Here is a 100,851-nt window from a genome sequence, read left to right on the forward strand (position 1 = left end):
CTCCGCCGGCATCGTGGATACCACCGACGCCAAGGGCATTCCTGACGAAGAATGGTTCGGCCCACTGGCCCAGATCATCCGCGTCGACGACTTCGACGCAGCGATCCGCGCCGCCAACAACACCGGCTACGGCCTGGCAGCGGCCTTGCTGTCGACCGACGAGTCGCTGTGGCAGAAATTCCAGCTGCGCGCCCGCGCAGGCATCGTCAACTGGAACCGCCCGACCACCGGCGCGGCCAGTTCCGCACCGTTCGGCGGCGTCGGCAAGTCCGGCAACCATCGTCCAAGCGCATACTATGCGGCGGACTACTGCGCCTACCCGGTCGCTTCGATCGAAAACGGCGCCCTTGAAATGCCTGCCAAGCTGTCGCCTGGCATGAACTTCTGAGGATGACCATGCGCCCTGCACGCGAATACAACTTTGATGGACTGGTTGGGCCGTCGCACAACTATGCCGGCCTGTCGTTCGGTAACGTCGCCTCCTTCAACAACGTCAAGAGCGCTTCCAATCCGAAGCAGGCCGCCCTGCAGGGCCTGGCCAAGATGCGCGAACTCGCCAGGCGCGGCTTCGCGCAGGCGCTGCTGCCGCCGCAGGACCGCCCGAACTTCCGCCTGCTGCGCAGCCTGGGCTACACCGGCTCCGACGCGGACGTGATTACCAAGGTTTACAACGATTCGCCGGTGATCCTGGCTTGCGCGTATTCGGCTTCTCCGATGTGGACTGCCAATGCCGCCACCGTCAGCCCGTCGGCTGATACGTCGGATGGCCGCGTGCACTTCACCGCTGCAAACCTGAACAACAAACTGCACCGCGCTTTCGAACATGTGCAGTCGGCGCGCGCCCTGCGCGCCATCTTCAAGGACCCGCGCTTCTTCGCGGTGCACGATGCGCTGCCAGGCACGCCGGCATTTGGCGATGAAGGTGCGGCCAACCATACCCGCCTGTGCGACCAGCACGGCAATCCTGCCGTGGAACTGTTTGTATACGGCCGCGTCGAGTTCGATCCTTCCGCTCCGGCGCCGAAGAAATTCCCGGCCCGTCATACGCTGGAAGCTTCGCAAGCCGTGGCGCGCCTGCATGGCCTGGACCCTGCGCGCTGCGTCTTCGTGCAGCAGAATCCGGACGTGATCGACCAGGGCGTGTTCCACAACGACGTGATCGCGGTAGGCAACGGTAATGTGCTGTTCTATCACGAGCAGGCGTTTGCCGATGAACAGGCGGCGCTGGCTGCGATCCGCTCCGCCATGAAGGGCGTGGGCGCGGAGCTGGTGGCGATCCGTGTGCCGACCGCGCAAGTATCGGTGGCGGATGCTGTTTCGTCCTACTTGTTCAACACGCAGCTGCTGTCCAAGCCGGACGGCAAGATGGCGCTGGTGACGCCGCATGAGTGCCAGGAGATTCCGGCCGTTGCAGCTTTCCTCGAGAAGCTGGTGGCTTCCGGCGGCCCGGTGAATGAGCTGATTCATTTCGACCTGCGCCAGTCGATGCGTAACGGCGGCGGGCCGGCTTGCCTGCGCCTGCGCGTGGCGCTGACGGATGAAGAAGCGGCGGCCATGCACCAGGGTGTGGTGATGACCGAAACGCTGTACCATAGCCTGGTCGCGTGGGTGGAGAAACACTACCGCGACCATCTGGAACCGAAAGATTTGGCAGATCCGCAATTGGCTGTTGAAGTGCATACCGCATTGAAAGAGCTGGAACAGATCCTTGGCCTACCAGGCCTGTACGATCTGTAAAACCCGGTAAACCTGGGTACGGCCCAAGGGTCGGACCCAGGTTTACCGGGTTTAAAGAAACAAAGATACCCACAACGTATTTGGAGAAGCAGATGAAACAAATGCCACAAGAGTTGCGCAAGCAAACGCTCGAACTGGTCAAAACCAGCGGCCCGATCGCGCAACTGATCGAAGCCTGGCTCGGCTCCCTGGACGATGAAGACCTGGCCGACCTGTCCCCCGGCAGCCTGGCCCCGGTCCTTGTGGAAGGTTTCACCCAACTGGCCAAGCGCACCGGATCCGGCTGCCAGATCGCCAAGCTCCAATATGAAGAAGCGCGCGGCGGCCACGCCACCGCCTTGCTGATCGTCAACGACGACATGCCCTACCTGGTTGACTCCATCGTGATCGCCATGCGCAAGCTGCGCGTCGGCTCCAACGGCGTGCTGAACGCCGTGCTGCCGGTCCGCCGCAGCGCCGATGGTTCGGTGGAGGCAGTCGGCCAGAAAGGCGACAAACTCGAATCCATGGTCCTTTGCCTGTTGTCCGAAAAACTGGAAGACGGCGCGCTGAAGGAACTGACCGACCGCATTGAAATGGTGGCGCGCGACGCCGCTGTTGTGAAGCGCGACCAGGCCGCAATGAAGGACCGTTTCACCGCCGTCGCCACCGAATCCGCCGCCCACGGCGAAGAAGGCGAGGAGGTGGCAGCCTTCCTGCAGTGGGCCCGCGACGAAGGCTTTGAAGTGCACGGCTACGCCTACTATCAGGTGAAGCCGGGCGCACGCGAACTGGAACGCGACATCCCAAGCCGAGTCGGCGTATTGCAGGACACCGCGCACCCGATCTACGGCACCTGCCTGGCCAACATCCCTGGCGACTTCGACACCCTGTCCAAGCGTGCCCACACCCTGTCGATCGTCAAGGCCGACGTGGGCGGCACGCTGCACCGCGACCAGTCGCTGGACTTCATCGGCGTGCGCCACACCGACGGCAAGGGCGCCATCCTGGGCGAACACTGCTTCGTCGGCCTGTTCACCCGCGCCGCTAACCTGACCCCGCTGGCCCGCCTGCCGTTTGCGCGCGGCCGCATCGCGCAAGTGCTGAAGATTGCCGGCGTGCGCGAAACCGGCTTCCGCGCCGAGAAATTCATCGAGATCCTGGAATCGCTGCCGCGCACCGAAGCGCTGGAAGCGGAACCGGAATGGCTGGCCGAAGTGTGCGGCGCCGTGGTGTCGCTGTACAAGCAGCCGCGCGCCAAGGTGTTCGCCCGCCGCGACGTCTATGCGCGCCACCTGAACGTGCTGGTCTACCTGCCGCGCGAACGCTACTCGGCATCCGTGGCGCACGCGCTGGCGCGCGCCCTGCAGGACAGCTCCGGCGCCACCCACGTCAGCTCGCAGACCCTGGTGTCGGACGGCCCGCTGGCCCGCCTCTACCTGATCGCCCACGCTGCGCGCTATCCACTGGACCTGGAAAGCGATATCCAGCGTCCGTTGCTGACGGTGCTGGACGGCTGGCATGACCGCTTCTCCGAACTGGCCGACAAGGTAGGCGAAGAGCCGCTGCGCAACAGCCTGCGCAAGCTGTGCTCCACGCTGCCGGTCGACTACGTCGCTGCGACCCCTCCAAACGTCGCTTTCCACGACCTGGACAAGATCCTGCGCAATGGCATGGGCGAGCGCGTTGCCGTGCGCGTCGAACTGCCGTCCGAAGGCAATCCATCGACCACGATCCGCCTGTACTCGGTTGACCGCGTGCCTGCGCTGTCCTCGATCCTGCCTGCTTTGCATAATGCCGGCGTGGCCATCGAGCGCGAATCCGCACACACGATCCGTACCAACGACGGCAAGAAGCACTACGTGACCAGCCTGGCCGTCGATGCGCAAAGCGCGCTGGAATTGTCGCGCCCTGGCGTGGTGGAAGTGGCGGAAGAACTGTTCAACGCCCTGTTCAACAACGAAGCCGAAGACGGCCGCCTGAATGGCCTGGTCGTCGAAGGCGGCCTGCGCCTGCGTGAAGTGCAGCTGGTGCGCGCGTACATGAGCTACTGGCGCCAGGCTGGCACCCAGTTCTCCGTGCGTTATATCGCGGAAACCCTGCGCCGCCAGCCGGCCCTGGTGAAGGAACTGGTCGATGCCTGGAAAGAGCGTTTCGATCCAGCCCTGCCGGAAGCTACCCGCACCGCAGCGAAAGACAAGCTGCTGGCCATCAAAGGACGCCTGCCATCGATCAACCACGCCGACACCGAAGTGATCGTGGCTGCCATGATCGACCTGATGCTGGCCACCCTGCGCACCAACTACTTCCAGAACGGCGGCCAGGGCGACAAGATCATCTTCAAGTTCGACACCAGCAACCTGCACCTGGTGCCGGAACCGCGGCCATTCCGCGAAATCTATGTATTCTCGCGCCGCTTCGAAGGCGTGCACCTGCGCGGCGGCCCTGTGGCGCGCGGCGGCCTGCGCTGGTCCGACCGTATGGAAGACTACCGCACCGAGGTGCTGGGCCTGGTGAAGGCGCAGATGGTGAAGAACGCCGTGATCGTGCCAGCGGGTGCGAAGGGCGGTTTCGTCTGCAAGCAGATGCCGAAAGACGCGCCGCGCGACGTCGTGGCGGCGGAAGGCGAAGCAGTCTACCGCCTGTTCATCGCCAGCCTGCTGGAAATGACCGACAACCGCGTGCTGGGCAAGATCGTTCCGCCTGAAGACACCGTCCGCTACGACAACGACGACCCGTACCTGGTGGTGGCTGCGGACAAGGGCACCGCAACCTTCTCCGACATCGCCAACAGCATTGCCGTGAAGCGCGGCTTCTGGCTGGGTGACGCTTTCGCATCGGGCGGCTCCAACGGCTATGACCACAAAAAAATGGGCATTACCGCCAAGGGCGCGTTCGAAGCGGTCAAGCGCCACTTCTACGAGATGGGCCACGACATCAACAACCACCCGTTCACCGTGGTGGGCGTGGGCGATATGTCGGGCGACGTGTTCGGCAACGGCGTGCTGCTGTCGCACCAGATCAAGCTGCTGGCGGCCTTCGATCACCGCCATATCTTCCTGGATCCGAATCCCGATACCGCGAAATCCTTCGCCGAACGCCAGCGCATGTTCGCGCTGCCGCGCTCCTCGTGGGACGACTACAACAAGGACCTGATCTCGAAGGGCGGCGGCGTGTTCCCGCGTACCGCACGTTCCATCGAGCTGTCGCCGGAAATCCGCGCCGCACTGGATATCGAAGAAACCTTGCTGACGCCGGAAGAACTGATGCACCGCATCCTGCTGGCGCCTGTGGACCTGTTCTATAACGGCGGTATCGGTACCTACATCAAATCCTCGACCGAAACCCACGCGCAGGTGAAAGACCGCGCCAACGACAATATTCGCGTCAGCGGCAATGAGCTGCGCTGCAAGGTCGTGGCGGAAGGCGGCAACCTGGGGGCGACCCAGGCCGGCCGTATCGAATTCGCCCTGGCCGGCGGCCGCATCTTCACCGATGCGATCGACAACTCCGCCGGGGTGGATTGCTCCGACCACGAAGTGAACTGCAAGATGTGGCTGGACGTGGAAGTCAACGCCGGCCAGACCACCGAGGCAGCGCGTAACCAGCTGCTGAACGACATGACCATGGAAGTGGAACGCCTGGTCCTGCGCGACAACATCCAGCAAACCCGTTTGCTGGTGCGCGAATTCCAGGCCCAGTCCGAGGCGCATGTGCAGGACGGTTACGCCGACCTGATCGCCGACCTGGAAGAAGAGGGCGCGCTGTCGCGCGAACTGGAGCACCTGCCAAGCGTGGCCGAACTGGCGCGCCGCAAGGCCGATGGCCGCGGCCTGACGACGCCGGAACTGGCGGTGGTGATCGCCAACGTGAAGAACCGCTACAAGCGCCTGCTGTCGGCCATGCCGCTGACGGACGAAAGCTGGGCGGAGAAGGTGCTGCGTCCTTACTTCCCTGAGCAACTGGTGGCGACCCGCCCACCGCTGCATCATCCGCTGTCCAACGCGATCCTGGCGACCGTGCTGGCGAATGAGGTGGTGAACCGTTGCGGTCCGCTGATGATCCGCGACCTGGCTGATGCCAACAACGTCAGCGAGCAGGATGTCATCCTGGCTTGGGGCCAGGCCTGGTCCGCGCTCGACCTGGCGCCGATCTTCGACACCCTGGACGCCGATGCGCTGAACGTGCCGCGCAACGTCGCGATGCGCGTCGATGCGCGTACCCGGGCCATGCTGAAGTCGGTGATGGAAGGCGTGCTGGCTGTGCCGAAAGACCAGCTGCGCGGCGCCGGCATCGCCGAGCTGACCAGGCTTTTCGCCGATCCTGCTACCGTGCGCAAGATGGCTGCCGATGTGCAGTCGGAAGCGGCAACCCACAGCGGCCTGCGTGCGGAATTCGTGCAGGCCTGGAATGCGGTCGACGCGCTGGAAGGCGTGGCGGCATTCGTGTTCGCGGCGCTGGCGGTCAAGCGTCCTGCGGGCATGGATCTGCCGGGCTTCCTGGCGGTGGGCATGGCGCTGCGTTCGGCGGCTGGCATCGATACGCTGGAACGCGGGCTCAAGCTTCCTGCAACGTCGAAGTCGCAGGAGCACCTGCGCAGCTACGCACAGCAGGCTTTGCGCCGTACGCAGCAGAAATTGCTGTCGCAGGTGCTGGCACGCGCTACCAACGGCCACGATGCAGTTGAGGCGGTCGAGCTGGTGACCTGCACGCTGGGCTTGTCGGGCTATGCGGCGTCGGCGGACCTGGAGCAGGCGATGCTCGACGTGTGGGCGTTGTCGGAGGCGGTGAACGCCGTTGGCCTGGCGGCCTGACCCGGTAAACCAGGGTCTGACCCAAGGGTCAGACCCATCCACCGCCCCCTGTGCTGACTGGGTCAGACCCTAGGGCCTGACCCAGGTTTACCGGGTTTGGCGGAGCAAAAAGTAACAGCAACAAGCATGGCAGACAATCACACCCTTCCCCCCGCAGTCCGCGCCCTCGCTGAAGCCGATTTCAGCGCGGTAGCAAACCGCTTCGCGCAAGCCGGCTTCAGCGTAAGCCAGCCCGCCGACGGCATCCTCACAATCCGCAGCAAGCAAGCCGGCAAGCCTGCAGTCCTGGTCTCCGTCGGCGTCCACGGCGACGAAACCGGCCCAATCGAACTGGTCGCCTACCTGCTCGACGCCCTCGCGCAAGAGCCGCACAAACTGGCCGTCGACCTCATGCTCTGCGTCGGCAACATTGGCGCCATCCGCCAGGCCAAGCGCTTCATCGACGCAGACCTGAACCGCATGTTCCGCGCCGAACGGGGTACGCTGGCCGGCACCGCCGAAGCTGCGCGCGCCGACGTGATGATCGCCGCCACCAGCGAATTCTTTGCCCACGCCGGCAAGGAACGCTGGCACCTTGACCTGCACACAGCCATCCGCCCAAGCGTCTACCCAACCTTCGCCATCGTCCCCGACCTGATCGCAGACGAGGCAAAGCAGCAGCTGATCGGGTGGCTGGGCGAGGCAGCCATCGGCGCCATCATCATGAACCCTGCCTCGGCGGGCACCTACAGCTATTACAGCGCAGAGCACCACGCCGCCGCCGGCACCACGATTGAACTGGGCCGCATCGGCACGCTGGGCCAGAACGACTTGTCGCAGTTCGAGGAAGCCAAGGTCGCCCTGAACCGCCTGCTGCGCGGCCTGCCGCCGGCAAAAGCCGCGAAGGAGGCGCACGTCTTCAAGGTGGCCCGGAACATCATCAAGTTGAGCGACAACTTCAAGATGGCCTTCGGCAAAGAGACCCAGAATTTCACGGCGCTGAAAAAGGGCGAAGAAATCGCCCGCGACGGCGATACCGTCTACACCGTGCAGCACGACGAAGAGCTGGTGGTCTTCCCCAACCCCGACGTACGTATCGGCCTGCGGGCCGGCATGATGGTCACGCGCGTGAAATAGCGGATTGCGCTACACTGGCCGGTACACCCACCGGAAAGGAGTAGCGCATGTCACTGTCCATGTACAAAGTCTCCGCGCCTGTTTTCGTGCGCGGACTGAAAGTGATGGCTAACTTGCTGCGCAAGGCCGAAGCCTTTGCCGAAGAAAGCGGCAAAGTGCCTGAGACCTTGCTGTCGGCGCGCCTGGTCGACGACATGCTGCCGCTGACAGCGCAGGTGCAGCGCGCCAGCGATACCAGCAAGCTTTCCATCGAACGCCTGAGCGGCGTCGCCGCACCGAAATTCCCCGACAACGAAGCCAGTTTCGCGCAGCTGCAAGAGCGCATCGCGAACACGATCGCCTATATCGAGAGTGTGGGGGAGGAGCATTTCGCGAACAGCGAAACGCGCGAGGTGGCACTGAGTTTCGGCAGCTTCAAGCCAACCTTCACCGGCGAGAGCTATCTGCTGACTTTCGCGCTGCCGAATTTCTACTTCCACGTCGTGACACTGCACGACATCCTGCGGAACCAGGGAGTCAAGATCGGCAAGATCGACTTCCTGGGACCGTATGAAGCTTAAGCGCTGACGCGCATGGCGCAGGTCACCGCAATCGCCATCAGGAGGACGCCTACGGAAAATGCCTTCGTTGGATTGAAGCGGGATGAAACGGTAGGGACTTTCTTGTACATGGCTGGCTCCTTCTCAATGACGGTAGTGCATGATTCGCAGGTTAGCAATGCCTGCCGCGCCAAGCTAGCCGTAAGCCTGTATCAATAGTAAGTACTTGTAACGCTATGAGCCACTTATTCTCTCCTTACGCACTCGGTTCGCTGGAACTGGCGAATCGCATCGCCATCGCGCCCATGTGCCAGTACTCCGCCAACGACGGCCTGGCCACCGACTGGCACATGATTCATTACGGCCACCTGGCGCTATCAGGCGCAGGCATCCTGATCCTCGAAGCGACTGCAATTTCGCCCGAAGGACGCATTTCGGCTGCTGACCTGGGACTGTGGTCGGACAAGCACCAGCAGGCTTTGGCGCCTGTCGTGCAGGCGATCCGCCGCTACTCTCCGATCAAGCTTGCCGTACAGCTGGCGCATGCCGGCCGAAAGGCTTCCAGCGCGCCGCCTTTTGAAGGCGGACAAGCCGTACCCCCTGAAAAAGGCGGCTGGCAGACCGTCGCCCCGTCAGCGCTTCCGCATGGGCCAGCCGACCCGGTTCCGACCGCACTGGACGATGCGGGCCTGGCCAAGGTCAAGCAGGATTTCGTGGATGCGGCCTTGCGCGTGCACGCCCTGGGCATGGAGGCAATCGAGCTGCATGGCGCACACGGCTACCTGCTGCACCAATTCCTGTCGCCGTTGGCCAACCAGCGCAACGACCAATACGGCGGCACGCTGGAGAACCGCATGCGCTTCCCGCTCGAAGTATTCGACGCCGTGCGTGCCGCCGTTCCACCCGGGATGGCGGTGGGCATGCGCGTTTCCGCTTCCGACTGGGTAAAAGGCGGCTGGGACATCGAGCAAAGCGTGGCGCTGGCGCAGCAGCTCAAGCAGCGCGGCGCCCACTTTATCCACGTTTCCAGCGGCGGTGTTTCGCCCCTTCAGCAAATCCCTCTCGGTCCCGGATACCAGGTCCATTTTGCGCAGCGCATCAAGGCGGAAACGGGCATGCCAACCATTGGCGTGGGCCTGATCACGGAACCGTTGCACGCCGAGGCCATCATCGCCAACGGCCAGGCCGACATGGTCGGGCTGGCGCGTGCCATGCTGTACAACCCGCGCTGGCCATGGCACGCGGCCGCCGCCCTGGGGGCGCAGGTTGCTGCACCGCCGCAGTACTGGCGCTCGCAGCCGCGCGAGCTGAAAAACCTGTTCGGCGATACGCGCCTTGGCCAACGCTAACGTGGGGCGCCTGCCACGGTTGCCATTCCTGCATCAAAATCCTTTAGGTACAGGCTCTGCGAGGTCTTATAATCGTGGGGTTTTTTTGCCCTGAAGGATATGCCTGTGAATCAATCGCTGGTCCAGAAGCTGACCCGTATCAAGCCGGCCCCGGTGGAAACGGATGCCGGCACAAGCCTGCACGGGGAGGGCCTGAGCCGCTCCATCGGCCTGTTTTCCCTGACGATGATCGGTGTCGGCGCCACGATCGGCACGGGTATCTTCTTCACCATGGTGGAAGCGGTGCCGAAAGCCGGCCCCTCAGTGGTGCTGTCCTTCCTGCTGGCGGCCCTGACCGCCGGCCTGACCGCGTTGTGCTACGCCGAGCTGTCCTTCCGCGTTCCTGCCGCCGGTTCCGCTTATTCCTTCGCCTATCGCACGCTGGGCGAATTCATGGCCTTCATCGTCGCTTTCTGCCTGCTACTGGAATATGGGCTGGCGGCCAGTGCGACAGCGATCGGCTGGTCTGATTACCTGAACAACTTCCTGATCAATGCCTTCCACTGGCAGATTCCGGAATACATGCGCAGCCCGATGGTCGTCTCGACGCCGGAAGGCACGGTGTGGAACACCAGCCACTTCAACCTGCCGCCCATGATCCTGGTGGCGCTGTGCTGCTTCCTGCTGGTGCGCGGCGCCAAGGAATCGGCTACCGCCAACGCCATCATGGTGATGATCAAGCTGGCGATCCTGATCTTTTTCTCCGCCGTTGCGTTCACCGGCTTTAATACCGCGAACTTCACGCCATTCCTGAAAATCACCCCGGGCGAACTGCTGCCGGGCGCCAGCGGTATTGCCGCCGCTGCGGGTACCGTGTTTTTCTCCTTCATCGGCCTGGATACCATTGCCACCGCCGGCGAAGAGGTGCGCAATCCCAAGCGCAACGTCCCGGTCGGCATCATTGCCGCACTGGTGGTGGTGACCGTGTTCTACATGCTGGTGGCCATGGCCGCCATGGGCGCCCAGCCGGCGAGCAAGTTCGAAGGCCAGGCCGCCGGCCTGGCAGTCATCCTGCAGAACGTGACCGGCAAGGCATGGCCTGCGCTGATCCTCTCCGCCGGCGCCGTGATTTCCGTGTTCTCCGTCACCCTCGTCACCATCTACGGGCAGACCCGTATCCTGTACGCCATCGCCAAGGATGGCCTGGTGCCGAAGGCCTTCCAGAGCGTGAACGCGAAAACGCATTCTCCGGTCGCCAATACGGTGATCGTCAGCCTGGTAGTTGGCGTTGTGGCGGGACTGGTCGACTCCACCTTCCTGTGGGATATGGTTTCGATGGGTACCCTGACCGCCTTCATCGTGGTGTCGATTGCGGTGCCGGTGCTGCGTTCGCAGGAGCGCGCTGCGGGTACCTACGTCAAGGGCGGCTTCCGCGTGCCGTTCGGGCCTTACTTCGTGCCGGGCCTGAGTATCCTGGCCTGCGGCTACCTGATGATCAACCTGTCGCACGCGACCAAGGCAATTTTCACTATCTGGATGGTCGTAGCGGTGCTAACCTATTTCATCTACGGTATCCGAAACTCGCGACTTAACAAGGTATAAACGCAATGCAGGTCAAAGCAATCGCCCAAACAGTATTCCTGGCTACGGCCATAATCTCTGGGGCGGTTGCCCAGGCTGCATCCCCAGGAGTCGCGATCCGCGATTACCGCTCAGTAGCAATCTCTCCAGCCGGCGACCGCGTCGTGTCGCTGGAATCCATCGACACCGGCAATGGCAAGCGCCCGCACGCGACCGTCGTCGTGCGCGACGCGTCGACCGGCGCCGTCGCCTCCGAATTCGATCCCTGCTCCACATGCAGTTATGACAAGCCTTCGTGGTCGCCCGACGGCAAGTCGCTGGCCTTTGTCGCCAGCGACAGCCGCGCTGGATCGGCATGGCTGTATGTCGCAGCTGGCGGGAAGACCCGTTCGCTGACCGTCCTCCAGGGCGTGGGCAGCACGGCACGCTGGTCGCCCGATGGCCGCACGCTGGCCATGCTGGCTACCGTCGGAGCCAGGAAGGAAACCGGCGCCACGGCAGCGGGCGCCCGCCAGATCGGCGAAATCGGCGCCGTGGAAGACGCACAGCGCATCGCCACCATTCCGGCTGAAGGCGGCAACCTCAAGCTGGTCTCGCCGGAAGACACCTTCGTCTACGAATACGACTGGACGCCGGACGGCAAGGGCTTCATCGCCACCAGCGCCAAGGGCAACGGCGACAACAACTGGTGGGTGGCCAAGCTGTCCCATGTCGATGCTTCCAGCGGCATGCTGCGCATCGTGGCGACTCCCGGCACGCAGGCGAACATGCCTCGCGTGTCGCCTGACGGCCGCACGGTGGCCTTTATCGGCGGCTTGATGAGCGATTTCGGCTCGGTTGGCGGCGACGTCTACACCGTGCCGCTGGCTGGCGGCGAACCGGTCAACCTGACGCCGGGCTTCAAGGGCAGCTTCAATTCGCTGGTGTGGCGCGGCAAGGGCTTGCTGGCCAATGCGCTGATGGGCGACAAGTCCAATGTGCTGTCGCTGGACCTGCAGGGCCACCGCAATGTGTTGCGCTCCGCCGCCGCCTCCACCAGCGCGGCGGAAGGGCGCATGTCCTTCAGCGCCGATGGCAGCAAGGCTGCGGCAGCACAGGAAGACTTCGAACACGCTCCTGCCGTGATGGCCGGTCCGATTGCTGCCATGCGCGCAGTCACAGACGATAACAGCAGCCTGCAGCCGCAGGTCTCCGTGCAGAACATCAGCTGGAAGAACGAAGGCTTCAATGTGCAGGGCTGGCTGATTGGCCCGCGCGCGACCCAGGCTGGAAAGAAATACCCGCTGATCGTGCAGGTGCACGGCGGGCCCGCTGCTGCGGTCTCGCCACGCTATATCTCGGCGGGCGAGCAAGGCAACCCTCAGCTGCGATTGCTGACAGAGAAGGGATATTTCGTCTTCATGCCTAATCCGCGCGGCAGCTTTGGCCAGGGCCAGGAGTTCACGCTCGCCAACCGCCGCGACTTCGGCGGCGGCGACCTGCGCGACATCATGGCCGGTATCGATGCCGTTGCCGCGGCAGCACCGGTCGACACCAACCGCATGGGGCTGATGGGCCACTCCTACGGTGGCTTCATGACCATGTGGGGCGTGACGCATACGAACCGCTTCAAGGCTGCCGTTGCCGGCGCGGGTATTGCAAACTGGATTTCGTACTATGGCCAGAACGGCATTGACCAGTGGATGATTCCTTACTTCGGCGCGTCGGCCTATGACGATCCGGCGATTTACCGCCAGCTGTCGCCGATCGAGTCGATCAAGGCCGCGCGCACGCCAACGCTGGTGTACGTCGGCGAGCGTGACGTGGAATGCCCTCCCGCGCAGTCGATGGAGTTCTGGCACGGCCTGAAGGCGGTCGGCGTGCAGTCTTCGCTGGTGATCTACGACGAGGAAGGGCACAGCATCCGCAAGCCGGAGCACCAGCAAGACCTGCGCAAGCACATCGTTGACTGGTTTGACCGCTATCTGGGCGAGTAACCATGCGGTTGCGGTACAAGTTGATGGCGGCCCTGCTGGCGACGGGGCTTGGCTCGGTAGCATTGGTAGGCGGCGTCGCCTACGTCGGCGTCAACTACAAGGTTGATTCGCTGCGACGCCAGCAGGCGGCGGAGCACTTCTACACCTACATGACAGCCTACCTGGCCGAATATGGCGACTGGGATACCGCCGTCGCTACAGAATCGTTCGACCGCTTCGTGCGGCGGCAGGAGGGGGAGCGCGCCACCGGCAGCGAACTGCCAAGCGAAATGCTTGAACGCATGCCACCGCGCATCAACAACCAGGCCCGCTTCGCCGAGCCATTGCCAGGCGATGCACCCTCACCGCCTGGCCGCGCGCCGCAGGGCCCTGACGATGATTTTGCGCGTCCGCCACCACCACCGCCTGGCGTACGGCTGGCTGGCGGGCCCGATCGCGGCGGCCCGGGCGAACGGCCACCGCCACCGCGCCGTGCCGATGGACCGCCGCCATTCCGTTTCATCCTGACTGACGCGCGTTATCGGGTCCTGCTCGGCGGCGGCCAATTCCGCCATGGCGAGGCGCTGCCTGAAAACCTGCGCGAGTCTGCACGGGCAATCGTCGTGAAGAACCAGACAGTCGCCTACATGTCAGCCGATGGCAAGCTCGCGCCGACACCGCAGGAACAGAAATACCTGGACGCGTTATACAACTCCTTGTTGGGGGGGATCGCCGCCGCCGCGGGCCTGGCAATCCTGCTCGGCGTGCTGCTGAGCCGTGGCCTGTCGCGCAGCCTGAGCGGCCTCACGCGCGCAGTGAAACGCATGCATAAAGGCGAACTTCACCAGGAAGTTCCGGTGCAAGGCAAGGACGAAGTGGCCGCGCTGGCCACGGCCTTCAATGAAATGAGCGCGCAGCTGGCACAAAGCCACACCACCATCCTCGAGCAATCGGAGCAGCTGCGCGAACTCAGTATCCGCGACGCGCTCACGCAGCTGTACAACCGCCGCCACTTCGACGAGCAGGCCAACACCCTGTTCAACCAGGCCGTACGCCACAAACGCCCGCTGGCGCTGGTGATCTGCGATATCGACCACTTCAAGAAGATCAACGACAACTACTCGCACGCCACCGGTGACGCGGTACTGCGCCGCGTCGGCAGCATCCTGCGCAAGCATATGCGCCTTTCCGACCTGGTAGCCCGCTACGGCGGCGAAGAATTCGTGATCGCCTTCCCCGAGACCGCAGGTCCGCAGGCTGCCGCCCTGTGCGACAAGCTGCGTACACTGATCGAAGCTTTCCCCTGGCATGAAGTGCACCCCGAGCTGAAGGTCACCATGAGCATGGGTGTCTATGCCGACATCGCAGCCGGCAGCGCTGAAACCATGCTGCAAAAAGCAGATGCGCTGCTGTACCGTGCCAAGGAGTCCGGCCGCAACCGCGTTTGTTTCGTTTAAAAGGACATCAATCATTGCCAGCCCTGTTTTCAAGCGACATCTTTGCCTCGGCAATCGGTTCGGAGGCAGAGCGGAATCGGCTTCCGACAGGGACCATAGGGAAGCGGGCCGTCATCAGGTCGACGCTGCTGGCTATTTAAAGTCCGGGAAATATAGATCTTCGCGCTTTTGAACAAGCAAGCAATGAATTAGAGCGCGTTATCAATTGTTGTATATCTTCTGATATTCATAATTCATAATAAAATTTGCGCTGGCTTACGCCAGAGAGCCAATTTGAAGGTCTAGTATTATTTGGAGTTACTTAGCAAATGCGTTTGATTTCGGAATTAGAAGCAAATTTGGTTTCAGGCGGTGAAATGGAAATTTCGGACGATTCATGCTATTTCGACGGCGGAGAAGGCGGCGGTTGGGGTGATGCTGTCGACAGCGGCGATAGCAGCGGCAGCAGCGGGACCAGTGGCAGCAGCGGCAGTTCCGCTGGCGACAGTGGCAGCGCCCTGACCGACACGGCACGAATTGCCCAAGAAGCTCTTGCTTGCAAAATCGCAATTGACCGGGTAGAGAAGAGCGCGACCTACACGAATGCCGCGATTGCCGCGAGCACCTGCAGCACCGCGGTGCAGGATTTCGTACAAACGGTACCTTGGAAAACCCTGATGACCAATGCTGGTGCAGCTGGTATGGCCGACGCTGAAGCCCGTGGTTTTGGCATGGTAAAACAGAAGTGACCCGCTGAATCAGCCATAAGAATATGCTCGCCGCCTTATGCGGCGGGTATCCTTCCCAACTGGCGCCCACCGCCAGGCTTGCCAAGTTAGTTCGATGAATCAGTTATTCCCCGGGAAACAGCTTTTATATTATTGTCTTTTCACGACGTTCATCCTCCGAATCGTCCTGCTTTCCGGGGGGGCGAGCGGGATGGATTCCTGGATATATATTCTTTTGCTTGTATTGGGAATCGCTTCCCTGTTTCTCATTGAGCGCTGGAGGCGCGGTGCGGGCGCTTATCTGCGACAATTTTGCTTTCTCCTGAGTGCCATGTTGGTTTTAATGGCCGGTGCCTGCTTCTCTCCTGTTGCCACGGATTTCCTTAATCAGCAGATTGTTTGGCCGGCGAAAATCAATTTGTTGAAAGTCGCTGTACTCGCATTTTCTGCAGCAACGATGGAAGAGATTCTATTCAGAAAAATTATTATCGAATCGCTTTCACCGCGTATCGGCGCGGTGATGGCTGTCATCGTTTCATCCGCAGCCTTTTGGGTTTTGCATTTCAGCATTCTGCCCACCTTATTTATCGCTGCCTTGATTTACTGCCATATGGCAAGAAAGTTCAGTTCGCTCTTCCTGGTCGTTGTCCTGCACTTCCTTTATGACTTGACAGGAAACGTTGCGCAGGCAATTGTTGGTCAGCCGCCTTTGCCCAGCGGCCTGACCCCTGACCAGATGCTGCGTGCGGCCAATTTTTTCGCGGAGACCATTGTCTTTGCGCTGTTCTATCTGATGCTGCTCGGGCAGGCGGCCGTGCATGCTTGGGCCACCCGGCGCAGTGCACGGTAGAGCTCGCAGCCTCCTGCTTCAGGCTGCTGCTGCAAGATCTTCGCCGAGATCGAAGACTTTGCCGTCCTGAACGGCAACAACACGTTGTGCCGCATTAATGGTTTCAGGGCGATGTGCCACCATGATGCGCGTCAGCTTGAGTTCCGCCAGCGCAGCGTTGACTTTTGCTTCGTTGTTAACGTCGAGATGGCTGGTAGCTTCGTCCAATGCGAGAATTCGCGGGGTCTTGTACAGCGCGCGGGCCAGCAACAGGCGCTGTTTTTGTCCACCCGACAGGCTGCTGCCCATGTCGCCGACCAGGGTTTGGTACCCCATCGGCATGGCAGCAATTTCGTCATGGATGGCCGCCAGCCGGGCACATTCCTGGGCCTTTTCTGCGCGGGCTCCGCTGTCGAAGAAGCTGATGTTGTCCAGCACCGAACCCGCCAGCAGCACGTCATCTTGCATCACTGTCCCCACCAGGCTGCGGTAGGCGCGCAGTCCCAGTTGGCGAATTGGTACTCCGCCAACCAGAATTTCGCCTTCGGTCGGCTGAACCAAGCCGAGGATCAGTTTGCACAATGTGCTTTTTCCGCAGCCACTCGGGCCGACCAGCGCGATGCTTTGGCCAGCCGGGATATGTAAGTCGACGCCATCCAGCACCCAGGCTTCGCCTTCGGCGTAACGAAAGCGCACGCCGCGCAAAGTGATCGATGGCACGATGCGCTCCAAGTCTGTTTCGATCGGATCGTCTGGCTCGGCAGGCTCCATGACGATGTCGGACAGTCGCTCCGCATGCATGCTCAACATGCGTACATTGAAGAATAGGTCGACGAGACTGAAGACTCGCCCGGAAAATGTGCCGGAGTAGCTGGTGAATGCCGCCAGCATGCCGACGGTGAGGGTGTTTTCCATCACCAGATTGGCACCAACATAAAACAAAATCAGGCCCTGTACGCCGGATATGGCTGTATTGCCGATCTTGAACAGGACTCCCAATTTTTGCGTTTTGATGTCGCGGTTGATGACATCCTGTTTTAAATTGAGCCAGCGCGAGCGCCGCTCCGCCTCGCGGCCGAACAATTTTAATGGGACGATGGCCCGCACCGTTTCCAGGAAATGACTGTTCTCCTTGGCTGCAAGAATGAGGCGCTCGCGCGACGCTTCGCGCAAAGGTTGATAGGCGAGCAGGCGCAAGATGATATACGCTGCCAAGCCTGCTAACACTATGCAGGTCAGCTTGGGGCTGTAGGTTAGCATCATGCCAAACGCCAGCAAGGCCATGAAACCATCCAGCATGCTTTCGACAAACAGGTTGGTCAAGGTGGACTGGATTGCCCCCATGCTGCCAAAGCGCGATATGACGTCGCCCAGATGGCGCTTTTCGAAGTACGACGCGGGCAACCTGGTCAAGTGTGCGAAGACGCGCGTCGACCATTGCACGGCGATGTCGATCCCCCATCGCATGAGCGTCCAGCTGCGCGCCAGCCCGATGGCGTTCTGTGTGATGAGCATCAATGCGAAGCCGATTACCAGGACTTTCAACAACTCCCGGTCGCCGCTCACTACCACCTCGTCAATGACGAATTGGTTGAATAGCGGGGCCGCAACCGCGAACACTTCCAGTGCGATAGCGAGCATGATTACTTTCGCGATCGCCCAGCGCAGCCCGATCACCTTGCCCGTGAGCTCCCCAATGGAAACCTTGCGTGTCTCCTCTTTCGTGTGGAACTGCGGTGTCGGCGTCAGTTCCAGCGCGACACCCGTGAAGTAGCGCGAGACTTCCTGTACTGACACACGGCGTTTACCGACGGCGGGATCCAATATGGTGACTGTGGTTTTGCCCCACAGATCTCGCTCTACCTTGCTCAACACGACGAAATGGTTCAAGTTCCAATGCAGGATCGCTGGCAACTGAAGCTGTGATAGCTCGTCGAGTTCAAGGCGCAATGGTCGCGCAGTAAAATGCAGGTTGCTTGCGTGGCGCATCAACTGCGCCAGCGTCGCCCCTTTCAGGCTTATGGAAAACTTGTGGCGAAGTTCGGCCAAGTCAGTCTGGTAACCAAAGTGGCATGCGACCATAGCGAGGCAGGCCAGACCGCATTCGCTGGCTTCAGATTGCAGGATCGTCTTCATGGACTCAGGTATTTTTGCGGGATGAAAGGGCAAGCAAAGGTTCGGCAATCCATTCCCAGATCTTGCGCTGGTCTTGCAGGATATCTGCCTCCAGTGTCATCCCGGGCTTGATCTGCTGCGCTTCCCCATAAACTTGTACGAATTGGCTGTCGAGCTTCACCCGGATCCGGTACAGCGCTTCGTTCGGCCCAGCACCGTCATGCTGCACGTTGCCAAGAATTGTTCCTGCAATATTGGGCGGCAGTTCGGATGGGGAGAAAGGCGTTTTGCTGATATTGATGATCTCGCCGCCCTGCAAGCCGAATTTCTGGTAGGGATAGGCTTGGTACCGGATCAGGACTTTTTGGCCGGGCATCACGAAGCCTGCTGTCCGGCTTGGCGCATAAAGGTTGGCCTCCATCCCTAGCCCATCGGGACTTCCGGGAACAAGCGTGGCCAGGGATTGGCCTGCAGTTAAAGCTTGCCCGACGTGGAAATTGAGCGCCGTGACGGTGCCAGCTTGCGGCGCCACGATGAGGGCCCGCTTGCGGTCCTGGTTCTGGACCACTTCCTGCTCCAGGCTCGCTTCAGCCCGCCTGAATTGGGCGAGTTCGGTTTCCAGCTCTTCCGATAACTGTTTGCGCTGAGTACGCAAGTTAAGAAGATCGCTGTTGAGTTGAGTCTTGCTGCGTTCGAGCGAGCTCAGTCGTGACTCGGTATCAATCAATTCTTCCTGTTTCTGCTGAAGCTGGGCCTGGGAAACGAAGCCACTGGCATGCAATGTCTCAAACTTGTCCACGCTTTGCTGGGCCAGGCTTTTACGGCGTAGTCCCAGCCGGATTTCGCTGCCGAGCTGGTTTGCCTCCGTCTCGGTATTCGTAATCCGTCCGTCAATTGCCTGTTGCTTTTCCCGAGCCAGGCTAATCCTCGCCATACGTTCCGATTGCAGGGTTTCGCGACGGACGGCGAGCTGCTGTGCGATGAGCGTGCTGAGTTCGCCATTGTTCTGCTGGCGTTCAGTAGACAGCTCAAACAGCACTTGCCCAGCAGCGACTTGTTCGCCTTCCTTGGCAAATGCATGAAGCAAAGTGCCGGACTGCTGAGTGGAAATGGCCAAGGCGCCTTCGATGGGTATGACCAGGCCAGCAACCCTGGCTTTTTGGGTGACGGTACCGACAACGGCGAATACGATAAAGGTGCCCGCGATGAGCAAGGACCCCAGGGCTACCAGGGTGCCGGATATCGGGTGGGTCAAGCGAATCGAACCCATCCAATTGCCTGATTTAGCTTCTGCCACTTCCGGCCGGAACAGGGCTGTTTGCGTAGCCTGCGGATTGTTCGGGACGGATTTCTCGTGCGGTAACGTCATGCTGTCAGCGTGGCCAAGCTTTTACAAAGCCGACTAGTTTATCATTTTCATAATAATTATCAAAACGGCTTGGATTGCCTTTGTTGCACTAAGCTAACAAAGAATTGGAGGGGTTATTCCAGGCGAGACAGACTGTAAGACAGGCTAATTGGCTAGCGTGCTAATGGCGCAATCCCGTGCAGGGCGCGGGCCTTATTGCATTCGGGGCTGTATTCGGTGAATTCGCGGCAGGTGGAGGAGCGCTGGGCGTAAATGCTGCAGCCGACTTGCCTGCCGACTTCGCCCTCAAGCGCGATACAGCGCACCGGCCGCGCATCCGTGCCGCGCATGGCGGCACGGTGCGGCGTGATGGGGATCGTGAGGTGCGCCGGCACCTCCTCACCCCAATAGAACGAAACCCTGAAACTGGCGCAGCACGCGCCACAGTTCTGGCAGTGGGACATCCTTCACCTTAATCACCGTTGGCAACGTTGCGCACAATCGCTTCGCTGTGAACGATGATTTTATCCGCATCTGCCTGCAGCAGGCGTATGCGACGCTGCACCAGGGGCCAGCCGGACCAGGCGACGTCCGGCTCGGCCACAGCTTCTCGGCGCAGCGGGGCAGCGGGCGGCGTGGCGCCGGTGTGGCGCGACAGGGCGACCGACAATGTACGGCATACGGTGGCGTGGCTGGCCTCCAGCATCGCATTTACCGCCTCGCTCGGGATATCGCGCACATGGCGGCGAAGAATGGCGCGCAGCGCGGCCACATGCGCGACCAGCAGGTAGTTCTGCACAATGAACAGGTTGATGTCCTCGGCCGCGCGCTGCTTGCTCTCCGGCTCATCCAGCATGCGCACCAGCGCGGCGCTGAGCGCGGCCAGCGTTTCCATCAAGCGTTTGCGCTGGATGCGGTAGATGAAGTCATTGCGGTATTTGCCCTGCAGGAGGTCAAAACTGGCCTCCATATAACTCAGGTTCACCGTCAGGACCAGCTTGACCAGGTGCGGCAGCGATTGGTATTCCCAGTTCGCCAGTACGAAACTGAAGGCGGTAGCGATGGCGGCGCCGACGAAAGTATCCACCAGGCGCTCGGAAATCAGGTTGCTGCTCGGCGCCACCAGGTACATCCACAGCAGGATCATCACCGACACCGCAATCGCTGCGTAGCGGTAGCGCAGGTAGATGAAGGTCGGCGTGGCGATGGTCGCCAGCACCAGAACGGCGAGAATGGCGGCCGGGCTGGGGGTGAACTTCAATACCACGGCGGTGATGATGCAGCCGATGATGGTGCCGACAATGCGGTCCGAGCGGCGCTGCTTGGTCATGCTGAAGCTGGGCTTCAGGATGATCACGATGGTCAGCACAATCCAGTAGCTGTGCGCCTTGTACGGCAGGATGGCGCCGATCGCCAGGCCGGCTGCAATCGCCATCGACACGCGCAGTGCGAAGCGGAACACCGGTGAATCCATGCGGAAGTGCGACACCATCAGCTGCAGTTCGTACTTCTGCTGCGACAGGAAAGGCTGCATGTCCATATCGCGCCAGAAGGGCGTGTCCTCATACACCTTCTGGCTTGACACGTGCAGCTCGCCGATCATGCGGATGATGGCGGTGATCTTGTTGCGCTGGGCCCGCAGCACGGTCACCGCTTCGCGGCGCGGCTTGCCGGCGTCGAGGTCATCCTGCAGGCCGGCGATCTGCTGGTCCAGCGCCTTCAGCTCCGGCGTGTAATCGACTTCCGGATAGGAGGCGCGCTTGCGCGTCACCGCGTAGGCCACCGATTCGATATCGCGCGCAGCCTTGTACGCCAGGTCGTGCAGTGTGCGCAGGGCGGGCGAGTCGAGCAGGTGGGTGCGCAGCGCCGCGTAGTCGGTGTGGGTGGCGAGGACCTGCTCGTACAGGTCCAGCATGCAGACGTGGATCTGCACCACCACCGCGTCCTTGCGGTTGTTGTGCGCGCGCAGGATCAGGTCGCGCGAAGCCTGCTGGCGGTCGGCCAGCAATGCCTGGTGGCGTACCAGCTTGTTGAACTGCTCGGTGAGGTTGTAGCGCGTGTCGTAGAAGTCGGCCTTGATGTCGATGTAGGCCGCCAGCTCGAACAGTGCTTCCGCCAGCACCTGCTGCTTGATGCGGTGGCGCAGCACGTATGAAATACCCATGGCGTAGGCCAGGTAGGACAGGCCGCCGAACATGAACAGGCCGGCGTGCGCAAACGACTGCACCGGCGTGAGCGTGTGCTCGGTCGACATGGTCATGATGAACAGTGTCGCCAGTTGCAGCGGCATCGACTTCTTGCCATAGACGACCATCATGCTGGCGAAGAAGCTCACCGCCACCAGCATCGGCATCAGCAGCCAGTAATACGGCCCGCAAAGGCTGATCAGCAGCGTGACGGCGGTGCATAGCAGCACCGATGCCATCATCTCGTTGAACTTGTGGCGCAGCGGGCTTGGCATGTCCATCAGCGCCGTGCACAGGGCGCCGATGCCGATCGACATCGCGATATGGATGTCGGTCAGCCACATGGCCAGCGCAATAACGCCCACCAGGCCGACGCCGAAGCGCAGGCCCAGGTGGAAGTAGTGGCTGTAGAAGAAGGTGCGGGGGTCTAGTGCGTAGTGCATGGTCCCCGTCTTACACAATCGACAGGACAGGGTAGCGGCGCCATTCCGGCTCGCGTTGTCGCTGGCAGTTGTGGAAGATGAAGTGCAGCACTGCGTCCTTGTCCTTCACCAGCGCCGGGTTGGCGGCTTTCCAGTTCTCGAACAATGCCTTGGTTTCCGGCTCGGTGGCGAGGATGTCGGCAGCCAGGTCTTCGAACACGTAGTCCGAGATGTTCTCCTTGCGCTCCAGTACGGAGTTGAAGAAGCCCCAGCGGAAGAAGGAATCGTGACCTTGCGGTTCCAGGGTCTCGACGGCGTAGCGCGCGTTGTCCTGGTCCAGCGAAACGTACCAGTCGCCGGCGCTCAGCTCAAAGGTGCCTTCGCGCTTTTCGACTTCCACTTCGTCGTGGAACATATGGCCCTCGTAGGCGGTCGGGCGCGAGACCACGTTGCTGATATGGTAGTACTGGGCTTGTACGGTGGTCGGCGCTTCGATGCGGGTCATCTGCACGCCGTTCCATTGCAGGCGCTCGACGGCTTCGCGCCACTGCTGCGGCACCACGTAGGCCTTCGGCGCCTTGACCACGGTGTCCGCAGGGAAGCGGTTGAACCATTTGATGTCGCGCGACCATGGCTTGCTGCGGTCGTAGGACAGGCGGATGTAGTCGCCCAGCTTGGAAGGGCTGCGCTGCGCTTCATAGCCTTTGAAGTGGAAGGTGTCCGGATTCTCTTCATCCATGCGCCAGGTGACGGCCCATTCCTTCTGCTTGCGCTGCGCGGCCTTGGTGGCGGCGCGCATGGCCTTGATCTGTTCACCATGCTTGACGGTGAAGTTGCGCACGGTATCCACCAGGGCGCGCATGGATTCGTAGCGGTCGGCGTATGGCTTCAGCATATGCGTCTCCGGCATGAAGCCGATGATGTTATGCAGCGCGGTGAAGCCGGTCGAGAAGCGTGCGGTTTCCAGGAAGTCGGCGATGCCGTCGTCCGGGGTTTCGACCACAGGGTTCACGTAAGGGCAGGTTGGCCAGCCGGCGGCGGCCATGTCCTCGTAAATCTGCGGCAGCATGGTGTCGCGCAGGAATTCACCGAGTTCGCCACCGAGCTTGTCGCACTGGGTGTGGATCAGAGTCATGGTGTAGCTGTAGTCGGCGCCGTTGGAGGTGTGGGTGTCGACCATCACATCCGGATCCCAGGCGGTGACCAGCTGGTTGAAGAACTTCGCGTTCAGCGTATCGCATTTGACGAAGTCGCGGTTCAGGTCCAGATGGCGGCTGTTGCCGCGGAAGCCGAACATCTCCGGGCCGTCCTGGTTGGCGCGCGAAGTGTTCTGGCGATTCAGGCAGCCGTCCACGTTGTAGATCGGGACGAACAGCAGCACCGTCTTGCCCAGGCTCGCCAGCAGTTCCGGGTTGAAGCACATGTCGCGCACCGTCGCCATGCAGGAATCGATGCCTTCCGGCTCGCCCGGATGGATGCCGTTATTGTTGAAGAAGACCGTACGGCCTTCGCGCTTGATCGTTTCGCGGTCGAAAACGCCGTCGGCGCTGACCACGCCCACATGCAGGGGGATGCCGCCGTCCGATACGGCTGCCTGTTCAAATTTCAGGATCTTCGGGAAACGGCGTGCCAGTTCTTCGTAGAAGGCGATGCACTCGGTCCAGAGGGTAGTCTGGTTTTTATTGCCTTTTTCGTAAGGCGTGAGCATTTCTTGCATGGTCTGGATCTCAGGTTTCTGCATGTAGGGGGATCAGCGATTTTACCAAATTACGCCTTACGGCCGTTGGCCTCCACCCATTTCGCGTAGGAGGCGGCCCATGCAGTCAGTACCTCCTTGGTCTTGTCGTTATTGACCTTGCCGTCTTCGCCGATCAGCGCGGAGCCGTTGCCGATATAGACTTCAGGGCCTGGCATGACGGGCGCGTTGAGCGTCACCATGGTCTGGCGCACGTTGTGGTTGCCTGCGAAGCCGCCCACTGCGCCGATGGAGGCGGAGATCACGCCGACCGGCTTGGCGTTCCAGATGCTGTGGCCCCATGGGCGCGAACCGACGTCGATGGCATTCTTCAGCGCACCGGGCATGGAGCGGTTGTATTCCGGCGTAGCGAACACGATGCCGTCCACGTTGCGCAGCTTGTCGCGGAAGGCGGTCCAGGCAGCAGGCGGGGTATGTGCGTCGTCCAGGTCCTGGTTGTACAGCGGCAGGTCGCCGATTTCGACGAATTCGAATTGCAGTTCGGCTGGCGCCACTTCCACCAGCGCGTTGGCGAATTTGCGGTTCAGCGAATCCTTGCGCAGGCTGCCGACGATGAGGGCGATTTTCTTGGTCATGGAATGCTCCAGTGGTGAGGGAATGTCGGAATGATAATGTACATCAAGCGGGGAAAACGTGCGCGTCCTGCCGTAACGCGTCATACAGGAATTGGCTAAGGGCCTTGATGCGCGCCACGTTGCGCAAGTCGCGGTGGCTCAGCACCCAGAGCTGGGTGTGGAAGCGCGGGTCGGGCGGCGCCAGCTGCTCCAGCGTGCGCTCGCGGTCGGCCAGCAGGCAAAGCAGGGGCGCCACGCCCATGCCGTTGCGCGCCGCATCGACCATGGTGATCAGGCTGTCGGCGCGCACGGCCACTTGCGACGGCGGCACGCGTTCGGCCAGCCACTGTGCGGCGGCGAGATGGGCCAGGCTTTCGTCCGGCGCCACCCAGCGGTGCGCGGGCCAGTCGTCGCGTGCGATGCCTTCGCGTTCGGCACGGCGCAGGTAGCCGTGGGAAGCGTATAGCGCGGTCGCCACGGCGCCGACTTTGCGGCCCACCAGGTTGGCCGGCGGCGTGTTTGACGGGCGCACGGCGATATCGGCTTCGCGCTGGGTGAGGTTGAGGAAGCTGTTGTTGACCACCAGCTGCAGCTGCACGGCGGGGTGGGCGTCCTGGAAGCGCTGCAGGTAAGGCATCAGCAGGCCATGCGCCAGCGTGTCCGTGGTGGTGAGGCGGATGGTGCCGCGCAGCTCTTCATCCAGCCCGCCCACTTCGCGCTGGGCGCTGCCGATTTCCTCCTCGATCGGGCCGAGGCGGCCGCGCAGGGTTTCGCCGGCGCCGGTCATCACATAGCCCGATTGCAGGCGCTCGAACAGGCGCACCCCCAGCGACTGCTCGAGGCTATCCAGCCTGCGCAGCACGGTGGAGTGATTGACGCCCAGCTCGCGAGCCGCGGCCGAGATCGAGCCGCCGCGCGCGACGGCGGCAAAGTAGCGCAAGTCTTCCCAGTCAAGCTTCTGCATATTTGCGTAACCGTTCCGCTGTTTTCTGGAATTTTAATGCGTTTTTGCGGCGCATACACTGGCTTCGTCAAATCATTCAAGGAGCCGACCATGCTGACGCTATACACCGCCGATACGCCCAACGGGCAGAAGATCACCATCGCGCTGGAAGAACTGGGCCTGCCGCACCGCGTGCACCACGTGAACCTGTCGGCCGGCGAGCAGCATCAGCCGCCGTTCAGCGAAATGAGCCCGAACCACAAGATCCCGCTGCTGGTGGATGAAACCACGCCGATCTTCGAATCAGGCGCCATCCTGATCCACCTGGCCGACAAGGCCGGCCAGCTGCTGCCTGCATCGGGCGAAGCGCGCAGCGTGGTGCTGCAATGGCTGTTCCTGCAGGTAGGCAGCATAGGGCCGATGCTGGGCCAGCTGTGGTTCTTCCGGCATAGCGCCGGAGCGGGCAAGGGCAAACCGAACGAGCAGGCGCTGGAACGCTATGGGCGCGAGACATTGCGTTTGCTGGGCGTATTTGAAGAACGCCTGCGCGACAAGGCATACCTCGCGGGCGACCAATACACGATTGCCGATATCGCCAGCTTCCCCTGGATACGTTCGCACCCTGAGTTGGGTGTCACGCTATCCGACTACCCGGCGGTGGCCGATTGGGCCGCGCGCATCGAAGCGCGTCCGGCCGTGCAGCGCGGACTGGCGTCGGCCAAGCCATGATCGCCGCCTGGGGCTTATTGCTGTCAGCCGCCCTGGTCGACATTGCCATGGCGATAGCGCTCAAGCATGCCGAAGGCTGGACGCGCTTGTGGCCCAGCCTCGCCGGCCTGGCCTTCGCCAATGGCGCGATCGTGCTGCTGACAATGGCCCTGCGCCAGCTGCCGGTAGGCACAGCATTTGCGGTCTTCACGGGAATTGGTGCGGCGGGCGCCGCAGCGGTAGGCATCCTCTATTACGGCGAGAGTGCCTCACCCCTGCGCTTGATACTGATTGCAACGATCGTAGTCGCCATCGCCGGCCTCAAGCTCACAAACGGCTGAGCCCGTGTCCCACCTTGGGGTCACACCCGAAATGGGACACGGGCTCAGCCGCGCTACGCTTGTGCTCGTGTCCCGAAACGGGTGTGACCCCAGGGTGGGACACGGGCTGGGCCGTAGGGCCCGCGGAACTTATTCGGCCTTCATTTCCTTCAGCAGGTTGTCGGCCTTGTCGATGTACTTCATGTTCCACAGGATGTAGCGCAGGTCGACCTGGATGTCGCGGGTCTTGGCTTTGTTGAAGTCCCAGTCGGAGATGATCGAGTCCAGGGTGCCGTCGAACGCCAGGCCTACCAGCTCGGCTTTCGAGTTCAGCGCGGCGGAACCGGAGTTGCCGCCGGTGATGTCCAGCGTGGCGAGGAAGTTGACCGGCACGGTCTTCAGTTTAGGATCGACGTATTTTCCGAATTCCTTCTTGTTGATCGCGTCCAGCTGCGCTTGCGGGGCATTGAATTCGCCTTCGCCGGTAGCCTTGGCTTTGACGCCTGCCACGGTGGTGAAGGCGCTCCAGCCGGTAGTGCCGTCGGCGCCGGTGTCGCGGCCGGCGATCTTGCCGAACGTGACGCGCAGGGTGCTGTTGGCATCCGGGTACACGGCCTGGCCTTTGGAATTCATGTAGGCGATCTTGGCCTTCATGTAGTTGCCGTAGGCTTGCTGGATCTTGCCACCGAGTTCTTCCTCTTCCGCCTCACGCTTCATGGCGTCGTCGTACAGGGCGACGGCGACCTTGATGAAGGCATCGTCGCTGGCTTTGAAGTCGGCTACCGATTTGTTCAGCCACTGCGTGCGGAAGGCTGCATCTTCCAGCTTGGAGCCGGCATACAGCTTGTCCAGCGCTGCAGACAGTTCCGCTTCGCTCATGCCAGCCTTGATGCCCATGGCGGCGTCGAACACGGCATTGTGCTCGGATGCGGGCTGCGCGGCGTAGTGCTTCATGTTGTTCAGCACGATGGCCTTGTTCACCTTGGCGACGTAGGTCTTGTTCACGCCTTCGATGGAAGCCTTGATGCGCTTGGCGTCACGTTCCTGGAAGCCGGCCTTGCGCTCGGCATTCGGCTTGGTGTTCTCGTTGGCCAGGCGGTACATCATGCGCGCTGCGTTCAGCAGCGTTGGCGCAGAGCGGTCCAGGAAGTAATCGCGCTTCGCTTCGTCGGTGCGCTGGGCCATCAGCTTCTCGACGTTTTCCAGGTCGGCGCCGTAGGCGGCCTTGCGCTTGGCATCGGCGTTGACCCATGCCTTCAGGGCTTCGTGCTCCTTGGTCTTGCGTTCGAGGATATCGCTGCCCTCGTAGCTGTTCAGCATGCCCTTGCGGTTCTTGTAGTAGTTGTTGATGCCAGCTACCTGGCCGGCTACCTTCAGGGCCGCATCGCGGTCGCCCTTGGTCTCGCGGTCGATGATGGCCAGGGTCTCGTTGGAGTTCTGGATGAAGGCAGGGTATTCCCAGCCGAAGGTGGTCGCCACTTCGGATGGCAGGCGGTGGCGGTTGGTGCGGCCCGGGTAGCCCAGCACCATCACGAAGTCGCCTTCCTTCACGCCTTCTTTCGCCAGCTTCAGGTAGGACTTCGGCTCGTAAGGGACGTTGTCCTTCGAGTAGTCGGCGGCTTTGCCGTCCTTGCTCACGTAGGCGCGGTAGAAGCCGTAGTCGCCGGTGTGGCGCGGCCACATCCAGTTGTCGGTGTCGCCGCCGAATTTGCCGACGCCGGCTGCCGGTGCGTGCACCAGGCGCACGTCGCGGATTTCCAGCTGTTTGATCTGGTAATACTCCAGGCCGCCGTAGAAGGAGGACACGGTGCAGCGGTGGCCTTCATCCTTTTCGCATTCCGCGACCAGGCCTTTCTGGTTCTTCTCGATCGCGTCCACGCGCGCCTTGCCCTGCAGCTTGGCCACTTCCGGGGTGATGATCTTGTCGGTGACGTTCAGCACTTCCTTGGTGACGAAAATGCGGCTGCCTGGAGCAGCCGGCAGTTCTTCGCCGAAGTTGTGGGCGACGAAGCCGTTCGCCAGCAGGTCGCGTTCCTTGGTGGAGTTGACCGCCACGCTGTTGTACACGCAGTGGTGGTTGGTCACGACCAGGCCTTGCGGCGAGACGAAGGACGCGGAACAGCCGCCCAGGCTGACGATGGCGTTCATCGGGAACTCGGTCAACTTGGTCAGCGAGGCTGGGTCCAGCTTCAGGCCGGCGGCTTTCAGTTGCTTGGCTACTTGTGGCAGCTGCTGCGGCATCCACATGCCTTCGTCTGCGAAGGCTGCGGAGGTGGTGCTCAGGACGGCGAGCGCGAGAAGAGATTTTTTCATGGGTCTCGAGGTGATTGATGTGGTGGCCCGGCGGGATCGGCCGGCAGGCGACCTAGAGTATCGGCACGGCGGCGGCTGGCGTCAACTCCAAATATGTCGCCGCAGCGTTGCTGCAATGCAGCAGGTTAGTAGCTCGCTCAGCGGAAGGCCAAAGATTCGCGAAGGCTAAAAAAAAGCCAGCGCCGCAGCGCTGGCTTGTGAGGAATCTTTACGGGCTACCTGACGCGTCCACGGAACACCAGGTTCACAATCGCCAGCAGAATTATTGCGCCGAGGAAAGATACCCCCAGCGACAGTAGGCTGAAATCGTCGGTATTGATGGTGCCCGTCCCGAATAGCGGTGACAGCAGCCAGCCGCCCAGCAGCGCGCCAACTATACCCACCACCACGTTCAGGAACATGCCCTGCTGCGCGTCGGTTTTCATCACCAGGCTGGCCAGCCAGCCCAGCACGCCCCCAATCACAATCCAGATAATAAAGTTCATGTCCGCCCCCCTTATTGTTGATGATTCCAGTTTAGGACACGCGCAGGCCGGTATTCCGTGCGCCAACGTACAGATTTGGGGTGCGCCGCGGCCTATCGTGACCACGACTCATGCAAAAAAGGGGAATTCCCATGAACACTGCAGACAAGCAAACCCGCATGGTGACTGGCCTGTTCCGCAATCGCAGCAGCGCCGAGCGTGCCTGGCAGCACGCCACCTCACGCGGTTATGGCAAGGACGACATCAACGTCGTCATGAGCGACGATACGCGCAAGCGCTATTTCACCGGGTCGGCGGAAACGGAGCTGGGCTCGAAAGCCGGTGAAGGCGCCGGCATTGGCGCCAGCGTCGGTGGCGCCATCGGAGCGGCGCTGGCCGCGGTGGCGGCGATGGGCACTACCCTGGTGCTGCCGGGCCTGGGCATTGTGGTGGCTGGCCCATTGGCGGCCGCGCTGGCCGGTGCTGGCGCCGGCGGTGTCGCAGGTGGCCTGGTGGGCGCCCTGATCGGGGCCGGCATTCCGGAAGAGCGCATCAAGCACTATGAAGAAGGTATCCGCGACGGCGGCATCCTGATGGGCGTGAACGTGCGCGACTCGGTCGACGCAGCTGACATCGAGCAGGCCTGGAAGGAAGGCGAAGGCGAGCACGTGATCGGCGTCGGGCTGGGCACCACAGGCGGCGCAATTGCCGGCGCGACAGCCGGTTCACCGGGCGGGCCGGCGGGCATGGTGGCCGGCGCCATCATCGGCGGCGTCGCGGGCGCCTTTGTCGGCAAGGGCGCGGCGGAAATCGTCAATCCCAAGCTGGAAGACAACGAGGAAGACCACAACCTCGCTACCGGTGTCGGCGGCGCCGGCGGGGCAGCGGCGGGCATCGCGGCCGGAGCGCCGGCGGGCCCGCTCGGCATGGCGGCCGGCGGCGCGATCGGCGCTTTGGCGGGGGGGCTGGCAGGGCAGGGCATCGGCACACTGCTCAACCCGAGCGAAGAGCGCGTCTACTGGCAAGACCACTACCGCAACGAAGCTTACTTCAATCCCAACTTCGACTACGACGATTACGAGCCCGCCTACATGCTCGGCTACACCGCACGCCAGCGTTATCGCGGCACGTGGAACGAGCTGGAAAGCCAGCTGGCAAGCGATTGGGAATCAGTGAAGGGTAAGTCGCGCATGGAGTGGGAACACGCCAAGGATGCGGTGCGCGCCGCCTATGAGCGGGAACTGCCTTAACGGCTGAGCCCGTGTCACACCTTGGGGTCAGGCACCTCGGTGGGACACGGGCTGGAGTATTACTCGGCCTTGATGGCTTCTACCTGGATCGCCAGCTTTACTTCAGGTGCGAAGGCTGGGGTGGCGTAGTTCAGGCCGAAGTCGGTGCGCTTGAACTCAGCGGAAGCGTCGGCGCCGCATACTTCGCGCTTCAGGCGCGGGTGCATCATGCACTTGAACTTGTTGACCTTCAGGGTGACCGGCTTGGTCACGCCCAGCATGGTCAGTTCGCCTTCCACTTCCACCAGCTTCTCGCCTTCGAACTTGAAGTGCTTGCCCTTGTAAGTCACGGTCGGGAATTTCTCGACGTTGAACATGTCAGGCGACTTGGCGTGGCTGTTCATCTTGTCCATGCCGAAGTCGATCGAGCCTGCATCGATGGTGATGTCCATGCTGCCGGTCTTGGCTGCCAGGTCCATCTCGATAGTGCCGCTGGTCTTGTCGAACTTGCCGCGCCATACCGACATGCCCATGTGGTCGGCCTCAAAACTTGGGTAGGTGTGCGATGGGTCGATTTTGTAAGTCGCGGCGTTGGAAGCAACAGCAGATACGGCCAGCAGTGCGGCGGTCAGGAACTTCAGTTTCATGGTGTCTCCAGGGTTTATTGAGCTACTACGTGGAACTTGATGGTCACTTCATCAGCAACCATGCCGGTGTCTTTCCATTCGCCTTCACCAATGTTGAAGGCCAGGCGCTTGATCGGCAGGGCGCCGTCGAACACTTGCTTGCCGCCGTCGGCTTTTACCGTGACCGGGAAGGTAACGTCGGCAACCTTGCCCTTGATGGTCAGTTTGCCGCTGACAGTGAGCTTGCCCGCGCCGGCGCTCTTGATCGCGCTGGAGACGAAAGTCGCTTTCGGGAATTGCGCGGAATTGAACCAGTCTTTCTTGGCTACTTCCTTGTTCATGTCGGCTTCGCCCAGGTCCAGGCTGGCGGTCTCGATTTCGACCGTTGCCTTGGACGTGTCAGGGGCAGCGGCGTTGTAGTCGATGACAATATTGTGTTTTTTGAACGGCGATTCGACCGGCACGTTCATTTGCTTGAATACGGCCGACACGCTGCTCTTGGCAGGATCGGTTTTCAGCACGGCGGCGCTGGCTGCAGCCGCCACGGCCAGCAGGGCGGCCAGTAAAACGCTTTTCTTCATGGTGAGGCTCCAGGTTATGGCAGCATGCGCTTGAGCAGGCCGTCCTTGTCGATGAAATGGTGTTTCAGTGCGGCTGCGATGTGGCCGATCACGACGGCGGCCAGCAGCATGTTGAGCCAGTAATGCACGGGCTTCAGGATTTCCTTGAGTGCCGGGCTGGCGTCGAACAGCGATGGGATCTTGAGCAGGCCGAGGTATACCACGGGAACGCCGGCGGCGGTAGTGTACAGGTAGCCGGAAATCGGTACGGCGAACATCAGGAAGTAGAGGAACCAGTGGCCGGCTTCAGCGGCTTTCTTCTGGCTTTGGGTCATGGACGCCGGAAGTTCGGGTGGTTGTTCCTTCAGGCGCCACAGCAGGCGGCCGGCGGCCAGGGCGAGCACGGTGACGCCCATCCATTTGTGCCAGGAATAGTATTTGAGCTTGGTCGGGGTCAGGCCGGGAATGTCGGTCATCACCAGGCCGAGAATGAACGCGGCTACGATCAGCAGGGCGATCAGCCAGTGCAGGGCGATAGCGGTTTTGGTGTAGCGTTCCATTGCGACCTTTGGTAATTAGTACGTGTTAGGACTAATATACCAGAGGGTAATGGATCTTGCTTACGGCTTCCTTAAATGCTGAGCTAAAAGCGGTAAACCTGGGTCTGACCCAAGGGTCAGACCCAGGTTTAACCGGTTTAGATGGCTTTAGCCAGCGAAGCTGCAATACCAGTGTAGTTACCCGGAGTCATCGCCAGCAGGTGGTCTTTGGCTTCCTGCGGAATCGCCAGGCCGGTAATGAACTCACGCAGCGCCTCTTTGGTGATCCCCTTGCCGCGCGTGAGCTCCTTCAGCTGCTCATACGGATTCTCGATACCATAACGGCGCATCACAGTCTGCACCGGCTCCGCCAGCACTTCCCACGACGCATCCAGGTCAGCCGCCAGACGCGCAGGATTCACTTCAAGCTTGTTCAGGCCGCGCAGGCAGGAGTCATACGCCAGCAGGGTATAGCCGAAGCCCACGCCGATATTACGCAGCACGGTCGAATCGGTCAGGTCGCGCTGCATGCGCGACACCGGCAGCTTCTCGGACAGATGCTTCAACACGGCATTCGCCAGGCCCAGGTTGCCTTCCGAGTTTTCGAAGTCGATCGGGTTGACCTTGTGCGGCATGGTCGACGAACCAATCTCGCCAGCCTTCAGCTTCTGCTTGAAGTAGCCCAGCGATACGTAGGTCCAGATGTCACGGTTCAGGTCCAGCAGGATGGTGTTGGCGCGTGCGAAGGCGTCGAACAGCTCAGCCATGTAATCGTGCGGTTCAATCTGGATGGTGTAAGGGTTGAACACCAGGCCCAAGCGCTGCTCGATCACATTCCTGGAGAACGCAGGCCAGTCGAACGTTGGGTAAGCCGACAGGTGGGCGTTGTAGTTGCCCACGGCGCCGTTCATCTTGCCCAGGATTTCCACCTTGGCGATACGGTCGATGGCGCGCTGCAGGCGGGCGATCACGTTGGCGAATTCCTTGCCCAGGGTGGTCGGGCTGGCAGTCTGGCCGTGGGTGCGGGACAGCATCGGCAGTTCGGCGTTGGCGTGGGCGATTTCCTTCAGCTTGGCGACCAGGCCGTTCAGGGCCGGTACCATCACGCCGTCACGCGCGGCCTTCAGCATCATGCCGTGCGAGGTGTTGTTGATGTCTTCCGAGGTGCAGGCAAAGTGGATGAATTCGGACGCGGCCACCAGTTCCGGCACGTCTTTCACTTTTTCCTTCAGCCAGTACTCCACAGCCTTCACGTCATGGTTGGTGACGGCTTCGATTTCCTTGATGCGGGCGGCATCGGCTTCGGTGAACTCGGCGGCCAGTTTGTCCAGCAGGGCGGTGCCGGCGGCGGAGAAAGGCTTGATTTCGGCGAAACCAGCCAGGGACAGGGCTTGCAGCCATGCGATTTCGACCTTCACGCGGTGGTGCATGAAGCCGGATTCGGACAGGATGGGGCGCAGCTTGTCGGTTTTCGAAGCGTAGCGGCCGTCCAGCGGGGACAGGGCCGACAGGGTGGAGTAAGGAGTTGTCATGATAATGCTGGAGGAGAGGCGGGAAAAAACAGGATTTTACCATTTGCGGGGCTGCCACTCCCTCCGCCAGCGCTGCGCCTGCCTCCGGAGCGCGATGCTATACTGTTGTCTAATTCTCCACTACCAGCATCTATGAAACTAATCGGTTCACTCGCCAGCCCTTATGTCCGCAAGGTCCGCGTCGTCCTGGCGGAAAAAAAGCTCGACTATCACCTCGAACTGGAAAACGTCTGGGCACCGGAAACCACGATCCAGCAACTCAATCCGCTGGGCAAAGTGCCTTGCCTGATCATGGAGGACGGCTACGCCATGCAGGATTCGCGCGTGATCGTCGAGTACCTGGATGCGGTGTCGCCGGTTTCCAAGCTGCTGCCGCCGAATGGCCGCGAGCGCGCCAACATCAAGTGCTGGGAAGCGCTGGCCGATGGCGTGCTGGATGCGGGCGTGCTGATTCGCCTGGAGCGTACCCAGCGTCCAAAATCGCAACAGAGCGAGGAATGGATCGCGCGCCAGATGAAAAAGGTGGAACTGGGCCTGGCTTCGATGTCGGAGCGCCTGGGCGATGAGGCATATTGCGCGAGTAACCACTACTCGCTGGCTGACGTGGCTGTGGGCTGCTGCCTGGGCTGGCTGAGTTTCCGTTTCCCGGAAATCGACTGGCGCAGCAAGCACCCGAACCTGGGCCGTCTGTTCGACAAGCTGTCCGAGCGCCCATCCTTCAAAGACACCGTGCCGCAGGCCTGAGGGCCGCAACGCATGGCAGCCAAGCCTCCGTCACAGGAACGCCTGCAGATGGCGGACATTGCCCGCCTGGCGGGCGTGTCCACCTCGACCGTGTCGCGTGCACTGGCCGGCAGTAAGCTGGTCAATGAGGAAACGCGCAGCCGCATCATGGAGCTGGCGCGTTCGCTCAAATACACCATCAATGTCGGCGCGCAGAACCTGCGGCTGAAGCAGAACCGTTCGGTGGCGGTCGTGGTGCCGACCGATGCCAAAGTCCATCAAAGCCTGACCGACCCCTTCTTCCTGTCGATGATCGGCTCCCTGGCTGATGCGCTGACGGAGCAGGGCTTCGACATGCTGCTGTCGCGCGTCGATGCCGAGCAACTGGATGCCGCCGCCACGCCTTTCGATACGGGCCGCGTGATCGGCATTATCCTGATCGGCCAGTGGGGCCACCACGACCAGTTGAACGAAATGGCGGCGCGCCACGTGCCGCTGGTGGTATGGGGTGCGCAGATGCCGCAGCAGCTGTATTGCACCGTCGGCGGCGACAACCAGAGCGGCGGCAAACTGGCCACCGAACACTTGCTGGCTTCGGGCCGGCGCCGCATCGCCTTCCTAGGCGATACGCGCTTGCCGGAAGTCGAGCAGCGCTACCGCGGCTATTGTTCCGCCTTGCAGTCGGCCGGCGTGGACGTCGATCCGGCGCTGTGCGTGGCTGCTTCCTTCCTGCCGGAGGGGGGGCGGCTGGCGGTGGCTGAACTTGCGCAGCGCGGCGTGCAGTTCGACGCAGTGTTTGCCTGCTCCGATTTGCTGGGCATGATGACCATTAACGCCTTGCGCGAGCAGGGGCGCTCCGTGCCGGACGATGTGGCAGTCGTCGGCTATGACGATATCGAACTGTCCTCCTATTTCCATCCTCCATTGACCACGGTGCGCCAGCCCGTGCGTGAAGCCGGGCGCGCCATGGTGGCCGCCTTGCTGGCACAGACCGAGGGCCAGGCGGCCCGTTCGGTCGAACTTCCTACCTCCCTGATCCAGCGCGCCAGCTCGCGCTGATTGCAACCGTTTGCATTCCACGCAACACAAGCGTACTAAAGTTTTGCAAATATTCTTTGCAATCGATTGCAATTTGCAAAAAGCTGATGAATAATGAGGCATCTGCAGATAAACAGACGCGGCCGACCGGCCGATGAATAAGCCCGATCAACGGAGGAGACAATGGTTTTACGTACAGCCCAGCGCGGCTGCATGGCTGCTGCCATCGCTGCTGCATTCGCCCACCCTGCATTCGCCCAGGAAGCCATCCAGGCCACCGCGCCAGCCGACAGCCAGGCGCCGGAAGCCCAGGCGCCTGCCGCCGCCCCAGCCCCGGCCGACGGTTTGAAACTGGAGCGCGTGGTCGTCACCGGCACCGCCAGCCGCAGTTCGAAGATGCGTTCCAGCGTCTCGGTCAGCACCATGGAGTCGGAAGCCATTTCCCTGGCTGCGCCGACCAGCGCTGCCGAAGTGCTGCGCTCCATCCCCGGCGTGCGCGCCGAGTCCTCCGGTGGCGAGGGCAACGCCAATATCACCGTGCGCGGCGTGCCGATTTCCGCCGGCGGTGCGCGCTATGTGCAGATGCAGGAAGACGGCTTGCCGGTGCTGCAGTCCGGCGATTTCAACTTCATCACGCCGGACAGCTACGTCAAGATCGACGGCACGCTCGATCACCTGGAAGTGGTGCGCGGCGGTTCGGCGTCCACCCTGGCGACCAATTCGCCTGGCGGCATCATCAACTTCATCAGCAAGACCGGCGAGCAGCAGGGCGGCAATATCGGCATCCAGCGCGGCCTCGGCTACGATGAAACCCGCTACGACTTCGACTACGGCGGCCGCCTGGCCGAGAAGACGCGCTTCTTCATCGGCGGCCATTACCGCACCGGTGAAGGCCAGCGCAAGACCGGCATGAATACCGAGGAAGGCGGGCAGATCCGCGGCAACATCACACAGGAATTGTCGAACGGCTGGATCAGGCTCTCCTTCAAGCACCTGGACGACAAGGCGCCGACCGCGCTGCCGGTACCGGTGCGCGTGACCAACGGCCATATCAGCGAAATCCCGGGCATCGACCCGCGCGACACGACCTTCTACTCGCCTTACTGGACGCGCGATATTTCGCTGACCAAGGAAAACGGCAAGGCTTCCAGCAACGTCAACGACGGCCTGCGCGTGAAGAGCGACAGCTTCGGCATTGCCGCATCCTTCGATCTGGGCAACGGTATCACACTGAGCGACAACTTCCGCAAGGCCAACAACAGCGGCCGCTTCCTCGGCGTTTTCCCCGCCAATAACGGCGTAGCCGGGAATTACGTGATCGCCACCGGCCCGAACAAAGGCCAGGCCTACAATGGCGCGGCTTTCTCCGCCGTGGTGTTCAACACGTCGATCGACAATGCGGACAACACGCTGAATGACCTCAAGCTGGCCAAGAGCTTCGCCATCAACGGCGGCAAGCTGACCACAACCGGCGGCCTGTACACCTCGCTGCAGAAACTGGGCCTGACCTGGAACTTCAACGAATACCTGATGCAGCTGACCGGCGACAAGCCCGCCCTGCTGCAGACCGCATCCACGACGCCGGGCTATGTTGGCCCGGCCTGGGGCGGCTGCTGCATGCGTGCGGTGGACATGGAATACAAGCTGCTCTCGCCTTACCTGAACGTCGGCTGGGAAAAGGGTCCGCTGAACGTTGACGCCAGCGTGCGCCAGGACCGTCAGCGTGCCAACGGCACGGCCAATATCGCCACCAATGGCCTGGTTTACGAGCCTGCCAGCGAGCAGCTGGTCGACTACAAGATCCACCACACCTCGTACTCGGTGGGTGGCAACTACCAGTTCAGCCGCGACCTGGCGCTGTTTGCCCGCGCCAGCGATGGCGTGGCCTTCAATGCGGACCGTATCCTGTTCGGTACGCCGCTCGATGGCAGCGCACCGATCAGCATCAACACCGTGCGCCAGGTTGAAGGCGGCGTGAAATGGCGTTCCGGCAGCACCAGCGCCTTCCTGACGCTGTTCCGCGCCAAGACCAACGAATCGAACTTCGAGGCGACGACGCAGATCAGCACCGCCAACCGCTACGACGCCAAGGGCGCCGAGCTGGAAGCGGCATGGAGCCTGGGCGACTTCCGCATCAACGGCGGGCTGACCTGGACCGACGCCGAAATCGTCGGCACCGCGCCGGGCCAGGAATCGAACATCGGCCACACGCCGCGCCGCCAGGCACGCATCACCTACCAGATCGCGCCGAGCTACAACGCCGGTCCGCTGACCGTGGGCGGCAGCCTGGTGGGCACCGGCCGTTCCTGGGCCGACGATGCCAACACCATCGACATGCCGGCCTTCCGCACCGTGAACCTGTTCGCGCGCTACCAGTTCAATTCGCAACTGAGCCTGTCGTTAAGCGTCAATAACCTGTTCAACAAGATCGGCTACACCGAAGTCGAAGGCGACGGCCATGCCGCGCGTTCGATCGGCGGCCGCGCTGTGAAGATGGGCCTGAACTACTCCTTCTGATTTGGAAACTGCAATGCCGATGTCTTCTTCCATCCACCATTTGCTCAACGCCGTGCCGGAGGGGCGGCACGCGGAGGCGGGGCGCCGCTACGCGGTGCACGGACCTGCCCTGCGCAGCTGCCTGCATAGCCTGTACGGCGCAACGCCAGGGTTCGAGCAGTGGTACGGCAGCTTGCTTGCGGCAGTGGGCGAATTGCACGGCGCACGCAGCCCGGCGCTGGCGGCGCTCGATACGGCGCGCGCCGCGCAGCCGGACTGGTTCCTCGGGCAGCAGATGCTCGGCTATTGCAGCTATGTGGACCGGTTCGGCGGCGACTTGCGCGGCGTCGCGAGACGCATTCCTCACCTGCAGGAACTGGGTGTGCGCTACCTGCACCTGCTGCCTTTCCTGAAGATGCGGGAAGGGGAGAATGATGGCGGCTTTGCGGTCGCCAGCTTCGAGCAAGTCGAACCGCGCTTCGGCAGCAACGCCGACCTGGAGGCGCTGACTGCCAGCTTGCGTGAAGCGGGCATCAGCCTGTGCGCGGATTTCATCCTGAACCATGTGGCGGACGACCATGCGTGGGCGCGCGGCGCGTGCGAGGGCGACGAGCGCTTGCGCAGCTTCTTCCACCTGTTTCCTGACCGTGCGCAGCCCGACGCCTATGAGCGCACGCTGGGCCAAGTGTTCCCGCAGGCCGCGCCCGGCAACTTCACCTATGTTCCGGCGATGGATGCCTGGGCGTGGACCACGTTTTATCCCTACCAGTGGGACTTGAACTGGTCCAATCCCGAAGTTTTTTCAGCCATGGCGGGCACTTTGCTGCGGCTGGCGAACCGGGGGATTGAAGTATTCCGCCTCGATTCCACAGCCTTCTTGTGGAAGCGCGAAGGTACCAATTGCATGAACCAGCCGGAAGCGCACCTGATCCTGCAGGCGCTGCGGGCGCTGACATCCATCGCAGCGCCGGGCGTGTTGCTGAAGGCGGAGGCAATCGTACCGATGCGTGAGCTGCCGGCATACTTCGGCCAGCCCAAGCAGCCGGAATGCCATATCGCCTATCACAGCAGCCTGATGGCGGCAGCCTGGGGCTCGCTTGCGGAGCAGGACGCGGGACTTGTGCGCAGCGTGGTCGAAGGCACGCCGGCATTGCCGCCGAACGCCAGCTGGCTCAGTTATGTGCGCTGCCATGACGACATCGGCTGGAACGTCCTGCGCGCGGAGGCGGCGGAAGCGGCAGAAGGCGCAGCCGGCCGCGCACGCGACCCGCAGGCACGCCTGGCTGCGATCTCGCGTTTCTTCGCTGGCGCGGATGGCAGCTATGCACGCGGCGAAGCGTTCCAGAGCAGCGACCCGCACGCCGCGCACGGCAGCAACGGCATGGCCGCGAGCCTGGCCGGCCTGGAAGGTGCAAGCAGCGTGTCCTCCGGCTCCTCTGTACCGATCTCGGATGCGGAAGGGATGGCCTTGCGCCGCTTGTTGCTGCTGCACGGCCTCGCACTGAGTTTTGGCGCGCTGCCCGTGCTGTACATGGGCGATGAACTGGGACAGACGAACGATTACAGCTTCCGCGAGCGTGCAGACCGCGCAATGGACAGCCGCTGGCTGCAGCGCCCAATGCTGGACGAGCAGCGCTGCGCCGAGCGCCACGACAACGGGACACAGGCAGGACGCGTCTACGCTGCCTTGCGCACCCTGGTCGCGGCACGCCGGCACTTGCCGGCATTGGCGGCGGGAGAGCCACGCTCGCTGCTGCCCGCCCCGAACGCAGTGCTGGCGCTGCAGCGCGGCCCGGCCTTCCTGGCCCTCTACAACTTCTCCGGCGAGCCGCAGCAGTTCACGCTGGCAGGTCGCTGGCAGGACTGCCTCGAGCCAGAGCAAAGCCACGAAGGCGAAATGACAATAGCGCCGTGGGCCATGCTTTGGCTGCAGCGCGACAAATAACGATTGGAGACAGCCATGAGTGTGGCAATGTTCGGCGAAGCCCTCGTCGATGATTTCGGCAGCGAGCAGGTAGTTGGCGGCGCGCCCTTCAATGCAGCCCGCAACCTGGCCGCTCTCGGCACGCCGGCGCTGATGATCACGCGCATCGGCCAGGACGCCAATGGTGAGGCGGTGCGCGCAGAATTCCAGCGCTATGGCATGGCGCAATGGGGCTTGCAAACCGACGACGCATGGCCGACCGGCCGCGTAGTGGTCGAGCGCAGCCAGCACGGCCACGCATTCCACATCCTGCCAGGCCAGGCCTACGACCATATCGAGGCTGCACCCGCCCGCATGGTGCTGGAACAAGCCAGGCCGCAAGTGCTGTACTTTGGCACCCTGGCCCAGCGCCACCTGACTTCCCGCAGCGCCCTGGTCGAACTGCTGGAGGCCAGCCAGGCCACCCGCTACCTCGACCTCAACCTGCGCGAGGGCCAATACACGGAACGCAGCGTGTACGAATCGCTGCGCCACGCCGATATCCTGAAGGTCAACGAAGAAGAACTGGCCGCGCTGCTGGCATGGTACGCGCCGTCCGGGCCGCAATTGGTGCGCGCGCACGATCCCGGCCTGCCGGCTGCCTGCTCCCTGCTGATCGAGAAATTCGACCTGCAGGCCATGGTCGTTACCCTCGGTCCGCGCGGCGCGATGTATATTGGCGCTGATGGCCGCGTGATCCGCGAGCATGGCAATGAGGAACCGTACAAACTGGTCGATACGGTAGGCGCCGGCGATGCCTTCTCCGCCGTTTTCCTGCACGGCTATGTGCAAGGCTGGGACTTGGCCCTCACCATGGCGCGTGCCAACGCCTTTGCCGGCGCCGTGTGCAGCTTGTCGGGCGCCGTGCCGCAAGACATGGCCTTTTACGAACCATGGACCCAGCGCTGGCAGGCGGCAGCGGAAGGAGCCCCGCGATGATGCAGCACAAACCGCATCTGTCGTTCCGGCAGATCGTCAACATGAACATCGGCTTCTTCGGCATCCAGTTCAGTTTTGGGCTGCAGCAAAGCAGCATGAGCCCGATCTACAAATACCTGGGCGCCGATGAAGCGAGCTTGCCATATCTTTGGCTGGCCGGCCCTGTCACCGGCCTGCTGGTGCAGCCCATCATCGGCGCGCTGAGCGACCGCACCGTCTCGCGCTGGGGACGCCGCACGCCATACTTCCTGGTCGGCGCGCTGCTGTGCAGCCTTGGCCTGCTCGCCATGCCGTTCAGCCCCGTGCTGTGGATGGCTGCCGGCCTGCTGTGGCTTCTCGACGCGGCCAACAACGTGACGATGGAACCCTACCGCGCTTTCGTCAGCGACCGCCTCGCAGTGCGCCAGCACTCCCTGGGCTTCCTGACCCAGAGCGCCTTTACCGGGCTGGGACAGACGCTGGCCTACCTCACGCCTTCCATCCTGGTCTACCTTGGCACCAGCCGCGACGCGGTCAACAGCCACCATATTCCCTACACCGTGATCGGCGCCTTCCTGCTGGGAGCAGTGTTCTCGCTGGCTTCCGTGCTGTGGAGTTGCTGGACGACCCCTGAGCTGCCGCTCTCGCCGCAGGAAGAAGCGGAACTGCGGGCCAAACCCACCGGCTGGCGCGACACGCTGGGCGAAATCGCGCAAGCGCTGCGCGACATGCCGCCCACCATGAAGCAGCTTGCCGTGGTCAAGCTATTCCAGTGGTACGCCATGTTCTGCTACTGGCAGTACATCATGCTGGCGCTGGCCTCCTCCATCTACAAGACCTCCGATCCCGCCTCGGCCGGATTTCGCGAGGCGGGCTTGCTGAATGGCCAGGTGGGCGCCTTCTACAACTTCGTCGCTTTCATCGCCGCGTTTGCGCTGGTGCCGTTCACGCGCCGCTTTGGACCAAGGATCACGCACAGCATCTGCCTGGCGGCGGCCGGCATCGGCATGCTGAGCATCCCGCTGATCCGCGAACCCGTTCAACTGCTGTGGCCCATGCTCGGCATTGGCTTGGCCTGGGCCAGCATCATGGGCAATCCGTATGTGATGCTGGCGGGCAGCATACCGCCGGAGCGTACCGGCGTGTACATGGGCATCTTCAATATGTTCATCGTGATTCCGATGATCATCCAGATTTTCACCTTGCCACTGTTTTACCGCAGCTTGCTGCACGGCGATCCTGGCAATGTGGTGCGGCTGGCAGGCGGCTTGCTACTGTGTGCCGCAGTGGCGGTGCTGTTCGTCAAGTTGCGGGCGGCGCGCCCGTTGGCGGATACTTCCTCGCGCCAGGAGGCCGTTTTGCTAAAATAGCCCGAGCCGTTTAACGTGGGGAGGGCAGCGATGTCAGCAAGAGTTCTGGTCTTTGGCGAGGCGCTGCTGGATGATTTTGGCGACCGGCAAGTTGTTGGCGGCGCCCCCTTTAACGTGGCACGCAACCTGGCGGCCCTGGGCCATCCCACCCTGATGGTGACGCGTGTCGGCAATGATGCTCACGGTAACTTGCTGCGCGAGGAATTCTCCCGTTTCGGCATGAGCAGCGAGGGCTTGCAGCATGGGGCGGAACCGACCGGCCGCGTGGTGGTGGAACGCGATGGCGAAGGCGGGCACCGCTTCCACATCCTGTCCGGGCAGGCGTATGACCATATCGAAGCCGCGGCGGCCGTCGACGTGATGCGTGCTTTTTCTCCTAACACGGTGTATTTCGGCACGTTGGCCCAGCGCGAGCCCGATTCGCGCGAAGCGCTCAAGGCGGTGCTGGATGGCGCCGGCGACGCTGAACATTTCCTCGACCTGAATTTGCGCAACGGCGTGGACGAATCGGTGGTGTTCGATTCACTGCAGCGGGCCGATATCGTCAAAGTCAACGAGGACGAACTGCAGGCGCTGTTCTCCTGGTATTGCCATACCTGTCCCGATACCGTGGACATGGATTGCGCCGCCGTCGAGACGGAGGCGCGCGCCATGATGCACAATTTTTCCATCAAGGGCTTGCTGGTGACGCTGGGCGAGCGTGGCGCCATGTATTTCGGCGCCGATGGAGCGCGGGTGGTCGAGCACCAGGTGGCGAAGCCGGCGCAGTTTGTCGATTCGGTGGGGGCGGGGGATGCGTTTGCTGCCGTTTTCCTGGTGGGACGGGCGCGCGGCTGGGATATGCCGGTGATACTGTCGCGAGCGAATGCCTTCGCCGGCGCGATCTGCGGTATTCCAGGCGCAGTGCCGTCGGACCTGGCGTTCTACGACACCTGGCGCAAGGACTGGGGCCTCACCTAAACCCGCTGGCGGTGGATCAGGGCGGTGTCTGACCCTGTGGGTCAGACACCGGTTTGCCGGTTTTTGCCGACACCAGCATAGGGGCAGACCCGCCTGCGCCGCTGCTAACGACTAGGCCGCCGCGACCTTCCGGCGCGTCTGGATCATCTTCCAGCCGTTGCCCGACGGGTCGCGGAAACCCGCATCCACCGTCCCGTAACGCTCCACCGGCTCCTGCGTGAATTCCACGCCTTTCTGGTTCATCTTGTCGTAAGCGGCAAAACAATCGTCCACTTCCAGCACCATCGGCGGCATGGCGCCCTTGGCGACCAATGCATTCAGCGCCTGGGCGGTCGCGGCATCGTGCACTGGAGCGCCCGGCACGTACAGGCCAAGCTGGAACGATGGCTGCTCCGGATGCTGCACGGTCAGCCAGCGATAGTCGCCATTGCGGACATCGGTGTGTACCTTGAAGCCCAGTTTGTCGACATAGAAAGCCAGCGCTTCATCCTGGTCGCGAACGTACAGGCCTACGGTTTGAATACCTTGAGTCATGGGGTGGTCTCCTTTAAGTGAGACTCCATTGTAGGGAGGGCTTCCTGGCGCCGCTTCTCCGAAACTGCCATTGTGAGGTTGGGGCGCTGTGCCGCGCTCAGGACGCAGGCTGGCACCGGACCCGGCTCGGCCGCTGCGGCGCGCTCCTGCTCGCGGATATCGCCTGGATTCTTGCCCGTGATATCGCGGAAGGTGCGTCCGAACGTGCCCAGGCTTTTCCAGCCCGTGCTGAAGGCAATATCGGTGATGGGCAGGTCGGTTTCGCGCAGCAGCGTCACCGCCTTTTCAATGCGGCGCGTGAGCAGGTAGCGGTGGGGCGGCAGGCCGAAAGCCTCCTTGAAGGAGCGGGCGAAGTGAGTTGCAGAGACGCAGCTCACTTCCGCCAGGCGGCTTACCGGCCATTCCTCTTGCGAGGCGGCGTCCATCCGGTCTTTGGCGCGCAGCAGGCGGCGCAGCAGGACCGGGTCCAGGATCATTCGGCTTCCGACATCTGCGACTGCAGGTAGTTCTGGATGCCGATCTTGCCGATGATATCGATCTGGGTTTCGAGCCATTCGATATGCTCCTCGGTATCCTTCAGGATATCCAGCAGCAGGTCGCGCGACACGTAGTCGCCGACTTTCTCGGAATGCGCAATGCCTTCCTTGATGGTCACATGCGCGCCTTTTTCCAGTTTCAGGTCGGCCGCCAGCATTTCTTCGGTGTTTTCGCCGATCAACAGCTTGTGCAGGGCTTGCAGGTTAGGCAGGCCGTCCAGCATCAGGATACGGTCGATCAGGCGGTCGGCATGCTTCATTTCGCCGATCGACTCGTCGTACTCCTTCTTGCCCAGCTTGTCGAAGCCCCAGTGGCGATACATGCGCGCATGCAGGAAGTACTGGTTAATCGCCGTCAGTTCGTTGGTCAGCTGTGCATTCAGCAGACGGATAACGTCTTTGTCGCCCTTCATGGGGTTTCCTTCTTATCGGGTTGGGAATAATGGCATTTTGCCACGAAGCAGGGCGGCCACCTAGCTGTCGGGTGGACATAGGATTGCTAACGACATTGCTAATCTAAATGAAAACAATTATCATTTGCGTTTTATGCCCACATTTTCAGAGTTGTCCATGTCTTATATTAAGAGCCGCAAGCACTCGCCAGCCACCCTCGCCGCCATCGCCGCTACCCTGGCCATGCCAGTGGCGCACGCCGATAATAATGCCGACGCGCCAGAGCAAAAAATGCAGGAAGTGGTGGTCACCGGCCAGAATGGCAGCGATTTCCAGGTCAAGAAGTCCGCAAATGACAAATTCACCGCGCCTCTGCTGGACACTCCGAAAGCCGTCACCGTTATTCCAACCGAAGTGATTGCCCAGACCGGCGCCACCTCGCTGACCGACGCCCTGCGCACCGTACCGGGCATTACCGTGGGCGCGGCCGAAGGCGGCCAGCCAGTGGGCGACAACCTGCTGATCCGCGGCTACAACGCGCAGAGCGACACCTATATCGACGGCATCCGCGACACCGGCTCGCAAAGCCGTGAAATCTTCGACCTGGAGCAGATTGAAGTGGTCAAGGGCCCGAACTCGGCCTACGGCGGCCGTTCCTCCGCCGGCGGCGGCGTGAACCTGGTGTCCAAGACTGCCAAAGCAGAAAACTTCAGCAACGCCTCGGTCGGCGTCGGGAACGCACAATACCGCCGCGCAACTGTCGATATCAACCGCATGATCGGCGAGGACGCAGCGGTGCGCCTGAACGTGATGGGCCACGAGAACCACGTCGCTGGCCGCGACCAGATTCACGGCGACCGCTGGGGCATCGCGCCGACCGTGGCCTTCGGCCTGACCGGTCCCACCAAGGTCAACCTGTCCTACTACCACATGCAGTCGAGCGAATTGCCTGACAGCGGCATTCCGTTCAATAACCCGTTCGCCACCAACGCCAGCGCTGCCAACCTCGCCAAGAACGGCAACGGCACCCCGATGGACGTGCCGCGCGACACCTACTACGGCCTGGTCGACCGCGACTTCCGCGACACCAAGTCCGATATCGGCACCATCGACGTCAAGCATGATTTCCGCAACGGCCTGGCCTTCCGCAACGTGACCCGCTACGGCAAGACCGAGAACGATTACGTCTACACCCAGCCTGACGACTCCAAAGGCAACGTGGTGCTATACGGTACCCTGTGGCGCCGCGCCAATAGCCGCGTGGCCGAAACCGACGCGCTGGCCAACGCTTCCAGCCTGACCGGCGAATTCATTGCCGCCGGCATCAAGCACAGCTTCACCACCGGCCTGGAAATCAGCCGCGAGATCACCGACCGCAGCACCTATCTGTTCAGCCCGGGCACCAACAACCCGCTGACCAAGACCAGCACCTGCCCGACCGCCGGCGCAGCGACCCTGTACAACTGCACCACCCTGCTCAACCCGAACCCGAACGACCCTTGGAGCGCGGGGCAGGTGCGCAGCGTGTCGCCGGCTGCGACCAATGTCCACACCAACAGCCGCTCCGCGTACGCCTTCGACACCATCGAGTTCAATCCTCAGTGGCTGCTGAACGTGGGCCTGCGCTGGGACCAGTTCCGTTCCGCGCTGTCCACCGCTGCCAACCCGGCCGCAACGCCAGCGACGGCTGCCGTGAATGCGGAAGTGAAGTCCACCTTCACCAACTACCAGGCGGGCCTGGTGTACAAGCCGGCTGCCAACAGCAGCATCTACGTCTCCTACGGCACCTCGTCCACTCCACCGGGCAACGATGGAGGCGAAGGCGTCGATGGCCTGACCGTGGCCGTGAAGGACCTGAAACCGCAAGACAGCAAGAACTTCGAACTGGGCACCAAGTGGGAAGTCCTGGCGCGCCGCTTGTCCCTGAGCGGCGCCATCTTCGAAAGCAAGATGAACAACGCCCGCGTCAGCGCTGCGGACGGCAGTTCCTTCAATGCCGGCAAGAAAACTGTGCGCGGCGTTGAATTCGGCGTGAGCGGTTCGCTGGCCAATAACTGGCAAGTGTTTGGCGGCGCCACTTGGCTGGATGCGGAAGTGGGCGACAACGGCTACACCAACGTCGGCACCACGGCCGCACCGGTATGGGTGAAATCGCCATACGACGGGAACACCTTCCCAGGCGTGCCGAAGACCAGCGCTTCGCTGTGGACTTCCTACACAGTGCTGCCAGGCCTGACCATCGGCGGCGGCGTGAACTACTCGGCCAAGATCTGGGCTAATATCAACAACACCAAGTACGTTCCGGCTTACACCCGACTGGACGCAATGGCGAGCTACGAAGTGAACAAGAACATCAGCCTGCAGCTGAATGTGCAGAACCTGACCGACAAGTTCTACTTCGACAAATCGGTCTCGAACCATTACGCCCAGGTGGCTGCTGGCCGTACCGCAATCCTGACTGCGAACTTCCACTACTGATCGATCATGATGCTGCATATCCCCGGCGTGCTGACGCCGGAGCAAGTCAAATCCTTCCGCCAGCGCCTGGCGGCCGCCGAGTGGATCGACGGCCGCGCCAGCGTGGGGTCGCAGGGTGCGCAGGTCAAGCGCAACCGGCAGATCGCGGAAGGATCGCCGTTGGCGCTGGAGCTCGGGGATATCATCATCAAGTCACTGGCCAAGAATCCGCTGTTTTATTCGGCGGTTTTGCCGCTGAAGATTCTGCCGCCCTACTTCAATAGCTATGCGGGCGGGGAAACCTATGGCCTGCATATCGATGGGGCGATCCGGCATATGACGGGGTCGCCGGATGTGATGCGGTCGGATGTTTCCACCACGGTGTTCCTGTCCGATCCTGACGAATACGAAGGCGGTGAGCTGACCGTGATGGACAGCTATGGCGCGCACGAGGTCAAGCTGCCGGCGGGGGATGCGATTGTCTACCCGGCCAGCAGCGTGCATCGCGTGAATCCTGTGACTTCGGGCGAGCGCGTGGCGTCGTTCCTGTGGACGCAGTCGATGGTGCGTGACGACTGGAAGCGCTCGATGCTGTTTGAACTGGATCAGAATATCCAGAAGCTGCGGGCGGCGCATGGCGACGATGAGGCGACCGTCGGACTCGCCGGTCATTATCACAACCTCTTGCGCATGTGGGCTGACCTCTAAAACCCGGTAAACCTGGGTACGACCCAAGGGTCGGACCCTGTATGCGCAAACGCCGCTGGTTTCAATCGAAGCCAGCGGCGCTCGAACATTCGGGGTCTGACCCTTGGGTCTGACCCAGGTTTACCGGGTTTCAGGACATCTGAAAATTAATCGGCACAACTACATACACCGGCTGTGCCTTGCCATCCTCAACATAAGGCTTGAACAGCGCCCGCATCACCGCCGCGCGTCCCGCCTCATCCAGGTTGCTGGAGCCCGAAGACTTCTGAATGGAAGCCTGCTCCGCATAGCCCTTCTCATTCACCAGTACACGCAAGGTCACAACGCCCTGCTCGCCCATGCGGCGCGATGAAGACGGATACACCGGTTGCGGCGCCCGGATATATTCAACAGCCGAAATCACGCGCGGCCCAGCCGGCGCCGCAGGCGCCGCTGGCGCCGAAGCAACCGGAGCAACCGCAACCGGTGCCGGAGCAGGTTCGCTCACACGTACCGGTGCAGGAGGGGGAGTAATCGTATTCTCAACCACCACCGGCAGCACAGGCAGTCGCGGCGGCGCAATCGAAGGCGCTTTCTGCGCAACTTCAACAGTCTTGGGCTGGGAAACAGGCGTTGGAGGTGGCGGCGGCGCCACAAACGTGACGTTAACAACTTCGGGAATGCTTTCCACCAGACGGTGCATCGTCCCGTTGACGATGGCATAACCCAGGACTGCATGCAATGCGACGACAACCGCGATCTTGGTCAGCTTATCGCTGCCAGCGCCGGAACCAAAACCCCCGGCCGGGAAAGTCATCGTCTGCATAGCGCTCCTTACACTGTCAGTGACGGGCGCTTCAGTACAGTTTCCTGAATTCCGCTGCCCAGATGTTCATCCAGCACTTCCACCGCATAGCTGAGGCAGTTACCGCAGCAGGTGGCCACGCCGAGTGCTTCGCGCAACTCGTCCATGGAACTGATACCCATATCTATGGCTTGACGGATTTCTCGATCAGAGATGTTGTTGCAGACACAAACGATCATTTCGAAGATACCTTCTGGCTAAGATTGCGATTCTGTTACTGAGAATCATTATCATTACGGTTCCCATTCTACCCGAACCGGGCTACAATGCAAGCGCATTAAGAACAATTCTCATTTAAATTCTCATTTATAATGATGAGGTTGTATTTCGCTTCGGAAAGATCACCATGACCCTTGCTCCTACCCTGATCAAGCTTGATTCCCTGCCGGTGGGGCAGAGCGGAACGGTGATCCATATTGCCCCGGGCAATCCCGACGATACCGAGGACGGCGCCGACCTGGCGCGCCGCCTGATGGAGCTGGGCTTTGTGCCCGGTGAGCGCATCCGCATGCTGAAGCGTGGCCTGCCGGGCGGCGAACCACTCGCCATTAAAGTAGGCAACGCCACGTTTGCCCTGCGCCGCTTTGAAGCCGCGCTGATCTCGATCCAACCGGAATAAAGCATGGGTGCAGTAGAAAAGGCCGCGCAAGCCGTCGCGCAGCAGCCAATGGTTGCTTTGCTGGGCAACCCGAATTGCGGCAAGACCGCGCTGTTCAACCGCCTGACCGGCGCCCGCCAGAAAGTGGCCAACTACGCCGGCGTGACCATCGAACGCAAGGAAGGCCAGTTCACTTCCGCCGCCGGCAACAGCTTCCGCCTGCTCGACCTGCCGGGCGCCTACAGCTTGTCGGCCCACACTCCTGATGAAATGATCACGCGCGACGTGGTGGCCGGCCTGCGCGAAGGCGAACGCTCGCCCGACGTGGTGGTGTGCGTGGTCGATGCCACCAACCTGCGCCTGAACCTGCGCCTGGTCCTGGAAATCAAGCGCCTTGGCCTGCCGATGGTGATGTGCCTGAACATGGTGGACGTGGCGAAGAAGCGCGGCATCGTGGTCGATGCAGCCAGGCTGTCGCAGGAACTGGGCATGCCGGTGGTGGAAACCGTGGCAGTGAAGGCCGGCGGCGAAAAAGCCCTGGTCGAGACGCTGGATGCGATGTGGCCCTTCTACCATAGCCAGGCCAACCCGCTGTCCGCCATCGATGCGGTGAGCGTTGAAGATACCCAGCGCGAAGTGCGCCGCATCCTGTCCATCGCCGTGAAAGACAGCGACGACCGCGGCAACCGCACGGAAAAGATCGACCACTTCGTGCTGCACCCATTCATGGGTCCGATCATCCTGGCAGTGCTGATGTTCTGCGTATTCCAGGCCGTGTTCAGCTGGGCCAAGGCGCCGATGGACCTGATCGCCGCCGGCGTCGCCGACCTGGGTGTGCTGGTCGGGAACCATATGCCGGAAGGCGTGCTGCGCTCGCTGCTGGTGGACGGTGTGTTCAGCGGCGTGGGCGCGGTGCTGGTCTTCCTGCCGCAGATCCTGATCCTGTTCTTCTTTATCCTGGTGCTGGAAGATTGCGGCTACCTGCCGCGCGCTGCGTTCCTGCTGGACCGCCTGATGGGCGGGGTCGGTTTGTCGGGCCGAGCCTTCATTCCGCTGCTGTCGTCGTTTGCCTGCGCCATCCCGGGCATCATGGCGGCGCGTACCATCCAGAACCCGCGTGACCGCATCGTGACCATCATGATTGCGCCGCTGATGACATGCTCGGCGCGCCTGCCGGTGTACGCACTGGTGATTGCCGCATTCATCCCGAACAAGGAAGTGTGGGGCGCCTTCAACCTGCAAGGGCTGGTGCTGTTCTGCCTTTACTTCGCCGGCATCATTTCCGCCATGGCCGTGGCCTGGGTGATGAAGCGCTCCATGCGCGCCAAGCGCAACCAGCCGCTGATGCTGGAACTGCCGGCCTACCACTGGCCGCACATGCGCAACCTGGCCATTGGGCTGTACGAGCGCGCCAAGATCTTCCTGACTCGCGTCGGCACCACCATCCTCACCCTGATGGTGCTGCTGTGGGCACTGTCCAGCTTCCCGGGCGCACCGGAAGGCGCGACCCATCCGGCAATCTACTACAGCATCGCCGGCATGCTGGGCCGCGCGCTGGAATTCATTTTCTCGCCGATTGGCTTCAATTGGCAGATCTGCATTGCGCTGGTGCCGGGCATGGCTGCACGTGAAGTGGCGGTCGGCGCGCTGGGCACCGTCTATGCGTTATCGCAGACCGGCGAAGAGCTGGCCAACTCGCTGCAACCGGTGATCGCTTCCAGCTGGAGCATGGCGACCGCGCTGGCGCTGCTGGCCTGGTATGTGTTTGCGCCGCAGTGCCTGTCGACGCTGTCCGTCGTGCGCCGCGAAACGAATTCGATGAAGTATCCGCTGATGATGGCGGGCTACATGTTCGTGCTGGCGTACACCGCCACTTTTATCACTTACCGCGTCGCGCTGGCGCTGGGAGGCTGAACCATGTGGCAGGAAATTGTCGTCGGCATCATCGTGGCAGTGGCTGCGCTGCACGCGGGGCGCAAATACCTGCCTGCCGCGTGGCGCCAGCAGGTTGTTTACGCACTGTCGCGCCGTGGCTTGTCGCAGGATAAGCTGGCGCGCTTCTTCAACACCGAATCGAGCTGCGGCAGCGGCTGCGGTTCCTGCGGCGGCTGCGGCGACTCCCCAGCCCCGCCCGCACCACCCTCGGATGGCGGCCCGGCGCGCCGCGTCATCATGCTCAACGTCCAGCGCTGAATTTTTTTTCGGCTCTGCGATCCGTTTCGGGTCGCCGCTTCGTCTTAGCTGTGTCTACATCAAAGGAGGCACACCATGACTACCGGAACCGTAATTCTCCTCAATAGCCTGAAAGTCGATCCGAGCAACCAGGCGGCGCTGATTGCGCTCCTGAAGCAAAACGTCGACACTGTCGTCAGTAAGCTGGATGGCTGGCACGGCACCAGGCTGATAGCCGCCATGGATGGCAGCCGCGTCACCATCTATTCCGAATGGGATTCGCCGGCGGCGGTCGACGCCATGCGCGCCGATCCGCGCATGCAGGCCTACTTCCCGCGTATCAGCGAACTGGCGAGCCTGGACTCCACACTTGGCGAATTGGTATGAATGACGAGGAATTTGAAACACGCTTGCAGGAACTCCGCCCCAGGCTGCACCGCTATTGCGCCCGCATGACCGGTTCGGCCGTGGATGGAGAGGACGTGCTGCAGGATGCGCTGGTCAAGGCCCTGCATGCGCGCGCCGAAGGCATGGCCGTGGAAAACCTTGGCGGCTGGCTGCTGCGCATCGCCCACAACACCAGCCTGGACTTCCTGCGCCAGCGCGCCCGCCGCAACGTCATTCCGCTGACGGAGGATATGGAAGGCGCGGCCATGCCGCAGGATGACATCCTGGAAGTCGGCTTCCAGACCTTCATGCAGCTGCCGGAGCTGCAGCGCTGCGCCGTGATCCTGAAGGATGTCCTGGGCCATTCGGTCGAGGAAATTGCGGAAATCGCAGGCTGCACGGCGGCTGCGGCTAAATCGGCGCTGCAGCGCGGGCGTGTCGCCTTGCGCCAGCTGGCAGCGCAGGGCGCTGACGCGCGCATGCCGCTGCTGCCGGAAGCGGACCGGGACCGCGTCGCGAACTACGTCCGGCTGTTCCAGTCTGGCGAATTCGACGCGATCCGGGCCCTGCTTGCGGAGGAAGTGCAGCTGGAGCTCGTCAACAAGCTGCGCCTGAACGGGCGTCAATCCACCAGTGTCTATTTCACCCGCTATGCCGAGGTAAGCAAGTGGCGCTTTGCTTTCGGCGCCGTGGAGGGGCAACTGGCAATGCTGGTGTTCGACTGCGGCGGCGACATGCTGGCGCCGGCGCACTTCGTCCTGCTCTCATGGCATGGAGACAAGATTTCCGGCATCCGCGACTTCCTGTTCGCGCCCTATGTGATGGCGTCGCTGGACTGGATACGCATGCCGGCCCCGATCTCCTGAAAACTTGACGCAGGACATGTGAAGGCCTAAAAGCTGTACCTACAATGCTACTTATCGAGTTTGCATTGTGGGAGCCGTCGTGGGCTGGAGCAGGAGACAGATTGCCGGAATAGTCAGGATCGCGCTGTTTGCGATGCTGATGGCCGTCTCCGCGCCAACGCTGTCCACGCTGCTGGCCGCAGCCTGCGGCGAGAACAACCTGGCGCACTGCCATACGCAGCAGCCCAAGGCCCATCACGTCATCCAGAAATGCGGCTACTGCATGGTGCAGGCCGACCTGCCCTCCATACCGCCGCCACCTGCCGGCCTGTCGCTGGCCTTGATGCTGCCGCTGGGCGCAGCGCCGGAACTGCCCGCACTGGCCCTGCTGCCGCAGCAGGAACGCCTCGCCCCGCCATCGCGCGCACCGCCTTCCGCCTGATCTTCCGCGCAGTACCTCCTGGCTTTGCATTGCACGCGTCCTGTGACGGCGCGGTCGCAAGGCCCTCGCTCGCAAGAACAAGAAAGGAAGCACCATGAACACCCGTCTCATTCCCCTGGCCGCCGCCGTGCTGGCCGTCTTCTCGGCGCCGGCGTTTGCCGACCACGAAGGGGAATCGCCGCTCAAGCTGGTAGGCACCGTCGTCATCGCCGGCAACCATCCAACCTCCCTGCCGACCCAGATCCCGACCACCATCGAAGGCATTACCCGCGCGCAGATCGAAGAGCAGGTCAACGCCAGCGATGCGGAAGACGCACTCAAATACCTGCCAAGCCTGCTGGTCCGCAAGCGCTATATCGGCGACTACAACCACGCCGTACTGTCGACCCGCGCCTCCGGCACCGGCAACAGCGCGCGCTCGGCGGTGTTTGCGGACGGCGTGCTGCTGTCGAACTACCTTGGCAACGGCGCCACATTCGCGCCGCGCTGGGGCTTGGTGGCGCCGGAGGAAATCGAGCGCGTCGATGTGCTGTACGGCCCGTTCTCGGCGGCCTATGGCGGCAATTCGGTCGGCGCCGTAGTCGATTACGTCACCCGCATGCCGAAACAGTTCGAAGCGCACGCCCGCGTTGGCTATGTGTACCAGCCATTTGATCTGTACAACACGAACATGACTTCCACTGCGCGCCAGGCCAGCATGTCGCTGGGCGACCGCGTTGGCGCCTGGTCCTGGTTTGTCAGCGTGAATCGCACCGACAGCGACGGCCAGCCGCAGACTTACACCACTCGCGCTGTTTCCGCAGGCAAGGCCGGCGGCGCAGGCGTACCGGTCACCGGCGCCGTTATCGCGAAGGACCGTAGCAATAACGACCAGTACATCCTCGGCACCGCAACGCAGTACAGCACCGTGCAGGATCACGCCAAGATCAAGATCGCATACGACTTCTCGCCGACCGTGCGCGCCAGCTACTCGCTGGGCTGGTGGCAGAACGATTCGCATGGGTCGCCGAATACCTACTTGCGCGATAACGCCGGCAAGCCAGTGTATAGCGGTCCAGTGGTGATCGATGGCCGCAACTTTACATTGGCCGCCTCCGACTTCAACTCCACCAGGGAAGAGCTGCGCCACCTGATGCACGGCTTGACGGTAAAGAGCAATACCAAGGGCAGGTTCGACTGGGAGGTGGCAGCCAGCCTGTATGACTACAGCAAGGATATCCTGCGTGCACCGACCACCCCGCAGCCGGCAGCTGGGGCGGGCGGCGCCGGCCGTATCGTCGACCAGGGCGGCACCGGCTGGAACACCTTGTCGCTGAAGGCCGTGTACCGTCCGGGCGGCATGCGCGGTGCGCACATCTTCGACTTCGGCTACCAGCGCGCTGCCTACAAGCTGTCCACCATCGAACGCGCCACCACTGACTGGCTTAATGGCGAGCAAGGCGCGCGCAACCAGGCATTCTCCGGCCGCACCAGCATCGACAGCATGTACCTGCAGGACACGTGGAAGCTGTCGCAGGACTGGAAGACCGTGCTGGGTGCACGCTTCGAACATTGGGATGCCCGCGACGGCGAGACCGCCAACGCCACCACCGTAGTGCAGCACGCCAAACGCAGCGACAACTTCGTTTCACCCAAGGCAGCGCTGGCCTACCAGGCCAATGAAGACTGGACGCTGAAAGCCTCCACCGGCCGCGCCGTGCGCATGCCGACCGTCTCCGAGTTGTACCAGGGCGGCATCAACAACGCAGGCACCCTGATCAACAACGACCCGAACCTGAAGCCGGAACGTTCGTGGACCACGGAGCTGAGCGCCGAACGCCTGGTCGGCAATTCGGCCTTGCGCATCACCGCCTTCTTCGAGCGCAACAGCGACGCCTTATATTCCCAGACCAATGTTCTGGTCACGCCGAACGTGACCAATGTGCAGAACGTGGACTTGATCCGCACGCACGGCCTCGAGACGGCCTGGTCGAACGAGAACGTGCTGGTAGAAGGCCTGGACATGCAGGCCAGCCTGACCTGGACCGACTCCAAGATCAGGCGCAACGAGAAGAACCCGGCCAGCGTCGGTAAATGGCAGCCGCGCATACCTGAGTGGCGCGCCAGCGCCGTAGCGACTTACCGCGTGAACGACAAGCTGAGCGCCACTTTGGCGGCACGCTACAGCGGCAAGCAGTACTCGACGCTGGATAACTCCGACATCAACGGCTTCGCCTACACCGCCGCCAGCAAGTACTTCACGGTCGACGCGCGCGTGCGCTACCGCATCGACAGGCATTGGAGCGCCGCCTTCGGCATCGACAATGCCAACAACTACAAGTACTGGAACTACCACCCGTACCCACAGCGCTCTTACTCTGCGGAGGTGAAATTTGATTGGTAATGCGCTAGAACTGGGCCAGTTTGAACTCTGGTGCCAGCCGCACGTAGCGGCGCGCGATGGCAGCGTGGCCTGCGTCGAGGCTTCGGTGCGCTGGCGCCATCCGGAACGCGGCATGCTGCAGCTTCCCGCGTTTGCCGACGCGCTGGCCGCGCAAGGCCTGCAGGAAGTGTTCGTGCTGCACATGGTGTGCGATGCGCTCGCTGCCTTGCGCATGTGGGAAGCCGATGGCTATGCGCTGGCGATGGAACTGACCCTGCCGCTGCCTGTGCTGCCGGCCCTGGCCGCAGAGATTGACGGCCTGGTGGCGCAATCTGGCCTGGCGCCGCAACGCCTGGTGTTGTCCGAGTCGGAATGTGCGGGCTGCTGCGAAGTATCCGACCTGCTGGACTGGCAGCATGTGTGCAAAGCAGGTTGCGAGCACGCGGCGGGCGACTTCATCGTCGCACCACAGCCGATACAGGTGCTGCCGGCCGCACTGCGCCGCTGGCAAGCCAGCTATTCCGTGATGAGCGCCGCCGACGCCTTCAGCTGAAATGCACCTGGCCGAAGAAGCCGTATTGCAGGCTTTGCGCAATACGGCTGGCCACAATGCGGAACTCCTCCGCCACGGCCGGCTCGAACAAGCGGTCCACCGTCTGCTGGAACAGCGCAAGCCAGCGCTGGAAATGCTGCGGCTGCACGCCCGGCAGCGCCATATGCTTGCCGTAGACGTTGCCCTGGAAGCTCTTCGTGCCCAGCATGGTGGTGCTCCAGAATTCCACCATGCGCGCCAGGTGGGGCTCCCAGTCGCCGATGGCCGCATTGAACACCGGCCCCAGTTCCGGATCGGCGCGCACGCCTTCGTAGAACTCGTGGACGAGTGTTGCGATCGATTCCTGGGTCAATGGTAAAGTCATGGCTCCATTGTATCCTTCCGGAGCGCACACATGATCATCGTCCACCACCTCAATAACTCCCGTTCTCAGCGTGTGCTGTGGCTGCTGGAAGAGTTGGGGCTGGCCTACGAAATCAAGCACTACCAGCGCGACCCGAAAACCATGCTGGCGCCGCCGGAGCTGACCAGGGTTCACCCGCTGGGCAAGTCGCCGGTGATCGAACACGAAGGCAATATCGTGGCCGAATCGGGCGCTATCCTCGAGTACCTGGTCGAGAAGCACGGCAACGACCGGCTGGTACCGCCGGCCGGTACGCCGGACAAGCTGCGCTGGCGCTACTTCATGCATTACGCGGAAGGCTCGCTGATGCCGCCGCTGCTGATGAAGCTCGTGTTCGACAAGGTGGAATCTTCGCCGGCGCCGTTCTTCGTCAAACCGATCAAGCGCGCCATTGCGCAGAAGGTGATGTCGAGCTTCGTACAGCCCAATATCGACCGCCACCTGGCTTTCCTCGAAGGCGAGCTCGCCAATCGCGACTGGTTCGCCGGCAGCGAGTTCAGCGCCGCCGACATCCAGATGAGCTTCCCCCTCGAAGCAGCCGCTGCCCGCGCCGGCCTCGCCGCCAGCCACCCGCGCCTGCAAGCCTTCCTGCAACGCATCCACGCCCGCCCCGCCTACCAGCGCGCCCTCGAACGCGGCGGCCCTTACGAACTCCTGCGCTAACGCAAAACGCCCCATGCCTGGCCCGGATAAGCTTGCTTGACGAGCTTACCCGGAGTGGTAAAGTGAAAATAGAGTTCGATCCACGCAAAGATGCTTCTATTCGGCGCAAGCACAGTATATCGCTAGCGCTAAGCAAGGAATTTGATTGGCGGCATGAAATAGCTTGGGTTGATAAGCGTTTTGCTTATGATGAGTGCAGGATGATCTGCTTGATCGCACAGGGTGATACTTTGTACGTGGCGGTATATGTCGATCGAGGCGACGTCCGGCGAATGATCAGTTTAAGGAAGGCTAACCGCCGCGAGGTGACTGACTATGCGAGAGACAATCAAGACTACTGACGGTCGGATACTTGCGTTGCCAACTCCGGAAGAGGATCGCAAAATTACTGAGGCCGCGCTGACCGATCCAGATTGCCCACCGATTACCGAAGAAGAATGGGAAGAAATCCGGTTGCGCCTGGTCCGCGGTGGGAAAGTGAACGTGCCAACGAAGTAGCCTGGCGATGGCCGGGATCCAGTAGCTGTGCGGTAAAATGGCGGCATGACGGGAAGATTGCTGGCCATTGATGGTTTGAATATTGTGCGGCGCGTGTATGAGGCGAGTCCGGAGCCGGACTCCGACCTCAAAGCCGAGATAGCGATGCGCCATGCGTTCAACGCATTCCAGCGCCTGGTCAACGGGCACGAGCCGACCCACATCCTTCCTGCTTTCGATTATGGCGGCAGCACCTGGCGCCATACCCTGTACAAGGGCTACCGCGAAGGCCGGCAGCCGATGCCGGAAGTCCTGCGCGAGGCGCTCCCCCAGTTCTATATGCAGCTGACCAATATCGGCATGTGCCCGATCGCCATCCCCGAGGTGGAAGCGGACGATGTGATTGGCACCGTGGTCACCCGCTGGCTGACGGAAAACCGCGGCGAGGCCGTGGTCGCAACCACCGACAAGGACCTGCACTGCCTGATTGCCGAAGGCGCCCGCATCTGGGACCACTTCAAGTCCGAATGGCACGACCGCGACTGGGTCGAAAAGAAGTGGGGCGTTACGCCGGGCATGCTGCCGGACCTGCTGGCGCTGATGGGTGACGAGACCGACTCCATCCCCGGCGTCTCCAATGTCGGCGTCAAGACCGCCGCCAAACTGTTGCGCACATACGGCACTCTGGACGCAATCATGGCCGGCGCAGGCATCCTGAAGGACAAAGTGGGCGAAAGCCTACGAAAAGAGCGCGAGATGTTGTATCTTTCTCGTCAATTGGTACAACTGAAGACGGATGTCCGGATCGGCGTAAGCTGGAATATGCTGGCCTGGGACCACCGTTAAACCTCCTGATGTTAAAAGCGGTCCTTATCGACAGCAGCGCCATTGCACGCGGCCTGCTCAACACAGTGCTGATCGACGGCGGCTACGACGTGGCCGGCCAGGCGCACACCTGCGCCGCGGGCAATGTGCTGCTGATCAAACACCATCCCCAGATCATCTGCATTTCGCGCGACTGCATCGAGGCCGATGAACCGGCAATGCTGGCCATGCGCAAGGATTGGCCGAAAGCCATGATATTCATGGTGTCGTCGGAATTCGACCAGGCCACGATCCAGAAAGCCCATGCCATGGGCATCAACGGCTATATCGTGAAGCCGTTCAACGCCGGCACGGTATTGAAGACGATCCGCAACACCGTCATCGCGGCGGTGAAGCGTCAGCAGAAGGCGCAGGCCGGCGCACAGGGCGCCAACCCGGCCGAGGGATCAGACGAAGCTTGAGCCGTTGATGATGCCGCCGCCCAGGCAGACGTCGCCGTCGTACAGCACGGCCGATTGGCCCGGCGTCACGGCCCACTGGGCATCCATGAATTTCAGCGCGAACTCGCTGTCGCCGTTGGCGGCAAGGTCGCATGGCACGTCGGCCTGGCGGTAGCGGGTCTTGGCGCTGATGCGGCCTGCTTCCGGCGCCACGCCGGCCACCCAGCTGGCCTGGGCGGCATGCAGGCCTTCCGACAGCAGCCACGGATGGTCGTGGCCCTGCACCACCCACAGCGTATTGTTTTCAACGTCCTTGCGCGCCACGTACCAGGCGTCGGATGAACCGTCGGCGTTCTGGTAAGTCTTCACGCCGCCGATGCCGATGCCTTTGCGCTGGCCCAGGGTATAGAAAGACAGGCCCACGTGCTCGCCTACCACCTTGCCGTCCGGCGTCTTGATCGGGCCTGACTTATACGACAGGTAGCGGTTCAGGAATTCGCGGAACGGGCGCTCGCCGATGAAGCAGATGCCGGTGGAATCCTTCTTGGCCGCATTCGGCAGCTGCAGTTTTTCCGCGATCTTGCGCACTTCCGTTTTCGGGATTTCGCCCAGCGGGAACAGGGTCTTCGACAACTGCGCCTGGTTCAGGCGATGCAGGAAGTAGCTCTGGTCCTTGGTGTGGTCGACGGCCTTCAGCAGCTCATGGCGGCCGGTGGCCGTGTTGTGGCGCACGCGCGCATAGTGGCCGGTGGCGATCAGGTCCGCGCCCAGGTGCATGGCGTGGTCGAGGAAGGCCTTGAACTTGATTTCGGCATTGCACAAAACGTCAGGATTCGGCGTGCGGCCGGCCTGGTATTCGCGCAGGAATTCGGCGAACACGCGGTCCTTGTATTCGGCGGCGAAGTTGACCGCTTCGATGTCCACGCCCACCACGTCGGCCACGCTGGCCGCGTCGATCCAGTCCTGCCGGGTGGAGCAGTATTCGGAATCGTCGTCGTCTTCCCAGTTCTTCATGAACAGGCCGACAACTTCATAGCCTTGTTCTTTCAGTAACCAAGCGGAAACGGAGGAATCAACGCCACCGGACATGCCGATGACCACTTTTTTCTTGCTCATGTTGTAAATCGTCCAAACTTAGAGGGAGTCCTCAGACTTCCTCGAATACCGACACGTGGGTGTGCAGGATTTCCAGCGGGGCGCGTTTTCCGGCCAAATATTCGTCCACGCAAGTCAGCAGCAGGGGGCTGCGGTGGCGCTCGCGGCAGGCGGCAATTTCATCGCGTGTCATCCAATGGGTGCGCAGGATGCCCTCATCCAGCGGCCTGTCAGGATAGTAATCACCCACTTCGCCGCAAAAGGCGAAACGCAGGAAGGTCACCAGCTGCCCGGTACGTGCCGAGCGGTAACGCGACATATACATGCCCACCAGGGCGGTCGGGGTGAAATCGTAGGCGGTTTCTTCGAGGGTTTCGCGGATGACGGCCTGTTCCAGCGATTCCAGGGGATCAAGGTGGCCGGCCGGCTGGTTCAGGCGAATGCCGTCACTGGTCTCTTCCTCGATCAGAAGAAACTTCCCGTCGCGCTCGATAACGGCGGCGACTGTGACATTCGGTTTCCAGGTGCGCGGCATGTTAGTCCATCCTCAGAAGACCCGACATTGTAGCCTGATCTTGTCTCTTCGTTGTGACACCAGTGTTAAAAGCTTGTGCATTGCAACAATTCGGCATACCTGATGTTGCCCCTTGTTCATTTCATGTTAGATTTTAGTCAGTTTTTCCCACTATTTGGAGGCATTATGAAGATTGGCGTACCGGCCGAGTCAAGGCCGGGGGAGACCCGAGTGGCGGTAACGCCAGAAACGGTCAAGAAACTAGCAGTCAAACACCAGGTGGTCGTGCAGGCGGGAGCCGGCATTCCAGCCTCGGTGACGGACGAAGCATATGCCGCTGCCGGCGCCACCATTGGCACCGCGGCAGAGGCACTGGGCGCGGAAATGGTACTGAAGGTACGCGCCCCGAATGCCGAAGAGCGGGCCCAGATGAAGCCGGGCGCCGTGCTGGTTGGCATGCTCAATCCTTTTGATGGGGAAAACATTGCGGCCATGGCGGCTTCCGGCCTGTCCGCGTTTGCATTGGAAGCTGTGCCGCGTATCACGCGCGCCCAGTCGATGGACGTGCTGTCCTCCCAGGCCAATATCGCGGGCTACAAGGCCGTGATGGTTGGCGCGAATACTTACCAGCGTTTCATGCCCATGCTGATGACCGCAGCAGGGACCGTGAAAGCTGCCCGTGTGCTGATCATGGGCGTCGGCGTGGCAGGCCTGCAAGCGATTGCGACCGCCAAGCGCCTGGGCGCCGTGATCGAGGCGTCCGACGTGCGTCCGCCAGTGAAGGAACAGGTGGAATCGCTCGGCGCAAAATTCATCGACGTGCCCTACCTGACCGACGAAGAGCGAGAGATCGCCAAAGGCGTCGGCGGCTATGCGCGCCCGATGCCGCCTGAATGGATGAAGCGCCAGGCGGAGCTGGTGCATGAACGCGCCAAGCAGGCCGACATCATCATCACCACGGCACTGATCCCGGGCCGCCCGGCGCCGGTGCTGATCTCCGAAGACACCGTGAAGGCCATGAAGCCCGGTTCCGTCATCGTCGACCTGGCGGTGGAGCAGGGCGGCAATTGCCCCTTGTCCGAACTGGGCAAGACAGTGGTCAAGCATGGCGTGCATATCGTCGGCGAGCCAAACCTGGCCTGCCACGTCGCGGCGGACGCCTCCGCCCTGTATGCGCGCAATGTGCTCGACTTCCTCAAGCTGGTCTTCGACAAGGAGGACAAGCTGGTCATCGACCGCGAGGATGAAATCATCAAAGCAACGCTGGTCTGCCACGGCGGCGAGCAGTTGCGGAAATAGGAGAGACGAATGGAAGTCAGCCACACCATCATCAACCTGATCATCTTTGTGCTGGCCGTGTATGTGGGCTATCACGTGGTCTGGAACGTCACGCCGGCGCTGCATACGCCGCTGATGGCGGTAACGAATGCGGTATCGGCCATCATCATCGTGGGCGCCATGCTGGCCGCTGCGCTGACCGAAGGCCTGGTTGGGCAAATCATGGGCACGGTCGCCGTGGCGCTGGCCGCGGTCAATGTGTTCGGCGGGTTCCTTGTCACCCAGCGCATGCTGGAGATGTTCAAAAAGAAGGAGAAGAAGGCGCCTGCGGCTGGTGCTTCAGCTACCGACAAGGAGGCCAAGGCATGAGCTTCATCACCATGAATCTTGTCACGATGATGTACCTGATCGCGTCTGTCTGCTTCATCCAGGCGCTGAAAGGTTTGTCGTCGCCGGCAAACGCGCGTAAAGGCAATGCCTTCGGCATGGCCGGCATGGCGATTGCCGCCGTGACCACGATTGCACTGATCCTGCGTATCAAGGCGGATATGGCTGCCGCATCGGAAAGTGCGGAAGCCGTGGCTGCTGCCGCACGCGCCTTGGGCATGGACGTGCATGCGCGTTCCGGCTCCGGCGGACTGGGCCTCGGCCTGGTGGCGCTGGGCGTACTGGTCGGCGGCGGCATCGGCGCCGTGCTGGCCAAGCGCGTCGAAATGACCAAGATGCCGGAGCTGGTGGCGGCAATGCACTCGCTGATCGGTATGGCGGCAGTGTGCATCGCCATCGCCGCAGTGGCCGAACCGCACGCCTTCGGCATTGCCGCACGCGGCGAAGCACTGCCGATGGGTAACCGCATCGAACTGTTCATCGGCACCTTTGTCGGCGCGATTACGTTCAGCGGTTCCGTGATCGCCTTCGGCAAGCTGGCCGGCAAGTACAAGTTCCGCCTGTTCCAGGGCGCACCGGTGGTGTTCAGCGGCCAGCACATGCTGAACCTCGTGCTGGCGCTGGTCATGGTCGGCCTGGGCCTGGTATTCGTGTTCAGCGGCGGCACCGCGCCGGCCTGGACCCCGTTCCTGATCATGACGGCGATTGCCTTCGTGCTGGGCGTGCTGATCATCATACCGATCGGCGGCGCCGACATGCCGGTCGTGGTGTCGATGCTGAACTCCTACTCCGGCTGGGCGGCGGCGGGCATCGGCTTTTCGCTCAACAACTCGATGCTGATCATTGCCGGGTCGCTGGTGGGTTCCTCGGGCGCCATCCTGTCCTACATCATGTGCAAGGCGATGAACCGCTCGTTCTTCAACGTGATCCTGGGCGGCTTCGGCGGCGACACTTCCGCCGCGGCGGCAGGCGGCGCGCAAGCACAGCGCAACGTCAAGTCGGGCTCCTCCGACGACGCCGTCTTCCTGATGCAGAATGCCGAAACCGTGATCATCGTCCCAGGCTACGGCCTGGCGGTGGCGCGCGCCCAGCACGCGCTGAAGGAACTGGTCGAGAAACTCGGGCACCAGGGCGTCACGGTGAAATACGCGATCCACCCTGTCGCCGGCCGCATGCCGGGCCATATGAACGTACTGCTGGCGGAAGCCGAAGTGCCCTATGACCAGGTATTCGAGATGGAAGACATCAACAGCGAATTCGCGCAAGCCGACGTGGTCCTGGTGCTGGGCGCGAACGACGTGGTGAATCCAGCGGCGAAAGACCCCAAGTCCCCGATCGCCGGCATGCCGATCCTCGAAGCCTACAAAGCGAAAACCATCATCGTCAACAAACGCTCGATGGCATCCGGCTATGCCGGCCTGGACAACGAGCTGTTCTACATGGACAAGACCATGATGGTCTTCGGCGACGCCAAGAAAGTCCTGGAAGACATGGTGAAAGCCGCCGAGTAAGACAACAGCCCAGCCCGTGTCCCACCCTGGGGTCACACCCGAATCGGGACACGGGCCCAGCTGTTTAAGTAGATGAGCCTGTGTCCCATTTCGGGTGTGACCCCAGGGTGGGACACGGGCTCTGCTGTTTTAGTGGGGGGCTGGCTTGGCGCGCTGGCGCTGGAATTCGCTGATCTGCGCGGCGTAGCGTTGCAGCGAGGCGGGTGTGTGCCAGCTGTTCTGCGCTTTGATCATGGCGGCCGCGCCTTCCGGCGTGCCGACGATCTGCTCGATGCGCTTGACTGCGGCCATGCCCCAGGCGTTGCGCGGGCAGGCGATGCCGCCCAGCATGGGCTTGTTGTTCTGGGCGATCGGTACCGTGTGCAGCTTGCCGATGTCGGGCTCGGATTTGCTGGCGTATTGCAGCGCGTAGTCGTAGTCGAGGGTGTAGTCGGCGCGGCCGTGCATCACCAGCTTCAGCACATTGCGGCCGTATTCGCCGACCGAGGTGGTCTCCAGCCGTGAGCCGGCCGGCCGATTGGCCAGCAATTCATCCATCGCCGCGCCGTAGCTGCGGCGCTCCACCACGATGCCGCGCAAGGCGGGATCGCTCAGCACTTTCTGCAGGTCGGCTTCGCCATGCGCATTCAGCGGCAGGCGCGCTACCGTGCCTTCCTGGACGACCAGTTGCAGCGGCGGCACCAGGTTGGTGTTGACGAAGTAGGACAGCTTGTCCCGTTCTGCGTTGCGCAAGGCGGCGACGACGCAGGCTTGCTCGCCGCGTTCGATCATCAGCCAGGTGCGCTTGGGATTGGCGTAGATGAAGTGGTGCTCGGCTTCCGGCCACTGCGCTGTGATGTACAGCACGATCTGGTCGGCGATGCCGCTGGTGGGCTTGCCGTCCACCGGCATGGAGGCGGGCGGCACGTCGGGCATCAGCCAGGACATCTTGTCGCGCGCCTGCGCGCCCGGCAGCAGCAGGGCGGCGAGCAGGGCAGCGGCCAGGCGGTGCATCGCAGTCCTTCAGCGGCGGCCGTACATCATCAGTTCGGCCAGCACGGCGCGCGCCGGGGTGGCTACGTCGATCGCGGCCAGGCCCAGGCCGAGCAGCGGCTGCAGGGCCGATTCGTTGGCGAAGATGCGCGCCATGGTGTCGGTCAGGCGCACGGTGAGCTTGCGGTCGCGCTGGCGCTGCGCGGCGTATTCGGCCAGCGCCTGCGGGGTGGCGCCGCGTGCCAGGGCGCGCGCCAGTTCGGTCGCGTCGCGCAGGCCCAGGTTGAGACCCTGGCCGGCTACGGGGTGCAGCGTCTGCGCGGCGTTGCCGATGGCGACGCTGCGCGCGCTGCCGGTCGCGCCGGCGTTCAGGCCGAGCGGGAAGGCCAGGCGGCGCGTGGCGTGCGTGAACTTGCCGAGGCGCTCGCCGAACGTTTCACCGAGTTTGGCAAGAAAGGCGGCGTCGTCCAGCGCCAGGATGGCTTGCGCGCTTTCGGGGCGGGTGCACCATACCAGCGAGTAGCCGTCGTCCTGCGGCAGCAAGGCCAGCGGGCCTTCATTGGTGAAGCGTTCGTAGGCGCGGTGCGCGACCGGGGCGCCGCTATGCACCTGCGCGATGATGGCGCTCTGCCGGTAGTCGCGCGTTTCGGCTTTGTCGGCTTGTTCGCCGAACAGGCCGCCTTCGGCTTGCACCACGACGGCGGCGCGCAGCACGCGCGGGCCTTCGCCGTCGCTTGCGAGATGCAGGGTGACGCTGTCGGCCGCTTCATCGCTGCCGGTCACGCGCACCGGGCGCAGGGCGGCGATGCCGAGGCGGTTGCATACATTGCCCAGCGCTTCGACGATGGCGCCGTAGCGCGTGACATAGCCCAGGGCGGGAAGTTTGTGCTCGTCGCGCGTGATCATGCTGCGGCCGAACTGGCCGCGCCGCGAGACGTGGATTTCGTGGATGGCGGTGGCGTGGATCGGCCAGGCGCCGACCTGCTCGAGGATCTGGCGGCTGCCGTAGGACAGGGCCAGGGTGCGCGGATCCTGCATCGCTTGCTCGAGCGGCTTGGCGTCGACCAGCACGATGCGCGATGCGTCGACGCCGCGTTTCACCAGCAGGGCCGCCAGCGCCATGCCGGCCGGGCCGGCGCCGCAGATGGCGATATCGTAATCAATCATTTCATCAAAGCTTCAATCTCGGCCACGGTCTTGGGCGCGCCGCCCGTCAGCAGTTGATATCCGTTTTCGCGGACGATCACGTCGTCTTCGATGCGGATGCCGATGTTCCAGTATTTCTCGGGTACCCCTTCAGCCGGGCGCACGTAAATGCCCGGTTCCACCGTCATCGCCATGCCCGGCTGCAGCAGGCGCGACGGCTTGTCTTCGGGCGAGACATCGCGGTACAGGCCGACGTCGTGCACGTCCATGCCGATCCAGTGGCCGGTGCCGTGCATGTAAAACCGGGTATATTTTTTCTCTGCCAGCACCTCGTCCAGCGTGCCTTGCAGCAGGCCGAAGTCGAGCATGCCTTGCGCCAGCACGCGTACGGCGGCGTCGTGGGCGTCGTGGTATCTGCGGCCGGGGGCGATGGCGTCGAAGGCGGCTTGCTGCGCGGCCAGCACCAGCTCATACAGTTCGCGCTGGGCGGGGCTGAAGCGGCCGTTGACCGGGAAAGTGCGCGTGATGTCGGAGGCGTAGCTATCGAGCTCGCAGCCGGCGTCGATCAGCACCAGGTCGCCGTCGGCGATGCGGCGGCTGTTGGCGTTGTAGTGCAGCACGCAGGCATTCGGGCCGGAGGCGACGATGGGCGTGTAGGCCGGGAATTGCGCACCGTGGCGGCGGAACTCGTGCAGCAGTTCCGCTTCCAGTTCGTATTCATGGATGCCGGCGCTTGCGCTGCGGTTTGCGCCTGCGTAGCGCATGGCGCGGGCGTGGGCGCCGGCGGAAATCTCTCCGGCGCGCAGCATGATGGCGCTTTCGTGTTCGTCCTTGAACATGCGCATCTCGTCGATCAGGGGCGGCAGGTCGCGCAGCACGGGCGGGGCGGTGATGCCGCTGCGCGAGAGGCGGCGCACGCCTTCGATCCAGCGGCGCTGCTGCTCTTCGCCGCCGCGGGCCAGCGTTGCGTACAGGGCGCTGGCATTGGACAGATGGTGCACCATCTGCCCGTCCAATGCCCCGATGGGGAAGGCGGCGTCGAAGCCGAAGGCCGCGCGTGCGGCTTCAGGGCCGTAGCGGTAGCCGTCCCAGATTTCCGATTCCAGGTGCTTCTCGCGGCAGAACAGGATGCTCTGCGCGGCTGTCGCGCCGCGTGGCGCCACCAGCACCAGCACTGCCTCCGGCTCGCTGAAGCCGGTCAGGTAGTAGAAGGAGCTGTCGTGGCGGTAAGGGTATTCGGTGTCGGCGTTGCGCGTGGCTTCGGGCGCGGTGCCGAGGACTGCCACGCTGCCCGGCTCCATCTGGGCCAGCAGGCGCGCGCGGCGGTCGGTATAAGGCTTCATGCGTTGAGTTCTTCCAGCTGCTGCACGGTGCCGACGTTGACCCATTCATCCTGGTAGATCTCGCCGCCGATGCGGCCCTGGCCGGCGAACTCGAACAGCAGCTTGCCCAGGCCGGCCTTCTGGCCCGGCGCAATGGCGGCGAACATTTCGGGGCGGTACACGCCGATATTGGCGAAGTTCCACTTGGGCGAGCCCTGGCTGGCCACCGTGTAGAGGTTCAGCGCGAAATCGCCTTCCGGGTTATGCCATGGGTTCGGCGTGAGCCAGATCCAGCCGATGTCGCGCACGTGGGCCGGGTACGGCTCGCCGCGGTGGTCCTTGTCCTTCAGCACGTCCAGCGCTTCGGAGAAATCGAAGTGCGGGCAGTAGATATCGCCCGACAGCGCCAGGAAGGGCTCTTCGCCCAGCAGGTGCAGGGCGTTGGCGATGCCGCCTGCCGTTTCCAGCGCTTCCGCTTCCGGCGAGTACTGGATTCTGGCGCCGAACTGCGAACCGTCGCCCAGGGCTTCCTCGATCATCTGGCCCAGGTGGGCGTGGTTGATCACGATCTCGGTGATCCCGGCGCGCACCAGGTTCTGGATATGCCAGACGATCAGCGGCCGGCCGCGCACCTTCAGCAGCGGCTTGGGGCAGGTGTCGGTCAGGGGGCGCATACGTTCGCCGCGGCCGGCGGCGAGGATCATGGCTTTCATGCGTGTTCCCTCAGAAGGTATAGCCCACTTGCGGCGCAGTGCCTTCCAGCGTGTCGAGCAGCTTGACGAGCGGCTTGAGGTCGCGGTAGCGGTTGGCGGTCTTGCGCACGTATTCCATCACGGTCGGCAGGTCGCCCAGGTAGTTCGGCTTGCCGTCGCGGTAGTTCAGGCGGCAGAAGATGCCGAGGATCTTCAGGTGGCGCTGCAAGGCCATGTACTCGAAGTCCTTGTAGAACTCATCGAAGTCCTTCTTCACCGGCAGGCCGGCGCTGCGCGCGTGCTGCCAGTAGCGGATCAGCCAGTCCAGCACCAGTTCCTCGTCCCACGACACATAGGCGTCGCGCAGCAGCGAGGCGCAATCGTAGGTGATCGGGCCCCACACGGCGTCCTGGAAATCGAGGATGCCCGGGTTGCCCTCGTCCATCCACATCAGGTTGCGCGAGTGGTAGTCGCGGTGCATGAAGACCTGGGGCTGGGCCAGGCAGTTGGCCAGGATCGCGTCGAATACCTTGTCCAGTTCCTGCTGCTGTTTTTCCGTCAGGGCGGCGGCCAGGTGCTTGCCGATATACCACTCCGGGAAGATATTCAGTTCGCGCAGCATGAAGGCGCGGTCGAATTCGGGCAGCACGCCGGGCTGGCTGGCCTGCTGGATCTTGACCAGGGCCGACAGCGCTTCGGCGTACAGGGCGGCGGCCGAATCGTGGTTCAGGGCTTGCAGGTAGGTGGTTGTGCCCAGGTCCGACATCAGCACGAAGCCTTGCGCGGGGTCTTCGGCGGCGATTTTCGGCACCGAGACGCCGGCGCCGGCCAGCAGGCGGTCCACTTTCAGGAAGGCCGGCACGTTCTCGCGCTCGGGCGGGGCGTCCATGGCGACCAGGGTGGCGCCGTGGACGGCGCGGTGTTCGGGCAGCACGTCGACGCGGAAATAGCGGCGGAAGCTGGCGTCCTCCGAGGCGGGACGGGCCGAAGCGGCATGCACCAGGCCTGTCGCTTGCAGCCAGGCGGTGAGCGCGGCAAGGCGTGGATCGGCGGCGGGGGATGGTGAATTAGATAATAAAGACATTAAAGCAGCCTGCGAAAACCAGTTGTGGGTAAAGATTCCCATATAATAAGGGATTCACATTAAAAAATCGCCTTTATGGTGTCGTCCCACCACCCATGACCCGGTTCCTGGCTCCCCCCAACACCAAACGCTGGGCGTTCGCCTTGACCGCCATTGCCGCCGCGACCGCGGCGGTGTCCGCCCATGCCCAGACGTCGGCCAAGCGCCCGCCGCACGTGGAAGACAAGAACGCCGTCACGACCGTGCGCGCGGAAGATATTGCCGGCCGTCCGGAGCGCGAACTGACCTTGCTGCGCGACGTGGAAGTGGTGCACGACAAGACGCGCGTGACCGCCGACGCGGCCAACTTCCAGCAAGTGGAGCAGGAGCTCGAAGCCAAGGGCAGCGTGCGCATCTGGCGCTTCGGCGACTACTACACGGCCGATGAACTGAAGCTGAACATGGAAACGGGGCGCGGCTATGCGCTGCAGCCGACCTACCAGCTGGAGGCGAACAACGCGCAGGGCAAGGCGCAGCGCATCAACTTCCTGAACGAAGACGAGGCGCAGGTGGTCGATGGCACCTACAGCACCTGCCAGGGCCCCAATCCCGACTGGTACCTGAAGGCGCGCTCGCTGAACCTGGACCAGGGGCGCGACGTCGGCACCGCCGGCGCCACCCTGATCTACTTCAAGGACGTGCCGATCCTGGGCACGCCGGCGCTGTCGTTCTCGCTGTCGGGCGCGCGGCGTTCGGGCTGGCTGCCGCCGACGCCGGCCTACAACTCGCGCGGCGGCGCCGAACTGCTGGTGCCTTATTACTTCAATATCGCGCCGAACCGCGACCTGACGCTGTACCCGCGCTATATTTCCCGGCGCGGCTTCCAGCTCGGCGCTGTGGGCCGCTATATCGGCGAGACCGATGCCGGCAACTATTACGAGGGCCGCACCTTCCTCGAGTACCTGCCCAACGACAAGGAAGCCAACCGCGACCGCTGGCAGCTGCAGTCGGTGCATACCCAGGGCCTGGCCAAGGACTGGACCTACGGCTGGAACGTGCGCGCCGCCTCGGACAACAACTATCCGAACGATTTTTCCAAGACCATTTCCTCGTCGGCCGAGCGCCAGCTGCTCAAGGAGCTGCGCACCGACTACCACGGCGAATTCTGGAGCCTGACCGCGCGCGTGCAGAAGTACCACGTGCTGCAGGACCCGGATGCGGTGACCAACCCTTCGCTGTTCGTGACGCGCCCTTACGACCGCCTGCCGGCGATCAACCTGCACGCGGCGCAATACGACGTGGGCGGCTTCGACTTGCAGCTCGACTCCGAGCTGACCCGCTTCTGGCATCCGGACCTGATCAAGGGTAACCGCCTGGTGGCGGTGCCGCAACTGAGCTACCCGATCATCGGCCCGTCCTACTTCGTGACGCCGAAGCTGATGCTCAACGCCAGCGCCTACCAGCTCGACGCCTTCGGCACCGATCCGTCCAAGTCGCTCAGCCGCGCGGTGCCCACCTTGTCGCTCGATTCGGGCCTGGTGTTCGAACGCGACGCCAAGCTGGGCGGCAAGGCGGCCACCCAGACCCTGGAGCCGCGCCTGTTCTACGTCTACACGCCGTACCGCAAGCAGGACCAGTTCCCCAACTTCGACACGGCGCCGGCCACCTTCAACTTCTCGCAGATCTTCAGCGAGAACCGCTTCGTCGGCTCCGACCGCATCGGCGACGCCAACCAGGTGACGGCGGCCGTGGTGTCGCGCTTCCTGGAGAGCAGCGGCGCGGAGCGCCTGCGCCTGGCGTTCGGCCAGCGCTTCTACTTCGCCGACCAGCGGGTGCAGATCGACAATTCCACGCCGGTCAACAACAGCCGTTCAGACATGCTGCTCGCCGCCACCGGCCGCATCTCCGCTTCCTGGGGCATCGACAGCCTGGTGCAGTACAACCCGTCCACCAGCAAGGTCACGACCTCGAACATGACGGTGCAGTACATGCCGGGCACCTACAAGGTGATCAACGCCGGCTACCGCTACGTGCGCGACAGCTTCAAGAACGCCGACCTGTCGGCCCAGTGGCCGCTCACCTCCAAATGGTTCGGCGTGGGCCGTATGTCATACTCGCTGCGCGAGCACAAGGTGCTGGAGAACGTGATCGGCCTGGAATACAACTGCGATTGCTGGGTATTCCGCATGGGCGCGCAGCGCTTCGTCACCACCGCCAACAAGACCTCGACCCAGTTCTTCTTCCAGCTGGAGTTGAACGGCCTGTCCAAATTCGGTCTCGGCAACCCGCTGGAGGTGCTGAAAAACAGCATTCCCGGCTATCGCCGCGTAAATGAAGGCACGCGTTAAGCTTTCGACTTCCTCAACACTGATACATGAGCGTTTCAGATATGCACCCGATCAAATTAGCTGCTGCCCTGCTGTGTGCCTCCCTCGCCGTTCCGGCCCTGGCGCAAGACGCCAAGCCTGCCGCTGCCAAGCCGGCCGCGCCGGCCGCCAAGCCGGCGGCGCCAGCATCATCGAAGGGCTTCACGCCGCCGGGCCAGTCGGCCAACGCGCCGATCGACGCCATCGCCGTCATCGTCAACGATGAAGTGATCACCCAGCGCGAACTGAACGAGCGCGTGGCCACCATCGTGCAGCGCATGCAGCAGCAGAAAGTGGCGCTGCCCGATGCGGCCGAACTGCGCAAGCAGGTGCTCGAGCGCATGATCGTGGAACGCGCCCAGCTGCAGCTGGCCAAGGAAATGGGCGTGCGGGTGGACGACAATATGCTCGACCGCGCCATCGGCCGCATCGCCGAACAGCAGAAGATGACGGTGCAGCAGCTGCGCAACCAGATGGAAAAGGAAGGCACCACCTTCGCCGCCTTCCGCGAAGAGATCCGCGAAGAGATCACCATGCAGCGCCTGCGCGAGTATGAGGTCGACAACAAGATCAATATCTCGGAAGCGGAAGTGGACAACTTCATCGCTTCGGAAAAGGCCGCCGCCTCCGAGCAGTTCGAATTGAACATCTCGCAGATCATGGTGCGCATTCCGGAAAACGCCGCGCCGGACGTGATTTCGCAGCGCTTGAAGCGCGCCGAGGAAGTGGCGCGCCAGCTGCGCACCGGCGCCGACTTCGCCAAGATGGCCGCCACCTATTCCGACGCCTCGGACGCGCTGCAGGGCGGCGCCGTCGGCTGGCGTCCCAGCAGCGCGCTGCCGCCGCTGTTCGCCGATGCGCTGAACAAGCTCAAGCCGGGCCAGGTCACGCCGATCATCAAGAGCGCGGCCGGCTTCCACATCCTGAAGCTGGTCGACAAGCGCAGCATGGCCGATGCGGCCGCGGCGGAAACCGTGCAGCAGACCCACGTGCGCCACATCCTGCTCAAGATCACGCCGACCATGAGCGCCGCCGACGCCAAGCGCAAGCTGCTGGAACTGAAGGAGCGCCTGGACCACGGCTCGGCCAAGTTCGAAGACCTGGCGCGCCTGTTCTCCAACGACGGTTCGGCCAGCAAGGGCGGCGACCTGGGTTGGCTGTACCCGGGCGACACCGTGCCGGAAATGGAGCAGGCCATGAATGCGCTGAAGGTCGGCCAGGTATCGGAACCGGTGGAAACCTCCTTCGGCTACCACCTGATCGAAGTGCTCGAGCGCAAGACCGACGACGTCTCGAAAGAGAAGCAGCGCGCCGCCGCCCGCAACGCACTGCGCGAGCGCAAGCTGGTGGAAGCGGTGGAAGACTGGCAGCGTGAAGTGCGCGACCGCGCCTACGTCGAATTCCGCGACGAATCGCTGAAATAAGCAGGCGGGGGACACCATGAGCGCCAACCTGCAAGCACGGCGCCCAGGTGTGCGCCCCGTTATTGCCATCACCACCGGCGAGCCGGCCGGCATCGGCCCGGAAATCGCCATCCGCGCGGCGTGGGCCATGCGGCACCGGGTCAACGCGGTGCTGGTGGGCGACGCCGCCTTCCTGGCCATGACCGCGGCCGAAATCGACCCCGCGATCCGCATCAGCGCCGTCACCACCATGGCTGCGCGCAACGCCGGCCTGCCGCACTTCGGCGCCGACCGCCTGTGCGCCCTGGACATCCCGCTCGGCGCCCACGTGCAGCCGGGCGTGCTCGATAAGGAAAACGGCCGCTATGTGCTGGCCACGCTGGACGCCGCCATCGAAGGCATCAAGGCCGGCTGGTTCGAGGCGGTGGCCACCGCGCCGGTGCAGAAATCCACCATCAACGACGCCGGCGTGCCGTTCTCCGGCCACACCGAATATTTTGCCGAGCAGACCGGCACGGCGCGCGTGGTGATGATGCTGGCCGGCCAGCCGCACACCGAAGGCTCGGCCCATCTGCGCGTCGCCCTGGCCACCACCCACCTGCCGCTGAAGGACGTCGGCGCCGCCATCACCCGGGACGGCCTGGGCCAGACGCTCGACATCATTGACGCCGACCTGCGCGCCAAATTCGGCATCGCCGCCCCGCGCATCCTAGTGGCCGGCCTCAATCCCCACGCCGGCGAAAACGGCTACCTGGGGCGCGAGGAAATCGACACCATCATCCCGGCGCTGGAGGCGGCGCGCGCGCGCGGCATCGACGCCCGCGGCCCCTATCCGGCCGACACCCTGTTCCAGCCCAAATACCTGAAAGACGCCGACTGCGTGCTGGCCATGTACCACGACCAGGGCCTGCCCGTGCTGAAATACGCCACCTTCGGCCAGGGCGTCAACATCACCCTCGGCCTGCCGCTGATCCGCACCTCGGTCGACCACGGCACCGCCCTCGACCTGGCCGCGCAAGGCCTGGGCCGCGCCGACTGCTCCAGCATGCAGGCCGCCCTGGCCGCCGCGCTGCAGATGGCGCAAGCAAGTCAATAAGAAAGAACAAACATGAAACACGTAGCCCGCAAACGCTTCGGCCAGAACTTCCTGCAGGACGACCGCGTCCTGGGCGACATCATCGACAGCATCGCCCCGGCCGCCGGCGACACCATGGTGGAAATCGGCCCCGGCCTGGCCGCCATGACCGACCTGCTGCTCAAGTCCCTGCCGCACATGCACGTGGTGGAACTGGACCGCGACCTGGTGGCGCGCCTGGAAAGGCGCTACCCGCGCGAAAAGCTCACCATCCACGCCGGCGACGCCCTGAAATTCGACTTTGGCTACATCCCGGTACCGGAAGGAAAAAAGCTGCGCGTGGTGGGCAACCTGCCGTATAACATTTCCTCGCCGCTGCTGTTCCACCTGGCCGAATTCGCGCCCATCGTGCAGGACCAGCACTTCATGCTGCAAAAGGAAGTGGTCGAGCGCATGGTGGCCGAACCGGGCACCAAGGCCTACAGCCGCCTGTCGGTGATGCTGCAATGGCGCTACCGCATGGCCCTGCTGTTCATCGTGCCGCCGGACGCCTTCGATCCGCCGCCGAAGGTCGACTCGGCCATCGTGCGCATGATCCCGATCGAAAAGCCGCTGCCGTGCGACCCGGCGCGCCTGGAAGCGGTGGTGCAGAAAGCCTTCTCCCAGCGCCGCAAGGTGATCCGCAACTGCGTGGCCGGCATGTTCACCGAAGAGCAGCTGATCGCCGCCGGCATCAATCCGCAAGACCGGCCGGAAGCGGTACCGGTCGAATCCTACGTCGCCCTCGCCAACCTGCCCGTTTAACGCGCAAAAAAAAGCCCGCTCGGGAGCGGGCTAAATCCATTTCAATTAAGAAGTGGAGGAGACGGGATTGATTATGCTGCGTCGCGGCATATTGTTCCAATTTATTTTTGGAATTCCAGTCATTCCATTTGCTTATATCACGGCGTGCAGTCGACGACCGGGCTGGTGACGTTGGCGTCGCCCATCACGCCGCTGGCGTTGCTGATGGTGCAGCTCTGGCCGGTCGGCTGGGTAAACACCGTCAGGCCGTAGGCGGTGCCGACCGGCAGCGAGCCGGGCATGGTGAAGGTGGGCGAGCCCTTGGCGACGGTCAGGCTGCCGTTGGCGCCGTTGACGATCACCAGGCCGTCGGTGGTCAGGTTCTTGATCGTGCCGCCCAGGGTGTAGGAATTTTGCGAGCAGCTGATCGCCACGTTGATGACGGTGGTGTGGCCGGCCGATCCGGTCGGGTTGACCACGGTGCAGGTCATGTGCGCCGGCTGGCTCTTGATGGAGACGTTGTATTCGGTGCCGTAGCTGATGCTGTTGGGGAAGCTGAAGCTGGTGGCGCCGGCGGCGACCGGCAGGTCGTTGCCGCCATCCAGTTGCAAGACCAGGCCCTGGTTGCTCAAGCCGCTGAGCGTGCCGCCCACCACGAACTGGGCCTTGCCGCCGCAACCGGCTACGGTGGCGGCCAGCAGGGCCGCGCCGAGGAGTTGTACTTTCATCTTGTTTCCTAAATTATTTGACGCAGGTTACGACGATGTCGAGAGTCCTTGGGTCTGGCAGGTTGTATTGCGGCATTTTGCCGGTTCCGTTGGCCACGGTGCAGTCCTGGGTGATGGTGGCGCCGGTGTTCGGGTCGACCCGGGTCGGCGGCGCCAATACGGTGACGCCATAAACGCTGCCGTTGCCCACGGGGTCGGTGAATTGCCAGGTGGTGGCGCCTTGTGGCACGGATACGGTCACGGAGCCGTTGTTGAGCACCAGGCCGGTACCGTTCAGGCCGTTGATCTTGCCGCCCAGGATGTAGGGCACGGGCACGCAGGTGACCGTGGTTTGCAGGTAGGTGTAGATATTGATCTTGCCGGTGTTGTTGGCCGGGGTGCAGACCACGCCGTCGGGCTGGGTCTTGACCGTGACGTTGAAGCTGGCGTCCGGCGCCAGCAGGGTGGCGAAGAAGGCATTGCCGGTGCCGGCCACGGTCAGGTCGTCGCCGCCATTGTTTTGCAGCACCAGGCCGGTGCGGTCCAGGCCGAATACCTGGACGCCCAGGTTCATGCTGCCGTTGCCCTTGCCGCCGCAGGCGGCCAGGCCGGCGGCGCACAGCAGGGCGGCGGCGGCGCTCAGGTACTTACTCTTCATTGCATTCTCCACGTCGGTTTGACCAAATCGGCGCCTATTTTAGTGCATTTGCCACTTCTTTAGCCGGTTTGCCATGCTTTTCCCTTGTAACAGCTTGCAACCGGGCGGAGTACAATGCGCCCATGAAGCCGAAAGCCATCCTGTTTGACCTGGACGATACCCTGTGGCCGATCGCGCCCGTCATCGCCGAGGCGGAATTGACGCTGCACGCCTGGCTGGCGGCCCACGCACCGAAAGTGGCGGCGCAGTGGTCGGTGGCGGCCTTGCGCGCCCACCGCGCCGAGCTGGCGGCGGCCCGGCCGGAATTGCTGGTCGACCTGGCGGCGCTGCGCCGCGCCAGCCTGCAGGCGGCGTTTGCGCAGGCGGGCGAGGATGCGGCCCATGTCGAGGGCGCCATGGCGCACTTTTTCGCGGCGCGCAATGCGGTCACGCCCTATGATGATGTGCTGCCGGGCTTGCTCAAGCTGCGCCAGCATGTGCAGCTGGGCACGATTTCCAATGGCAATGCCGACCTGGAAGTGATCGGCCTGGCCCACCATTTCGAGGTGTCGCTGGCGGCGGCCCGTTTCGGCGCGCTCAAGCCCCACCCGGGCATCTTCCGCGCCGCCTGCGAGGCGCTGGGCGTGGCGCCGGCCGATGCGGTCTATGTCGGCGACGACCTGGCGCTGGACGTGGCGGGGGCGCAGGCGGCCGGCCTGCGGGCGGTGTGGATGAACCGGCATGGCGGCGCGCTGCCGGACGGGGCGGCCGTGCCGGATGCGGTGTGCGCGACGCTTGATGAATTGCTTGCGTGGCTGGAACAACAGTTGGCAGAATAAGCGTATGCATCTCGATCTTCGTGCCCAAACCCTGCTCAAAGCCCTGGTGGAACGGTATATCGCCGACGGCCAGCCGGTCGGCTCGCGCGCCCTGTCCAAGATTTCCGGCCTGGAGCTGTCGCCGGCCACCATCCGCAACATCATGGCCGACCTGGAGGAGCAGGGCTATGTGGCCAGCCCGCATACCTCGGCGGGCCGGGTGCCGACGCCGCGCGGCTACCGCATCTTCGTCGATACCCTGCTGACGGTGCAGCATATCGACGAGAGCGCGGTGCAGGCGCGCCTGCAGGCTGCCTCGCCGCAGCCGCAGAAGCTGATTGCCAATGCAGCGCAGATGCTGTCGTCGCTGACCCAGTTCGCCGGGGTGGTGCTGGCGCCGCGCCATGAGTCGGTGTTCCAGCAGATCGAGTTCCTGCGCCTGGGCGAGAAGCGGGTGCTCTTGGTGATCGTGGCGCCGTCGGGCGATGTGCAGAACCGCATCCTCTTGACCGATGTCGATTACACGCCGGCCCAGCTGCAGCAGTCGGCCAACTTCATCAACCAGCATTATTCCGGGCTGTCCTTCGAGGACGTGCGCGGGCGCCTGCAGCACGAGCTGCGCCAGCTGCGCGACGATATGGGGCGCTTGATGCAGGCGGCGGTGGAGGCGGGCTCGCAGGCCATGGCGGAATCGGCCGAGGACATGGTCATCGCGGGCGAGCGCAACCTGCTGTCGGTGGCGGATTTGTCGTCGAATATGAGCTCGCTGCGGGCGATGTTCGATCTGTTCGAGCAGAAGACGGGGCTGATGCAGCTGTTGGACGTGTCGTCCAAGGCTTCCGGGGTGCAGATTTTTATCGGCGGCGAGTCGCAGCTGGTGCCGATGGATGAAATGAGCGTGGTCACCGCGCCCTATGAGGCGAACGGCAAGATCGTGGGCACGCTGGGGGTGATCGGGCCGACCCGCATGGCCTATGAGCGGGTGATCCCGATTGTGGACATTACGTCGCGGCTGCTGTCGAATGCTTTAAGCAACCACTAGAGGCGAAAAAAAGGGGACGTAACACATTTCCGCGCGCGGAAATGTGTTACGTCCCCTTTTTTTCGTCTTTAGTGCTTGTGCGGGCACTGCACCTTGGTGCAGCTGCCGTAAATCGCCAGCGCGTGCTCGGCGATCTTGAAGCCGCGCTCGGCGGCAATGCTTTGTTGCCGCTTTTCAATTTCCTCGTCGACGAATTCTTCCACCCGGCCGCAGTCCAGGCACACCAGGTGGTCGTGGTGCGAGCCTTCGTTGAGCTCGAAGATCGCCTTGCCGCTTTCGAAGTGGTTGCGGTTGAGGAGGCCGGCTTGCTCGAACTGGGTCAGCACGCGGTACACCGTGGCCAGGCCGACGTCCATATTCTCGGCCAGCAGCAGCTTGTACACGTCTTCCGCCGTCAAATGGCGCACGGGGCTGCTCTGGAAAATGTCGAGGATCTTCAGGCGCGGCAAGGTAGCCTTCAGGCCGGACGCCTTCAGGTCGGTTGGGCTGTTACTCATGTTTGCTAACGTCAGTTGCGGGAAGTGCTTTATGATATAGCGTTTTAGGCACTTCTGCTCACGGAATTGAGGTTTCATAATATGCGCTTGACCCCGCTGTCTTTGTTGCAACGTAGCATCCCGCTGCTGGCTGCCTCCCTCTTGGCCGCCTGCGCCAGCGCCCCGGCGCCCGTGGCTCCGGTCGATGCTGCGCAGGGCGCCCAGACCACCCAGATCACCCAGGTCCAGAAGTTCCTGTGGTTCTTCTCGCCTTACCGTCCCGATATCCAGCAGGGCAATTTCGTCTCCAAGGAAATGCTGGCCCAGCTGAAGCCGGGCATGACCAAGGACCAGGTCAAGTTCCTGATGGGGACGCCGCTCATGGCGGACGTGTTCCACGGCCAGCGCTGGGATTACCCGTTCCGCCTGGCCAAGGGCAACGGCGAGCTGACCACCAGCGTGGTGGTGGTGTACTTCGACAAGGACGGCAAGGTGGAGCGCTTCGAAGGCGGCGACCTGCCAAGCGAACGCGACTACATTGCGCGCATCGCCGGCCCGCTCAAGGATTTCAAGGAAGCCGAGGACGTCAAGTCGAACCTGAAGGCCGGCAAGGCACCGCTGCCGGGCGGCCAGGAATCGGGCCAGAAGCAATAAAGGATAGAAGATGAAGCAATTGAATATCGCCATCGCCGGCGCCAGCGGCCGCATGGGCCATATGCTGATCGAGGCGGTGCAAAAGCTGCCCGGGGCGCGCCTGTCCGGCGCCCTGGACCGCGAAGGCGCGCCGGCGCTGGGCAGCGATGCCGCGGCTTTCACCGGCCAGCTCTCCGGCGTGGCCATCACCTCCGACTTCGCCACCGGCCTGGCCGGCGCCGACGTGCTGATCGACTTCACCCGCCCGGAAGGCACCCTGGCCCACCTGGCTTACTGCGCCGGGCACGGCGTGAAGATGGTGATCGGCACCACCGGCTTCGACGAGGCGGGCAAGGCCGCCATCGCGGCGGCGGCCGAGCAGACCGCCATCGTGTTCGCGCCGAACATGAGCGTGGGCGTGAACGTCACGCTCAAGCTGCTGGAATTCGCGGCCAAGCAGTTCGACATCGGCTACGACATCGAGATCATCGAGGCGCACCACCGCCACAAGGTCGATGCGCCGTCCGGCACTGCGCTGAAGATGGGCGAGGTGATCGCCGGCGCCCTGGGGCGCGACCTGAAGGAATGCGGCGTGTTCGCGCGCGAAGGCGTGACCGGCCCGCGCGATCCGTCCTCGATCGGCTTTGCCACCGTGCGCGGCGGCGACATCATCGGCGACCATACCGTGATGTTCGCCACCGAGGGCGAACGCATCGAGATCAGCCACAAGTCGTCGTCGCGCCAGCATTACGCCAACGGCTCGCTGCGCGCGGCGCAGTTCCTGGCCGATAAGAAGACCGGCTTGTACGATATGTACGACGTGCTGGGCCTGAACGGCTGATGGAGCACTTTACCTTCGCCAGCTACTGGCAGCGCGGCGACGCGCTGTCGCATGCCGTGGCCTACCTGCTGCTGGCGATGTCGCTGGCGTCCTGGTTCTTCATCCTGTGGAAGGGCTGGGCGTCCTGGCGCATCCGGCGCGCGGCGCCGGTGGTGCAGGCGTTCTGGGATGCGCCGACGGTGGCCGACGGCGTGGCCCTAATGGGGGCGCGCGACCGCGAAGGCGTTTTCGCCGCCGTGGCGCAGGCCGGCGCCGGCCAGCTGGCGCACGCCAAGGCCGGCAGCATCGCGGCCGAAATGGGGCGCGGCGAGCAGGCCACGCGCGTGCTGCGCGACGCCATCCACGTCTCGACCACGCGTCTGGAGTCGGGCTTGACGCTGCTGGCGTCGATCGCTTCCACCGCGCCTTTCGTTGGCTTGCTGGGCACCGTGTGGGGCATCTACCATGCGCTGGCGGCAGTGTCGGCGCAGGGCACGGTGCAGATCGACAAGGTGGCCGGTCCGGTGGGCGAGGCCCTGATCATGACCGGCGTCGGCCTGACGGTGGCGATTCCGGCGGTGCTGGCGTATAACGGCTTTAACCGCGTCAACCGCATCACGCTGTCCGAGCTGGACGCGTTTGCGCACGATTTGCACGCTTACCTGACCAGGGGCTGAGCGCATGGCTTTCGGCTCCTTCAACCATCACCGGCAGAAGGAATCCATGGCGGACATCAACGTCACGCCGATGGTGGACGTGATGCTGGTGCTGCTGGTGATCTTCATCCTCAGCGCGCCGATGTTTACCAATGCGGTGCAGCTGGAGCTGCCCAAGGCGCAGGCCAAGGCCGTGCAGCAGGAGGCCGAAACGGTGACGCTGGCCATCGATGCGGCCGGTACGGTGTACTGGAATAACGATGCCTTGCAGGCGGGCGAGCTGGAACAGCGCCTGGCTGAGGCGGCGGCCCTGCCGCAGCAGCCGGATCTGCAGCTGCGCGCGGATAAGGATACCCGCTATGAAGTGGTGGCGCAGGTGATGGCGGCGGCACAGTCGCATGGCCTGACCCGTCTTGGGTTTGTCACCGATCCGAAGGAAAAGAAATAATGGCGATTGCCACTTTGAACGGCGCCGCGATCGGCGATGAAGCTGCGTTCCATGCGGCGTGCCAGGCGGAACTGGGATTCCCGTCGGGGTATAGCGGCACGATCGACGCCTGGGTTGATTGCCTGTCCTACCTGCGCGACGACGATAATATGACGCGCTTCAAGCTCAAGCCCAATGAGGTGCTGGAGATCGTGATTACGGATGCGAAGAAGATGCCGGCTGATTTGCTGGAGGAGATTAGCTTCTGCGTGGGCGGGATCAACGAGCGCTACGAGGATTACGGCGAGAAGCCGGCGTTGAAGCTGACGCTCCGCTAAACCCGCTAAACCCGCTAAACCCGGTAAACCAGGGTCAGACCCGAGCCGGATGGCCGTCCCGTCTGACCCTGTCTGCTCTTCGGCCTGCGGCTTCGATCGGTCGGGTCGGACCCTTGGGTCTGACCTGGATTTACCGGGTTTGTTCGCCCGGCGCCAGCGTCAACACATCAAACCCGGTCGCGGTGACCGCCACCATATGCTCCCACTGCGCCGACAATGAGCGATCGGCCGTCACCACCGTCCACCCATCGGGCAGCGCGCGCGTGGCATGCTTGCCGGCGTTGATCATCGGCTCGATGGTGAACACCATGCCCGGCTCCAGCAGCAAGCCAGTGCCCGGGCGGCCGTAATGCAGCACCTGCGGATCTTCGTGGTACACCATGCCGATGCCGTGGCCGCAATAATCGCGCACCACACTGTAGCCGGCCGCCTCGGCCAGCTTCTGGATCGCATGGCCAACGTCGCCCAGCCGGTTGCCCGGCTTGACCGCGCGGATGCCGGCCCACATCGCGTCATACGTCACTTCGCACAGCTTCTGCGCCGCCTTTGACGGCGTGCCGACGTAGTACATGCGGCTGGTGTCGCCAAACCACTCGTCCTTGATGACGGCGACGTCAATGTTGATGATGTCGCCGTCTTTCAAAATCTTCTTCGGGGTCGGGATGCCGTGGCACACCACCTCGTTGACCGAGGTGCAGACGGTGCCGGTAAAGCCGCCATAGCCGACGTTGGCCGGGATGACTTTCTGGGTGTTGACGATGTAGTCGTTGCACAGCTGGTCCAGCTGGGCGGTGGAGACGCCCGGCTTGACGTGCGCTGCGATGAAGGTCAGGACGTCGGCCGCCAGCTGGCCGGCCACGCGGGCCAGTTCGACCTGGTCGGGCGTCTTGATCAGGATGGATTTGTTATTGCGTTTGCGCATAGGGGGTGCATGGTATCACGCGACCCTGGCCCTGTCGAAATGCGGGTTTTCAATCAGGCCCAGCAGGTTGCCGAAGGGATCGGCCAGTTCGACGACGAGGATGCCTTCGCCCACTTCCTGGATCTCCGAGTGAGTGCTTGCTCCGAGCTTGACGATGCGTTTGACTTCCTTGGCGATGTCGTCCACGCCCCAGTAGGCCTGGACGCCGTGCTTGACGGGTTTGCCATCGGGTACCAGGCCCAGCTCGAAGCCGCCGATTTCAAAGCCGACGTAGAAAGGCTGGTCGAAGTAGGGCTTGGTCTGGAAGACCTTGCTGTACCAGGCCTTGCCGGCTTCCAGGTCGGGGGTAGGGTAGATGGCGGTGCGCAAGCCTTTGATCATGGTGTTCTCCTCTTGGTTGGTATCGAATGGCTGCATCTTGCCATGGTGGGCAACGCGGCGATTGGAAAAATGGAAACTAGTCGAGCAGCAGGTCTTCTGACCGGCGGCAGGCAAGCCGACGCTCTGCGGCGTCCGGCCTCAGTTTGGGCGCATGCAGCGGGCCGTCCGGCAAGGAACGCGCCGGCACTTCCGCGCCGACAGTCGGCGACGGCAGTTCGACAGGGGCCGGCGGCCTTGCGCGGCCCTCGTCGCGGCGCGCCTCGGCTTCTTGTTCGCAACGCAGGCGGAACGCTTCCGTTCGGAAGCGGCATCTGCACATAGGCCACGTTCCAGGCATTGCGCGCAGAGCCCAGGGTTGATTGCACAAACCGGTTCGGCGAGGTCGTCATGCAATCATGGACGAGGTCGTCCCCAACAATGGCGCCGTAGCGCGTCATGCGGTGGTTTGATACGCGCAGCCGGGTGCCGTCGGGCAGGAACAGCTTCTTCCAGAAGTAGCCGCGCTGGCCTTGCGGCTTGGCGAGCTTACGCTGGCGTTCAAGCCATTCGCAAATGGCGAGCTCAGCCAGATCGGCTGGGTTGAACTCGCACTCCTGCTCTTCCTGGAAGTCGAGCATGGCGCGCAGCGTTTTGCTGGAGATGGCGATACAGACGTTCGTTGGCATGATTCCCTCCGTCGCGAGAAAGTGCGATTTTTGCCTTGAATTGGCCTGACCACACTTCTATTTCGTGCGATTTTTCGGCCTTTTTTGCGATTTTTTCTTTGGACCGCTAAAAATCGCAAAAGTTCCCCAGAAATCGCACGAAATAGAAGAGTGGTCAGGCCAATTCAGGCCAAAAATCGCACTTTCTCGCGACAGGGTGTGGCGGACTAACGGCTACCCAGATGAGCGTCAGGGGAGGCGCCGGTAAAATCCTGGAAGTCGCGGATGAGGTGGGATTGGTCGAAATAGCCGCTGTCGAGGGCCAGGGTGGCCCAGTCGTGGCCGTGCGAAGCAGGGGCGGCGGTGGCTGCTGCAAGCGCAGCGGCGCGGGCGCTGCGGAAGCGGCAGATGCGGGCGAACAGCTTGGGCGACAGGCCGACGTGGTTGCGGAACTGGGTGGCGAGGTATTGGCGCGAGACGCCTAGCGTGTCGGCCAGGGTTGCGACGCGCAAAGCGCCGCCGCTGGCCTCCAGCTCGGCGACTGCGCGCAAGGCGAGAAGCTGGCCGGCCGGCGCGGCGGCGGCAAGGCGGGCGGCGGCCGTTGCCACGTCGCGTCCTACGCGGGAGGCGAGGGCAGTGGCGGCGCGGGCGCCAGGTGCAGCAAGCGCAAGGCGGGCATAAAGCGCTTCGGTCAGTAGCGCCAGGCGCTCGGCATCGCTGCGAGCAACTGACCACAGCGCGTCGCCCAGGCGGTCAGCAGTGGCGCGGCCCCAGAGCAAATCGAGATCAGCGCGTTCATCGGTCAGCCCGGCCAGCGGCACTGGACCCAGGAACAGGCTGGCCGCGCCAGGGCGGAAACGCACCGCCACCGTGCGCACGGGGCGTGCCGCCGGCACGTCAAACCAGGTGCTCATCATGCCGACAAAGAAGGCCTCCCCACTGTCCTGCCACAGGATATCGGTGCAATTGTCCGGCAGCACGCGCTTCGACAGCGGCGCCGCCGGGGAAGGCGCGGCAGGCGCCTCGGACAGCCACAGGCAGTCCACCAGCCCGGCCAGCCCGGGAGGGGGCGGAAATTCCTGATATCTCATTCTGACGCGCCGCACCAATGCATTGTTATAATGAAGGGTTCATATCCACCAATTTTAGTGCGCTCCATCATGCAAGAAAAATATAGTCCAGCAGACGTTGAAAAAGCCGCCCAATCGCACTGGAAGGCGATCGACGCCTACAAAGCCGTCGAAAACGACCCGCGTTTCCCAAAAGGCAAGTATTACGCCTGCTCGATGCTGCCTTACCCATCGGGCAAGCTGCATATGGGCCACGTGCGCAACTATACAATCAATGACGTGATGTACCGCTACCTGCGGATGAACGGCTACAACGTGCTGATGCCGATGGGCTGGGACGCCTTCGGCATGCCGGCCGAAAACGCCGCAATGGCCAACAATGTGCCGCCGGCGCAGTGGACTTACTCCAACATCGCCCACATGAAGGAGCAGATGGAGTCGATGGGCCTGGCGATCGACTGGTCGCGCGAAATGGCCGCCTGCAAGCCTGAGTACTACAAGTGGAACCAGTGGATGTTCCTGAAGATGCTGGAGAAAGGCATCATCTACCAGAAGACCGGCACCGTGAACTGGGACCCGGTGGACCAGACCGTGCTGGCCAACGAGCAGGTGGTGGACGGCAAGGGCTGGCGTTCGGGCGCGCTGATCGAAAAGCGCGAAATCCCGATGTACTACATCCGCATCACCGACTACGCCGAAGAGCTGCTGGACTACGTCGACCACAAGCTGCCCGGCTGGCCTGAGCGCGTGCGCATCATGCAGTCGAACTGGATCGGCAAGTCGACCGGCGTGCGCTTCGCCTTCCCGCACCAGATCAAGGGCAACGACGGCCAGTTGATCAACGACGGCAAGCTGTACGTGTTCACCACCCGTCCCGACACCGTGATGGGCGTGACCTTCTGCGCCGTGGCCGCCGAGCACCCGCTGGCCGCCCACGCCGCGCAGGACAAGCCGGACCTGCAAGCCTTCATCGCCGAATGCAAGATGGGCTCCGTGATCGAAGCCGATATGGCGACGATGGAGAAGAAAGGCATGCCGACCGGCCTGTTCGTCACCCACCCGCTGACCGGTGAACAAGTCGAAGTCTGGATCGGCAACTACGTCCTCATGACTTACGGCGACGGCGCCGTGATGGGCGTGCCGGCACACGACGAGCGCGACTTCGCCTTCGCCAAAAAATACAAGCTGCCGATCAAGCAAGTGATCGCCGCCGAAGGCCAGTCGTATTCCGACGACGCCTGGCAGGAATGGTACGGCGACAAGGCGGTCTCGGTAGTCACCAACTCCGGCAAGTACGACGGCCTGCGCTACAACGAAGCGCTGGAAGCCATCGCCGCCGACCTGGCCGCCAAGGGCCTGGGCGAGAAGAAGACCACCTTCCGCCTGCGCGACTGGGGCATTTCGCGCCAGCGCTACTGGGGCACCCCGATCCCGATGATCCACTGCGACAGCTGCGGCAGCGTGCCGGTGCCTGAAAAAGACCTGCCGGTGGTGCTGCCGGAAGACTGCGTGCCGGACGGCAGCGGCAACCCGCTGAACAAGCACGAAGCCTTCCTCAAGTGCGACTGCCCGACATGCGGCAAGCCGGCGCGCCGCGAGACCGACACCATGGACACCTTCGTCGACTCGTGCTGGTACTACATGCGCTATACCTCGCCAGGTTCCGACCAGGCCATGATCGACCAGCGCAACGACTACTGGATGCCGATGGACCAGTACATCGGCGGCATCGAGCACGCCGTGCTGCACCTCCTGTACGCGCGCTTCTGGACCAAGGTGATGCGCGACTTCGGCCTGGTGAAGTTCGACGAGCCGTTCACCAACCTGCTGACCCAGGGCATGGTGCTGAACGAGACCTACTACCGCGAGGAAGCCTCCGGCAAGAAGCACTGGTTCAACCCGGACGACGTGACCCTGACCACCGACGACCGCGGCCGCCCGGTATCGGCCGTGCTCAAAGCCGACGGCCAGCCGGTCAGCCTGGGCGGCATCGAGAAGATGTCCAAGTCCAAGAACAACGGCATCGACCCGCAAGTGCAGATCGAGCAGTACGGCGCCGACACCGCGCGCCTGTTCACCATGTTCGCTTCGCCGCCGGAGCAGACCCTGGAATGGTCCGGCTCCGGCGTGGAAGGCGCCAACCGCTACCTGAAACGCGTGTGGAACTTCGGCTTCGCCCAGCGCGATGCGATCCGCGCCGCCGGCTCGCCGCTGGCCGCCGCCGCGTCCACCGACGACGGCAAGGCGCTGCGCCGCGAAGTGCACAAGGTGCTGCAGCAGGCCGACTACGACATCAAGCGCATCCAGTACAACACCGTGGTGTCGGCCTGCATGAAGATGCTCAACACCCTGGAATCGGCCAAAGGCGTCGAGCCGGCCGTGCTGTCCGAAGGCTACGCCATCTTCCTGCGCCTCTTGAATCCGGTGGCGCCGCACATCACCCACGTGCTGTGGCAGGAGATGGGCTATGCTGGCGACATCCTCGACGCAGCCTGGCCGCAGGTCGACCCGGCCGCGCTGGAGCAGTCCGAAATCGAGCTGATGATCCAGGTGAACGGCAAGCTGCGCGGCGCGGTGAAAGTGCCGAAGGCCGCCGACAAGGCCGCCATCGAAGCCGCCGCCCTGGCCGAGGAAAGCGTGCAGAAGTTCCTCGAAGGCACGCCGAAGAAGGTCATCGTGGTACCGGGCAAGCTGGTTAACATTGTGGTGTAAGGCAAAGATGACGACGACTCTCACCTCCCGCGGCGCAACGCGCCGCGCCATGCTGGCTGCAGCCGCCTTCGGCGTGGCCGTGCTGGCCACCGGCTGCGGCTTCCACCTGCGCGGCTCGGGCGGCAGCTACACGCTGCCTTTCGACGCGCTGTACGTGGGCTTGCCGGAGTCGTCGCCGCTGGCGATCGACTTGAAGCGCAATATCCGCGCCAACGGCCACACCGCGGTCGCCGCCAGCGCCAAGGAAGCGGACGGCATCATCGAAGTGCTGACCAATCCGGAAAAGACGCGCACCAAGACCATCCTGTCGCTCAACAGCAATGGCCGCGTGCGCGAATACCTCTTAAGCTACAACATCCTGTTCCGCGTCACCGACGGCAAGGGCAAGGAACTGCTGGCGCCGACCCAGATCACGCTGGGCCGCCCGATCAACTTCGATGAATCGCAGCTGCTGGCGAAAGAGCAGGAGGAAGCCCTGCTGTACAAGGACATGCAGACCGACCTGGTGCAGCAGATGATGCGCCGCATGGCCGCCATCAAGATCGGCGCCCCGGCCCCGGCGCCTACCCCGTCCGGCGTGCTGCCCGGCGTGCTGGTCGCGCCGGACGCCACGCGCTAAGAGGCCGCCATGCAGTTGCGCGCCGACGCCCTGGACGGCCACGTCGCCAAGACGCTGGCCCCGCTGTATGTGATCACCAGCGACGAGCACTTGCTGGCGCTGGAGGCGGCCGACAAGATCCGGCGCGCCGCGCGCGCCCAGGGCTACTCCGAGCGCGAAGTGCTCACCGTCGAGCGCAGCTTCAAGTGGGGCGAACTCTTGGCCGCCAACCAGGCCATGAGCCTGTTCGGCGACAAGAAGCTGATCGAGCTGCGCATCCCGTCCGGCAAGCCGGGCAAGGATGGCGGCGCGGCGCTGCAGGCTTACGCGAAAGACCTGTCGCCCGACAACCTCACGCTGATCACCCTGCCCAAGCTGGACTGGCAGACGCAGAAGGCGGCGTGGGTGGCGGCCTTGCAGCAGGCCGCCGTGTACATCGACATCCCGAACATCGAGCGCAATGCGCTGCCGGGATGGATCGCCAGCCGCCTCGCCGCACAAGGGCAGAGCGCGGAGCGCGCCAGCCTGGACTTCATCGCCGACCGCGTCGAAGGCAACCTGCTGGCGGCACACCAGGAAATCCAGAAACTCGGCCTGCTGCACGAGCCGGGCAAGCTGGCCCACGAGCAGGTGCAGGACGCCGTGCTCAATGTGGCGCGCTACGACGTGTTCAAGCTGTCCGAAGCCATGCTCTCCGGCGACACCGCGCGCCTGATCCGCATGCTGGAAGGCTTGAAGGGCGAAGGCGAAGCGCTGCCGCTGGTGCTGTGGGCCGTCTCCGAAGAAATCCGCACGCTGCTAAAATTAAAGGCAGGCATGGCCCAGGGCCGTCCGCTGCCGGCGCTCCTGAAGGAATACCGCATCTGGGGCCCGCGCGAACGGCTGATGGAGCCGGCGCTGCGCCGCATCGCGCTGCCCACCCTGGAGGCGGCGATGCAGCAGGCCGCCCAGGTCGACCGCATGGTCAAGGGCTTGCGCGCCAAGGCGTTCGCCGGCGACCAGTGGGACGCCATGCTGCAGCTGGCACTGAAAGTCGCAAAAGGTTAATGAGTATGGACATCAAGCAGTATATGGAAGACATCGGGCGCCGCGCCCGCGCCGCCTCGCGCGGCATGGCGCGCGCCGACAGCGCGACGCGCAACCGCGCGCTCGAATTGATCGCCGCCGCCATCGAGCGCGAAGCGCCTGCGCTGCGCGCCGCCAACGAGCAGGACCTGGCCGCCGCGCGCGCCGCCGGCCTGGCGCCCGCCATGCTGGACCGCCTGGCGCTGACCAACAAGGCGATTGCGACCATGGTGGAAGGCCTGCGCCAGATCGTCTCGCTGCCGGACCCGGTGGGCGAAATCTCCAACGTGAAGATCCGCCCGTCCGGCATCCAGGTCGGCCAGATGCGCGTGCCGCTGGGCGTGATCGGCATCATCTACGAAGCGCGTCCCAACGTGACGGTCGACGCGGCCGGCCTGTGCATCAAGAGCGGCAACGCCACCATCCTGCGCGGCGGCTCGGAAGCGATCCACTGCAACCGCGCCCTGGCCAAGCTGGTGGCCGAAGGGCTGCGCGGCGCCGGCCTGCCGGCCGACGCGGTGCAGGTAGTCGACACCACCGACCGCGCCGCCGTCGGCGCCCTGATCACCATGCCGCAATTCGTGGACGTGATCGTGCCGCGCGGCGGCAAGGGCCTGATCGCGCGCCTGATGGCAGAAGCCACGGTGCCGATGATCAAGCACCTGGACGGCATCTGCCACGTCTATATCGACGCCAAGGCCGACCTGGCCAAGGCGCTGGACATCGGCTTCAACGCCAAGTGCCACCGCTACGGCACCTGCAACACCATGGAAACGCTGCTGGTCGCGCGCCCGATCGCCGCCGCAGTGCTGCCGCAGCTGGCAGCGCGCTACCTGAGCGAAGCGGTCGAACTGCGCGCCGACGCGGAAAGCTACGCCATCCTGGCCGCCGCCGGCTACCCGCACCTGGCGCACGCCACCGAGGAAGACTGGGCCACGGAATACCTGGCGCCGGTGCTGGCCGTGCGCGTGGTGGACGGGCTGGACGCCGCCATCGAGCATTGCAACACCTGGTCGTCCAAGCACACCGAAGCCATCGTCACCGAAGACTACACGGCCGCCATGCGCTTCCTGCGCGAAGTCGATTCCTCGTCGGTGATGATCAACGCCTCGACCCGTTTTGCGGACGGCTTCGAATACGGGCTGGGCGCCGAGATCGGCATTTCCAACGACAAGCTGCACGCACGCGGACCGGTCGGGCTGGAAGGCCTGACTTCCCTCAAATACGTCGTGTTCGGGCACGGCGAGATCAGAAAGTGACCTGAATGCTCTGGATTAAAGCGCTGCATATCGTCTTCATCGTCTCCTGGATGTCGGGGCTGTTCTACTTGCCGCGCATCTTCGTCAACCTGGCGATGGACACGTCGGGCCCGAGCACCGAGCGGCTGCTGCTGATGGCGCGCAAGCTGTACCGCTTCACCACTTTCCTGGCGCTGCCGGCGGTGCTGCTCGGCATCTGGCTGGCGGTGCTGCAATATGGCGCGAAGATGCCGCTCTGGCTGCATGCCAAGCTGTTCGTGGTGTTGCTGGTGATCGGCTACCACCACGCCTGCGGCTCGCTCTTGAAGAAGTTCGAACGCGGCGCCAATCGCCGCGGACACGTGTTTTACCGGTGGTTCAATGAAGTGCCGGTGCTGCTGCTGCTGGCGATCGTGATTCTGGTGGTCGTCAAGCCTTTCTAAAACCCGGTAAACCTGGGTCAGACCCGAGGGTCAGACCCAGTCGGCGCAACGGCCACTGGCTTCGGCACACCGGGGGTCTGACCCTTGGGTCTGACCCCGAAGTACCGGGTTTGATTTTTACAACGGATAAAGGGTCCCCCAAATGCCATCCTATTTCTGCCCATGCCCGCGCGGCCTGGAAGCCGCCCTGGCGGAAGAACTGACCGAAATCGCGGCCATGAGCCCGACCATGAAGGTCCACAACCAGGTGCCAGGCGGCGTGCACGCCTCCGGCGACCTGTACGACGCCTACCGCATCAACCTGCACTCGCGCATCGCCTCGCGCGTGCTGATGCGCATGGGCGTATGCCACTACCAGAACGAAAACGACATCTACGACCTGGTGCTGGGCCAGCCGTGGGAAGAATGGTTCGGCGTGCACCACACCATCCGCGTCGACGTCACCGCCATCAAGTCGCCGCTGAAATCGCTGGAATTCACCACGCTGAAGATCAAGGACGCCGTCTGCGACCGCTTCCGCGACATGTACGGCAAGCGCCCCTCGGTCAACACGCGCGAACCGGACATGCGCATCTTCGGCTTCCTCGACCAGCGCCAGTTCATGGTCTACCTCGACACCTCGGGCGAAGCGCTGTTCAAGCGCGGCTGGCGCAGCGAGACCGGCGACGCCCCGCTGCGTGAAAACCTGGCCGCCGGCCTGCTGCGCGTGTCCGGCTGGAAGCCCGGCGTGCCCCTGTTCGACCCGATGTGCGGCTCCGGCACCATCCTGTGCGAAGCGGCGCAGATGGTGCAGGGCATCCCGCCCGGTGCGCGGCGCCGCTTCGCCTTCGAGAAATTCCACGACTTCGATCCCGAACCGTGGCAGAAGATGAAGGCCGACTTCAAACCCAACCCGCTGCCGACCGAACCGACGATTTTCGGCTCCGATATTTCCGGCGACATGGTGGCGATGGCGCGCCACAACCTGAAGAGCGCCGGCATCCTGTTCGAGGTGCCGCTCAAGCAGATCGAAGCGCAGCAGGTGCAGGCGCCGAGCGCCACGCCGGGCATCCTGCTGACCAACCCGCCGTACGGCGAGCGGATCGGCGTGCGCGGCGACGCCAGCCTGGAAGAGGACGAGCTGGCGAAGAGTTTCTACAGCGCGTTCTCGACCACGCTCAAGCAGCGCTTCAGCGGCTGGACCGCCTACCTGTTCACGGCCGACCTGGGCCTGCCGAAAATGCTGCGCCTGAAGGAATCGCGCAAGACCCCGTTCTTCAACGGCGCGCTCGAATGCCGCCTGTTCCGGTTTGACATGGTGGCGGGCTTCAACCGCAAGCCGCAAGCGGACACCCCAGCGAGCGAGTAAGGCTGGATCGGCGTAGAATGCTTCGATGCTTTCTACGCCGACGCCCCCGCCCCCTCCCGACGCTCCCGCCAAGATCCCCGAGCCGGAGGCGCCGCACCGCAGGCCGCTGGGCCCGGGCGCACTGGCGGCAGTCCTTGCCAGCCTGTCGATGCTGGGCCCGTTCTCGATCGACGCCTACCTCCCCGCCTTCCCGAATATCCAGGCGACGCTGCATGCGACGCCGATCGAAGTGCAGCAATCGCTGACCGCCTACATGCTGGCCTTTGCCGGCATGGTGCTGTGGCATGGCGCGCTGTCGGACGCCTTCGGCCGGCGCAATGTGATCCTGGTGTCGCTGGTGGCCTTCCTGCTTGGCACGGTGGGCTGCGCCGCCGCGCACTCGGTGCAGTACCTGTGGTTCTTCCGCGTGCTGCAGGGGGTCTCGGCCGGCGCCGGCGTGGTGGTCGGGCGCGCCATCATCCGCGACCTGTACGCCGATGCCGCCGCCGCGCGGCTGCTGTCGATGGTGACCATGATCTTCTCCATCGCGCCCGCCGTGGCGCCGGTGCTGGGCGGCTTCATCGTCAAGTACTCGGACTGGCGCACCATCTTCCTCTCGCTGGCCGGCTATACGGTGTGCCTGTTCATCGTCTGCTACCGCCGCCTGCCCGACACGCTGCCGCGCGAGAAGCGGCAGCCGTTCAACCCGCGCTACCTGTGGCGCAACTACAAGTCCATCCTCGCCTCGCCGCTGTTCCATTTGAAGACAGGCGTGGTGGCGTTCAACTTCGCCGGCCTGTTCCTGTACATCACGGCGGCGCCGGTCGCGCTGCCGACCCAGCTGCACCTGGGCCCCGAGCAATTCGCCTGGCTGTTCGTGCCGGCCGTGTCGGGCATCTTCCTCGGCGCGCTGGCCGCCAACCGCATCGCCGGCAAGACCAGTTTCGCGCGCCAGATCGGCTTCGGCTTCTGCTTCCTGATCACGGCCGCCACGGTCAACGTGGCCTACCACCTGCTGGCCGCGCCCGCGCTGCCGTGGAGCGTGCTGCCGCTGTTCTTCTACACCTTCGGCATGTCGCTGGCGGCGCCGGCCGCCACCTTGCTGGCGCTGGACCTGTTCCCCCACATCCGCGGCACGGTCGCCTCGGTGCAATCGTTCGCCACCACCCTGCTGGGGGCGCTGGTGGCCGGCGTGTTGGCGCCGCTGGCTTCACATTCGCTATCATGGCTGGCGTGCGGCCAGCTGGCACTGACCGTCACCGCACTGTGCTTGTGGTTGACGGCGCGCGCGCTACGGCGCAAGATAGTGCCTATTTGAAAATATTGTTGGTATAAAGTAAATAACTACTAATAGTGTAGCTCTTTCTACACAAATGCAACTTATTGCCGCCAGAAATTTGTATTGCTGCTAAGTTATAGTATATTTATGCCAATTTGCCAGTGGATTGCAAGCAGGAACAGAGCCTAATGCAACACCCCGACCAAGACATCCGCAATCGCTTGCTGATCGCGCGGCTGCCCGCCATGCCGCAGATCCTGATCAAGCTGATTGAGCTCCTGCAAGCCGATGATGCCGGCATGCCGGAGCTGGCCGCGCTGATCGCCAAGGATGCGGGGATGGCCAGCAAGATACTTTCGGTGGCCAACAGCTCGGCCTACCAGCGCCACAACCGCGCGCTGGGCCTGGAGCAGGCCCTGGTCTCGCTGGGCACCGACATGATCAAGACGCTGGTGATCTCCGAGTCGGTGTTCCAGACCTTCAACAACTTCCCGCACAGCGGCAGCACCGACCTGCGCGCCTTCTGGAAAGGCTCGCTCACCACCGCCGTCATCGCGCGCGACATCGCGCGCGTGCTCGACTACCCGCACGTGGAAGAAGCCTACCTGGCCGGCCTGCTGCACAATGTCGGCCGCCTGGCGCTGCTGGCCACCGCGCCGAAAGAATACGCCTACAACTTCACCGCCCGCGACGACGAAGAGCTGTGCGCGGTGGAGCAGCGCACGCTGGAAATCACCCACGCCGAAGCGGGCGCCTGGCTGATCGAGCGCTGGAACCTCGACTCCTTCCTGGCCGACTCCGTGCTGTACCACCACGAGCCGGTGCCGCGCCTGGAAGCGGCCCATCCGCTGATCCGCATCGTGCGCCTGGCGCACCAGCTGTGCTACCACGCCGACATGCCGGCCGCCGCGGCCGATGCCGCCGCGCTGTGCGGCATCGAAGAGGACAAGCTGGACGCCTTCGTCAAGTCCGCCGCACGCCAGGTGGCGCGCGCCGCCGAAGCGCTGGGCATCGACCTGGCCGGCGCCGACGACCTGCCGGCGCCGCCCGCCGCGCCGCCGGCCCCGGTCGACCCGGTGCAGGCGCGCCTGTCCGAAGAAGTGCGCAATATGGTGCTGGTGCAGGAAATGGGCCAGAGCTTCGCGCGCCAGCAGGGCGAAGCCGGCATGCTGGACGCCATGACCCGTTCCGCGCGCATCCTGTTCGACCTGGAAAGCACGGTGATCCTGCTGGAGAGCCCGACCGGCCACGCGCTGCAGGGCGCCGGCGGCGGCGAAGCCCAGCAGCGCCTGGCCGAATTCAGCGTGGCCCTGAGCAAACCGGGGCTGCTGGCCGATGCCGCCAACGGCCGCCAGCTGGCCTTCGCCACGCGCGCCGCCGCGGGCGTCGGCATCGCCGAAGAGCAGCTGTTCCGCATCGTCGGCAGCGAGGCCCTGGTATGCCTGCCGCTGGTGGCCGGCCAGCGCTGCCTGGGCATGCTCGTGGGCGGCTTGCCGGCCTGGCAGCTGCCGCTGCTGCAAAAGAAGGAGCGCTTCCTGCAGGCTTTCGGCAGCCAGGCCGCCAACGCGCTGGAAACCGCCCTGTCCGAGCGCGGCCACACGCGGCGCCAGGTGGCCCACGTCGCCGAAGAATACCGTGAAGCCTCGCGGCGCGTGGTGCACGAGGTGAACAACCCGCTGTCCATCATCAAGAACTACCTGTCGGTGCTGGACGCCAAGCTGGCGCGGCGCGAACCCGTGGTATCGGAAATGTCGATCCTGAACGAGGAAATCGACCGCGTCGGCCATTTGATCAACGGCCTGGCCGACCTGCAGCCCTCGGACGGCGGCAGCGCGGCCAATGTGGCGCGCGTGGTGGAAGACGTGCTGCGCCTGTTCCGCGCCACCGACTTCCTGCCCGCCTCGGTGCAGGTGGTGACGCGCATGCAGGACGGCCCGCAGGAAATCGACGGCGACGCCGACCTGCTCAAGCAGATCCTGGTCAACCTGGTCAAGAACGCGATCGAAGCCCAGCCGGGCGGCGGCCGCATCGAGATCGCCAACCGCGGCCTGGTCAACCGCGAACGCCGGCTCTACGTCGAGCTGGTGGTGAGCGACGCCGGCCCCGGCCTGTCGCAGGAAGTGCTGGCCAACCTGTTTACCGCCGTGAAGAGCAGCAAGGAAGGCAAGCATCACGGCCTGGGCCTGTCCATCGTGCACAGCCTGGTCAAGAAAATGAACGGCATGATCAGCTGCCGCAGCGGCGCCCATGGCACCTCGTTTGAACTCCTGCTGCCGGCCCGCGGCAGCACCAGCCAGCTCGCCCCGGTGCAGGCGCGCGGCGTGGTGGATTCCGTATAAGGCCAGCATGAACCCGATCCTCCCGACGCCCCAGCCTCCGGCACCGGAATTCCAGCCACGCTTGCTGCTGGTCGACGACGAACCGCGGCTGCTGTCCTCCCTGTACGAACTGCTGCGCGTGCAGGACAGCTACCAGCTGGTCACCGCCACCGACGGCGCCGAAGCCCTGGCCGCGCTGAACCGCCAGCGCTTCGACCTGCTGCTGCTGGACCTGCGCCTGCCCGACATGAGCGGCCACGAGATCATGGATTTCGTGAACGCGCGCGAGATCGACTGCGACGTGATCGTGATGAGCGGCGAAGCCGGCATCGAAGCGGCCATCGGCGCCCTAAAGCGCGGCGCCTACGACTACCTGCGCAAGCCGTACAACCCGCCCGAGCTGCTGAAGACGGTGGAGAACGCGCTGCAGAAGCGCCGCCTGGCGGTGGAGAACACGCGCATCGCCCAGCGCCTGGAAAACTCGGAAAAGATGTACCGCTACCTGGTGGACAGCTCGCCCGACATCATCTACACCCTGAACCACGAAGGCTGCTTCACCTTCGTCAACGACCGCGCCTACCAGCTGCTGGGCTACCCGCGCGAAGAGCTGATCGGCCGCCACTACTCGGTGCTGGTGCACGACGAAGACCAGGAGCGCGCACGCTATGTCTTCAACGAGCGCCGGGTCGACGAGCGCGCCTCGCGCAACGTGGAGCTGCGCCTGAAGTGCAACAACAGCGCCGCCGGCGACCGCACCTTCAACAACACCCTGATGACGATCTCGCTCAACGCGATCGGCATGCATGTGCCGGGCGAGCAAGTGGCCAAGCACGAATTCTTCGGCACCTACGGCGTGGCGCGCGACATCACCGACCGCAAACGCGCCGAGGAGATGATCTCCTACCAGGCCTACCACGACATCCTGACCGACCTGCCCAACCGCATCCTGTTCAAGGACCGCCTGGGCCTGGCCGTGATCCAGGCCAAGCGCAAGCTCACCGAGCTGGCGGTGATGTTCATCGACCTGGACCGCTTCAAGCTGGTCAACGACACGCTGGGCCACGTCAAAGGCGACGAGCTGCTGCAGCAGGCCGCGCGGCGCCTGAAGGAATGCCTGCGCAAGGGCGACACGCTGGCGCGCCACAGCGGCGACGAATTCACCATCGTGCTGCCCGAGCTGCGCGACCGCGCCGACGCCAAGGCCATCGCCGACAAGTTCCAGGAAGCGCTGCAGCTGCCCTTCGACCTCGACGGCCACGTGGTGCACATCTCGGCCTCGATCGGCATCGCGGTCTACCCGAGCGACGGCGACTCGATCGAAGAGCTGCTGCGCCACGCCGACATCGCCATGTACCAGGTCAAGGCGCAGGGCAAGAACGGGCACAGCTTCTACCACGCCTCGATGCAGGACATGTCGCACCAGAAGATCGTGCTGGAGCAGTCGCTGCGCAAGGCGCTCGAAAACAACGAGCTGGAAATGTACTACCAGCCGCAAGTCGACATGGCCAGCGGCCGCATCATCGGCGCCGAAGGCCTGATGCGCTGGAACCACCCGACCCGCGGCCTGCTGTCGGCCGGCGAATTCCTGCCGTTCGCGGAAGAGAACGGCCTGATGCTGCCGATCTCGGACTGGATGATCGGCGCGCTGTGCCGCGACCTCTTGCTGTGGAACGCCAATGGGGCCGACAATATCCGCCTGTCGCTGAACCTGTCGCCGCAATACCTGGACCGCGGCGACTTCTTCGAGAAGATGCGCAATGCGCTGGCGCGCTACCAGATTTCGCCGTCGCAGATCGAAGTCGAGATCACCGAGAACATCTGCATCCGCAACCCGCAGTACGCCATCGAGCAGCTGAACAAGCTGTGCCAGCTGGGCGTCTCGGTCGCCATCGACGACTTCGGCACCGGCTACTCCTCGCTGTCCTACCTGCACCGCTTCCCGATCCACACCATCAAGATCGACCAGAGCTTCGTCAAGGAGATCCACGACGAGCACGGCCACTATCCCGTGATCCTGGCCATCATCTCGATCGCGCGCGGCCTCGGCCTGCACCTGGTGGCCGAAGGCGTGGAGACCGAAGTGCAGGCGCGCTACCTGGCCGCCAACGGCTGCGCCACCATGCAAGGCTACCTGTACTACCGCCCGATCGCCCTGACCAGTTTCATGGAAGTGCTGGCAGTGCAGAACCAGGCCGAGGCGCCATCGGCAGCCCTTGCGCCGGGCCCGCGCCTGGCGCAGGCATAACGCGGTGGACCAAGGCAGCATGCAGCGCAGCACACCGAACCAGGCCGAAATCCGCGCAGCAGCGCCGCAGGAAGGCCATTTCGTGGCCGAATTCCTGCGCGTGCGCCAGCTGGCCGAACGCGGCGTCGCCAACGCCCAGCACAGCCTGGGCTTCATGTACTTCAACGGCCAGGGCGTCGCGCAAAGTTACGAGCTGGCCGTCGCCTGGTACCGCCAGGCCGCCAACGCCGGCCTGGAACACGCGCAGTACAACCTGGGCGTGATGTTCCAGAAAGGGCAGGGCGTGGACGTCGACTTCACGGAAGCGGCGCACTGGTACCAGCTGGCCGCCGAACAGGGCTACGCCGCCGCCCAATACAACCTGGGCTGGCTGTACGCCAAAGGCCAGGGCGTGCCGCAGGACACCGAGCAGGCGCGCTACTGGTTCGCCAAGGCCGCCGAACAGGGCGACCCCGGCGCGCAGAACAACCTGGGCATGATGTACGACACCGGCAAAGGCGTGCCGCAGGATTATGCGCAAGCGATCATGTGGTACCGCAAAGCCGCCGAACAAGGCTACGCGCGCGCCCAGTTCAACCTCGGCCTGCGCTACGACAACGGCCAAGGGGTGGCGCAGGACGGCAAGCAGGCGCTGGGCTGGTTCCGCAAGGCCGCCGAGCAAGGCTACGCCGCCGCCCAGTTCAACCTCGCCCTGCGCTACGACAAGGGGCAGGACGTCGCCCCCGACGCCGCCCGCGCCATCAAGTGGTACACGCTGGCCGCGGAGCAGAACCACGTCAGCTCGCAATTCAACCTGGCCCTGATCTACGACAACGGCAATGGCGTAGCGCGCGACGAAGTGCTGGCGCTGCAGTGGTACCGCCGCGCCGCTGAACTGGGGCACGCCGGCGCGCAGAACAACCTGGGCCAGCGCTACGACCAGGGTCTGGGCGTGGCGCAAGACCACCGCGAAGCCGCGCACTGGTACCGCAAAGCCTCCGAATCCGGCCACCCGGCCGCGCAATACCACCTCGCCCTGCTGTACGAACAAGGCCTAGGCGTGCCGCGCGACCAGCAGGAAGCCATTTTCTGGTACCGCAAGGCCGCCGACCAGGGCCATCTGCGCGCCCAGTTCGACCTCGGCCTGCGCTATGAAACGGGACAAGGCGTGCCGCAGGATGCACGCAAGGCGCTGGCCTGGTTCCGCCGCGCCGCCGAGCAGGACTACGTGGCCGCGCAATTCATGCTGGGGCAGATCCACGACCGCGACGACGGCCCCGCGCCCGACCAGGCGCAAGCGAACGCCTGGTACCGCAAGGCCGCCGAGCAAGGCCACACGCTGGCCTGCTTCACGCTCGGCCTGCGTTATGACAATGGCCAAGGCCTGCCGCGCGACTTCAAGCAAGCCCTGTCCTGGTACCTGGCCGCAGCGCGCCAGGGCCATGCCCGCGCCCAGCTCAATGCCGGCCTGATGTTCCTCTCCGGGCAAGGCGCGGAAGCCGACGCCGAGCAGGCTTGGCGCTGGCTGTCGCTGGCCGAACGCAGCGGCCAACAAAGCGCCGCGCGTCACCTCGCCGCCGCCGCCGCCCGCCTCGCCCCGCACCAGCTGGCCGCCCTGCGCGCCGCACCGGAACTGCTGCCAGCGTGAGCTCCAGCGACGACAGGCTGCACCTGCGCGGTTCGGCGGCTTTACGCGCGGCAAAGCGTTTGGCACAGTGTTCCTGCTGACCTAGGCCGACATCGGCAACCGCTGGGGCCAAACTTATTTCTTCAGCATCATTGCCGTGCTGATGCTGTCCACGGCCTACTTGGATGGCTGAATGGAACGCGACCTGGAGCGTGCCCAGGTTCGGCGTGTCGTGTGCTGGATCCAGCTGGCGCAGACCGAGCGCAGCGGCGGAAACCTCCGCCCGGCCATGCTGGACAAGGCGCGCCGCCTGTGCGCGCGCCTGCGCATCCCGCCACGGCAGTTGCAGCATTAAAGTCGGGGTCAGCTCTGGCAATCGGACATTTCGCTGCGCGAAATGTCCGATTGCCAGAGCTGACCCCGACTTTCAAGTTAAATCTTAGCGGCGGCGCTGTTGTGGCCTTGGACTGGATGAGCCGCGCTGTTCGATGTGGCGGAACACGATGCGGCCCTTGTTCAGGTCATACGGGGACAGTTCCAGCGTTACCTTGTCGCCGGCAATAATGCGGATGAAGTTTTTCTTCATGCGGCCGCCTGTGTAAGCGATCAGCTTGTGGCCGTTGTCCAGGTCTACCCGGAAGCGCTGCTCCGGCAGGATCTCGGTGACCACGCCATTCATTTCAATGAGTTCTTCTTTTGCCATGCTGCTTCCTTTGCGATTGGGGGGCGAGGGAGACGAAAAAAAAGCCCGCGTTGTTGCGGGCTTCGTTTCAATGTAATGCCAATATTTCAATCGCTGCTACAGCCCGTGCTATCTGCACGGTGCGAAGCGGTCAGCCAATGCTATCTGCAAGGTGCCGGCCTGTGACCTATGTTTGGTGCTACAAGGTGAAGCTCTCGAGTACTTCACCACAGAACGCAGTGTAACACACTTTTGTGCGGTGCACAAAATTATTTCAGCGCACGAAATGCGCTTCGATTTCCTCCAGGGTCTTGCCCTTGGTTTCGGGCAGCAGGAAGGCGGCGGCAAGGAAGTACACCACCGTGCAGCCGGCCCAGAAGAAGAACATCGCCGCATAGCCGTGCTGGCCGACCGTCGGCAGGAACACCGCTGCAATGGTGGTGGACACGAACTGGTTGATCAGCAGCGCAATGCTCATGCCGTTGGAGCGGATGCGGGTCGGCATCAGTTCGGACAGGGCGAGCCACACGCACACGCCCGGGCCCACCGCGAAGCTGGCGACGAACAGGCAGATCGCCAGCGTCACTTGCCAGCCATGCGCCGCTGAAGGCAGGGCGCCGACCTGGGCCTGCTCGATACGCAACGGGGCATCGCGGCCTTGCGCCGGGTCGGCGAAAGGATTCAGGTGCAGGGCGCGGAAGAAGGCGCCGATCACGCTGTCGGGCTGCACGGTGTCTTCGCGCGAGAGCACCATCGGCGCCAGCGTCGGGTCGTCGCTGCGGCGGGTTTGCACGTTGGTGAAGGGGCCGTAGGAATAGGACACGGTCAGCAGCTGGGGCGCTGCGTCTTTTCCGGCCGGGGCGCCAAGCGCTTGCAGCGTGCCGGCGTCGAGGCGCAGCGACAAGGTGTCGCCTTTGGCTTGCGCCGCTACTACGGCACGCACGTCGCGCTGTTGGCTTTCGGCGCTGCGGAACAGCAGGCCGGCCATCAGGAGGGCCAGGACGATGCCGCCGCTGCCCACCATCAGCAGGAACTTGCGGCCCTTGCGGTCGACCAGCAGCACCGCCACCACCGTCATGAGGGCATTCAGCAGCTTGAGGCCGACGTCGGCCAGGTTGGCGGTGGAGCCGGGCAGGCCGGCCTGGTTCAGGATGTTGACCGCGTAAGCCAGCACGGAGTTGATGCCGGTTGCCTGGTTGCAGGCCAGGATCAGGCAGGCCAGCAGGAAGGGCAGCATGTAGCGGCGGCTGAAGAGGCGGTCTTCTGCTGGGCCGGCGGCAGCGGCGGCGGGCATATTCAAGCCGGCAAGGGCGGCCGCGCCGCCACGGCCGGCGACCACGCCGCGCGCGGCGGCGATGTCGCCGTCAGTCGGACCGTTTGCTGCGGCGGTGCGTGC

At 63.4% G+C, this 100,851-nt stretch carries 95 protein-coding genes (1 of these 95 cut by a window edge); 60 read left to right on the forward strand and 35 right to left on the reverse strand.

Annotated elements, in window-relative coordinates:
• From astD to GM658_RS17255, 11 genes are all read left to right on the forward strand, one after another.
• On the forward strand, positions 1–388 hold the end of the coding sequence (astD, locus tag GM658_RS17205) for a succinylglutamate-semialdehyde dehydrogenase (RefSeq protein ID WP_155455284.1). Its footprint begins 1,082 nt before the window's first position; 388 of the gene's 1,470 nt are visible here — the last part of the coding sequence; the start codon falls outside the window, past its left edge; its stop codon occupies positions 386–388.
• An 8-nt stretch (positions 389–396) separates the two neighbouring features.
• Positions 397–1,737, forward strand: a complete 1,341-nt coding sequence (astB, locus tag GM658_RS17210; RefSeq protein WP_155455285.1) for an N-succinylarginine dihydrolase — start codon at positions 397–399, stop codon at positions 1,735–1,737.
• 92 nt (positions 1,738–1,829) lie between these two features.
• A complete protein-coding gene (locus GM658_RS17215; protein ID WP_155455286.1) occupies positions 1,830–6,530 on the forward strand; it encodes an NAD-glutamate dehydrogenase domain-containing protein in 4,701 nt (1,566 codons plus the stop codon).
• A 126-nt stretch (positions 6,531–6,656) separates the two neighbouring features.
• Positions 6,657–7,646, forward strand: a complete 990-nt coding sequence (locus tag GM658_RS17220; RefSeq protein ID WP_155455287.1) for a succinylglutamate desuccinylase — start codon at positions 6,657–6,659, stop codon at positions 7,644–7,646.
• A 47-nt stretch (positions 7,647–7,693) separates the two neighbouring features.
• Positions 7,694–8,206, forward strand: coding sequence for a DUF1993 domain-containing protein (locus GM658_RS17225; RefSeq protein ID WP_155455288.1), 513 nt, complete (start codon positions 7,694–7,696; stop codon positions 8,204–8,206).
• Positions 8,207–8,421: 215 nt separating this feature from the next.
• Entirely contained in the window at positions 8,422–9,534 is a 1,113-nt protein-coding gene (locus GM658_RS17230; RefSeq protein WP_155455289.1) for an NADH:flavin oxidoreductase/NADH oxidase, read from the forward strand.
• A 105-nt stretch (positions 9,535–9,639) separates the two neighbouring features.
• A complete protein-coding gene (locus GM658_RS17235) occupies positions 9,640–11,115 on the forward strand; it encodes an APC family permease (RefSeq protein WP_170298857.1) in 1,476 nt (491 codons plus the stop codon).
• A 5-nt stretch (positions 11,116–11,120) separates the two neighbouring features.
• Positions 11,121–13,070, forward strand: coding sequence for a S9 family peptidase (locus tag GM658_RS17240; protein WP_155455291.1), 1,950 nt, complete (start codon positions 11,121–11,123; stop codon positions 13,068–13,070).
• A 2-nt stretch (positions 13,071–13,072) separates the two neighbouring features.
• Entirely contained in the window at positions 13,073–14,506 is a 1,434-nt protein-coding gene (locus GM658_RS17245) for a GGDEF domain-containing protein (protein WP_155455292.1), read from the forward strand.
• 308 nt (positions 14,507–14,814) lie between these two features.
• Positions 14,815–15,234, forward strand: coding sequence for a hypothetical protein (locus GM658_RS17250; RefSeq protein ID WP_155455293.1), 420 nt, complete (start codon positions 14,815–14,817; stop codon positions 15,232–15,234).
• Positions 15,235–15,328: 94 nt separating this feature from the next.
• Positions 15,329–16,063, forward strand: a complete 735-nt coding sequence (locus GM658_RS17255; RefSeq protein WP_170298858.1) for a CPBP family intramembrane glutamic endopeptidase — start codon at positions 15,329–15,331, stop codon at positions 16,061–16,063.
• Positions 16,064–16,081: 18 nt separating this feature from the next.
• Here the strand turns inward: GM658_RS17255 and GM658_RS17260 are convergent, their stop codons facing one another.
• The 7 genes from GM658_RS17260 to GM658_RS17290 all read right to left on the reverse strand — a co-directional run bounded on the left by GM658_RS17260 (position 16,082) and on the right by GM658_RS17290 (position 25,387).
• A complete protein-coding gene (locus GM658_RS17260) occupies positions 16,082–18,178 on the reverse strand; it encodes a peptidase domain-containing ABC transporter (RefSeq protein ID WP_155455295.1) in 2,097 nt (698 codons plus the stop codon).
• Positions 18,179–18,182: 4 nt separating this feature from the next.
• Positions 18,183–19,526, reverse strand: a complete 1,344-nt coding sequence (locus GM658_RS17265) for an HlyD family secretion protein (protein WP_155455296.1) — start codon at positions 19,524–19,526, stop codon at positions 18,183–18,185.
• 152 nt (positions 19,527–19,678) lie between these two features.
• Positions 19,679–19,969 carry a YkgJ family cysteine cluster protein gene (locus tag GM658_RS17270; protein ID WP_155455297.1) on the reverse strand — a complete coding sequence of 97 codons (291 nt, stop codon included), beginning with the start codon at positions 19,967–19,969 and terminating at the stop codon, positions 19,679–19,681.
• An 8-nt stretch (positions 19,970–19,977) separates the two neighbouring features.
• Complete coding sequence (locus GM658_RS17275) at positions 19,978–22,134, reverse strand: FUSC family protein (RefSeq protein ID WP_155455298.1); 2,157 nt, start codon at positions 22,132–22,134, stop codon at positions 19,978–19,980.
• A 10-nt stretch (positions 22,135–22,144) separates the two neighbouring features.
• Positions 22,145–23,854, reverse strand: coding sequence for a M14 family zinc carboxypeptidase (locus GM658_RS17280; protein WP_229416954.1), 1,710 nt, complete (start codon positions 23,852–23,854; stop codon positions 22,145–22,147).
• 26 nt (positions 23,855–23,880) lie between these two features.
• Positions 23,881–24,444 (reverse strand): NADPH-dependent FMN reductase, encoded by a 564-nt coding sequence (locus GM658_RS17285; protein ID WP_155455299.1) that lies wholly within the window; start codon positions 24,442–24,444, stop codon positions 23,881–23,883.
• A gap of 43 nt (positions 24,445–24,487) precedes the next feature.
• Positions 24,488–25,387, reverse strand: coding sequence for a LysR family transcriptional regulator (locus tag GM658_RS17290; RefSeq protein WP_155455300.1), 900 nt, complete (start codon positions 25,385–25,387; stop codon positions 24,488–24,490).
• Between the two features lie 90 nt (positions 25,388–25,477).
• On the opposite strand from GM658_RS17290, the gene GM658_RS17295 reads away from it, so the two are divergent.
• Both GM658_RS17295 and GM658_RS17300 read left to right on the forward strand, forming a co-directional pair.
• Entirely contained in the window at positions 25,478–26,095 is a 618-nt protein-coding gene (locus tag GM658_RS17295; RefSeq protein ID WP_155455301.1) for a glutathione S-transferase family protein, read from the forward strand.
• Entirely contained in the window at positions 26,092–26,415 is a 324-nt protein-coding gene (locus GM658_RS17300) for a DMT family transporter (protein ID WP_155455302.1), read from the forward strand. Before GM658_RS17295 ends, GM658_RS17300 begins: the two co-directional genes overlap by 4 nt.
• Before the next feature lie 129 nt (positions 26,416–26,544).
• On the opposite strand, the gene GM658_RS17305 is transcribed toward GM658_RS17300, so the two are convergent.
• Together GM658_RS17305 and GM658_RS17310 are read right to left on the reverse strand one after the other, a co-directional pair.
• On the reverse strand, positions 26,545–28,707 hold the full coding sequence (locus GM658_RS17305; protein ID WP_155455303.1) for a S46 family peptidase: 2,163 nt from the start codon (positions 28,705–28,707) through the stop codon (positions 26,545–26,547).
• A gap of 215 nt (positions 28,708–28,922) precedes the next feature.
• Positions 28,923–29,192 (reverse strand): GlsB/YeaQ/YmgE family stress response membrane protein, encoded by a 270-nt coding sequence (locus tag GM658_RS17310; protein WP_155455304.1) that lies wholly within the window; start codon positions 29,190–29,192, stop codon positions 28,923–28,925.
• 131 nt (positions 29,193–29,323) lie between these two features.
• On the opposite strand from GM658_RS17310, the gene GM658_RS17315 reads away from it, so the two are divergent.
• A complete protein-coding gene (locus GM658_RS17315; RefSeq protein WP_155455305.1) occupies positions 29,324–30,421 on the forward strand; it encodes a hypothetical protein in 1,098 nt (365 codons plus the stop codon).
• A gap of 59 nt (positions 30,422–30,480) precedes the next feature.
• Here the strand turns inward: GM658_RS17315 and GM658_RS17320 are convergent, their stop codons facing one another.
• From GM658_RS17320 to purB, 4 genes are all read right to left on the reverse strand, one after another.
• On the reverse strand, positions 30,481–31,047 hold the full coding sequence (locus GM658_RS17320; RefSeq protein ID WP_155455306.1) for a YceI family protein: 567 nt from the start codon (positions 31,045–31,047) through the stop codon (positions 30,481–30,483).
• A 14-nt stretch (positions 31,048–31,061) separates the two neighbouring features.
• Positions 31,062–31,607, reverse strand: a complete 546-nt coding sequence (locus GM658_RS17325; RefSeq protein ID WP_155455307.1) for a YceI family protein — start codon at positions 31,605–31,607, stop codon at positions 31,062–31,064.
• Between the two features lie 14 nt (positions 31,608–31,621).
• Positions 31,622–32,146, reverse strand: coding sequence for a cytochrome b (locus GM658_RS17330; protein ID WP_155455308.1), 525 nt, complete (start codon positions 32,144–32,146; stop codon positions 31,622–31,624).
• Between the two features lie 137 nt (positions 32,147–32,283).
• Positions 32,284–33,657 carry an adenylosuccinate lyase gene (gene purB, locus GM658_RS17335; RefSeq protein ID WP_155455309.1) on the reverse strand — a complete coding sequence of 458 codons (1,374 nt, stop codon included), beginning with the start codon at positions 33,655–33,657 and terminating at the stop codon, positions 32,284–32,286.
• Positions 33,658–33,789: 132 nt separating this feature from the next.
• Here purB and GM658_RS17340 point away from each other — a divergent pair, with 132 nt between their 5' ends.
• From GM658_RS17340 to GM658_RS17370, 7 genes are all read left to right on the forward strand, one after another.
• Positions 33,790–34,401, forward strand: coding sequence for a glutathione S-transferase family protein (locus tag GM658_RS17340; RefSeq protein ID WP_155455310.1), 612 nt, complete (start codon positions 33,790–33,792; stop codon positions 34,399–34,401).
• A 12-nt stretch (positions 34,402–34,413) separates the two neighbouring features.
• On the forward strand, positions 34,414–35,439 hold the full coding sequence (locus tag GM658_RS17345) for a LacI family DNA-binding transcriptional regulator (RefSeq protein WP_229416955.1): 1,026 nt from the start codon (positions 34,414–34,416) through the stop codon (positions 35,437–35,439).
• A gap of 162 nt (positions 35,440–35,601) precedes the next feature.
• A complete protein-coding gene (locus GM658_RS17350) occupies positions 35,602–37,935 on the forward strand; it encodes a TonB-dependent receptor (RefSeq protein WP_155455311.1) in 2,334 nt (777 codons plus the stop codon).
• A 19-nt stretch (positions 37,936–37,954) separates the two neighbouring features.
• Positions 37,955–39,859, forward strand: coding sequence for an alpha-amylase family glycosyl hydrolase (locus GM658_RS17355; RefSeq protein ID WP_155455376.1), 1,905 nt, complete (start codon positions 37,955–37,957; stop codon positions 39,857–39,859).
• A 15-nt stretch (positions 39,860–39,874) separates the two neighbouring features.
• Positions 39,875–40,816: a PfkB family carbohydrate kinase gene (locus tag GM658_RS17360; protein WP_155455312.1), complete on the forward strand. Its 942-nt coding sequence runs from the start codon at positions 39,875–39,877 to the stop codon at positions 40,814–40,816.
• Entirely contained in the window at positions 40,813–42,165 is a 1,353-nt protein-coding gene (locus GM658_RS17365) for an MFS transporter (protein ID WP_155455313.1), read from the forward strand. The genes GM658_RS17360 and GM658_RS17365 overlap by 4 nt, the downstream gene beginning before the upstream one ends.
• A gap of 30 nt (positions 42,166–42,195) precedes the next feature.
• Positions 42,196–43,125, forward strand: a complete 930-nt coding sequence (locus GM658_RS17370) for a PfkB family carbohydrate kinase (RefSeq protein WP_155455314.1) — start codon at positions 42,196–42,198, stop codon at positions 43,123–43,125.
• 111 nt (positions 43,126–43,236) lie between these two features.
• On the opposite strand, the gene GM658_RS17375 is transcribed toward GM658_RS17370, so the two are convergent.
• Genes GM658_RS17375 through bfr form a run of 3 tightly spaced genes read right to left on the reverse strand, consistent with a single transcriptional unit; the run spans position 43,237 to position 44,608 of the window.
• Positions 43,237–43,659 carry a VOC family protein gene (locus GM658_RS17375; RefSeq protein ID WP_155455315.1) on the reverse strand — a complete coding sequence of 141 codons (423 nt, stop codon included), beginning with the start codon at positions 43,657–43,659 and terminating at the stop codon, positions 43,237–43,239.
• Complete coding sequence (locus GM658_RS17380) at positions 43,656–44,135, reverse strand: helix-turn-helix domain-containing protein (protein WP_155455316.1); 480 nt, start codon at positions 44,133–44,135, stop codon at positions 43,656–43,658. The genes GM658_RS17375 and GM658_RS17380 overlap by 4 nt, the downstream gene beginning before the upstream one ends.
• A complete protein-coding gene (gene bfr / locus GM658_RS17385; protein WP_155455317.1) occupies positions 44,132–44,608 on the reverse strand; it encodes a bacterioferritin in 477 nt (158 codons plus the stop codon). Before bfr ends, GM658_RS17380 begins: the two co-directional genes overlap by 4 nt.
• Positions 44,609–44,765: 157 nt before the next feature.
• Between bfr and GM658_RS17390 the strand changes: the two genes are divergently transcribed.
• Positions 44,766–47,066 (forward strand): TonB-dependent receptor, encoded by a 2,301-nt coding sequence (locus GM658_RS17390; RefSeq protein ID WP_155455318.1) that lies wholly within the window; start codon positions 44,766–44,768, stop codon positions 47,064–47,066.
• 6 nt (positions 47,067–47,072) lie between these two features.
• Positions 47,073–47,753 carry a Fe2+-dependent dioxygenase gene (locus GM658_RS17395; RefSeq protein WP_155455319.1) on the forward strand — a complete coding sequence of 227 codons (681 nt, stop codon included), beginning with the start codon at positions 47,073–47,075 and terminating at the stop codon, positions 47,751–47,753.
• Between the two features lie 130 nt (positions 47,754–47,883).
• Here the strand turns inward: GM658_RS17395 and GM658_RS17400 are convergent, their stop codons facing one another.
• Complete coding sequence (locus GM658_RS17400) at positions 47,884–48,558, reverse strand: energy transducer TonB (protein ID WP_155455320.1); 675 nt, start codon at positions 48,556–48,558, stop codon at positions 47,884–47,886.
• Between the two features lie 8 nt (positions 48,559–48,566).
• Positions 48,567–48,776 (reverse strand): (2Fe-2S)-binding protein, encoded by a 210-nt coding sequence (locus GM658_RS17405; RefSeq protein ID WP_057261372.1) that lies wholly within the window; start codon positions 48,774–48,776, stop codon positions 48,567–48,569.
• Between the two features lie 167 nt (positions 48,777–48,943).
• Between GM658_RS17405 and GM658_RS17410 the strand changes: the two genes are divergently transcribed.
• The 8 genes from GM658_RS17410 to GM658_RS17445 all read left to right on the forward strand — a co-directional run bounded on the left by GM658_RS17410 (position 48,944) and on the right by GM658_RS17445 (position 55,956).
• A complete protein-coding gene (locus GM658_RS17410; protein ID WP_028102662.1) occupies positions 48,944–49,216 on the forward strand; it encodes a FeoA family protein in 273 nt (90 codons plus the stop codon).
• A 3-nt stretch (positions 49,217–49,219) separates the two neighbouring features.
• A complete protein-coding gene (gene feoB, locus GM658_RS17415; protein ID WP_155455321.1) occupies positions 49,220–51,109 on the forward strand; it encodes a ferrous iron transporter B in 1,890 nt (629 codons plus the stop codon).
• Between the two features lie 3 nt (positions 51,110–51,112).
• Positions 51,113–51,388 carry a DUF6587 family protein gene (locus GM658_RS17420; protein ID WP_155455322.1) on the forward strand — a complete coding sequence of 92 codons (276 nt, stop codon included), beginning with the start codon at positions 51,113–51,115 and terminating at the stop codon, positions 51,386–51,388.
• 75 nt (positions 51,389–51,463) lie between these two features.
• Positions 51,464–51,754, forward strand: coding sequence for a putative quinol monooxygenase (locus tag GM658_RS17425; protein ID WP_155455323.1), 291 nt, complete (start codon positions 51,464–51,466; stop codon positions 51,752–51,754).
• Positions 51,751–52,620, forward strand: coding sequence for a sigma-70 family RNA polymerase sigma factor (locus tag GM658_RS17430; protein WP_155455324.1), 870 nt, complete (start codon positions 51,751–51,753; stop codon positions 52,618–52,620). Before GM658_RS17425 ends, GM658_RS17430 begins: the two co-directional genes overlap by 4 nt.
• Before the next feature lie 79 nt (positions 52,621–52,699).
• Complete coding sequence (locus GM658_RS17435) at positions 52,700–53,041, forward strand: DUF2946 family protein (protein ID WP_371865146.1); 342 nt, start codon at positions 52,700–52,702, stop codon at positions 53,039–53,041.
• 94 nt (positions 53,042–53,135) lie between these two features.
• Positions 53,136–55,424: a TonB-dependent receptor gene (locus GM658_RS17440; RefSeq protein WP_155455326.1), complete on the forward strand. Its 2,289-nt coding sequence runs from the start codon at positions 53,136–53,138 to the stop codon at positions 55,422–55,424.
• The gene (locus GM658_RS17445) at positions 55,414–55,956 is read left to right on the forward strand and encodes an EAL domain-containing protein (RefSeq protein ID WP_155455327.1); all 543 of its coding nucleotides are present in this window, start codon (positions 55,414–55,416) and stop codon (positions 55,954–55,956) included. Before GM658_RS17440 ends, GM658_RS17445 begins: the two co-directional genes overlap by 11 nt.
• On the opposite strand, the gene GM658_RS17450 is transcribed toward GM658_RS17445, so the two are convergent.
• Complete coding sequence (locus GM658_RS17450) at positions 55,949–56,320, reverse strand: group III truncated hemoglobin (RefSeq protein ID WP_155455328.1); 372 nt, start codon at positions 56,318–56,320, stop codon at positions 55,949–55,951. The two genes, GM658_RS17445 and GM658_RS17450, sit on opposite strands and share 8 nt — an antisense overlap.
• A gap of 30 nt (positions 56,321–56,350) precedes the next feature.
• On the opposite strand from GM658_RS17450, the gene GM658_RS17455 reads away from it, so the two are divergent.
• From GM658_RS17455 to GM658_RS17470, 4 genes are all read left to right on the forward strand, one after another.
• Positions 56,351–57,022: a glutathione S-transferase family protein gene (locus GM658_RS17455; protein ID WP_155455329.1), complete on the forward strand. Its 672-nt coding sequence runs from the start codon at positions 56,351–56,353 to the stop codon at positions 57,020–57,022.
• A 62-nt stretch (positions 57,023–57,084) separates the two neighbouring features.
• Positions 57,085–57,363 carry a BrnT family toxin gene (locus GM658_RS17460; protein WP_170298859.1) on the forward strand — a complete coding sequence of 93 codons (279 nt, stop codon included), beginning with the start codon at positions 57,085–57,087 and terminating at the stop codon, positions 57,361–57,363.
• A 202-nt stretch (positions 57,364–57,565) separates the two neighbouring features.
• Complete coding sequence (locus GM658_RS17465) at positions 57,566–58,345, forward strand: 5'-3' exonuclease (protein WP_155455331.1); 780 nt, start codon at positions 57,566–57,568, stop codon at positions 58,343–58,345.
• A gap of 8 nt (positions 58,346–58,353) precedes the next feature.
• Complete coding sequence (locus GM658_RS17470) at positions 58,354–58,785, forward strand: ANTAR domain-containing protein (protein WP_155455332.1); 432 nt, start codon at positions 58,354–58,356, stop codon at positions 58,783–58,785.
• On the opposite strand, the gene mnmA is transcribed toward GM658_RS17470, so the two are convergent.
• Together mnmA and GM658_RS17480 are read right to left on the reverse strand one after the other, a co-directional pair.
• The gene (gene mnmA, locus GM658_RS17475) at positions 58,771–59,880 is read right to left on the reverse strand and encodes a tRNA 2-thiouridine(34) synthase MnmA (protein ID WP_155455333.1); all 1,110 of its coding nucleotides are present in this window, start codon (positions 59,878–59,880) and stop codon (positions 58,771–58,773) included. The two genes, GM658_RS17470 and mnmA, sit on opposite strands and share 15 nt — an antisense overlap.
• A 31-nt stretch (positions 59,881–59,911) precedes the next feature.
• The gene (locus tag GM658_RS17480) at positions 59,912–60,394 is read right to left on the reverse strand and encodes an NUDIX hydrolase (RefSeq protein WP_155455334.1); all 483 of its coding nucleotides are present in this window, start codon (positions 60,392–60,394) and stop codon (positions 59,912–59,914) included.
• A gap of 165 nt (positions 60,395–60,559) precedes the next feature.
• Between GM658_RS17480 and GM658_RS17485 the strand changes: the two genes are divergently transcribed.
• From GM658_RS17485 to GM658_RS17495, 3 genes are read left to right on the forward strand one after another with little or no spacing between them, the layout of a single operon-like run.
• A complete protein-coding gene (locus GM658_RS17485; RefSeq protein WP_155455335.1) occupies positions 60,560–61,672 on the forward strand; it encodes a Re/Si-specific NAD(P)(+) transhydrogenase subunit alpha in 1,113 nt (370 codons plus the stop codon).
• 9 nt (positions 61,673–61,681) lie between these two features.
• On the forward strand, positions 61,682–62,020 hold the full coding sequence (locus tag GM658_RS17490) for an NAD(P) transhydrogenase subunit alpha part 2 (RefSeq protein WP_155455336.1): 339 nt from the start codon (positions 61,682–61,684) through the stop codon (positions 62,018–62,020).
• Positions 62,017–63,549 carry an NAD(P)(+) transhydrogenase (Re/Si-specific) subunit beta gene (locus GM658_RS17495; RefSeq protein ID WP_155455337.1) on the forward strand — a complete coding sequence of 511 codons (1,533 nt, stop codon included), beginning with the start codon at positions 62,017–62,019 and terminating at the stop codon, positions 63,547–63,549. The genes GM658_RS17490 and GM658_RS17495 overlap by 4 nt, the downstream gene beginning before the upstream one ends.
• Positions 63,550–63,678: 129 nt before the next feature.
• Here GM658_RS17495 and GM658_RS17500 read toward each other — a convergent pair whose 3' ends face one another.
• The 5 genes from GM658_RS17500 to GM658_RS17520 are packed head-to-tail and all read right to left on the reverse strand — an operon-like array spanning position 63,679 to position 68,765.
• Positions 63,679–64,542, reverse strand: coding sequence for a TIGR02285 family protein (locus GM658_RS17500; protein WP_155455338.1), 864 nt, complete (start codon positions 64,540–64,542; stop codon positions 63,679–63,681).
• Between the two features lie 9 nt (positions 64,543–64,551).
• Entirely contained in the window at positions 64,552–65,688 is a 1,137-nt protein-coding gene (locus GM658_RS17505) for a UbiH/UbiF/VisC/COQ6 family ubiquinone biosynthesis hydroxylase (RefSeq protein ID WP_155455339.1), read from the reverse strand.
• Positions 65,685–67,010 carry a Xaa-Pro aminopeptidase gene (gene pepP / locus GM658_RS17510; protein WP_155455340.1) on the reverse strand — a complete coding sequence of 442 codons (1,326 nt, stop codon included), beginning with the start codon at positions 67,008–67,010 and terminating at the stop codon, positions 65,685–65,687. The genes GM658_RS17505 and pepP overlap by 4 nt, the downstream gene beginning before the upstream one ends.
• On the reverse strand, positions 67,007–67,702 hold the full coding sequence (gene murU, locus GM658_RS17515) for an N-acetylmuramate alpha-1-phosphate uridylyltransferase MurU (RefSeq protein ID WP_155455341.1): 696 nt from the start codon (positions 67,700–67,702) through the stop codon (positions 67,007–67,009). The genes pepP and murU overlap by 4 nt, the downstream gene beginning before the upstream one ends.
• 10 nt (positions 67,703–67,712) lie before the next feature.
• Positions 67,713–68,765: an aminoglycoside phosphotransferase family protein gene (locus GM658_RS17520; protein WP_155455342.1), complete on the reverse strand. Its 1,053-nt coding sequence runs from the start codon at positions 68,763–68,765 to the stop codon at positions 67,713–67,715.
• Positions 68,766–68,860: 95 nt separating this feature from the next.
• Between GM658_RS17520 and GM658_RS17525 the strand changes: the two genes are divergently transcribed.
• Genes GM658_RS17525 through rsmA form a run of 4 tightly spaced genes read left to right on the forward strand, consistent with a single transcriptional unit; the run spans position 68,861 to position 74,392 of the window.
• The gene (locus tag GM658_RS17525) at positions 68,861–71,092 is read left to right on the forward strand and encodes an LPS-assembly protein LptD (protein ID WP_155455343.1); all 2,232 of its coding nucleotides are present in this window, start codon (positions 68,861–68,863) and stop codon (positions 71,090–71,092) included.
• Positions 71,093–71,118: 26 nt separating this feature from the next.
• Positions 71,119–72,534 (forward strand): peptidylprolyl isomerase, encoded by a 1,416-nt coding sequence (locus GM658_RS17530; protein ID WP_229416956.1) that lies wholly within the window; start codon positions 71,119–71,121, stop codon positions 72,532–72,534.
• A gap of 16 nt (positions 72,535–72,550) precedes the next feature.
• Positions 72,551–73,609, forward strand: a complete 1,059-nt coding sequence (pdxA, locus tag GM658_RS17535) for a 4-hydroxythreonine-4-phosphate dehydrogenase PdxA (RefSeq protein ID WP_155455344.1) — start codon at positions 72,551–72,553, stop codon at positions 73,607–73,609.
• A 12-nt stretch (positions 73,610–73,621) separates the two neighbouring features.
• On the forward strand, positions 73,622–74,392 hold the full coding sequence (rsmA, locus tag GM658_RS17540; protein ID WP_155455345.1) for a 16S rRNA (adenine(1518)-N(6)/adenine(1519)-N(6))-dimethyltransferase RsmA: 771 nt from the start codon (positions 73,622–73,624) through the stop codon (positions 74,390–74,392).
• Positions 74,393–74,529: 137 nt separating this feature from the next.
• Here rsmA and GM658_RS17545 read toward each other — a convergent pair whose 3' ends face one another.
• A complete protein-coding gene (locus tag GM658_RS17545) occupies positions 74,530–75,099 on the reverse strand; it encodes a hypothetical protein (protein WP_155455346.1) in 570 nt (189 codons plus the stop codon).
• Positions 75,100–75,112: 13 nt separating this feature from the next.
• Positions 75,113–75,736 carry a hypothetical protein gene (locus GM658_RS17550; protein ID WP_155455347.1) on the reverse strand — a complete coding sequence of 208 codons (624 nt, stop codon included), beginning with the start codon at positions 75,734–75,736 and terminating at the stop codon, positions 75,113–75,115.
• A 122-nt stretch (positions 75,737–75,858) separates the two neighbouring features.
• Between GM658_RS17550 and GM658_RS17555 the strand changes: the two genes are divergently transcribed.
• Both GM658_RS17555 and hrcA read left to right on the forward strand, forming a co-directional pair.
• Positions 75,859–76,554: an HAD family hydrolase gene (locus GM658_RS17555; protein WP_155455348.1), complete on the forward strand. Its 696-nt coding sequence runs from the start codon at positions 75,859–75,861 to the stop codon at positions 76,552–76,554.
• Between the two features lie 4 nt (positions 76,555–76,558).
• A complete protein-coding gene (hrcA, locus tag GM658_RS17560; protein ID WP_155455349.1) occupies positions 76,559–77,575 on the forward strand; it encodes a heat-inducible transcriptional repressor HrcA in 1,017 nt (338 codons plus the stop codon).
• Positions 77,576–77,643: 68 nt separating this feature from the next.
• On the opposite strand, the gene fur is transcribed toward hrcA, so the two are convergent.
• Positions 77,644–78,072: a ferric iron uptake transcriptional regulator gene (gene fur, locus GM658_RS17565; RefSeq protein WP_155455350.1), complete on the reverse strand. Its 429-nt coding sequence runs from the start codon at positions 78,070–78,072 to the stop codon at positions 77,644–77,646.
• A gap of 105 nt (positions 78,073–78,177) precedes the next feature.
• On the opposite strand from fur, the gene GM658_RS17570 reads away from it, so the two are divergent.
• The 5 genes from GM658_RS17570 to GM658_RS17590 are packed head-to-tail and all read left to right on the forward strand — an operon-like array spanning position 78,178 to position 80,925.
• Entirely contained in the window at positions 78,178–78,705 is a 528-nt protein-coding gene (locus GM658_RS17570; protein WP_308612981.1) for an outer membrane protein assembly factor BamE, read from the forward strand.
• Positions 78,706–78,715: 10 nt separating this feature from the next.
• Positions 78,716–79,525 (forward strand): 4-hydroxy-tetrahydrodipicolinate reductase, encoded by an 810-nt coding sequence (gene dapB, locus GM658_RS17575; protein WP_155455352.1) that lies wholly within the window; start codon positions 78,716–78,718, stop codon positions 79,523–79,525.
• Positions 79,525–80,181, forward strand: coding sequence for a MotA/TolQ/ExbB proton channel family protein (locus tag GM658_RS17580; RefSeq protein WP_155455353.1), 657 nt, complete (start codon positions 79,525–79,527; stop codon positions 80,179–80,181). Before dapB ends, GM658_RS17580 begins: the two co-directional genes overlap by 1 nt.
• Positions 80,182–80,185: 4 nt before the next feature.
• Complete coding sequence (locus tag GM658_RS17585; RefSeq protein WP_155455354.1) at positions 80,186–80,608, forward strand: ExbD/TolR family protein; 423 nt, start codon at positions 80,186–80,188, stop codon at positions 80,606–80,608.
• Positions 80,608–80,925 carry a barstar family protein gene (locus tag GM658_RS17590; protein WP_155455355.1) on the forward strand — a complete coding sequence of 106 codons (318 nt, stop codon included), beginning with the start codon at positions 80,608–80,610 and terminating at the stop codon, positions 80,923–80,925. The genes GM658_RS17585 and GM658_RS17590 overlap by 1 nt, the downstream gene beginning before the upstream one ends.
• Before the next feature lie 130 nt (positions 80,926–81,055).
• Here GM658_RS17590 and map read toward each other — a convergent pair whose 3' ends face one another.
• The 4 genes from map to GM658_RS17610 form a co-directional block, all read right to left on the reverse strand.
• Complete coding sequence (gene map / locus GM658_RS17595; RefSeq protein WP_155455356.1) at positions 81,056–81,847, reverse strand: type I methionyl aminopeptidase; 792 nt, start codon at positions 81,845–81,847, stop codon at positions 81,056–81,058.
• Positions 81,848–81,862: 15 nt separating this feature from the next.
• Entirely contained in the window at positions 81,863–82,228 is a 366-nt protein-coding gene (locus GM658_RS17600; protein ID WP_155455357.1) for a VOC family protein, read from the reverse strand.
• Positions 82,225–82,893, reverse strand: coding sequence for a hypothetical protein (locus GM658_RS17605; RefSeq protein ID WP_155455358.1), 669 nt, complete (start codon positions 82,891–82,893; stop codon positions 82,225–82,227). The genes GM658_RS17600 and GM658_RS17605 overlap by 4 nt, the downstream gene beginning before the upstream one ends.
• 206 nt (positions 82,894–83,099) lie before the next feature.
• Positions 83,100–83,963 carry a helix-turn-helix domain-containing protein gene (locus tag GM658_RS17610; protein WP_155455359.1) on the reverse strand — a complete coding sequence of 288 codons (864 nt, stop codon included), beginning with the start codon at positions 83,961–83,963 and terminating at the stop codon, positions 83,100–83,102.
• A 69-nt stretch (positions 83,964–84,032) separates the two neighbouring features.
• Between GM658_RS17610 and leuS the strand changes: the two genes are divergently transcribed.
• The 11 genes from leuS (at position 84,033) to GM658_RS17665 (ending at position 99,128) form a co-directional block, all read left to right on the forward strand.
• Entirely contained in the window at positions 84,033–86,654 is a 2,622-nt protein-coding gene (gene leuS, locus GM658_RS17615) for a leucine--tRNA ligase (RefSeq protein ID WP_155455360.1), read from the forward strand.
• 7 nt (positions 86,655–86,661) lie between these two features.
• A complete protein-coding gene (locus tag GM658_RS17620; RefSeq protein ID WP_371865147.1) occupies positions 86,662–87,273 on the forward strand; it encodes an LPS-assembly lipoprotein LptE in 612 nt (203 codons plus the stop codon).
• Positions 87,274–87,282: 9 nt separating this feature from the next.
• Positions 87,283–88,299, forward strand: a complete 1,017-nt coding sequence (holA, locus tag GM658_RS17625; protein ID WP_155455361.1) for a DNA polymerase III subunit delta — start codon at positions 87,283–87,285, stop codon at positions 88,297–88,299.
• Positions 88,300–88,304: 5 nt separating this feature from the next.
• Positions 88,305–89,576 carry a glutamate-5-semialdehyde dehydrogenase gene (locus GM658_RS17630; protein WP_155455362.1) on the forward strand — a complete coding sequence of 424 codons (1,272 nt, stop codon included), beginning with the start codon at positions 88,305–88,307 and terminating at the stop codon, positions 89,574–89,576.
• A 5-nt stretch (positions 89,577–89,581) separates the two neighbouring features.
• Positions 89,582–89,998 (forward strand): CopD family protein, encoded by a 417-nt coding sequence (locus GM658_RS17635; RefSeq protein ID WP_155455363.1) that lies wholly within the window; start codon positions 89,582–89,584, stop codon positions 89,996–89,998.
• Between the two features lie 142 nt (positions 89,999–90,140).
• Positions 90,141–91,346, forward strand: a complete 1,206-nt coding sequence (locus tag GM658_RS17640; RefSeq protein ID WP_229416957.1) for a THUMP domain-containing class I SAM-dependent RNA methyltransferase — start codon at positions 90,141–90,143, stop codon at positions 91,344–91,346.
• A 25-nt stretch (positions 91,347–91,371) separates the two neighbouring features.
• Positions 91,372–92,643: a multidrug effflux MFS transporter gene (locus GM658_RS17645; protein WP_155455364.1), complete on the forward strand. Its 1,272-nt coding sequence runs from the start codon at positions 91,372–91,374 to the stop codon at positions 92,641–92,643.
• Between the two features lie 149 nt (positions 92,644–92,792).
• Positions 92,793–94,943, forward strand: a complete 2,151-nt coding sequence (locus GM658_RS17650; RefSeq protein ID WP_229416958.1) for an HDOD domain-containing protein — start codon at positions 92,793–92,795, stop codon at positions 94,941–94,943.
• A 7-nt stretch (positions 94,944–94,950) separates the two neighbouring features.
• Entirely contained in the window at positions 94,951–97,167 is a 2,217-nt protein-coding gene (locus GM658_RS17655) for a putative bifunctional diguanylate cyclase/phosphodiesterase (RefSeq protein WP_155455365.1), read from the forward strand.
• A gap of 19 nt (positions 97,168–97,186) precedes the next feature.
• Positions 97,187–98,794 (forward strand): SEL1-like repeat protein, encoded by a 1,608-nt coding sequence (locus tag GM658_RS17660; RefSeq protein ID WP_155455366.1) that lies wholly within the window; start codon positions 97,187–97,189, stop codon positions 98,792–98,794.
• Between the two features lie 172 nt (positions 98,795–98,966).
• A complete protein-coding gene (locus GM658_RS17665) occupies positions 98,967–99,128 on the forward strand; it encodes a hypothetical protein (protein ID WP_155455367.1) in 162 nt (53 codons plus the stop codon).
• An 84-nt stretch (positions 99,129–99,212) separates the two neighbouring features.
• Here the strand turns inward: GM658_RS17665 and infA are convergent, their stop codons facing one another.
• Both infA and GM658_RS17675 read right to left on the reverse strand, forming a co-directional pair.
• Positions 99,213–99,476, reverse strand: a complete 264-nt coding sequence (gene infA, locus GM658_RS17670) for a translation initiation factor IF-1 (RefSeq protein ID WP_155455368.1) — start codon at positions 99,474–99,476, stop codon at positions 99,213–99,215.
• A gap of 253 nt (positions 99,477–99,729) precedes the next feature.
• On the reverse strand, positions 99,730–100,851 hold a 1,122-nt coding region (locus tag GM658_RS17675), incomplete at its 5' end, for an MFS transporter (RefSeq protein WP_155455369.1).

Source organism: Massilia eburnea (genome assembly GCF_009720745.1).
Taxonomy (GTDB): domain Bacteria; phylum Pseudomonadota; class Gammaproteobacteria; order Burkholderiales; family Burkholderiaceae_D; genus Rugamonas; species Rugamonas eburnea.

Bases quoted from the DNA above. Each gene is read 5' to 3' on its own strand.
- astB (WP_155455285.1), top strand. From the start codon at position 397: ATGCGCCCTGCACGCGAATACAACTTTGATGGACTGGTTGGGCCGTCG.
- GM658_RS17215 (WP_155455286.1), top strand. From the start codon at position 1,830: ATGAAACAAATGCCACAAGAGTTGCGCAAGCAAACGCTCGAACTGGTC.
- GM658_RS17220 (WP_155455287.1), top strand. From the start codon at position 6,657: ATGGCAGACAATCACACCCTTCCCCCCGCAGTCCGCGCCCTCGCTGAA.
- GM658_RS17225 (WP_155455288.1), top strand. From the start codon at position 7,694: ATGTCACTGTCCATGTACAAAGTCTCCGCGCCTGTTTTCGTGCGCGGA.
- GM658_RS17230 (WP_155455289.1), top strand. From the start codon at position 8,422: ATGAGCCACTTATTCTCTCCTTACGCACTCGGTTCGCTGGAACTGGCG.
- GM658_RS17240 (WP_155455291.1), top strand. From the start codon at position 11,121: ATGCAGGTCAAAGCAATCGCCCAAACAGTATTCCTGGCTACGGCCATA.
- GM658_RS17245 (WP_155455292.1), top strand. From the start codon at position 13,073: ATGCGGTTGCGGTACAAGTTGATGGCGGCCCTGCTGGCGACGGGGCTT.
- GM658_RS17250 (WP_155455293.1), top strand. From the start codon at position 14,815: ATGCGTTTGATTTCGGAATTAGAAGCAAATTTGGTTTCAGGCGGTGAA.
- GM658_RS17255 (WP_170298858.1), top strand. From the start codon at position 15,329: ATGAATCAGTTATTCCCCGGGAAACAGCTTTTATATTATTGTCTTTTC.
- GM658_RS17260 (WP_155455295.1), bottom strand. From the start codon at position 18,178: ATGAAGACGATCCTGCAATCTGAAGCCAGCGAATGCGGTCTGGCCTGC.
- GM658_RS17265 (WP_155455296.1), bottom strand. From the start codon at position 19,526: ATGACGTTACCGCACGAGAAATCCGTCCCGAACAATCCGCAGGCTACG.
- GM658_RS17270 (WP_155455297.1), bottom strand. From the start codon at position 19,969: ATGTCCCACTGCCAGAACTGTGGCGCGTGCTGCGCCAGTTTCAGGGTT.
- GM658_RS17275 (WP_155455298.1), bottom strand. From the start codon at position 22,134: ATGCACTACGCACTAGACCCCCGCACCTTCTTCTACAGCCACTACTTC.
- GM658_RS17280 (WP_229416954.1), bottom strand. From the start codon at position 23,854: ATGCAGAAACCTGAGATCCAGACCATGCAAGAAATGCTCACGCCTTAC.
- GM658_RS17285 (WP_155455299.1), bottom strand. From the start codon at position 24,444: ATGACCAAGAAAATCGCCCTCATCGTCGGCAGCCTGCGCAAGGATTCG.
- GM658_RS17290 (WP_155455300.1), bottom strand. From the start codon at position 25,387: ATGCAGAAGCTTGACTGGGAAGACTTGCGCTACTTTGCCGCCGTCGCG.
- GM658_RS17295 (WP_155455301.1), top strand. From the start codon at position 25,478: ATGCTGACGCTATACACCGCCGATACGCCCAACGGGCAGAAGATCACC.
- GM658_RS17300 (WP_155455302.1), top strand. From the start codon at position 26,092: ATGATCGCCGCCTGGGGCTTATTGCTGTCAGCCGCCCTGGTCGACATT.
- GM658_RS17305 (WP_155455303.1), bottom strand. From the start codon at position 28,707: ATGAAAAAATCTCTTCTCGCGCTCGCCGTCCTGAGCACCACCTCCGCA.
- GM658_RS17310 (WP_155455304.1), bottom strand. From the start codon at position 29,192: ATGAACTTTATTATCTGGATTGTGATTGGGGGCGTGCTGGGCTGGCTG.
- GM658_RS17315 (WP_155455305.1), top strand. From the start codon at position 29,324: ATGAACACTGCAGACAAGCAAACCCGCATGGTGACTGGCCTGTTCCGC.
- GM658_RS17320 (WP_155455306.1), bottom strand. From the start codon at position 31,047: ATGAAACTGAAGTTCCTGACCGCCGCACTGCTGGCCGTATCTGCTGTT.
- GM658_RS17325 (WP_155455307.1), bottom strand. From the start codon at position 31,607: ATGAAGAAAAGCGTTTTACTGGCCGCCCTGCTGGCCGTGGCGGCTGCA.
- GM658_RS17330 (WP_155455308.1), bottom strand. From the start codon at position 32,146: ATGGAACGCTACACCAAAACCGCTATCGCCCTGCACTGGCTGATCGCC.
- purB (WP_155455309.1), bottom strand. From the start codon at position 33,657: ATGACAACTCCTTACTCCACCCTGTCGGCCCTGTCCCCGCTGGACGGC.
- GM658_RS17340 (WP_155455310.1), top strand. From the start codon at position 33,790: ATGAAACTAATCGGTTCACTCGCCAGCCCTTATGTCCGCAAGGTCCGC.
- GM658_RS17345 (WP_229416955.1), top strand. From the start codon at position 34,414: ATGGCAGCCAAGCCTCCGTCACAGGAACGCCTGCAGATGGCGGACATT.
- GM658_RS17350 (WP_155455311.1), top strand. From the start codon at position 35,602: ATGGTTTTACGTACAGCCCAGCGCGGCTGCATGGCTGCTGCCATCGCT.
- GM658_RS17355 (WP_155455376.1), top strand. From the start codon at position 37,955: ATGTCTTCTTCCATCCACCATTTGCTCAACGCCGTGCCGGAGGGGCGG.
- GM658_RS17360 (WP_155455312.1), top strand. From the start codon at position 39,875: ATGAGTGTGGCAATGTTCGGCGAAGCCCTCGTCGATGATTTCGGCAGC.
- GM658_RS17365 (WP_155455313.1), top strand. From the start codon at position 40,813: ATGATGCAGCACAAACCGCATCTGTCGTTCCGGCAGATCGTCAACATG.
- GM658_RS17370 (WP_155455314.1), top strand. From the start codon at position 42,196: ATGTCAGCAAGAGTTCTGGTCTTTGGCGAGGCGCTGCTGGATGATTTT.
- GM658_RS17375 (WP_155455315.1), bottom strand. From the start codon at position 43,659: ATGACTCAAGGTATTCAAACCGTAGGCCTGTACGTTCGCGACCAGGAT.
- GM658_RS17380 (WP_155455316.1), bottom strand. From the start codon at position 44,135: ATGATCCTGGACCCGGTCCTGCTGCGCCGCCTGCTGCGCGCCAAAGAC.
- bfr (WP_155455317.1), bottom strand. From the start codon at position 44,608: ATGAAGGGCGACAAAGACGTTATCCGTCTGCTGAATGCACAGCTGACC.
- GM658_RS17390 (WP_155455318.1), top strand. From the start codon at position 44,766: ATGTCTTATATTAAGAGCCGCAAGCACTCGCCAGCCACCCTCGCCGCC.
- GM658_RS17395 (WP_155455319.1), top strand. From the start codon at position 47,073: ATGATGCTGCATATCCCCGGCGTGCTGACGCCGGAGCAAGTCAAATCC.
- GM658_RS17400 (WP_155455320.1), bottom strand. From the start codon at position 48,558: ATGCAGACGATGACTTTCCCGGCCGGGGGTTTTGGTTCCGGCGCTGGC.
- GM658_RS17405 (WP_057261372.1), bottom strand. From the start codon at position 48,776: ATGATCGTTTGTGTCTGCAACAACATCTCTGATCGAGAAATCCGTCAA.
- GM658_RS17410 (WP_028102662.1), top strand. From the start codon at position 48,944: ATGACCCTTGCTCCTACCCTGATCAAGCTTGATTCCCTGCCGGTGGGG.
- feoB (WP_155455321.1), top strand. From the start codon at position 49,220: ATGGGTGCAGTAGAAAAGGCCGCGCAAGCCGTCGCGCAGCAGCCAATG.
- GM658_RS17420 (WP_155455322.1), top strand. From the start codon at position 51,113: ATGTGGCAGGAAATTGTCGTCGGCATCATCGTGGCAGTGGCTGCGCTG.
- GM658_RS17425 (WP_155455323.1), top strand. From the start codon at position 51,464: ATGACTACCGGAACCGTAATTCTCCTCAATAGCCTGAAAGTCGATCCG.
- GM658_RS17430 (WP_155455324.1), top strand. From the start codon at position 51,751: ATGAATGACGAGGAATTTGAAACACGCTTGCAGGAACTCCGCCCCAGG.
- GM658_RS17440 (WP_155455326.1), top strand. From the start codon at position 53,136: ATGAACACCCGTCTCATTCCCCTGGCCGCCGCCGTGCTGGCCGTCTTC.
- GM658_RS17450 (WP_155455328.1), bottom strand. From the start codon at position 56,320: ATGACTTTACCATTGACCCAGGAATCGATCGCAACACTCGTCCACGAG.
- GM658_RS17455 (WP_155455329.1), top strand. From the start codon at position 56,351: ATGATCATCGTCCACCACCTCAATAACTCCCGTTCTCAGCGTGTGCTG.
- GM658_RS17465 (WP_155455331.1), top strand. From the start codon at position 57,566: ATGACGGGAAGATTGCTGGCCATTGATGGTTTGAATATTGTGCGGCGC.
- GM658_RS17470 (WP_155455332.1), top strand. From the start codon at position 58,354: ATGTTAAAAGCGGTCCTTATCGACAGCAGCGCCATTGCACGCGGCCTG.
- mnmA (WP_155455333.1), bottom strand. From the start codon at position 59,880: ATGAGCAAGAAAAAAGTGGTCATCGGCATGTCCGGTGGCGTTGATTCC.
- GM658_RS17480 (WP_155455334.1), bottom strand. From the start codon at position 60,394: ATGCCGCGCACCTGGAAACCGAATGTCACAGTCGCCGCCGTTATCGAG.
- GM658_RS17485 (WP_155455335.1), top strand. From the start codon at position 60,560: ATGAAGATTGGCGTACCGGCCGAGTCAAGGCCGGGGGAGACCCGAGTG.
- GM658_RS17490 (WP_155455336.1), top strand. From the start codon at position 61,682: ATGGAAGTCAGCCACACCATCATCAACCTGATCATCTTTGTGCTGGCC.
- GM658_RS17495 (WP_155455337.1), top strand. From the start codon at position 62,017: ATGAGCTTCATCACCATGAATCTTGTCACGATGATGTACCTGATCGCG.
- GM658_RS17500 (WP_155455338.1), bottom strand. From the start codon at position 64,542: ATGCACCGCCTGGCCGCTGCCCTGCTCGCCGCCCTGCTGCTGCCGGGC.
- GM658_RS17505 (WP_155455339.1), bottom strand. From the start codon at position 65,688: ATGATTGATTACGATATCGCCATCTGCGGCGCCGGCCCGGCCGGCATG.
- pepP (WP_155455340.1), bottom strand. From the start codon at position 67,010: ATGAAGCCTTATACCGACCGCCGCGCGCGCCTGCTGGCCCAGATGGAG.
- murU (WP_155455341.1), bottom strand. From the start codon at position 67,702: ATGAAAGCCATGATCCTCGCCGCCGGCCGCGGCGAACGTATGCGCCCC.
- GM658_RS17520 (WP_155455342.1), bottom strand. From the start codon at position 68,765: ATGTCTTTATTATCTAATTCACCATCCCCCGCCGCCGATCCACGCCTT.
- GM658_RS17525 (WP_155455343.1), top strand. From the start codon at position 68,861: ATGACCCGGTTCCTGGCTCCCCCCAACACCAAACGCTGGGCGTTCGCC.
- GM658_RS17530 (WP_229416956.1), top strand. From the start codon at position 71,119: ATGAGCGTTTCAGATATGCACCCGATCAAATTAGCTGCTGCCCTGCTG.
- pdxA (WP_155455344.1), top strand. From the start codon at position 72,551: ATGAGCGCCAACCTGCAAGCACGGCGCCCAGGTGTGCGCCCCGTTATT.
- rsmA (WP_155455345.1), top strand. From the start codon at position 73,622: ATGAAACACGTAGCCCGCAAACGCTTCGGCCAGAACTTCCTGCAGGAC.
- GM658_RS17545 (WP_155455346.1), bottom strand. From the start codon at position 75,099: ATGAAAGTACAACTCCTCGGCGCGGCCCTGCTGGCCGCCACCGTAGCC.
- GM658_RS17550 (WP_155455347.1), bottom strand. From the start codon at position 75,736: ATGAAGAGTAAGTACCTGAGCGCCGCCGCCGCCCTGCTGTGCGCCGCC.
- GM658_RS17555 (WP_155455348.1), top strand. From the start codon at position 75,859: ATGAAGCCGAAAGCCATCCTGTTTGACCTGGACGATACCCTGTGGCCG.
- hrcA (WP_155455349.1), top strand. From the start codon at position 76,559: ATGCATCTCGATCTTCGTGCCCAAACCCTGCTCAAAGCCCTGGTGGAA.
- fur (WP_155455350.1), bottom strand. From the start codon at position 78,072: ATGAGTAACAGCCCAACCGACCTGAAGGCGTCCGGCCTGAAGGCTACC.
- dapB (WP_155455352.1), top strand. From the start codon at position 78,716: ATGAAGCAATTGAATATCGCCATCGCCGGCGCCAGCGGCCGCATGGGC.
- GM658_RS17580 (WP_155455353.1), top strand. From the start codon at position 79,525: ATGGAGCACTTTACCTTCGCCAGCTACTGGCAGCGCGGCGACGCGCTG.
- GM658_RS17585 (WP_155455354.1), top strand. From the start codon at position 80,186: ATGGCTTTCGGCTCCTTCAACCATCACCGGCAGAAGGAATCCATGGCG.
- GM658_RS17590 (WP_155455355.1), top strand. From the start codon at position 80,608: ATGGCGATTGCCACTTTGAACGGCGCCGCGATCGGCGATGAAGCTGCG.
- map (WP_155455356.1), bottom strand. From the start codon at position 81,847: ATGCGCAAACGCAATAACAAATCCATCCTGATCAAGACGCCCGACCAG.
- GM658_RS17600 (WP_155455357.1), bottom strand. From the start codon at position 82,228: ATGATCAAAGGCTTGCGCACCGCCATCTACCCTACCCCCGACCTGGAA.
- GM658_RS17605 (WP_155455358.1), bottom strand. From the start codon at position 82,893: ATGCCAACGAACGTCTGTATCGCCATCTCCAGCAAAACGCTGCGCGCC.
- GM658_RS17610 (WP_155455359.1), bottom strand. From the start codon at position 83,963: ATGAGATATCAGGAATTTCCGCCCCCTCCCGGGCTGGCCGGGCTGGTG.
- leuS (WP_155455360.1), top strand. From the start codon at position 84,033: ATGCAAGAAAAATATAGTCCAGCAGACGTTGAAAAAGCCGCCCAATCG.
- GM658_RS17620 (WP_371865147.1), top strand. From the start codon at position 86,662: ATGACGACGACTCTCACCTCCCGCGGCGCAACGCGCCGCGCCATGCTG.
- holA (WP_155455361.1), top strand. From the start codon at position 87,283: ATGCAGTTGCGCGCCGACGCCCTGGACGGCCACGTCGCCAAGACGCTG.
- GM658_RS17630 (WP_155455362.1), top strand. From the start codon at position 88,305: ATGGACATCAAGCAGTATATGGAAGACATCGGGCGCCGCGCCCGCGCC.
- GM658_RS17635 (WP_155455363.1), top strand. From the start codon at position 89,582: ATGCTCTGGATTAAAGCGCTGCATATCGTCTTCATCGTCTCCTGGATG.
- GM658_RS17640 (WP_229416957.1), top strand. From the start codon at position 90,141: ATGCCATCCTATTTCTGCCCATGCCCGCGCGGCCTGGAAGCCGCCCTG.
- GM658_RS17645 (WP_155455364.1), top strand. From the start codon at position 91,372: ATGCTTTCTACGCCGACGCCCCCGCCCCCTCCCGACGCTCCCGCCAAG.
- GM658_RS17650 (WP_229416958.1), top strand. From the start codon at position 92,793: ATGCAACACCCCGACCAAGACATCCGCAATCGCTTGCTGATCGCGCGG.
- GM658_RS17655 (WP_155455365.1), top strand. From the start codon at position 94,951: ATGAACCCGATCCTCCCGACGCCCCAGCCTCCGGCACCGGAATTCCAG.
- GM658_RS17660 (WP_155455366.1), top strand. From the start codon at position 97,187: ATGCAGCGCAGCACACCGAACCAGGCCGAAATCCGCGCAGCAGCGCCG.
- GM658_RS17665 (WP_155455367.1), top strand. From the start codon at position 98,967: ATGGAACGCGACCTGGAGCGTGCCCAGGTTCGGCGTGTCGTGTGCTGG.
- infA (WP_155455368.1), bottom strand. From the start codon at position 99,476: ATGGCAAAAGAAGAACTCATTGAAATGAATGGCGTGGTCACCGAGATC.